Source organism: Enterobacter mori LMG 25706 (assembly GCF_000211415.1).
GTDB classification, from domain to species: Bacteria; Pseudomonadota; Gammaproteobacteria; order Enterobacterales; family Enterobacteriaceae; genus Enterobacter; species Enterobacter mori.
Genome location: NZ_GL890778.1, coordinates 1 through 88,935, shown reverse-complemented (window position 1 = coordinate 88,935; position 88,935 = coordinate 1). Strand labels below are relative to the sequence as shown.

At 54.9% G+C, this 88,935-nt stretch carries 82 protein-coding genes and 2 tRNA genes; 23 read left to right on the top strand and 61 right to left on the bottom strand.

The window, feature by feature from the left end; genetic code table 11:
- Window positions 1–31: 31 nt before the first annotated feature.
- From nuoN to lrhA, 14 genes are all read right to left on the bottom strand, one after another.
- Window positions 32–1,489, bottom strand: coding sequence for an NADH-quinone oxidoreductase subunit NuoN (nuoN, locus tag ENTMO_RS0116655; RefSeq protein ID WP_010433361.1), 1,458 nt, complete (start codon window positions 1,487–1,489; stop codon window positions 32–34).
- A 6-nt stretch (window positions 1,490–1,495) separates the two neighbouring features.
- Window positions 1,496–3,025, bottom strand: a complete 1,530-nt coding sequence (gene nuoM, locus ENTMO_RS0116650) for an NADH-quinone oxidoreductase subunit M (protein ID WP_010433359.1) — start codon at window positions 3,023–3,025, stop codon at window positions 1,496–1,498.
- A 76-nt stretch (window positions 3,026–3,101) separates the two neighbouring features.
- The gene (gene nuoL / locus ENTMO_RS0116645; RefSeq protein WP_010433358.1) at window positions 3,102–4,943 is read right to left on the bottom strand and encodes an NADH-quinone oxidoreductase subunit L; all 1,842 of its coding nucleotides are present in this window, start codon (window positions 4,941–4,943) and stop codon (window positions 3,102–3,104) included.
- Window positions 4,940–5,242 (bottom strand): NADH-quinone oxidoreductase subunit NuoK, encoded by a 303-nt coding sequence (gene nuoK / locus ENTMO_RS0116640; RefSeq protein ID WP_010433356.1) that lies wholly within the window; start codon window positions 5,240–5,242, stop codon window positions 4,940–4,942. Before nuoK ends, nuoL begins: the two co-directional genes overlap by 4 nt.
- A complete protein-coding gene (gene nuoJ, locus ENTMO_RS0116635) occupies window positions 5,239–5,793 on the bottom strand; it encodes an NADH-quinone oxidoreductase subunit J (protein WP_010433354.1) in 555 nt (184 codons plus the stop codon). Before nuoJ ends, nuoK begins: the two co-directional genes overlap by 4 nt.
- 10 nt (window positions 5,794–5,803) lie before the next feature.
- On the bottom strand, window positions 5,804–6,346 hold the full coding sequence (gene nuoI, locus ENTMO_RS0116630) for an NADH-quinone oxidoreductase subunit NuoI (RefSeq protein WP_010433353.1): 543 nt from the start codon (window positions 6,344–6,346) through the stop codon (window positions 5,804–5,806).
- A 13-nt stretch (window positions 6,347–6,359) separates the two neighbouring features.
- The gene (gene nuoH / locus ENTMO_RS0116625; protein ID WP_010433351.1) at window positions 6,360–7,337 is read right to left on the bottom strand and encodes an NADH-quinone oxidoreductase subunit NuoH; all 978 of its coding nucleotides are present in this window, start codon (window positions 7,335–7,337) and stop codon (window positions 6,360–6,362) included.
- Entirely contained in the window at window positions 7,334–10,057 is a 2,724-nt protein-coding gene (gene nuoG, locus ENTMO_RS0116620) for an NADH-quinone oxidoreductase subunit NuoG (protein WP_010433349.1), read from the bottom strand. The genes nuoH and nuoG overlap by 4 nt, the downstream gene beginning before the upstream one ends.
- A 54-nt stretch (window positions 10,058–10,111) precedes the next feature.
- Window positions 10,112–11,449, bottom strand: coding sequence for an NADH-quinone oxidoreductase subunit NuoF (gene nuoF, locus ENTMO_RS0116615; RefSeq protein ID WP_010433348.1), 1,338 nt, complete (start codon window positions 11,447–11,449; stop codon window positions 10,112–10,114).
- Window positions 11,446–11,946: an NADH-quinone oxidoreductase subunit NuoE gene (gene nuoE, locus ENTMO_RS0116610; protein ID WP_006176513.1), complete on the bottom strand. Its 501-nt coding sequence runs from the start codon at window positions 11,944–11,946 to the stop codon at window positions 11,446–11,448. The genes nuoF and nuoE overlap by 4 nt, the downstream gene beginning before the upstream one ends.
- 2 nt (window positions 11,947–11,948) lie before the next feature.
- On the bottom strand, window positions 11,949–13,751 hold the full coding sequence (nuoC, locus tag ENTMO_RS0116605; RefSeq protein ID WP_010433341.1) for an NADH-quinone oxidoreductase subunit C/D: 1,803 nt from the start codon (window positions 13,749–13,751) through the stop codon (window positions 11,949–11,951).
- Window positions 13,752–13,840: 89 nt separating this feature from the next.
- Entirely contained in the window at window positions 13,841–14,515 is a 675-nt protein-coding gene (gene nuoB, locus ENTMO_RS0116600; protein WP_003861482.1) for an NADH-quinone oxidoreductase subunit NuoB, read from the bottom strand.
- 15 nt (window positions 14,516–14,530) lie between these two features.
- On the bottom strand, window positions 14,531–14,971 hold the full coding sequence (nuoA, locus tag ENTMO_RS0116595; protein ID WP_010433335.1) for an NADH-quinone oxidoreductase subunit NuoA: 441 nt from the start codon (window positions 14,969–14,971) through the stop codon (window positions 14,531–14,533).
- 632 nt (window positions 14,972–15,603) lie between these two features.
- Window positions 15,604–16,542, bottom strand: a complete 939-nt coding sequence (gene lrhA / locus ENTMO_RS0116590) for a transcriptional regulator LrhA (protein WP_010433332.1) — start codon at window positions 16,540–16,542, stop codon at window positions 15,604–15,606.
- 938 nt (window positions 16,543–17,480) lie between these two features.
- Here lrhA and alaA point away from each other — a divergent pair.
- Window positions 17,481–18,695 carry an alanine transaminase AlaA gene (alaA, locus tag ENTMO_RS0116585; protein WP_008500204.1) on the top strand — a complete coding sequence of 405 codons (1,215 nt, stop codon included), beginning with the start codon at window positions 17,481–17,483 and terminating at the stop codon, window positions 18,693–18,695.
- 118 nt (window positions 18,696–18,813) lie between these two features.
- Entirely contained in the window at window positions 18,814–19,413 is a 600-nt protein-coding gene (yfbR, locus tag ENTMO_RS0116580) for a 5'-deoxynucleotidase (RefSeq protein ID WP_010433329.1), read from the top strand.
- Between the two features lie 54 nt (window positions 19,414–19,467).
- On the opposite strand, the gene ENTMO_RS0116575 is transcribed toward yfbR, so the two are convergent.
- The 4 genes from ENTMO_RS0116575 to yfbV all read right to left on the bottom strand — a co-directional run bounded on the left by ENTMO_RS0116575 (window position 19,468) and on the right by yfbV (window position 23,089).
- The gene (locus ENTMO_RS0116575) at window positions 19,468–21,300 is read right to left on the bottom strand and encodes an SLC13 family permease (RefSeq protein ID WP_010433326.1); all 1,833 of its coding nucleotides are present in this window, start codon (window positions 21,298–21,300) and stop codon (window positions 19,468–19,470) included.
- Between the two features lie 75 nt (window positions 21,301–21,375).
- Window positions 21,376–22,035 carry a sugar phosphatase gene (locus tag ENTMO_RS0116570; protein WP_010433324.1) on the bottom strand — a complete coding sequence of 220 codons (660 nt, stop codon included), beginning with the start codon at window positions 22,033–22,035 and terminating at the stop codon, window positions 21,376–21,378.
- Window positions 22,036–22,046: 11 nt separating this feature from the next.
- The gene (locus tag ENTMO_RS0116565; RefSeq protein WP_010433320.1) at window positions 22,047–22,541 is read right to left on the bottom strand and encodes a YfbU family protein; all 495 of its coding nucleotides are present in this window, start codon (window positions 22,539–22,541) and stop codon (window positions 22,047–22,049) included.
- A 92-nt stretch (window positions 22,542–22,633) separates the two neighbouring features.
- Complete coding sequence (yfbV, locus tag ENTMO_RS0116560) at window positions 22,634–23,089, bottom strand: terminus macrodomain insulation protein YfbV (RefSeq protein WP_010433317.1); 456 nt, start codon at window positions 23,087–23,089, stop codon at window positions 22,634–22,636.
- 337 nt (window positions 23,090–23,426) lie between these two features.
- Between yfbV and ackA the strand changes: the two genes are divergently transcribed.
- Both ackA and pta read left to right on the top strand, forming a co-directional pair.
- Window positions 23,427–24,629 carry an acetate kinase gene (gene ackA, locus ENTMO_RS0116555; protein ID WP_010433314.1) on the top strand — a complete coding sequence of 401 codons (1,203 nt, stop codon included), beginning with the start codon at window positions 23,427–23,429 and terminating at the stop codon, window positions 24,627–24,629.
- 76 nt (window positions 24,630–24,705) lie between these two features.
- Window positions 24,706–26,847 carry a phosphate acetyltransferase gene (gene pta, locus ENTMO_RS0116550; protein WP_010433310.1) on the top strand — a complete coding sequence of 714 codons (2,142 nt, stop codon included), beginning with the start codon at window positions 24,706–24,708 and terminating at the stop codon, window positions 26,845–26,847.
- A 116-nt stretch (window positions 26,848–26,963) separates the two neighbouring features.
- Here pta and ENTMO_RS0116545 read toward each other — a convergent pair whose 3' ends face one another.
- The 5 genes from ENTMO_RS0116545 to ENTMO_RS0116525 all read right to left on the bottom strand — a co-directional run bounded on the left by ENTMO_RS0116545 (window position 26,964) and on the right by ENTMO_RS0116525 (window position 30,946).
- Complete coding sequence (locus ENTMO_RS0116545) at window positions 26,964–27,917, bottom strand: transketolase family protein (RefSeq protein ID WP_010433307.1); 954 nt, start codon at window positions 27,915–27,917, stop codon at window positions 26,964–26,966.
- Complete coding sequence (locus tag ENTMO_RS0116540) at window positions 27,910–28,740, bottom strand: transketolase (protein WP_010433305.1); 831 nt, start codon at window positions 28,738–28,740, stop codon at window positions 27,910–27,912. Before ENTMO_RS0116540 ends, ENTMO_RS0116545 begins: the two co-directional genes overlap by 8 nt.
- Entirely contained in the window at window positions 28,737–30,128 is a 1,392-nt protein-coding gene (locus ENTMO_RS0116535; protein ID WP_010433302.1) for a PTS ascorbate transporter subunit IIC, read from the bottom strand. Before ENTMO_RS0116535 ends, ENTMO_RS0116540 begins: the two co-directional genes overlap by 4 nt.
- A gap of 21 nt (window positions 30,129–30,149) precedes the next feature.
- Window positions 30,150–30,422, bottom strand: a complete 273-nt coding sequence (locus ENTMO_RS0116530; protein ID WP_003861447.1) for a PTS sugar transporter subunit IIB — start codon at window positions 30,420–30,422, stop codon at window positions 30,150–30,152.
- Between the two features lie 80 nt (window positions 30,423–30,502).
- Window positions 30,503–30,946: a PTS sugar transporter subunit IIA gene (locus ENTMO_RS0116525; RefSeq protein ID WP_010433295.1), complete on the bottom strand. Its 444-nt coding sequence runs from the start codon at window positions 30,944–30,946 to the stop codon at window positions 30,503–30,505.
- 236 nt (window positions 30,947–31,182) lie between these two features.
- Here ENTMO_RS0116525 and ENTMO_RS0116520 point away from each other — a divergent pair, with 236 nt between their 5' ends.
- The gene (locus ENTMO_RS0116520; protein ID WP_010433293.1) at window positions 31,183–32,202 is read left to right on the top strand and encodes a LacI family DNA-binding transcriptional regulator; all 1,020 of its coding nucleotides are present in this window, start codon (window positions 31,183–31,185) and stop codon (window positions 32,200–32,202) included.
- Window positions 32,203–32,205: 3 nt separating this feature from the next.
- Here ENTMO_RS0116520 and yfcD read toward each other — a convergent pair whose 3' ends face one another.
- From yfcD to yfcF, 3 genes are read right to left on the bottom strand one after another with little or no spacing between them, the layout of a single operon-like run.
- Window positions 32,206–32,772, bottom strand: coding sequence for an NUDIX hydrolase YfcD (gene yfcD / locus ENTMO_RS0116515; protein ID WP_010433290.1), 567 nt, complete (start codon window positions 32,770–32,772; stop codon window positions 32,206–32,208).
- Between the two features lie 55 nt (window positions 32,773–32,827).
- A complete protein-coding gene (yfcE, locus tag ENTMO_RS0116510; protein WP_010433287.1) occupies window positions 32,828–33,379 on the bottom strand; it encodes a phosphodiesterase in 552 nt (183 codons plus the stop codon).
- A 55-nt stretch (window positions 33,380–33,434) separates the two neighbouring features.
- Window positions 33,435–34,079 (bottom strand): glutathione transferase, encoded by a 645-nt coding sequence (gene yfcF / locus ENTMO_RS0116505; protein WP_010433284.1) that lies wholly within the window; start codon window positions 34,077–34,079, stop codon window positions 33,435–33,437.
- A 139-nt stretch (window positions 34,080–34,218) separates the two neighbouring features.
- On the opposite strand from yfcF, the gene yfcG reads away from it, so the two are divergent.
- From yfcG to ENTMO_RS0116485, 4 genes are all read left to right on the top strand, one after another.
- On the top strand, window positions 34,219–34,848 hold the full coding sequence (gene yfcG / locus ENTMO_RS0116500) for a GSH-dependent disulfide bond oxidoreductase (RefSeq protein WP_010433282.1): 630 nt from the start codon (window positions 34,219–34,221) through the stop codon (window positions 34,846–34,848).
- 75 nt (window positions 34,849–34,923) lie between these two features.
- Complete coding sequence (gene folX, locus ENTMO_RS0116495; protein WP_010433280.1) at window positions 34,924–35,292, top strand: dihydroneopterin triphosphate 2'-epimerase; 369 nt, start codon at window positions 34,924–34,926, stop codon at window positions 35,290–35,292.
- A 13-nt stretch (window positions 35,293–35,305) separates the two neighbouring features.
- Window positions 35,306–36,199, top strand: coding sequence for a TIGR01777 family oxidoreductase (locus ENTMO_RS0116490; protein ID WP_010433278.1), 894 nt, complete (start codon window positions 35,306–35,308; stop codon window positions 36,197–36,199).
- Between the two features lie 44 nt (window positions 36,200–36,243).
- Complete coding sequence (locus ENTMO_RS0116485) at window positions 36,244–36,753, top strand: GNAT family N-acetyltransferase (RefSeq protein ID WP_010433276.1); 510 nt, start codon at window positions 36,244–36,246, stop codon at window positions 36,751–36,753.
- A 119-nt stretch (window positions 36,754–36,872) separates the two neighbouring features.
- Here ENTMO_RS0116485 and hisP read toward each other — a convergent pair whose 3' ends face one another.
- The 15 genes from hisP to pdxB form a co-directional block, all read right to left on the bottom strand.
- The gene (gene hisP / locus ENTMO_RS0116480) at window positions 36,873–37,646 is read right to left on the bottom strand and encodes a histidine ABC transporter ATP-binding protein HisP (RefSeq protein WP_010433274.1); all 774 of its coding nucleotides are present in this window, start codon (window positions 37,644–37,646) and stop codon (window positions 36,873–36,875) included.
- Window positions 37,647–37,654: 8 nt separating this feature from the next.
- Window positions 37,655–38,368 (bottom strand): ABC transporter permease, encoded by a 714-nt coding sequence (locus tag ENTMO_RS0116475; protein ID WP_010433272.1) that lies wholly within the window; start codon window positions 38,366–38,368, stop codon window positions 37,655–37,657.
- The gene (locus ENTMO_RS0116470) at window positions 38,365–39,051 is read right to left on the bottom strand and encodes a histidine ABC transporter permease HisQ (protein ID WP_010433268.1); all 687 of its coding nucleotides are present in this window, start codon (window positions 39,049–39,051) and stop codon (window positions 38,365–38,367) included. Before ENTMO_RS0116470 ends, ENTMO_RS0116475 begins: the two co-directional genes overlap by 4 nt.
- Before the next feature lie 88 nt (window positions 39,052–39,139).
- The gene (gene hisJ, locus ENTMO_RS0116465; protein ID WP_010433264.1) at window positions 39,140–39,922 is read right to left on the bottom strand and encodes a histidine ABC transporter substrate-binding protein HisJ; all 783 of its coding nucleotides are present in this window, start codon (window positions 39,920–39,922) and stop codon (window positions 39,140–39,142) included.
- Between the two features lie 225 nt (window positions 39,923–40,147).
- Entirely contained in the window at window positions 40,148–40,930 is a 783-nt protein-coding gene (argT, locus tag ENTMO_RS0116460; RefSeq protein WP_010433261.1) for a lysine/arginine/ornithine ABC transporter substrate-binding protein ArgT, read from the bottom strand.
- A gap of 290 nt (window positions 40,931–41,220) precedes the next feature.
- Window positions 41,221–41,790: a UbiX family flavin prenyltransferase gene (locus ENTMO_RS0116455; protein WP_010433259.1), complete on the bottom strand. Its 570-nt coding sequence runs from the start codon at window positions 41,788–41,790 to the stop codon at window positions 41,221–41,223.
- Between the two features lie 88 nt (window positions 41,791–41,878).
- Complete coding sequence (purF, locus tag ENTMO_RS0116450; RefSeq protein ID WP_010433256.1) at window positions 41,879–43,396, bottom strand: amidophosphoribosyltransferase; 1,518 nt, start codon at window positions 43,394–43,396, stop codon at window positions 41,879–41,881.
- 33 nt (window positions 43,397–43,429) lie between these two features.
- Complete coding sequence (cvpA, locus tag ENTMO_RS0116445; RefSeq protein WP_000262116.1) at window positions 43,430–43,918, bottom strand: colicin V production protein; 489 nt, start codon at window positions 43,916–43,918, stop codon at window positions 43,430–43,432.
- A 220-nt stretch (window positions 43,919–44,138) separates the two neighbouring features.
- A complete protein-coding gene (gene dedD, locus ENTMO_RS0116440) occupies window positions 44,139–44,825 on the bottom strand; it encodes a cell division protein DedD (protein ID WP_010433250.1) in 687 nt (228 codons plus the stop codon).
- Window positions 44,815–46,083 (bottom strand): bifunctional tetrahydrofolate synthase/dihydrofolate synthase, encoded by a 1,269-nt coding sequence (gene folC, locus ENTMO_RS0116435; protein ID WP_010433247.1) that lies wholly within the window; start codon window positions 46,081–46,083, stop codon window positions 44,815–44,817. Before folC ends, dedD begins: the two co-directional genes overlap by 11 nt.
- Window positions 46,084–46,153: 70 nt before the next feature.
- Complete coding sequence (accD, locus tag ENTMO_RS0116430; protein ID WP_010433245.1) at window positions 46,154–47,059, bottom strand: acetyl-CoA carboxylase, carboxyltransferase subunit beta; 906 nt, start codon at window positions 47,057–47,059, stop codon at window positions 46,154–46,156.
- 154 nt (window positions 47,060–47,213) lie between these two features.
- Window positions 47,214–47,873, bottom strand: coding sequence for a DedA family protein (locus ENTMO_RS0116425; RefSeq protein WP_003861406.1), 660 nt, complete (start codon window positions 47,871–47,873; stop codon window positions 47,214–47,216).
- A 28-nt stretch (window positions 47,874–47,901) separates the two neighbouring features.
- A complete protein-coding gene (gene truA, locus ENTMO_RS0116420) occupies window positions 47,902–48,714 on the bottom strand; it encodes a tRNA pseudouridine(38-40) synthase TruA (protein WP_010433237.1) in 813 nt (270 codons plus the stop codon).
- Window positions 48,714–49,727 (bottom strand): aspartate-semialdehyde dehydrogenase, encoded by a 1,014-nt coding sequence (locus ENTMO_RS0116415; RefSeq protein ID WP_010433236.1) that lies wholly within the window; start codon window positions 49,725–49,727, stop codon window positions 48,714–48,716. The genes truA and ENTMO_RS0116415 overlap by 1 nt, the downstream gene beginning before the upstream one ends.
- 67 nt (window positions 49,728–49,794) lie before the next feature.
- Entirely contained in the window at window positions 49,795–50,931 is a 1,137-nt protein-coding gene (gene pdxB / locus ENTMO_RS0116410; RefSeq protein ID WP_010433234.1) for a 4-phosphoerythronate dehydrogenase PdxB, read from the bottom strand.
- A gap of 112 nt (window positions 50,932–51,043) precedes the next feature.
- Here pdxB and flk point away from each other — a divergent pair, with 112 nt between their 5' ends.
- Window positions 51,044–52,051, top strand: a complete 1,008-nt coding sequence (flk, locus tag ENTMO_RS0116405) for a flagella biosynthesis regulator Flk (RefSeq protein WP_010433232.1) — start codon at window positions 51,044–51,046, stop codon at window positions 52,049–52,051.
- Window positions 52,052–52,136: 85 nt separating this feature from the next.
- Here flk and ENTMO_RS0116400 read toward each other — a convergent pair whose 3' ends face one another.
- The gene (locus ENTMO_RS0116400; protein WP_010433230.1) at window positions 52,137–53,315 is read right to left on the bottom strand and encodes an MFS transporter; all 1,179 of its coding nucleotides are present in this window, start codon (window positions 53,313–53,315) and stop codon (window positions 52,137–52,139) included.
- A gap of 67 nt (window positions 53,316–53,382) precedes the next feature.
- Window positions 53,383–54,600 carry a beta-ketoacyl-ACP synthase I gene (gene fabB / locus ENTMO_RS0116395; RefSeq protein WP_010433229.1) on the bottom strand — a complete coding sequence of 406 codons (1,218 nt, stop codon included), beginning with the start codon at window positions 54,598–54,600 and terminating at the stop codon, window positions 53,383–53,385.
- A 158-nt stretch (window positions 54,601–54,758) separates the two neighbouring features.
- Here fabB and mnmC point away from each other — a divergent pair, with 158 nt between their 5' ends.
- Window positions 54,759–56,756 carry a bifunctional tRNA (5-methylaminomethyl-2-thiouridine)(34)-methyltransferase MnmD/FAD-dependent 5-carboxymethylaminomethyl-2-thiouridine(34) oxidoreductase MnmC gene (gene mnmC, locus ENTMO_RS0116390; protein ID WP_010433228.1) on the top strand — a complete coding sequence of 666 codons (1,998 nt, stop codon included), beginning with the start codon at window positions 54,759–54,761 and terminating at the stop codon, window positions 56,754–56,756.
- 58 nt (window positions 56,757–56,814) lie between these two features.
- Here mnmC and ENTMO_RS0116385 read toward each other — a convergent pair whose 3' ends face one another.
- From ENTMO_RS0116385 to prmB, 6 genes are read right to left on the bottom strand one after another with little or no spacing between them, the layout of a single operon-like run.
- Entirely contained in the window at window positions 56,815–57,093 is a 279-nt protein-coding gene (locus tag ENTMO_RS0116385) for a YfcL family protein (RefSeq protein ID WP_010433226.1), read from the bottom strand.
- 13 nt (window positions 57,094–57,106) lie between these two features.
- Window positions 57,107–57,652: an elongation factor P hydroxylase gene (locus ENTMO_RS0116380; protein WP_010433224.1), complete on the bottom strand. Its 546-nt coding sequence runs from the start codon at window positions 57,650–57,652 to the stop codon at window positions 57,107–57,109.
- Entirely contained in the window at window positions 57,652–58,461 is an 810-nt protein-coding gene (locus ENTMO_RS0116375; RefSeq protein WP_010433223.1) for a sulfite exporter TauE/SafE family protein, read from the bottom strand. The genes ENTMO_RS0116380 and ENTMO_RS0116375 overlap by 1 nt, the downstream gene beginning before the upstream one ends.
- On the bottom strand, window positions 58,461–59,285 hold the full coding sequence (gene mepA, locus ENTMO_RS0116370; protein ID WP_010433221.1) for a penicillin-insensitive murein endopeptidase: 825 nt from the start codon (window positions 59,283–59,285) through the stop codon (window positions 58,461–58,463). The genes ENTMO_RS0116375 and mepA overlap by 1 nt, the downstream gene beginning before the upstream one ends.
- 2 nt (window positions 59,286–59,287) lie before the next feature.
- Entirely contained in the window at window positions 59,288–60,373 is a 1,086-nt protein-coding gene (gene aroC, locus ENTMO_RS0116365) for a chorismate synthase (RefSeq protein WP_010433219.1), read from the bottom strand.
- A 60-nt stretch (window positions 60,374–60,433) separates the two neighbouring features.
- Window positions 60,434–61,366, bottom strand: a complete 933-nt coding sequence (prmB, locus tag ENTMO_RS0116360; RefSeq protein ID WP_010433217.1) for a 50S ribosomal protein L3 N(5)-glutamine methyltransferase — start codon at window positions 61,364–61,366, stop codon at window positions 60,434–60,436.
- A gap of 145 nt (window positions 61,367–61,511) precedes the next feature.
- Here prmB and smrB point away from each other — a divergent pair, with 145 nt between their 5' ends.
- Complete coding sequence (gene smrB / locus ENTMO_RS0116355; protein ID WP_010433215.1) at window positions 61,512–62,063, top strand: endonuclease SmrB; 552 nt, start codon at window positions 61,512–61,514, stop codon at window positions 62,061–62,063.
- 46 nt (window positions 62,064–62,109) lie between these two features.
- Here smrB and sixA read toward each other — a convergent pair whose 3' ends face one another.
- The 4 genes from sixA to ENTMO_RS0116335 form a co-directional block, all read right to left on the bottom strand.
- Window positions 62,110–62,595: a phosphohistidine phosphatase SixA gene (gene sixA, locus ENTMO_RS0116350; protein ID WP_010433213.1), complete on the bottom strand. Its 486-nt coding sequence runs from the start codon at window positions 62,593–62,595 to the stop codon at window positions 62,110–62,112.
- 209 nt (window positions 62,596–62,804) lie between these two features.
- Window positions 62,805–64,952 (bottom strand): fatty acid oxidation complex subunit alpha FadJ, encoded by a 2,148-nt coding sequence (fadJ, locus tag ENTMO_RS0116345; RefSeq protein ID WP_010433211.1) that lies wholly within the window; start codon window positions 64,950–64,952, stop codon window positions 62,805–62,807.
- A complete protein-coding gene (gene fadI, locus ENTMO_RS0116340) occupies window positions 64,952–66,262 on the bottom strand; it encodes an acetyl-CoA C-acyltransferase FadI (protein WP_010433207.1) in 1,311 nt (436 codons plus the stop codon). The genes fadJ and fadI overlap by 1 nt, the downstream gene beginning before the upstream one ends.
- A 237-nt stretch (window positions 66,263–66,499) precedes the next feature.
- Window positions 66,500–66,784: a YfcZ/YiiS family protein gene (locus tag ENTMO_RS0116335; RefSeq protein WP_010433204.1), complete on the bottom strand. Its 285-nt coding sequence runs from the start codon at window positions 66,782–66,784 to the stop codon at window positions 66,500–66,502.
- Between the two features lie 372 nt (window positions 66,785–67,156).
- Between ENTMO_RS0116335 and fadL the strand changes: the two genes are divergently transcribed.
- On the top strand, window positions 67,157–68,440 hold the full coding sequence (fadL, locus tag ENTMO_RS0116330) for a long-chain fatty acid transporter FadL (protein ID WP_010433202.1): 1,284 nt from the start codon (window positions 67,157–67,159) through the stop codon (window positions 68,438–68,440).
- Window positions 68,441–68,484: 44 nt separating this feature from the next.
- Here fadL and mlaA read toward each other — a convergent pair whose 3' ends face one another.
- Window positions 68,485–69,237, bottom strand: a complete 753-nt coding sequence (gene mlaA / locus ENTMO_RS0116325) for a phospholipid-binding lipoprotein MlaA (protein ID WP_010433199.1) — start codon at window positions 69,235–69,237, stop codon at window positions 68,485–68,487.
- Between the two features lie 315 nt (window positions 69,238–69,552).
- Between mlaA and ENTMO_RS0116320 the strand changes: the two genes are divergently transcribed.
- Together ENTMO_RS0116320 and ENTMO_RS0116315 are read left to right on the top strand one after the other, a co-directional pair.
- Entirely contained in the window at window positions 69,553–70,482 is a 930-nt protein-coding gene (locus tag ENTMO_RS0116320) for a formate/nitrite transporter family protein (RefSeq protein WP_010433196.1), read from the top strand.
- Between the two features lie 75 nt (window positions 70,483–70,557).
- Window positions 70,558–70,629: transfer RNA gene (locus ENTMO_RS0116315), tRNA-Arg, on the top strand.
- A 26-nt stretch (window positions 70,630–70,655) separates the two neighbouring features.
- On the opposite strand, the gene ENTMO_RS0116310 is transcribed toward ENTMO_RS0116315, so the two are convergent.
- Window positions 70,656–72,035, bottom strand: coding sequence for a diguanylate cyclase (locus ENTMO_RS0116310; RefSeq protein WP_010433193.1), 1,380 nt, complete (start codon window positions 72,033–72,035; stop codon window positions 70,656–70,658).
- A gap of 269 nt (window positions 72,036–72,304) precedes the next feature.
- On the opposite strand from ENTMO_RS0116310, the gene lpxP reads away from it, so the two are divergent.
- Both lpxP and ypdK read left to right on the top strand, forming a co-directional pair.
- The gene (lpxP, locus tag ENTMO_RS0116305; RefSeq protein ID WP_010433190.1) at window positions 72,305–73,222 is read left to right on the top strand and encodes a kdo(2)-lipid IV(A) palmitoleoyltransferase; all 918 of its coding nucleotides are present in this window, start codon (window positions 72,305–72,307) and stop codon (window positions 73,220–73,222) included.
- Between the two features lie 357 nt (window positions 73,223–73,579).
- Window positions 73,580–73,651, top strand: coding sequence for a membrane protein YpdK (gene ypdK / locus ENTMO_RS25970; protein WP_099458937.1), 72 nt, complete (start codon window positions 73,580–73,582; stop codon window positions 73,649–73,651).
- Between the two features lie 55 nt (window positions 73,652–73,706).
- Here the strand turns inward: ypdK and alaC are convergent, their stop codons facing one another.
- Window positions 73,707–74,942, bottom strand: coding sequence for an alanine transaminase (gene alaC, locus ENTMO_RS0116300; RefSeq protein WP_010433188.1), 1,236 nt, complete (start codon window positions 74,940–74,942; stop codon window positions 73,707–73,709).
- 387 nt (window positions 74,943–75,329) lie between these two features.
- On the opposite strand from alaC, the gene ENTMO_RS0116295 reads away from it, so the two are divergent.
- Together ENTMO_RS0116295 and ENTMO_RS0116290 are read left to right on the top strand one after the other, a co-directional pair.
- On the top strand, window positions 75,330–77,027 hold the full coding sequence (locus ENTMO_RS0116295) for a sensor histidine kinase (RefSeq protein WP_010433185.1): 1,698 nt from the start codon (window positions 75,330–75,332) through the stop codon (window positions 77,025–77,027).
- Window positions 77,028–77,040: 13 nt separating this feature from the next.
- Window positions 77,041–77,772 carry a LytR/AlgR family response regulator transcription factor gene (locus ENTMO_RS0116290; protein WP_010433183.1) on the top strand — a complete coding sequence of 244 codons (732 nt, stop codon included), beginning with the start codon at window positions 77,041–77,043 and terminating at the stop codon, window positions 77,770–77,772.
- Window positions 77,773–77,807: 35 nt separating this feature from the next.
- Here ENTMO_RS0116290 and glk read toward each other — a convergent pair whose 3' ends face one another.
- Window positions 77,808–78,773 carry a glucokinase gene (gene glk / locus ENTMO_RS0116285; protein WP_010433181.1) on the bottom strand — a complete coding sequence of 322 codons (966 nt, stop codon included), beginning with the start codon at window positions 78,771–78,773 and terminating at the stop codon, window positions 77,808–77,810.
- A gap of 205 nt (window positions 78,774–78,978) precedes the next feature.
- Here glk and ENTMO_RS0116280 point away from each other — a divergent pair, with 205 nt between their 5' ends.
- A complete protein-coding gene (locus ENTMO_RS0116280; protein WP_010433178.1) occupies window positions 78,979–80,214 on the top strand; it encodes an ion channel protein in 1,236 nt (411 codons plus the stop codon).
- Here ENTMO_RS0116280 and ipdC read toward each other — a convergent pair whose 3' ends face one another.
- Window positions 80,215–81,873 carry an indolepyruvate decarboxylase gene (gene ipdC, locus ENTMO_RS0116275; RefSeq protein WP_010433175.1) on the bottom strand — a complete coding sequence of 553 codons (1,659 nt, stop codon included), beginning with the start codon at window positions 81,871–81,873 and terminating at the stop codon, window positions 80,215–80,217. It lies immediately after the preceding gene.
- Between the two features lie 185 nt (window positions 81,874–82,058).
- Here ipdC and mgrA point away from each other — a divergent pair, with 185 nt between their 5' ends.
- Window positions 82,059–83,048, top strand: a complete 990-nt coding sequence (gene mgrA / locus ENTMO_RS0116270; RefSeq protein ID WP_010433172.1) for an L-glyceraldehyde 3-phosphate reductase — start codon at window positions 82,059–82,061, stop codon at window positions 83,046–83,048.
- A 133-nt stretch (window positions 83,049–83,181) separates the two neighbouring features.
- Entirely contained in the window at window positions 83,182–83,535 is a 354-nt protein-coding gene (locus ENTMO_RS0116265) for a DUF2502 domain-containing protein (RefSeq protein ID WP_010433170.1), read from the top strand.
- 30 nt (window positions 83,536–83,565) lie between these two features.
- Here the strand turns inward: ENTMO_RS0116265 and ENTMO_RS0116260 are convergent, their stop codons facing one another.
- Window positions 83,566–84,804 carry an Nramp family divalent metal transporter gene (locus tag ENTMO_RS0116260; protein ID WP_010433168.1) on the bottom strand — a complete coding sequence of 413 codons (1,239 nt, stop codon included), beginning with the start codon at window positions 84,802–84,804 and terminating at the stop codon, window positions 83,566–83,568.
- Between the two features lie 350 nt (window positions 84,805–85,154).
- Here ENTMO_RS0116260 and nupC point away from each other — a divergent pair, with 350 nt between their 5' ends.
- A complete protein-coding gene (gene nupC / locus ENTMO_RS0116255) occupies window positions 85,155–86,342 on the top strand; it encodes a nucleoside permease NupC (RefSeq protein ID WP_010433166.1) in 1,188 nt (395 codons plus the stop codon).
- Between the two features lie 46 nt (window positions 86,343–86,388).
- On the opposite strand, the gene ENTMO_RS0116250 is transcribed toward nupC, so the two are convergent.
- Window positions 86,389–88,578: an EAL domain-containing protein gene (locus ENTMO_RS0116250; RefSeq protein ID WP_029485145.1), complete on the bottom strand. Its 2,190-nt coding sequence runs from the start codon at window positions 88,576–88,578 to the stop codon at window positions 86,389–86,391.
- Window positions 88,579–88,790: 212 nt separating this feature from the next.
- Window positions 88,791–88,866 (bottom strand) — tRNA-Ala (locus tag ENTMO_RS0116245).
- Window positions 88,867–88,935 lie beyond the last annotated feature (69 nt).

The window sequence follows — 88,935 nt, the reverse complement described above, 5'->3', positions numbered from 1 at the left end:
AAAAAAACCCGCCGAGGCGGGTTTTTTGCTTTTACATTAACGGCATCGCTCGCTGCACGATATCAATCAGCGGCTGCGGATAGATACCGAAGATCAGCACCAGCAGCGCAGAGATAAGCACCACGATACCACCGGCGCTGTACTGCCAGTTGGTCGGAGCATCGCGGTTAAGCTGCTGAGGCGCGCTCAGGTACAGGCTCACGGCCACGCGCAGGTAGTAGTAGAGACCAATCGCGGAGCCGATAACAACACCCGCCGTCAGCCACCACAGACCCGCATGAACACCGACTGCCAACACATAGAACTTACCGATAAAGCCCAGCGTCATCGGGATACCCGCCAGCGAGAGCATCATTACGGTCATCACAGCAGACAGAATCGGACGGTGCCAGAACAGACCACGGTAGGAGAACAGTGAATCCGCATCCGGGCCACGGTACGGGCTGGACATCAGGCTCACCACGCCGAACGCGCCGAGGCTGCTAAACAGGTAACCCGCCAGATACACGCCCACGGCTTCCATCGACATCTCGCCGCTCTGCAGCGCAATCAGCGCCACCAGCAGGTAACCCAGGTGTGAGATAGACGAGTAGCCCAGCAGACGCTTGATGTTGGTCTGGCTCAGCGCCATCAGGTTACCGAAGATGATAGAGACGAACGCGATAATGCCCAGCACCACGCGAACCGCTTCGCTGTCACCTACCGGTGCGTACAGGAACAGACGCATCACCACACCGAAGATAGCGATTTTGCTCGCTGTCGCCAGGAAGGTCGACACTGGAGCCGGTGCGCCCTGGTATACGTCTGGCGTCCACAGGTGGAACGGCACCAGAGAGAGCTTGAAGCCGAGGCCAACAATCATCATGCCCAGACCCGCCAGCAGCAGCGGCTCGTGCAGCATGCCGTCGCCGAGGCTCTTGCCGATGGCCAGGAAGGAGAGATTACCCGTCTGTGCGTACAGCAGCGCGATACCGAACAGCAGGAACGACGAGGCAGCAGCGGACAAGATGGTGTACTTGATCGCCGCTTCCAGAGAGCGTTTCTGGCGGAAGGCGTAACCAATCAGGCCGAACAGCGGGAGTGAGATCAGCTCAATACCGAGGAACAGCGCGGCCAGGTGGTTCGCGTTCGCCAGCAGAATGCCGCCCAGTGCGGCAATCAGTACCAGCAGGTAAAACTCTTCTTTGTTGTCGTTGTAGCCTTCAAGCCACGGGTACGCAAAGGTGCAGGTTGCCAGGCTCGCCAGCAGAACCAGACCGGTGTACAGCATGGCGTAACCGTCAACGCGCATCAGCGGCGTGACATCCATCGCGCCCGCCTGGCCAACAAACCAGAGGGAGACTAACGCAGCGTTCAGACCCAAAACGGACAGGGTCGCATTCAGGAAGTGATTGCGTCGCCACGCAATGGAGAGCATCACAACCACCACCGTCAATCCGACGATCAGCAGCGGTAGCAGCGCGATCAGTTGTTGTGGAGTTATTGTCATGGCGAATTACGGCCTTGTAGTAGAAGCAGAATTAACAAACCACTGCTGGATGTTGCCCATCGCGCTATGCGAGGTATCCAGAATCGGCTGCGGATAGAAGCCCAACAGCACCAGCAGTACGACCAGCAGCAGGATGATGAACAGCTCACGCAGCGACATCCCCGGCAGTTCTTGTGCAGCAATTTCGCTCTTCGCTTTACCGAAGTAAGCGCGGTGCAGCATCGCCAGCGAGTACACGGAAGCGAACACCAGACCAAAGGTGGAGATGACGGTAATCATCGGAACCACTTTGAAGCTGCCGAACAGAATCATAAATTCGCCGACGAAGTTACCGGTGCCCGGCATACCCAGGGTGGCAACCGCGAAGAACATGGAGAGCGCTGGCAGCCATTTCATTTTGCCCCACAGGCCGCCCATCATACGCATGTCGCGAGTGTGCAGACGTTCGTACAGCTGACCGCACAGGATGAAGAGACCCGCGGCGGACAGGCCGTGAGCAATCATCTGAATGACCGCGCCCTGGTACGCCAGCTGGCTGCCGGTGTAGATCGCAATCAGCACGAAGCCCATGTGGGAAACGGAGGTATAGGCAATCAGACGCTTGATGTCGTACTGCGTGAAGGCCATCCACGCGCCGTAGAAGATACCGATCACACCGAGCCACATGGCAATGGGCGCGAATTCAGCGGAGGCATTCGGGAACAGCGGCAGTGCGAAACGCAGCAGACCGTAGGCCGCCGTTTTCAGCAAGATGCCCGCCAGGTCAACGGAACCCGCCGTCGGTGCCTGAGAGTGCGCGTCTGGCAGCCAGCCGTGCAGCGGAACCACCGGCATTTTCACCGCGAAGGCGATGAAGAAGCCCAGCATCAGCAGGTATTCCACGCCGTGAGACATCGGGGTCTTCAGCAGCTCTTCATAGTTGAAGGTCCAAACACCGGTCGCATTGTAATGCACAAACACCAGCGCCAGGATGGCAATCAGCATCACCAGACCGCTCGCCTGGGTATAGATGAAGAACTTGGTTGCCGCCGTGATACGCGTTTTACCGTCGGACGCCTTATGGCCCCACAGCGCGATCAGGAAATACATCGGCACCAGCATCATCTCCCAGAAGAAGAAGAACAGGAACATGTCGATGGCAAGGAACACGCCGATCACGCCGCCCAGGATCCGCATCAGGTTCAGGTGGAAGAAGCCCTGGTATTTTTCGATTTCTCGCCAGGAGCAAAGTACCGCCAGAACGCCGAGCAGGCCGGTCAGCACCACCATCAGCAGCGACAAACCGTCAATCGCGAGGTGGATCGTAATGCCGAAACGCGGGATCCACGGCAGGATAAACTCAGACTGCCACTGCGGAATGCCCGCAGACTGGGTCAGAGAGTAGCCACCCTGCAACCAGAGTTGCAGGCCAAGTGCGAGCGTTAATCCCATGGTGATCAGCGCGATCCAGCGCGGCATCTTCACGCCAAAGCGTTCAGTCTGCCAGCACAGGAAGCCGCCGATGAAGGGAATTAATATTAGCCAGGGTAGTAACATGGCGATTTACATTCCTTTTTAAGGCCCCCAGCAGGGGCCTGATTTTCAACGAATTCGAATAAAATTCACTTAACGATCAACGCAACACCATCAGCAGCGCCAGCACGACAACCGCACCGATGCTCATGGATGCCACATACCAGCGCAGATAACCGTTCTCACTGTACAGCAGGCCTTTACCTGCAAAGCGGGAGAGGATCGCCGGGATATTCATCAGGCTGTTCAGCGGGTCGCGTTTTACCAGCCACGCGATGCCCAGGAACGGCTTAACGAAGATCATGTCGTACAGCCAGTCGAAGCCCCACGCGTTGTACCACCAGGTGCCCAGCAGACGGCCCGGCGCACTGTTGGCAACGGCAGTCACCAGCGTGCGTTTACCCAGCCACAGCCATGCAGCAATCAGGATGCCCGCGATAGCGACCACGCCGGAGGTGATTTCAAGCGTCAGAACGCGACCGTGCTCAAGCTCGGTTGTCGCCGGGAGTACGCCCTGCAGCGGTGGCACAATCATCGCGCCAACGAAGGTGGAGAGTACCAGCAGCACAATCAGCGGCAGGTGATGGGTGATCCCCTTCCCTGCGTGAGCGTGAATTTGTTCTTTACCGTGGAATACGATGAAAATCATACGGAAGGTATACAGGGAGGTCATGAACGCACCGACCAGACCCGCAACCATCAGATTGATATGACCATTCGCCATGGCACCCGCAAGGATTTCGTCCTTACTGAAGAAGCCCGCGGTGATCAGCGGCAGTGCCGCCAGCGCCGCGCCGCCCACCAGGAAGCAGACATACACCAGCGGGATAGACTTACGCAGTCCGCCCATCTTGAAGATATTCTGCTCGTGGTGGCAGGCCAGGATCACCGAACCGGATGAAAGGAACAGCAGCGCTTTAAAGAACGCGTGCGTCATCAGGTGGAAAATGGCGGCGTCCCACGCCTGAACGCCCAGCGCCAGGAACATGTAACCAATCTGGCTCATGGTGGAGTACGCGAGAACGCGTTTGATGTCGGTCTGCACCAGTGCGGCAAAGCCTGCCAGCACCAGCGTGACCGCACCGACGATACCCACCAGATGCAGAATTTCCGGGGTCATCAGGAACAGGCCATGGGTACGCGCAATCAGGTAAACACCCGCGGTTACCATGGTCGCGGCGTGGATCAGCGCGGAGACAGGCGTTGGACCCGCCATCGCATCTGCCAGCCATGTCTGCAGCGGCAGCTGCGCGGATTTACCCACAGCGCCACCCAGCAGCATCAGCGTTGCCCACCACAGCATGTTGTTGCCTGCTTCGAAGTGCGCCGGCGCCAGTTCCACCATTTCGCGGAAGTTCAGCGTGCCCAGTTCGTTATAGAGAATGAACAGCGCGAAAGCGAGGAACACGTCACCCACGCGGGTCACGACGAACGCTTTCATGGCCGCTGCGCCATTCTTCGGATCGGTGTAGTAGAAGCCGATCAGCAGGTAAGAACACAGACCCACGCCTTCCCAGCCCAGGGACATCAGCAGCAGGTTATCGGCCAGCACCAGAACCACCATGCTGGCGATAAACAGGTTGGTGTAGGCGAAGAAGCGGGAGTAGCCCTCTTCACCGCGCATATACCAGGAGGCGAACATGTGGATCAGGAAGCCCACGCCGGTGACAACGGAGAGCATGGTCAGAGACAGACCATCCAGCACCAGGTTGAAACCGATGTTGAAATCGCCGGCCGACATCCACGTCCACAGCGGCACGCTGAAAGGCTGACGTCCGTTGTTAAAGAAGTCGATACCCGCATACGCTGTAACCAGCGCAGCCAGACCGATTGAGCCGATACCCACGGTCGCAGACAGATTCTCAGACCAGCGGCCGCGAGAAAACGCCAGCAGCACGAAGCCAATCAGCGGAAAAATAATGGTTAAGGCAAGCATGTTCATCCACGCAACTCACTTACTGAATCGATGTTCAGGTTCTGGCGGCGACGATGGAGCTGCAGCAACGGCGCCAGGCCAATACTCGCTTCGGCAGCCGCAAGGCTGATGGCGAGAATGTACATCACCTGACCGTCGGCCTGGCCCCAGTAGCTCCCGGCGACCGCGGAGGCCAGCGCGGAGGCGTTAATCATGATTTCCAGACCAATCAGCATAAACAGCAGATTGCGGCGGATAACCAGACCGGTTAAGCCCAGAACGAACAAAATCGCAGCGAGGATCAGTCCATGTGTTAAGGGGATCATGCGCGCTCCTCCGTTTTTCTTTTCGCGCGGTCATCAGTGCGGTTGCTCAGCACCTCGCCAACACGCTCTTCGCGGCCGACGTGGAAGGCAACAACCAGACCTGCCAGCAGCAGCATTGACGCCAGTTCAACCGCCAGAACGTAAGGGCCAAACAGAGCAATACCCACTGTCTTAGCGCTGATTGGCGTACCGTCGATGCCCTGATCGTTCACGCCCAGAATGGCGTAAACAATCACCACCAGCATGATGGCCGACAGAATTGCCGGACCAATCCACACCTGCGGTTTTAACCACTGACGTTCCTGCTCAATTTCAGAGCCGCCCAGGTTCAGCATCATCACCACGAACACGAACAGCACCATGATGGCACCGGCGTAGACGATGATTTCCAGCGCACCGGCGAAGTGCGCGCCCAGCGCAAAGAACACCCCGGAAATGGCCAGCAGCGAAATGATTAAGTACAGCAGCGCATGCACCGGATTGGTGTGCGTGATCACTCGCAGCGTAGCCAGGATGGCGATAAGGCCACAGATATAAAAAGCGAATTCCATTGCCCTCTCCTTACGGTAACAGGCTCTTGACGTCGATAGGCTTAGCTTCGTTCTCTGCTTCGCCCTTATCTTTGCCGTCGATTGCCATACCCGCCATCCGGTAGAAGTTATATTCCGGGTATTTGCCCGGACCGGAAATCAGCAGATCCTCTTTCTCGTACACCAGGTCCTGACGCTTGTACTCACCCAGTTCGAAGTCTGGAGTCAGCTGAATCGCCGTGGTTGGGCACGCTTCTTCACACAGACCGCAGAAGATGCAGCGTGAGAAGTTGATGCGGAAGAACTCAGGGTACCAGCGGCCATCTACCGTCTCGGCTTTTTGCAGAGAGATACAGCCTACCGGGCACGCTACCGCACACAGGTTACAGGCAACGCAGCGCTCAGAACCGTCCGGATCGCGCGTCAGCACGATACGGCCACGGTAGCGCGGCGGCAGATATACCGGCTCTTCCGGGTACATCTGGGTTTCGCGTTTGGCAAACGCGTGCAGGCCGATCATCCAGATACTGCGTACCTGGGTGCCGAAACCTACTAATAATTCTTTTAAGGTCATGGTCTAAAGCCCCTTATGGCTGCTGCCAGAGAATGACAGCCGCCGTTACCAACAAGTTGACGAGCGTCAGCGGCAGGCACACTTTCCAGCCGAAGGACATTACCTGGTCATAACGCGGACGCGGTAAGGACGCACGAATCAAAATGAACATCATCATAAAGAACGCGGTTTTCAACGCGAACCAGATGAACGGCGGTAAGAACGGGCCATGCCAGCCACCAAAGAACAGCGTTACCATCAACGCGGAAATGGTGACGATACCGATGTACTCGCCCACGAAGAACAGACCGAATTTCATACCGGAATATTCAATGTGGTAACCGTCGGCCAGTTCCTGTTCGGCTTCTGGCTGGTCAAACGGGTGACGGTGACACACCGCCACGCCCGCGATAGCAAAGGTAATAAACCCAAAGAACTGCGGGATAACGTTCCAGATGTCAGCCTGGTTGTTGACGATGTCGGTCATGTTAAATGAACCGGCCTGCGCCACCACGCCCATCAGGGAAAGACCCAGGAACACTTCGTAGCTCAGCGTCTGCGCGGAAGCACGCATCGCACCCAGCAGCGAGTATTTGTTGTTACTGGACCAGCCTGCGAACAGCACCGCGTAAACCGCGAGGCCAGCCATCATCAGGAAGAACAGAATGCCGATGTTCAGGTCAGCCACAACCCAGGTCGGGCTGACGGGAACGATAGCAAACGCCAGCAGCAGCGAGGTAAAGGCGATCATCGGAGCCAGAGTAAAGATCACGCGGTCAGAGAAGCGCGGGATCCAGTCCTCTTTAAAGAACATCTTGATCATGTCCGCGACCAGCTGGAGTGAACCACCCCAGCCCACGCGGTTCGGTCCGTAACGGTTCTGGAACAGACCGAGCAGACGACGTTCACCAAAGCTCATGAACGCGCCGCAGGTGACCACCACCAGCAGAATCACAACCGCTTTCAGAATGCTCAGCAGGATGTCGATAAGATCCGGCGTTAACCAACTCATGCTTTTGCCTCCTGCAGGTTATCAAGACGCGCACCCGCCAGTACCGGCGCGATGCCAGGCATACCCATCGGCAGACCCACCTGCCCTGCTGTCAGACCTTCGGAGATAATCAGCGGCAGGCTGATTGTCTGGCCGTCATAGCTAAAGGCAATGTTTGCGCCAGCGTTAACGCCAAGCTTCGCGGCATCCGCCGGGTTGAGCTTGATGTACGGCTGCGGCATCCGGGTCTGGAAGACCGGTGAACGCTGGGACAGCTCGTCGCTACCGAACAGATGGTAGTACGGCGCAATGCGCCAGTTACCTTCCTGCGCCTGGAAGCTCGCCGGAACGGTCGTGAAGAAGTCCAGACCGGTTTCGGAGGCTTCAATCAGACGTACGCCCGGATCGCCGTGGCGCAGTGAACCACCCACTTCAGCCTGGAACTTGTTCCATGCCTGCGGGGAGTTCCAGCCCGGAGCCCATGCGAATGGGATCTGTGAACGCGGAGCAGACGGCTGGTTGTTCCCTTCCATTGAGAAGGCGAACATGGTGTCTTTATCCTGCGGCTGGCGCGGTTCGTGCACGCTGATATTGGCGCGCATTGCGGTACGGCCGCTGTAGCGGTGCGGTTCACGCGCCAGTTTCTGGCCGCGAATGCGGAAGCTTGCTTCAGGCGCGGCATCTTTAATGCCTGCCAGCTGAGGCAGTTTCTCGACTACCGCGTCGATAACGTGGTCAAGCTGCGTCCAGTCCACTTCACGGCTCTGTACGGTGCTGTGCAGGGAGTGCAGCCAGCGCCAGCTTTCCAGCATCACGGTGTTGCTGTCGTAGGACGCCGGGTCGTAAACCTGGAAGAAACGCTGCGCGCGGCCTTCGTTGTTGATTACGGTACCGTCGCTTTCTGCGAAGCTTGCCGCAGAGAGCACCAGGTGCGCTTTATCCATAATCGCGGTGCGTTGATGATCGATAACCATCACCAGCGGCGCTTTGGAGAGCACGGCGTCTACGCGCGCGGCAGAAGCATGGCGATGCAGGTCGTTTTCCAGCACCACAACGGCGTCAGCGGCACCGGATTCCAGTTCGCTTAACGCTTCTTCCAGCGAGCCGCCGCCAATCATGCCCAGACCAATGCTGTTCACCGCACGGGCAATCATGGTCACGCCAACGTCGGCACCGCGGCCTTTCAGGGCTTTGGCAACGTTTGCTGCGGCCTGAATGATCTCCGCGCTTCCGGCGTTAGTACCTGAAATAATCAGAGGTTTCTTCGCACCCGCCAGGGCCTGAACAATCACGTCGACCTTGTTCTGCAGGTCGCGATCCAGCTCAACCGCCGGCGCGCTGTTGTCCAGCGCGTGGGCAATCGCAAATCCGAGGCGCGCCTGATCTTCAACCGGTGCGCAGTAGGTCCACGCCGCGATATCGTCCAGACGAGTGTTATCGACGTTAGTCACAAACAGAGGATGCTTAGCGCGCTGGCCGATGTTAAGGATTGCCGCAATTTGCCAGTCAGCCACTTTCTGCGCGGCCGCCATTTCACGAGCTTTACCCTTCACCGCCTGACGAACCGCCAGAGCCGCGCGTGCGCCGGTCTGCGTCAGGTCTTCACCCAGCACCAGAACCGCATCATAAGATTCAATTTCGCGCAGCGCAGGGGTATGGATTCCGCCTTCACGCAGCACCTTCAGCACCAGCTGCAGACGTTCCTGCTCGCCCTGGGCGATACCGGTATAGAAGTTTTCCGCGCCAACCAGCTCGCGCAGCGCGAAGTTGCTTTCGATGCTGGCGCGCGGGGAGCCGATACCGATCACTTTCTTCGACTGGCGCAGAATATCTGCCGCGCCCTGCATCGCCTGTTCAGCGTTCAGGGTAATAAAGTCGTCGCCACGGCGCTGAACCGGCTGACACGGACGGTCTTTCAGGTTCACATAGCCATAGCCGAAACGACCGCGGTCGCACAGGAAGTAGTGGTTAACGGTACCGTTGTAACGGTTTTCGATACGGCGCAGTTCGCCATAACGCTCACCCGGGCTGGTGTTACAGCCGAGGGAACACTGCTGGCAGATGCTTGGCGCAAACTGCATGTCCCATTTACGGTTGTAACGCTCGGAGTGGGTTTTATCCGTGAATACGCCGGTCGGGCAGATTTCTACCAGGTTACCGGAGAATTCGCTTTCAAGCGTACCGTCTTCCGGACGACCGAAGTAGACGTTGTCATGTGCGCCATACACGCCCAGATCCTGACCGTCTGCGTAGTCTTTGTAGTAACGCACGCAGCGGTAGCAGGCGATGCAGCGGTTCATTTCGTGAGAGATGAACGGCCCCAGGTCCTGGTTACGGTGGGTACGCTTGGTAAAGCGATAGCGACGGAAGCTGTGACCGGTCATGACGGTCATATCCTGAAGATGGCAGTTACCGCCCTCTTCACAAACCGGACAGTCGTGCGGGTGGTTGGTCATCAACCATTCCACCACGCTTTCGCGGAACTGTTTGGCTTCTTCGTCATCAATCGAAATAAAGGTGCCTTCGGTGGCTGGCGTCATACAGGACATCACCAGGCGACCACGCGTGTCTTCCGCGTTTTGATATTGCTTCACCGCACACTGGCGGCAAGCACCGACGCTGCCCAGCGCCGGATGCCAGCAAAAGTACGGAATATCGAGGCCAAGAGACAGACAAGCTTCCAGCAGGTTGTCCGCCCCGTTGACTTCGTATTCTTTGCCGTCTACATGAATCGTAGCCATTAGCATGCTTCCAGTTGTCTCGGTCGAAACCGAGCGTTAATCAAAATTCTGTTTTTACCAGCGCGCTTTCAGCAGGTTCGGCTGAATCCCATTGATTGAATGGGTATTGCTGAACGGCTGCTTGATGCCTGCTTCGAATTCGTCGCGGAAATATTTAATCGCGCTCTGCAGCGGCTCGACGGCACCCGGTGCGTGGGCACAGAAGGTTTTGCCTGGGCCTAAGAATCGACACAGTTGCTCAAGTGTCTCGATATCGCCAGGCTGGCCTTCGCCACGTTCGATTGCACGCAGGATCTTCACGCTCCACGGCAGACCGTCACGGCACGGTGTACACCAGCCGCAGGACTCGCGGGCGAAGAACTCTTCCAGGTTACGCACCAGCGAGACCATGCCGATCTCATGGTCGACGGCCATCGCCAGCGCCGTACCCAGACGGCTGCCTGCTTTACCAATGCTTTCGAATTCCATTGGCAGATCGAGGTGGGCTTCGGTCAGGAAGTCAGTCCCTGCCCCACCCGGCTGCCAGGCTTTGAATTTCAGGCCATCGCGCATGCCGCCCGCGTAGTCTTCAAGAATTTCGCGTGCAGTGGTACCGAACGGCAGTTCCCAGACGCCAGGATTTTTAACGCGACCGGAGAAGCCCATCAGCTTGGTACCGGCATCTTTACTTGAGGAGATGCCCTGATACCACTCCACGCCGTTGGCGAGGATAGCCGGAACGTTACACAGGGTTTCGACGTTGTTTACGCAGGTCGGTTTACCCCATACGCCGGAGCTTGCCGGGAACGGTGGCTTAGAGCGCGGGTTCGCACGGCGGCCTTCCAGGGAGTTAATCAGCGCGGTTTCTTCACCGCAGATGTAACGCCCGGCACCGGTGTGCACGAACAGTTCGAAGTCAAACCCGGTGCCCAGGATGTTTTTACCCAGCAGGCCCGCTTCGGTGGCTTCGGCAATCGCGCGACGCAGGTTTTCTGCCGCTTCGATGTACTCACCGCGCAGGAAAATGTAGCCACGGTACGCTTTCAGCGCAAACGCGGAGATCAGCATGCCTTCCACCAGCAGGTGCGGCAACTGCTCCATCAGCAGGCGGTCTTTATAGGTACCCGGCTCCATTTCATCGGCGTTACACAGCAGGTAACGGATGTTCATGGATTCATCTTTCGGCATCAGGCTCCACTTCAGACCGGTGGAAAAGCCCGCACCGCCGCGCCCTTTCAGGCCAGAATCTGTTACCGCGTTAACGATGTCGTCCGGCGCCATGCCGCCAAGGGCTTTACGCGCACCGGCATAGCCGTTTTTGCTTTCGTATTCTTCAAGCCATACCGGCTGTTTATCATCGCGCAGACGCCAGGTCAGCGGATGCGTCTCAGCAGTACGAATTACAGTTTTCATTTGTACTGCTCCAGCAGGTCAGGAATCGCTTCCGGCGTCAGATGGCTGTGAGTATCCTCATCAATCATCATGGTCGGCCCCTTGTCGCAGTTACCCAGGCAGCAGGTCGGCAGCAGAGTAAAGCGTCCATCGAACGTGGTCTGGCCTGGCTTGATATTGAGCTTCTTCTCAATCGCAGCCTGAATGCCCTGATAACCGGTGATGTGGCAGACAACGCTGTCACAGTAGCGGATCACATGGCGGCCAACCGGCTGACGGAAGATCTGGCTGTAGAACGTGGCTACGCCTTCTACGTCACTCGCCGGAATACCCAGCACTTTTGCGATCTCGTAGATCGCCCCATCCGGCACCCAGCCACGCTGTTTCTGTACGATTTTCAGCGCTTCAATGGACGCCGCACGCGGGTCTTCGTAGTGGTGCATCTCGTGCTCAATGGCGGCACGTTCTGCTTCACTCAGCTCAAAAGCCTCGGTCTGTGGTTGTTGATTCTCGTGCATAATTAGCGGTCCACATCTGACATAACAAAATCGATACTACCCAGATACACAATCAGGTCGGAGACCAGACTGCCGCGAATGGCGGCCGGGATCTGCTGCAGGTGCGCGAAGCTTGGCGTACGCACGCGGGTACGGTAGCTCATGGTGCTGCCGTCGCTGGTCAGGTAGTAACTGTTGATACCCTTGGTCGCTTCAATCATCTGGAAGGATTCTTGCGCCGGCATGACCGGACCCCAGGAAACCTGCAGGAAGTGGGTGATCAGGGTTTCGATATGTTGCAGCGTGCGCTCTTTCGGCGGCGGCGTAGTCAGCGGGTGATCCGCTTTGAACGGGCCTTCCGGCATGTTGTTGAGGCACTGCTCAAGGATGCGCAGACTCTGGCGCAGCTCTTCCACTTTCAGCATCACGCGGGTGTAGCAGTCGGAAACACCGCCGCCCACCGGGACTTCAAAGTCGAAGTTCTCGTAGCCAGAGTAAGGACGGGCTTTACGCACGTCGAAATCAATACCGGTCGCACGCAGACCAGCACCTGTCGTTCCCCACTCCAGCGCTTCTTTCGCGCCGTAGGCAGCAACGCCCTGAGAACGACCTTTCAGGATGGTGTTACGCAGCGCGGCTTTCTCGTAAGACGCCAGACGTTTTGGCATCCAGTCAAGGAATTCACGCAGCAGACGGTCCCATCCGCGCGGCAGATCGTGTGCCACACCGCCGATACGGAACCAGGCCGGGTGCATACGGAAACCAGTAATCGCTTCCACCAGATCGTAGATTTTCTGACGGTCGGTAAAGGCGAAGAATACCGGGGTCATCGCGCCGACGTCCTGAATGAACGTGGAGATGTACAGCAGGTGGCTGTTGATACGGAACAGTTCTGACAGCATGACGCGAATCACGTTAACGCGATCCGGCGTGGTGATACCCGCCAGTTTCTCCACGGCCAGCACGTATGGCATTTCGTTGACGCAGCCGCCGAGGTACTCGATACGGTCGGTATACGGAATGTAGCTGTGCCAGGACTGACGCTCGCCCATCTTCGCAGCACCACGGTGGTGGTAGCCGATATCAGGCACGCAGTCGACAATCTCTTCGCCGTCAAGCTGAAGAATAATACGGAATGCACCGTGCGCAGACGGGTGGTTCGGACCGAGGTTGAGGAACATGAAGTCCTCGTTTTCGGTACCGCGCTTCATGCCCCAGTCTTCCGGCTTGAAGGTCAGCGCTTCCATCTCCAGATCCTGCTTGGCTTTGGTCAGCTCAAACGGGTCGAATTCGGTGGCACGTGCCGGATAGTCTTTACGCAGCGGGTGGCCGGTCCAGGTCTGCGGCATCATGATGCGCGTCAGGTGCGGGTGGCCGTCAAAGGTCATGCCGAACATTTCCCAGGTTTCACGCTCGTACCAGTTCGCGTTCGGGAAAAGTTTGGTGATCGTCGGCAGATGCATGTCGTTTTCAGACAATGCCACCTTGAGCATGATATCCGTATTACGGTCTATTGAGATCGGGTGGTAGAAAACGGAAAAATCCGCAGCAGGGAGACCCTGGCGGTGAGTACGCAGACGTTCATCCATGCCGTGTAAGTCAAACAGCATGACGTAAGGTTTCGGCAATTTCTTGAGGAAATCGACCACTTCCGGTAATTGTTCACGCTTCACCCAAACAACGGGTACCCCGGTGCGGGTGGCCTGAACAGTAAAGGCATCCGGCCCAAAACGGTTGCGCAGTTCGCCAACGACTGGGTCATCGAGATGATCCCGTGTCTGCCAGGCGGCTTCTTGCGCGGTTAAGTCGGTCATATTGTTCACCATTGCAAATGGTCCGTGGTGACTGTTAAGCCTGGCTTCGCGCTATTTGAGTAGTGATATGCGAAGGTGTTCTCCAGGCCCACAGGCGCAAATTAAATTTCGTCAGGCGTACGCAAGTTGGTGACGGCAATACGTTCACCACGTTTACGCTCGCGCTCGGACTGCATGTTCGCGCGATACACACCCTGATCGCCAACAACCCACGACAGTGGGCGACGTTCTTTACCGATAGACTCCTGCAGCAGCATCAGCGCCTGCATGTAAGCTTCCGGACGCGGCGGGCAGCCCGGAATGTAGACATCCACCGGAATAAACTTATCTACGCCCTGCACGACGGAATAAATGTCGTACATACCGCCAGAGTTTGCACATGCGCCCATGGAGATAACCCATTTTGGCTCCAGCATCTGGTCATAAAGACGCTGAATAACCGGGGCCATCTTGGTAAAGCACGTACCGGCCACCACCATCAGGTCAGCCTGACGTGGGGAAGCACGCAGTACCTCTGCCCCAAAACGCGCAACGTCATGCACCGCAGTGAATGACGTCACCATTTCAACGTAGCAGCAAGAAAGGCCAAAGTTGTAAGGCCAGATGGAGTTCTTACGACCCCAGTTGACCATATCGTGCATGGCATGTTCGAGCTTGCCCATGTACACGCTTTTATTGACTTCTTGCTCCAGGGGGTCGGTTACGATCTCCTGTTTTTGCAGGGGGTAACGGTCATTCTCACCGTTAGGATCTATGCGGGTGAGCGTATAATCCATCTTATTGCCTCGCTGTTACTGCTGACGATTAGAGATACTGTTTTCCGGGTTGATCTGCTCACGGCGTGAACGCGCAGGCGTCCAGTCCAGCGCGCCAATACGCACCAGATAAACCAGACCGGCCAGTAACACTAAAATGAAAATTGCGGCCTCGACAAAGCCCACCCAACCACTTTCGCGAATGGAGGTCGACCATGCGAAAAGGTAAAGCGCTTCCACGTCGAAGATGACGAAGAACATGGCTACCAGGTAGAACTTGGCAGACAGGCGTAAGCGAGCGGTACCTACGGAATCAATACCTGATTCGAAAGGTGTGTTTTTGTGCCTTGCGCGGGCGCGACCGCCCAGGAACCAGCCGCCGACTAACATCAGGCAGCACAGGCCAATGGCTACAATAAGAAAGATTGCGAATGCCCAGTGATGAGCGATGACTTCTGTGGATGTTGACATACTCATTGCTTACTCATCAAAAGTGATACCGACGACACTGCTCTTGCTGGCAGATGGGCATCACATCGATTCATGGGGAGGAACAAATAACCTTACACTAACTGTCAGAAATGAGACATAGACAGCAAAATGATGGGGTTTTTTACTCCTTTCTATAACCTTTTGTCAACTTTAACAAAGGTTTCTTCACATTAAATGACATCAAGCGATTCTCATTAACATTTCATGCCCTTTTAACCCTGGTGGGTACCTGACTTTACGTCAAATGCATGTTGTTGAATCGTGTCCGTTTTGGAAGTAAAAAAAATAACCCTCCTATTTTGACAGGATTTGCCAACGATTCCTCCCCCCAAATAGGAGTATTTTCTTGATCTGAGACACGCTTTTGTTAATTCAATCAAGAAACCGGCAACATATTTCCTGTTTTTTTAACATTGAACGGGGAAGCGGCCAGTTAGAACGCAAAACGAACACGATTTGACCAAAACAATCTATCTCACTGATATTTAAAGCTTACATGATCTAACCCTGTATTCGTAAAGGGTATTTTTACCAAAAAAAAAACCACTTCACGCGAAAATCGCGCGAGTGGCTCTTTTTTACACTTACAATTTGTTACGAGAATTTTGAGTGTTTGATCACTCAAAGTCCCCTTCAACGATCAGGGAGTCATCCCCCCCTTCCGGAGTAACATGCTCGTATTGCCAGGGGTTATGGTAGTTTTCCATCGCCTCAAACACGACTTTTGCCAGCTCGTTATTGCTGGTTGCGTTGTGGCATAACAGATACTCCGTATCCGGCAACGCAGGAAGACCATCACTTTTACCCAACACGCGGAGATCCGGACTCATCATTTCCACCGGACGCGCTGTTACGCCGAGCCCCGCTTTCACGGCAGCTCGAACAGCGGGTAGCGTTGAGGCCACATAGGCCAAACGCCACGGAATGTTGGCCTCGTTGAGCGCCGACAGCACCATATCCCGGAACGGACTTGGATCATCCAGTAAGACCAATGGAATGGGCTCACCGTGTTGCAGTACATATTCAGCCGCGCAATACCAATGCGTTGGAGAAGTCCGCAACGTCAGACAATCAAATTGCCCAGGCCGATGCGTCGTGACCACCAGATCCACTTCATTCTCTTTGAGCATCTCAATCATAAAAGCATTACGCTTTACGCTAACATCCAGCGCAAGCTTCGGATAAACCGAACTGATACGATTGAGAAGAAACGGCAATATCGTATCCGCTGACTCATCAGATGCGCCTAATGTTAACACCCCCTGGAGGTTGCTAAACATTAAAGACATACATGCTTCATCATTAAAGCGAAGTATTTTCCTGGCATAACCCAGTAGCTGGATACCGTGTTCCGTTAAGAGCTTATTACGTCCATGACGTGCAAAAAGCTCTTTACCGACCAGTTGCTCCAGCCGCTGCATTTGCTGGCTAACGGCAGACTGGGTTCGGCAAACTGCGGCAGCAGCTGCTGCAAAAGTGTTGAGATCGGCGACCGCAACAAACGTTCTCAGCAGATCGAGGTCGAGATTCATTATCGGACGATTTGCATTTATCATATCTATTCACTTTCAGGTTGCTCGTGCGGAGCTGCCCGGGTTGAAGCTGTGTGTAACAGTTAAGCAATTCCCTCTGAAGGTTTCCCTCGCATCCCGGCCCGGCAGACTGCCTGACAGATAGTTATTGTGCTGCTGTATATCAACAGTCAGAAAGCACGTTTCATGACGTTATTTTTATTCTCTTAAACGTTCAGAATATTTAGATGTTCGCAGGTTTCTGTAAATTACATTAAAGGTATGACACCTTTACGGCCATCTTTATCGCAGCGCGGTTAACGTAGCAGGATGTGTTCGGCACACACCAGCCAGAGATAAATCCAACAATAACAATCAATTAATTTAGAAAAGCGGATCCAGATATACAAAACATAGGGCTCTGGCGCCTGCTTTCCTGAAAGACATCTTAACCCAAATCCACTTTATTTATAAGTCTTATTGCAATATTAAGGATTAAGAGGGACTGTTAAGCCTCTCAACTAATTTTATTAAAATTAACTAAAGTTGCATTTTGTTGGTTAATAATAAATAAATTTTAATTTAGATTAAGACCATTCATTAATAACACTTAACATTAATTTCACATGAGTAACTTTTAGCCTAAGCATACTATTCCAACAGTCTGTCTCGAAGCATCTGATTTTACGAAAAGTCACTTAGGGGAACTTCTTACTGCGTATTGGGCATGTTTTTTATTTTTATCAGCATAATATGAAATACAAATCAAAATAAACAGCACAATAAACTTCAAAACATACTTATCACATTACTTTAGCACAACAGAACTCACTGCAAGCAGTGAAATAGATTCCACAGGAATTGACGCATTGTACAAAATCTTCTCCTGTACACCCTTCAAAACGAAGCGAGGGGGGAGTACATTGTTCCGTGCAGACTTCCACGGCAGGGAGTGGCAATACTAGCGAAAAGGTTAAAGGTTCATGTCCCCTATCGAAAAATCCAGCAAACTAGATAACGTCTGTTACGACATCCGCGGCCCGGTTCTGAAAGAGGCCAAACGCCTTGAAGAGGAAGGCAATAAGGTTCTGAAACTCAACATTGGTAACCCTGCGCCATTTGGTTTTGAAGCGCCGGATGAAATTCTGGTTGATGTGATCCGCAACCTTCCTACTGCACAAGGCTACTGCGATTCAAAAGGACTCTATTCCGCGCGTAAAGCCATCATGCAGCACTATCAGGCGCGCGGTATGCGTGACGTTACCGTTGAAGATATCTATATCGGCAACGGCGTCTCTGAACTGATTGTGCAGGCGATGCAGGCGCTGCTGAACAGCGGCGATGAAATGCTGGTACCTGCGCCGGACTACCCGCTGTGGACGGCGGCCGTGTCGCTGTCGAGCGGTAAAGCCGTTCATTATCTCTGTGACGAGTCCTCTGACTGGTTCCCGGACCTTGATGATATTCGCGCGAAAATTACGCCTCGCACGCGTGGCATCGTGATCATTAACCCGAACAACCCGACGGGTGCGGTCTATTCGAAAGAACTGCTGATGGAGATCGTCGAGCTAGCCCGCCAGCACAACCTGATCATTTTTGCCGACGAAATCTACGACAAAATCCTGTACGACGCGGCACAGCACCACTCGATCGCCGCGCTGGCCCCGGATCTGCTGACCGTCACCTTTAACGGCCTGTCTAAAACCTATCGCGTAGCCGGTTTCCGTCAGGGTTGGATGGTACTGAACGGTCCGAAAAAGCACGCCAAAGGCTACATTGAAGGGCTGGAAATGCTGGCGTCGATGCGTTTATGTGCCAACGTTCCTGCGCAGCACGCGATCCAGACGGCGCTCGGCGGCTACCAAAGCATTAGCGAGTTTATCGTTCCCGGTGGTCGCTTGTATGAACAGCGTAACCGCGCGTGGGAATTGATCAACGATATTCCTGGCGTCTCCTGCGTGAAACCTAACGGCGCGCTCTATATGTTCCCGAAAATTGACGCTAAGCGCTTCAATATTCACGACGACCAGAAGATGGTGCTCGACTTCCTGCTGCAGGAAAAAGTGCTGCTGGTTCAGGGTACGGCCTTTAACTGGCCGTGGCCGGATCACGTACGCATTGTGACCCTGCCGCGCGAAGATGACCTCGAAATGGCCATCAGCCGCTTCGGGCGCTTCCTCTCTGGCTACCATCAGTAACGTTGCCTCTCTGCCGGGTGGCGCAGCGCTTGCCCGGCCTACAAAATCCGCAAATTTGCATCTTGCTTCCCCTCCCCGCACAATGAATGCCTGTCGCAGTAAAGACAAAAGGTAACCTATGAGTCAGAGTCATTTCTTTGCCCACCTCTCCCGCCTGAAGCTGATCAACCGCTGGCCGCTGATGCGCAACGTCCGCACGGAAAATGTTTCAGAGCACAGCCTGCAGGTTGCGATGGTCGCTCACGCACTGGCCGCCATAAAGAACCGCAAATTTAACGGGCAGGTCAACGCTGAACGTATTGCCCTGCTGGCGATGTACCATGATGCCTCGGAAGTGCTGACCGGCGATCTGCCGACGCCAGTGAAATATTTCAACTCGCAGATTGCGCAGGAATATAAGGCGATTGAGAAGATTGCTCAGCAGAAGCTGATCGATATGGTGCCGGATGAATTACGCGATATCTTTGAGCCGCTTATCGATGAACATCAGTACACAGAAGATGAAAAGTCGCTGGTGAAGCAGGCCGACGCGCTGTGTGCCTACCTGAAATGTCTGGAAGAGCTGTCTGCGGGGAATAACGAGTTTTTACTGGCGAAAACGCGTCTGGAAAAAACGCTGGAGTCCCGCCGCAGCGAAGAGATGGATTATTTTATGCAGGTATTTGTACCGAGCTTCCATCTGTCGCTGGATGAGATTAGCCAGGATTCACCGTTGTAATTTTTTCGCCGGGTGGCGGCTTCGCCTTACCCGGCCTACGTTTCTGCGCTCACGCTAAAACGGAAATAAAACCGGAATTAACACCACGCACACCACCATTACCAGCACGGTGAACGGCACGCCAATCTTAACGAAATCGCTGAATCTATAATTCCCGGGCCCCAGCACCAGCGTATTCACTGGTGAAGATACCGGTGTCATAAATGCCGCGGAGGCCGCCATCGCCACCATCATCGCGAACGGATACGGCGACACGCCCATGGATTTCGCCATAGCCAGCGCAATAGGCGCCATCAGTACCGCCGTCGCGGTATTGGAGATAAACAGGCCGATGGAGGCGCACATGATAAACAGACAGACCATCATCATGTACGGCCCATACCCACCGCCAACATCCATTAAGCCTTTAACGATCAAATCCACCCCGCCGGTTTTTTGCAACGCCAGCGCAAAGGGCATCATCCCGACAATCAGAATAATGCTCGGCCAGTGAATGGCTTTATACGCGCTTTCGGCGTCAATGCAGCGGAATTTCCCCATCAGCAGGCAGGCGATGATGGCCGCGACCGGATTGGGGATTTCATCGGTCAGCATGAGTGCGACCATCAGCACCAGACAGAAAATCGCGTGAGGTGCCTGGCTGTGCGCCGGGGACGCATCGCTCTCTTCAACCGGCATATTGAGCACCACAAAATCACGCCCTTTTTGCCCGAGTTGGCTAATCAGCTTCCAGTTACCGACGACGAGAAAGATGTCACCCAGCAGGATCGGCTCATCCACCACTGCGCCTTCCATCGCCACGCCATCGCGCTTTAGTCCCACGACGTTCAAACCATAGCGGGTGCGGAAGCCGACTTCGCGCACGGTTTTCCCCAACAGCTCCGATTCCGGGATCAGCGATACTTCGGCCATTCCGACATCCAGCGCCTGGTCGGAGAAATACTCGCCGCGCAGCACCATCGGCTCCAGCAACTGTTCGCTGCAAAACTCACGCAGGTCTACCTCTGCGGTGGACATATCAATCAGCAGAACGTCCCGCGCGCGGAATTCCGACACCCCGTTAACGTTGACAATCACCCGGCGGAAACGACGCCAGCGCTCCACGCCGATGACGTTCGCACCGTAGCGTTCACGGAGCTTAAGATCGTCCAGCCGCTGGCCAATCATCGGTGAGCCGGGGCGAATAGCCAGACGTCGTGCACGCCCGGTGAGACGGTACTCTTTAATCAAATCGCGAAAGGTGCGTCGCTTCCAGCCCTCTTTGCTTTTATCCTGATTTTCGCCTTTCAGGGCAAAACGGGTCAGCAGCATGTAGACCACGCCCATCACCAGAACGACAAGCCCAATCGGGGTAACGCTGAAAAAACTGAAGCCCTGGAATCCTTCGCGGATCAGTTCACTGTTGACGACCAGGTTTGGCGGCGTCGCCACCAGCGTCATCATGCCGCTGATCAAACCGGCAAAGCTCAGGGGCATCATCAGGCGCGATGGCGAGATCTGCATCCGCATGGAGACGCTCAGCACCACCGGAATAAAGATGGCGACCACGCCCGTTGAGCTCATAAACGCCCCCAGTCCGGCAACCGTCACCATCAGGTAGATCAGCATTTTGGTTTCACTGCTGCCCGCCACCTTCACCAGCCACGTTCCCATAATGGTCGCTACGCCGGTGCGCACCAGCCCGTCACCAATGATAAACAGGGCGGCGATAAGAATAACGTTGGGGTCGCTAAACCCGGAGAATGCCTCGGGTAGCGTGAGCGTGCCGCTCAGCACAAACGCGACGATGACAAACAGGGCGACGGCATCCATGCGCACCTTGCCTGTAGCGAAAAGAATGATGGCGATTAACAGCAGGCTCAGGACCCAAATCAGTTCACCGTTCACAACCTATCCTTGTCAGTGGAAGATAAAGAATTCTGCCATAAAAAAGCCCCAACAATGTGGGGCTATATCATGGGATTACATTTTTAGCGAGACGGTTACAACTCCGCCGGGTCCCTTCGTGACGTTAATCGCGGTCAGTGTATTCAGCACAAAATCCGCCTCACTCAACCGGGGAGAGTCCGCCGGGACGTTAACGGCGATCACGTGGCTCCCTGCGTTAAGCCCGGCCAGCACGCCGGCTGCTGCATCTTCCACCACCACGCAGTCCGCCGGTGCAAGGCCCAGCAGCTCTGCCCCAAGCAAGAACGCATCCGGCTCTGGCTTGCCGCGCTTGACGCGCTCTGCAGTAATGAACACCTCTGGCTTCGGTAAACCCGCCGCCTTATGGCGAGCATGGGCTACGGGAATGGAGCCGGAGGTCACAATGGCCCACGGAATATGTGCTTCGTTCAGATGTTCAAGCAGCTCGCGCGCGCCCGGCAGCGCGGTGATGCCTTCCGTATCGGTAGCCTCAATGTTCTCGAGGTATTTGAACTCTGCCTGAATCTCTTCCTCAGTACGTCCCGCTAAGAAGTGTCGCAAGGAGGTAATGGCCTGTTTGCCATGGATGAAATTCAGTACGTCCTGATGGTCGATGCCGTGCCTGTCGGCCCAATGGCACCATGAACGCTCCACTACCGGCAGCGAATCCACCAGCGTACCGTCCAGATCAAACAGAAAACCTTTACACTGCACACGTACCTCCGTCATGCATTAATGATTTGTTGAATTTCGTTGCTGCTTAAATGGTACTGGCGCGGGCAGGAATGCCATACGCCCAGCATGCGCTGGTATTTTTCCCACATTGGGGTTTGCGCGTTAAAGCCGTGAGTACCCGCATCAAAATGGGTATAGCGCCCTTCGGTGTTCACCATAAACCGAACGTAGCTCAGGTAGCGCGCTTCCGTTGCGGCATCAAAGCCTAAGAAGGTTACGCGGCGCTCGTCAATGGACTGGCGATCTTTGAGATTCGTCCAGGAAACATGCAGCGCATGATACATCTCCATGATGTCGATCACGATGCGGCAGGTCTCTTCTTTCAGTTCGCCAAACTCGCGATCCAGTTCGCGCATCTGTAAACCAAACCCGCGTTCGACGATAGTTTGCAAGCGGCTGTAGCGTTCTGCGTTATCGGGATCAAGCATAGTCATCATCTTGTACTGGTTAGACAAAATCAGACGTTGGGCATGGGTCATTTCCATCTTTCGACTCCTGTAGCGCATTGCGCTTTAAAAAAAAGACACGGTAACTGTTTGTTACTGTGCCTTCTTTTATTAGTCGTTTCGATGATCAATCACAAGTCATCAAGGAATGTTTTATCAAGTTGCTTAAAAGCGCGCTTGAGCGTGTCAGCCAGCGCCTGGTAATCCGGCTTGCCTTCGACCGGTGCCAACGCCTGTCCGGCTTCCTCAAGTTTTCCACGGACTTCATAAAACCAGTGTAAAATTGTAGGCGGCAGCGGCGTAATTGAGCGTTTCCCCAGCCACCATAGCCCCTGCATCGGCAGGCTCAGCGCAAAGAGCGCGGTGGCGACGGCGGGTCCAAGCTGGCCGCCGAGGGCAATTTGCCAGCACAGGGTAAAGATGGCAACAGGGGGCATAAAGCGAATCGCAAAGCGCGTGGCGCGGATAGTGCGGTTCTCTATAAACATCGGCGCGAGGCGCTTTTCCAGTGGCCACGTCTTCGCGTAATGCTGCCCCCGACGAAACAGACTAAAGAAATTCACGGATGGGTTTTCGGGTGTCGACATGGCTGTACCTCAACTTCACATATAAAAATTAAAATTTTTGTGCAAAACCACAACAGGCTATGACAACGTTCAAAATATTTTGTCATCGCTACCCCGTATCGGGTATCCTGTGCCAGCCTGATAAGGCCGTAGACGAGAACCGTTAACTCGTCAAATTATCGCATATTATGCCATTGTCTGAAAAATGTTCAAAATGGCATAAAATCATAGGTATTTCTTTCATCATGCCGGAATGTTCGCCTGGCATGATGTTAATCATAAATGTCTGGGTCATCATGCGTTACGCTTTTAGACTCACTGACGTTTTTTTAGCCACGTATCAATAATAGGTACTTCCATGTCGAGTAAGTTAGTACTGGTTCTGAACTGCGGTAGCTCCTCACTGAAATTCGCCATCATCGATGCGCTCAACGGTGACGAGTACCTCTCTGGTTTGGCCGAATGTTTCCATCTGCCTGAAGCACGTATCAAGTGGAAGATGGACGGCAGCAAACAAGAAGCGGCTTTAGGTGCAGGCGCCGCTCACAGTGAAGCGCTGAACTTTATCGTTAACACTATTCTGGCACAAAAACCAGAACTGTCTGCTCAGCTGACTGCGATTGGTCACCGTATCGTCCACGGCGGCGAAAAATACACCAGCTCCGTCGTGATCGACGAATCTGTGATTCAGGGCATCAAAGACTCTGCGTCCTTCGCGCCGCTGCACAACCCGGCTCACCTGATCGGTATCGCTGAAGCGCTGAAATCCTTCCCGAATCTGAAAGACAAAAACGTGGCCGTGTTTGACACCGCGTTCCATCAGACCATGCCGGAAGAGTCTTACCTGTATGCCCTGCCGTACAGCCTGTACAAAGAGCATGGCGTTCGTCGTTACGGCGCACACGGCACCAGCCACTTCTATGTGACTCAGGAAGCCGCAAAAGTTCTGAACAAGCCGGTTGAAGAAGTCAACATTATCACCTGTCACCTGGGCAACGGTGGTTCTGTTTCTGCTATCCGCAACGGTAAATGTGTTGATACCTCTATGGGTCTGACCCCGCTGGAAGGTCTGGTGATGGGTACCCGTTCCGGTGACATCGACCCGGCGATCATCTTCCACCTGCACGACACCCTGGGCATGAGCGTTGACGACATCAACAAAATGCTGACCAAAGAGTCTGGCCTGCTGGGTCTGACCGAAGTGACCAGCGACTGCCGTTACGTTGAAGACAACTACGCAGAGAAAGCAGACGCTAAACGTGCAATGGACGTTTACTGCCACCGTCTGGCGAAGTACATCGGTTCTTACACTGCACTGATGGAAGGCCGTCTGGACGCGGTAATCTTCACCGGTGGTATTGGTGAGAACGCGGCTATGGTTCGTGAACTGTCCCTGGGCAAACTGGGCGTTCTTGGCTTCGAGGTTGATCACGAGCGTAACCTGGCTGCCCGCTTCGGCAAGTCTGGCTTCATCAACAAAGAAGGTACCCGCCCTGCTATCGTTATTCCAACTAACGAAGAGCTGGTCATCGCTCAAGACGCGAACCGTCTGACTGCCTGATTCCACACCGCCAGCAATGCTGGCGGTGCTGTTTTGTAACCCGCCCAATCGCGGCGGTAACGAAAGAGGATAAACCGTGTCCCGTACTATTATGCTGATCCCTACCGGAACCAGCGTCGGCCTGACCAGCGTCAGCCTTGGCGTGATCCGTGCTATGGAACGCAAAGGCGTTCGTCTGAGCGTCTTTAAGCCAATCGCCCAGCCGCGTGCCGGTGGCGATGCGCCAGACCAGACCACCACCATCGTTCGCAAGAACTCCAATCTGCCAGCGGCTGAACCGCTGAAGATGAGCCACGTTGAATCTCTGCTGTCAAGCAACCAGAAAGACGTGCTGATGGAAGAGATCATCGCCAACTACCACGCTAACGCGCAAGACGCGGAAGTGGTGCTGGTTGAAGGTCTGGTCCCGACGCGCAAACACCAGTTTGCCCAGTCTCTGAACTTTGAAATCGCGAAAACCCTGAACGCAGAGATCGTTTTCGTGATGTCTCAGGGCACTGACACCCCAGAGCAGCTGAACGAGCGTATCGAACTGACGCGCAGCAGCTTCGGCGGCGCGAAAAACACCAACATCACCGGCGTGATCGTGAACAAACTGAATGCGCCAGTGGATGAACAGGGCCGTACTCGCCCTGACCTGTCCGAGATCTTCGACGACTCTTCTAAAGCGAAAGTCATCAAAATTGATCCGGCTAAGCTGCAGGGATCCAGCCCGCTGCCAGTACTGGGCGCGGTGCCATGGAGCTTCGATCTGATTGCCACCCGTGCAATCGATATGGCGCGCCACCTGAACGCCACCGTGGTTAACGAAGGCGACATCAACACCCGCCGCGTGAAGTCTGTGACCTTCTGTGCGCGCAGCATTCCGCACATGCTTGAGCACTTCCGCGCAGGTTCCCTGCTGGTGACCTCCGCAGACCGTCCGGACGTGCTGGTTGCAGCGTGCCTGGCCGCGATGAACGGCGTGGAAATCGGTGCGATCCTGCTGACCGGTGCCTACGAGATGGACCCACGAGTCAGCAAGCTGTGCGAACGCGCGTTCGCCACCGGCCTGCCGGTCTTCATGGTGAACACCAACACCTGGCAGACCTCCCTGAGCCTGCAGAGCTTCAACCTGGAAGTACCGGTTGATGACCACGAGCGTATCGAGAAAGTTCAGGAATACGTCGCGGGCTACATCAACGCAGACTGGATCGAATCCCTGACGGCGACCTCCGAGCGCAGCCGCCGTCTGTCTCCTCCAGCATTCCGTTACCAGCTGACCGAGCTGGCGCGTAAAGCGGGCAAACGCGTTGTTCTGCCAGAAGGCGACGAACCACGTACCGTTAAAGCCGCTGCTATCTGTGCAGAGCGCGGCATCGCGACCTGTGTGCTGCTGGGTAACCCGGATGAGATCACCCGCGTGGCGGCGTCTCAGGGCGTTGAGCTGGGCGCTGGCATCGAAATCGTTGACCCTGAAGTGGTTCGCGAAAGCTATGTAGCCCGTCTGGTTGAGCTGCGTAAGAGCAAAGGCATGACCGAAGCCGTTGCGCGCGAACAGCTGGAAGACAACGTGGTGCTGGGCACGCTGATGCTGGAGCAGGACGAAGTTGACGGTCTGGTTTCCGGTGCGGTTCACACCACGGCGAACACCATCCGTCCACCGCTGCAGCTGATCAAAACTGCACCGGGCAGCTCTCTGGTTTCTTCCGTATTCTTCATGCTGCTGCCTGAACAGGTTTACGTTTACGGCGACTGCGCGATCAACCCGGATCCAACCGCAGAACAGCTGGCGGAAATCGCTATCCAGTCCGCGGACTCTGCGATTGCCTTCGGTATCGAACCGCGCGTAGCAATGCTCTCCTACTCCACCGGTACCTCTGGTGCAGGTAGCGACGTAGAGAAAGTGCGTGAAGCGACCCGTCTGGCGCAGGAAAAACGTCCTGACCTGATGATCGACGGTCCGCTGCAGTACGATGCTGCGGTAATGGCTGACGTTGCGAAATCCAAAGCGCCGAACTCGCCGGTTGCAGGTCGCGCTACCGTGTTCATCTTCCCGGATCTGAACACCGGTAACACCACCTACAAAGCGGTACAGCGTTCTGCAGACCTGATCTCCATCGGGCCAATGCTGCAGGGCATGCGCAAACCTGTGAACGACCTGTCCCGTGGCGCGCTGGTTGACGATATCGTCTACACCATCGCTCTGACCGCGATCCAGTCTTCGCAGCAGCAGTAATTGTAAGGTTTTGCCGGATGGCGCTTCGCTTATCCGGCCTACAGGACCGTAGGCCCGGTAAGCGCGAGCGCCACCGGGCAACAAAAAGGCGACCACAAAGGGTCGCCTTTTTTTATTTACAGCAGCTCTCTCGCCGCCGACACAATGTCATGTGCCGTCAGGCCATACTCCTTCTGCAGGAAATCCTGCGTACCCACCTGGCCGTAACGCTCCTTGACGCCCGCCCGCCGCATCGGTACCGGACAAGTTTCCACCAGCACTTCCGCCACCGCCGACCCCAGCCCGTTGTGAATGCTGTGGTTTTCACAGGTGACGATGCGCCCGGTTTTCTCGGCGTAGTTTTTCACCAGCATCCGGTCGATGGGCTTCAGGGTAAACATGTCGATAACCGCCGCGCTTACGCCCTCCTGCTCCAGCTGACGCGCCGCCTCCAGCGCTTCCGCCACCATGATGCCATTGGCGATCAACGTAATATCACTCCCCTCGCGCAGCACGTTGCCTTTGCCAATGGTGAAGGTTGAGCCCGGGGCGTAGACGCTCGGCGCCTGTTTACGAATGGTCCGCACCCAGTAGAAGCCTTCGAGGTCGATAAGCTGGCGCAGCACGTCCTCGAACATCACCGCGTCGGTCACCTCCAGCACCACCGAGTGCGCCAGGCCGCGTACGATGCCCATATCCTCAAATGACATATGTGTCCCGCCGTTGTGGCAGGCCGTCACGCCCGCGTCCGACGCAATCACCTTCACGTTGTTACGCTGGTAGTCCAGGGACATAAACAGCTGATCGAAGCAGCGGCGGCTGGCAAACGCGGTAAAGGTGTGCACGAACGGCTTACGTCCGGTAAGCGACAGCCCCGCCGCGGTGCCGATGACGTTGGCCTCCATAATCCCGCAGTTAATCACGTGCTGCGGATAATCGCGCGCCACGCCGTCCATCGCCATCGAGCTCATCAGATCCGCTTCCAGGGCGATAATCTCACTTCCTGCCTCAATCTGCTTTGCCACAAAGCCCGCGTAGACCTTACGCATCTCAACGGCGTCTTTCTCTCCTGCCGGTGCAACCTTAATCATGTGAAGCCTCCAGTTGGCGAATCGTCTCGTTGAGGGCCGCTTTGCTCTCCGCGGTCAATCGCAGGTGGTGCGAGTTGCTGAGCTGCTCCAGATACGGCACCCCCTGCCCTTTGATGCTGTCGAGGATGACAACTAATGGACGCGCTTCGGCCTCGGGGACACGCGACGTTACCGCCAGCAGACCCGGAATGTCGTCGCCCTTCACCGTCGCCACGTCAAAGCCAAAGGCGCGGAATTTCCCCTCCAGGTCGAACGCGCTGATGATCTCGTCCAGCTCGCCGTCGAGCTGCTGCTTGTTCCAGTCCACGAACACCGTCAGGTTGTTCAGGCGATGATGGGCGATAAACTGGAAGGCTTCCCAGCATTGTCCCTCGTTCAGCTCGCCGTCACCGACGATGCAAAACACCCGATTCGGTCGCCCCGCCAGCTTGTGCGACAGCGCCATACCGCCCGCGATGGAGATACCCTGTCCCAGCGAGCCGGTGGTGGCATCCACGCCGCGCGTTTTCAGGCGGTCCGGGTGGCTTGGCAGCCGCGTACCGTTTTGGTTGAGCGTGCTCAGCTCTTCAACGGGGAAGTAGCCCTTGATCGCCAGCGTGCTGTAGAGCGCCGGGCCCGCATGACCTTTCGACAGGATAAAATAGTCTCGCTCTGGCCAGTCCGGATCCGCCGGGTCGATTTTCATCACCGCGCCGTACAGCACGGCCAGGGTTTCAACCACCGACATACTGCCGCCGTAGTGGCCAAAGCCCAGCTGCGTCAGGGATTTCAACGTCTCAAGACGGATCTGACGCGCGAGTTCGGTTATCTCTTTCTCATTCATGATTTAGCTCCGGTGTTTTCCTGCGCGTTACCGCCTGCAGGTTTGTTTTTCGCGAAGACGTTGTACGCCACCAGCAGCGCGAACAACGCCACAACCAGCCCGGTGATGGCAAGCGGCGACAGGAAGCGCGCCAGGTTGCCGAGCACAATCCCGACCGCACCGAAATCAGCGTCCGAGAAGGTGGTGTTGGCAAAACCAATTGCGCCCAGCACCGGCAGCAGCAGAACCGGCAGGAAGGTGATCAGCAGGCCGTTAGCAAATGCGCCAATCATTGCCCCGCGACGTCCGCCGGTGGCATTACCGAACACGCCCGCCGTTGCGCCGGTGAAGAAGTGCGGTACCACGCCCGGGAGGATCAGCACCCAGCTGAACTGGCCGCAGATGAACAACCCCACAATCCCGCCGAGGAAGCTGAACAGGAAGCCAATCAGCACCGCGTTTGGCGCATACGGATACACCACCGGGCAGTCCAGCGCGGGGCGCGCGTTGGGCACCAGTTTTTCCGAGAAGCCGGTAAAGGCCGGGACGATTTCCGCCAGTATCAGGCGTACGCCCTGCAGGATGATGAACACACCTGCCGCAAAGGTGATCGCCATGATGATGGCGTAGACCAGGTAGTTCTGGCCGCCGCTGAAGGTCGCCTCTACGTACTCACGTCCGGCGCTCACCGCCAGGATGAGGTAGATAATCATCATGGTCAGGGAGATGGAGATCGAACTGTCGCGCAGGAAGCTCAGGTTCTTCGGCAGGTTCATCTCTTCCGTTGAGCGGGAGCCCTTACCAACCTTGCTGCCAATCCAGCCGGACAGCACGTAGCCCAGCGTGCCGAAGTGGCCGAAGGCAATCTCATCGTTGCCGGTTATGCGCTTCATGTAGCGCTGCGCAATCGCCGGGAAGAAGGCCATGATCAGGCCGAGGATCAGCGAGCCGGTAAAGACCAGACCCACGCCCTCAAAGCCCGCCACCGTCAGGATCACGCCAATCATGCACGCCATGTAAAAAGTGTGGTGACCTGTCAGGAAGATGTATTTCAGGCGGGTAAAGCGCGCGACGATAATATTCGCCACCATCCCAAAGGCCATAATCAGCGCGGTCGAGGCACCGTATTTTTCCAGCGCAATCGACACAATCGCTTCATTGTTTGGAATAATGCCCTGAATAGTAAAGGCGTGCTCAAACATTCCGCCCAAAGGATTTAACGACCCCACCAGCACCGTGGCGCCGCCGCCCAGCACAATAAAGCCGAGAATAGTTTTAATTGTTCCTTTCACCACGTCTGAAAACGCTTTTTTCTGCGCAACCAGACCGATTAAGGCAATTAATCCCACCAGCACCGAAGGGAGTTTTAAAATATCAACAACGAAATTCAGCGTTTCAAGGATAAACATATCCACCTCGCCTAATCAGGGTTATTGTCTTTCGAACCAGGCACGCAGCTGCGCTTCAAGTTCGTTGATGTCGATGATGTTGTTGATCACCACCAGCTGGCTTTCCGGCACGCTGGCACTGGCCGCGATGTCCTTTGCCATCACGAACAGGTCGGCTGCGCCAGGCGTGGCAGACGAGAGATCGGAGTGTTCAACCTCTGCCTCAATTTCCAGCTTTTTAAGTACCTTTTTGATATTCATTTCGACCATAAAACTGCTGCCAAGGCCGGACCCGCAAATAGCCATGATTTTCATTGTTGTTCCCTTATTTTGAGTAGAGTACGCCCCACCACGCTGACGCGTAATGTTGTGAATAATCGGATTAAAGAATTAAATCAGAAGCGGTCAATAATGGTTTTTATCTCCTCCCGCGTATTCGCCTGATGTAATTCAGCCATATCCTCATCGCTGGAAAATAATTCTGCTAGCGCCGAGATCATTTCGATATGGCTATGTTTGTCCGGTGCCGCCAGCATGACTATCACGTCGACGGGGTCAAACTCACCGGCACCGAAAGAGACGCCTTTTTTCAGTTTTAATAATGACAGGCCAAGTCCTTTCGCCCCTTCTTCCGGCCGCGCATGCGGCATCGCCAGCCCTGGTGCCAGCACGTAATAAGGACCCAAAGTATGATGCTGCTCGATGATGGCCGTGATGTATTCCGGCGAAATCACCTGCAAATCCAGTAGCGGCTTCGCGCACAGCTCCAGCGCCTGCGGCCAGTCCTCTACGCTCTCCTGCAGCGTGATGGTTGTATCATATATCCATTTTTTGAGCACTTTGCCCTCCGGCTACAACGCTAAAGATGAGCAAACTTTATTCAACACCTCAATGAATGACTGCGATCAGGATCACAAAGATAGCGCTACCAATAGTTAACATGCAGAAATGTGATAGCGCTATCAAATTGCAATCACGGTGCTAAATCACAGCAAAAAAAGGGATTTAAGGCGTATACTGCCTTTCACGTGAAGCGAAGGATGAAAGTAGTCGCGCCCTGTTAGCAGGAAGGTGTATGTCTCTAACCCGAAAACGACGCAGTACCGGTAAGGTGACGCTGGCCGATGTCGCACTGCTTGCCGGTGTGGGCACAATGACCGTGTCCCGTGCGCTCCGCACGCCCGAACAGGTTTCCGATAAACTGCGAGAAAAAATAGACGCTGCGGTGCAGGAGCTGGGCTACATGCCTAATCTTGCGGCCAGCGCGCTGGCGTCAGCCTCTTCATGGACGATCGCAATGGTTGTTCCTAACCTCTCCGAAGCCGGTTGCTCAGAGATGTTCGCCGGGCTACAGCAGGTGCTGCAACCCGCCGGATATCAGATCATGCTGGCAGAGTCCCAGCACCGTCTTGAGCAGGAAGAGAAATTACTGGAAACGCTGCTGGCATCAAATATCGCCGCCGCCATTTTGCTCAGCGTCGAGCACACGGATACCGTGCGCCACTGGCTGAAAAATGCCTCCATTCCGGTGATGGAAATGGGGGCGATGCGCGCCGATCCGATTGATATGAATATCGGCATTGATAACGTCGCCGCTATGTACGAACTGACGGAAATGGTGATTCAGCGCGGCTATCAAAATATCGGCCTGCTGTGCGCAAACCAGGAGCAGTGGATTTTCCAGCAGCATTTGCAGGGCTGGTACAAAGCCATGCTTCGCCACCATTTGTCGCCGAACAGAGTGATTAACGCCGCCATGCCGCCAAATTTCTCCACGGGCGCGGCACAGTTGCCGGAATTCCTGCTGGCCTGGCCGGAGCTGGATGCGCTGGTGTGCGTCTCGGACGAACTGGCCTGCGGGGCACTCTACGAATGCCAGCGTCGACGCATTAAAGTGCCGGACGATCTAGCAGTGGTAGGCTTTGGCGATAGCGACGTGAGCCGCGTCTGTCAGCCGCCGCTGACGACCATGGCGGTACCGCATCGTAAGATTGGAATTGAGGCCGGGAAAGCGTTGCTGGAACGTCTGAATGATGGAGACTGGCGCGACCATAAACCTATCGCGTCCAGCCTCTGTCTGCGGGAAAGCTGTTAAGGCTTACTCAGCCTCTTCCTCTTTTTCCGCTTTGCTTTCTGGCTTAGCGGATTCGTTTTTGGCGTTGCGGGTCATCCACAGCGCCAGTGCTTTTAAGGAGTCCGGGGTGAACTCGTCGCAACGCGCGGTGATCTCTTCCGGCGTCATCCAGCAGACTTCGCTCACTTCCTCTTCCTGCAGGGCGAAAGGTCCGTGAGAGACACAGCTAAACAGCCCGCCCCAGACGCGACAGTTTTCGTCCTCGAAATAGAACTGGCCGTGCTCGGCAAACGGCACACCGGCGATACCTAACTCTTCTTCTGCTTCGCGACGCGCGGAATCCAGCAGCACTTCATCTGCCTGCACAACGCCGCCCGCCGTGGCATCCAGCATACCGGGGAGAAAATCTTTGGTGTCCGTGCGGCGCTGGACCAGAATCTTGCCCATGCCGTCATGCACAACGATGTATGTTGCACGGTGACGCAGACGCTCCGCGCGCATTTGTTCGCGGCTGGCCTGCGCGATCACTTCGTTCTCTTCGCTGACAATGTCAACCCACTCAGTACTTGCCAAATGATTCTGCTCCACCATCGGGAAACCTTCTCGTCTAAGCGCTCTTTCGGCGCGTTTGCAGTTGAGGTGTAACTTACGGATTAATCGCTATCTGCGCAATAACTTGCTGATCATTAAGTGCGATAACGCTCAGGGTATTTCCGTCCAGCATGCCATAGCTCGCCGGATAACCGCCTTTCGGAATGCTGACCGAACCGGGGTTAAAGTGATAAATCTCACCGCGTTTTTCCGCTACCGGAATATGAGTATGACCATAAACCAGGACATCGCCAGCGGCGAGTGCCGGAAGGTTATCCGGGCTAAAAAGATGACCGTGAGTCAAAAAAAGACGGCTCTTTTCCAGCAGGACCTGCTGCCAGGGCGCGGTGATGGGAAAATGCAGCAGCATCTGGTCAACTTCACTGTCGCAGTTACCGCGCACCGCGATAATATGCGAGGCATGCTCATTCAGTTTTTCCGCCACCTGCGCGGGTGCATACCCTTCCGGCAACGCATTTCGCGGGCCATGGTTTAACACATCGCCCAGCACCACCAGCCACTGTGCCCCGCTTTCGGCAAACAGAGAAAGAACGCGCTCGGTTGCGGGCAGCGATCCATGGATATCCGACGCAAACATCAGTTTCATCAGTCACTCCTCAGGAAAACAGACTGCCCTATCATACCTGAAGCGCCAGGGCTTATCAGCCCGCGCGCTTAGCGGAGAGTGCCACATAGCGCTGTACGGAAGCGCGCTGCCACTGGAATGCAGCATAATCCACCAGCAGTTGCGGAACCTCGTCGCCGTTGAGGATCAGACGGTTCAGCATCAGCGCCAGATCGGTATCCGCAATACACCACTCGCCGAAGAGATTCGGGTTACCGTGCGCCAGCAACGCAGACGCGGTCTCAATCAGCTTATGCGCACTGGCGCTGCCCTCCGCGCTCAACGCGGGCTTTCTCACGGCGGCGAAAACCACGTCAGTGGAACGTTCAACGCGGATAGGCACCAGATCGCTGCGCAACCACGCCTGGATCTGCCGTGCACGGGCGCGCTTTTGCAGATCGTGAGGATAAATGCGCTCCCACTCCGGCGGCGCAAAGCGATCTTCAAGGTATTCATCGATCGCCGAGGATTCGCTCAATGCAAAACCGTCAATCTCCAGCACCGGCACGCGTCGGGTCAGGTCGTAACCCTGCCACTGCGGTTTCAGGTGTTCGCCACTGTCCAGATCAATGGTCTTCAGGGTGAAAGACAATCCTTTTTCCGCCAGAGCGACGTAAACGCTCATCACATAGGGTGAAAAATAACAGGCATCGGACCACAACGTTATCGCAGGCTGGTTCATAACTTCCTCATTGGCTGAACGGTTTTCACTCAACATATAATCTCTTTGGCTCGCTGTCACTTGATGAAAACGCACGATTTACAACAGGCACCTATACTGATTTTTATGGCATCACTTTTCACACTAACAGGAGTTGAGAATGATCGACCTTTACTATGCCCCTACCCCAAACGGCCATAAAATCACCCTTTTTCTGGAAGAAGCCGAACTGGAGTACCGGATCATTCGCGTGGATATCAGCAAAGGCGATCAGTTCAGGCCGGTCTTTCTGGCGATATCGCCCAACAATAAAATTCCGGCCATTATTGATAATCTGCCTGCCGACGGCGGCAGACCGTTAAGTCTGTTTGAATCCGGGGAGATTTTGCTCTATCTGGCGGAGAAATCCGGCAAGCTGCTGAGCGGTGAATTGCGTGAGCGTCACCACACCCTGCAATGGCTTTTCTGGCAGTCGAGCGGTCTCGGGCCGATGCTCGGGCAAAATCATCACTTTACCGCCTACGCCCCGCAGCCTATTCCTTATGCTATAGAACGTTATCAGGTTGAAACCCAGCGGTTATATGGCGTGCTAAATCGTCGGCTGGAGAAAACGCCGTGGCTTGGCGGCGATCATTACAGCATTGCCGACATCGCCTGCTGGCCATGGATCAACACCCATGAAAAACACCGAATTGACCTGGCGACATACCCTGCCGTGAATAACTGGTTTGAACGGATTCGGACCCGCCCTGCGACCGAGCGCGCCATGCAAATAATCCAGCAGATTTAGACCACTGCCCCGTTGGGTGCATGACGCGCTCTCATGTATTATGGGCAGCAAATACTGACACGGAGAAGACCTGCAATGTCACAGCATGACGCGATTATACGTATAAAAAATTTACGCTTACGGACGTTCATCGGTATCAAAGAGGAAGAGATTGCCAACCGGCAGGACATTGTCATCAATGTGGTTATTCACTACCCCGCAGACAAAGCGCGGGCCAGCGAAGATATCAATGACGCGCTGAACTATCGCACAATCACCAAAAACATTATCCAATACGTGGAGAACAACCGCTTCTCTTTGCTGGAAAAATTAACTCAGGATGTGCTCGACATCGCACGCGAACATCACTGGGTCACTTATGCTGAAGTCGAGATCGATAAACTTCACGCCCTGCGTTACGCCGACTCCGTTTCCATGACGTTAAGCTGGCGACGCCAGGCATAAACCTGGAGGTTGTATGAAGATTCTGCTGACCGGCGTTACGGGCCTGATTGGCCGTCATCTCATTCCCCGTCTGCACGCGCTGCATCATGAGATTACCGTGGTGACGCGCAGCCCGGAGAAAGCACGTCAGGTGCTGGGGGCAGGTGTCGACATCTGGAAAGGTCTGGCTGAGCAGCAGAATTTGGACGGCTTTGACGCCGTCATCAACCTCGCGGGTGAACCCATTGCCGACAAGCGCTGGACCGAAGAGCAGAAGCGGCGCTTGTGCAGCAGCCGCTGGACTATCACCGAGAAGCTGGTCGAGCTGATTCGCAACAGCCATACGCCGCCATCGGTGCTCATTTCAGGCTCTGCGACGGGCTATTACGGCGATCTCGGCGAAGTGGTGGTGACCGAAGAGGAGCCGCCGCATAATGAATTTACCCATAAACTCTGCGCCCAGTGGGAGCGTATCGCCTGCGCGGCGCAGAGCGATCGTACCCGCGTCTGCCTGCTGCGTACCGGCGTAGTACTTGCGCCGAAAGGCGGCATTCTGGGTAAAATGCTTCCTCCCTTCAAGCTGGGGCTCGGTGGGCCAATTGGCAACGGGCGTCAGTATCTGGCGTGGATCCATATAGACGATATGGTGAACGGCATTATCTGGCTGCTGGATAACGATCTGCGCGGGCCATTTAACATGGTTGCGCCCTATCCGGTGCGTAATGAACAGTTTGCCCACGCGCTGGGGCATGCCCTGCATCGTCCGGCGATTTTACGCGTACCTGCGACGGCGATCCGGCTGTTGATGGGCGAAGCCTCTGTGCTGGTATTAGGCGGACAGCGCGCGCTGCCAAAACGGCTGGAAGCGGCCGGGTTTGCGTTCCGCTGGTATGATTTAGAAGAAGCGCTGGGGGATGTGGTGCGCTGAATATGTTACAGTGATACGCCATGTTCCGATGAAATGGCGTAACAATGGCAACCATCACTACTCCCCGGCTTCACCTCACCCCTTTCGAACCCTCTGACTGGGCGTTCTTCCGCTCGCTGCGCGAAAACCGCGACATCATGCGCTATATGGCCGCTATTGCACCCGAAAAAGAGACCCGACGCGTGTTTGCCGCACGCCTGATGGCGGAGCATGTTTTCGTGATTCGTTTTCAGGATGACGATACGCCGCTGGGCGATATCGGCCTGCAAATCAGCCCTGAGAACCGTGAAGAGGCGGATATCGGCTACACGGTTGTGCCTGCCGCACAGGGAAAAGGCATCGCCAGCGAGGCGCTGCGCGCGGTATGTGACTATGCGTTTAGCCAGACCAGCGTAAAAGCGATTAACGCGTACGTGCTGGCGGACAACGGCGGGTCTGTGCGGGTACTGGAGAAAGCGGGGTTTGTGCGGACGCTGGTGCTGGAAAAGGCGTATGAGATTGACGGCGTACGGTATGACGACTGGGTGTATCGGCTGGAGTGTGGTGCGGTCTGATGCCCTCACCCCGGCCCTCTCCCACAGGGAGAGGGAGAACACGCGGTCGATTGGGCTGCACTGCTGTCTGATGCCCTCACCCCGACCCTCTCCCACAGGGAGAGGGAGAAGGGCAAAACCTACTTCAACGATCCCTTCAGGAACTGCTGCAAACGCGGGCTTTGCGGGTTCGCTAACACTTCATCCGGATGCCCCTGCTCTTCAATTTTCCCCTGATGCAGGAAAATAACGTGGTTGGAGACGTTACGGGCAAAGCCCATCTCGTGCGTCACCACCACCATCGTTTTGCCCTCTTCGGCCAGTTTCTGCATGATGCGCAGCACTTCGCCAACGAGTTCCGGGTCCAGCGCGGAGGTCGGTTCGTCGAACAGCAGCACTTCTGGCTCCATCGCCAGCGCGCGGGCGATGGAGACACGCTGCTGCTGACCGCCGGAGAGATGCACCGGGTACTTCATCTGCTGGCGCTCGTCGATACCCACTTTCGCAAGGTATTTCACCGCGCGTTCGCGGGCTTCCTGCTTGCTCAGCCCCAGTACCTGAACCGGCGCTTCCATCACGTTCTCCAGCACCGTCATGTGGCTCCAGAGGTTGAAGTGCTGGAACACCATCGTCAGGCGCGTACGCAACAGGCGCAACTGATGCTTATCTGCCACCTTCAGCTGGCCGTCTTTATCGCGCACCAGATTGATATTCTGTCCGCTCACCACGATCGAGCCTTCGCTCGGCTTTTCGAGGAAGTTTATGCAGCGCAGGAAGGTACTTTTACCCGAACCGGATGAGCCGATAATACTGATCACATCGCCTGCGTTAGCCTGCAGCGACACCCCTTTCAGCACTTCATGTTCGCCGTAGCGTTTGTGCAAATCAATAACGTTTAATTTGTTCTCAGCCATCATCTTTCTCAGTGCGTCGAAGGTTTTATATGCTGCAACCAGCGTTTTTCAGCCTTACGGAACAGGCTAATCAGAACATAAGAGATAATTAAATAGAGCACGGCCGCAATGCCAAACGCAGTAAACGGCTGATAGGTCGCGGAGTTAATATCGCGCGCAATTTTGAGCAAGTCCGGCACCGTCGCGGTAAAGGCTAGCGCGGTGGAGTGCAGCATCAGAATCACTTCGTTGCTGTACGCAGGCAGTGCAATGCGCAGCGCCGACGGCAGAATGATGCAGCGATAGAGCTTCACCGACGAAAAGCCGTACGCCCGCGCCGCTTCGATTTCACCGTAAGGGACAGAGCGGATCGCCCCCGCAAAGATCTCAGTGGTATAGGCGCAGGTATTGAGCGTCAACGCCAGCACCGTACAGTTCAGACCGCTGCGGAAGAACGCATTGAGCATCTCTGTGCCTTTCACGATCTCCAGCGTGTACATTCCCGAATAGAACACCAGCAGTTGCACGTACAGGGGCGTACCGCGAAACACATAGGTGAACAGCCAGATCGGGAACTGGATAAATTTGTTGTTCGACACGCGGCCAATGGCGAGAAACACCGCCAGAATACCGCCCATCACCACGGAAGAAATCAGCAGCCAGAGCGTAATCGCCACGCCGGTAAAGCGGTAGCCATCCGTCCACAGCAGGGATTTCCAGTATTCCTGAATAATCTCAATCACAGGTCAGCCCTCTTCACACCCACGGAGTAGCGACGCTCGAGCAGAAGCAGCACACCATTGGAGACCGTCGTAAACACCAGATAAATCACGCCACAGACTACCGCAAAGTAGAAGGGCTCCCAGGTACTCTTGCCCGCCAGCTGAGTCGCTTTAACGACGTCTTCCAGACCAAGCAGCGAGACCAGCGCTGTCGCTTTGAGGATAACCTGCCAGTTGTTTCCGATGCCCGGAAGCGCATAGCGCATCATGGCCGGGAACAGGATCCGGCGAAACGTTTGTGAGGAGGTAAAACCAAATGCGGTTGCCGCTTCAATGTGCCCTCTCGGGACGGCCATGTAAGCGCCACGGAAGGTTTCCGTGAAGTAAGCACCGTAGATAAAGCCGAGGGTAATAATACCGGCTACCATCGGGTCGATATCGATCTGTTCCATGCCGACGGCGTCGGTAATGCCGTTCAGCGCGATCTGCAGACCGTAAAAGATCAGCAGCATCGGCGCCAGATCGGGTACGCCGCGAATAAGCGTGGTATAGCCTTCGAATATGAGCGCCAGGGGTTTATTCGCCGACAGCTTTGCCCCTGCGCCCGCCAGACCTATCAGCACCGCCAGTACCACGGAGCTGATAGCCAGCTCAAGGGTGACAAGCGCGCCTTGTAAAATAACGCCAGAAAATCCGTACAGCATACCGCGTGCCCTGTCGGGTCGTGAGTGGTGGAACCGTGTCTTTTCCCCTCCCTGAGTGGGGGGGGCCGCGCGTTGTTGGAGGGGGGGATTAGCCGCCGTAAACATTAAAATCAAAGTACTTTTTCGCCAGCTTGTCATAGGTGCCATCAGCACGCATTTCGGCGAAGGCTTTGTTCAGCGCTTCACGCAGCTCGTTGTCTTCTTTGCGCAGGCCCATACCGGTGCCCACACCAAACAGCTTCACGTCCTTAATGGACGGGCCGCCAAATTTGTAATCTTTACCCACCGGCGTTTTCAGGAAGCCTTCGCTTGCCGCGACTTCATCCTGGAATGCCGCATCAATTCGGCCTGCCGTCAGGTCTGCGTAGATATTTTCCTGGCCCTGATAAGAGACGATTTCGATCCCCTTCGGCGCCCAGTGTTCGTTGCCGTAGGTTTCCTGCGTGGTGCCCTGCAGCACGCCGACGCGTTTGCCCTTCAGCGACTCAAGGGTAGGCTGAATGTCTGAAGACTTAGCCACCACCAGACGAGAATCCGCTGCGTAGAGTTTGTCGGTGAAGGCAATCTCCTGCTGGCGTTTTTCAGTGATGGAAAGAGAGGACATGATGACGTCGATTTTTTTCGCTTTCAGCGACGGGATCAGGGCATCCAGCGGGTTCTCAACGTAGGTACATTGCGCTTTAATACGTTTGCACAGCTCATTGGCCAGATCGATGTCAAAACCCACCAGTTCACCCTTCGCATTTTTCGATTCAAAGGGGGCATAGGTAGGGTCAGTACCAATACGAATTTTTTGCGGAACGGCTGCGAAAGCCGCGGTGGCGCTGGAAAAGGCCAGTACCAGAGAGAGTGACAACACGAGTTTTTTCATATCTATCCTCAACAAACTGTCTTCATACGGTTTTTTACGACGACGGGGTGCGGTTAATGTGCCATTAATCCACGCTGTCAGGCAAAGAATAATGCCTTTGGGGCGGGATTTTTTGCATTATAAATGCGTAAGTATGCACACGACGACCCAATATGGTGCACAAGCTGCACCATATCGGATCACCCACACCAGCGACGCACCAGGTCAGTGCATCACCGTTATGCGTCAGTCACCGTAGACGTTGAAGTCGAAGTATTTCTTCGCCAGTTTGTCATAGGTACCGTCTTTACGCAGCTCAGCGAAGGCTTTGTCAAAGGCGGCTTTCAGCTCGGTATCGTCCTTACGCAGGCCGATACCTGTGCCGTCACCAAAGTATTTTTTGTCTTTCACGGACGGGCCCGCAAAGGCGTACTCTTTACCGGCTGGCTGCTTCAGGAAGCCTTCGCTCGCGGCGACTTCATCCTGGAATGCGGCATCCAGACGGCCTGCTGCCAGGTCAGAGTAAATCAGATCCTGGTTCTGGTAAGCCACCACATCTACGCCCTTCTCACGCCAGTTGGCATTAGCAAAACCTTCCTGCGTCGATCCCTGAAGCACGCCGACATGCTTGCCTTTCAGCGAGTCGATGGTTGGTTGAATCGGGGAGCCTTTGGCGGCAATCAGACGAGAATCCGCAGCGTAGAGCTTGTCAGAGAAGGCGATCTCCTGCTGACGTTTTTCGGTGATGGAGAGAGAAGAGATAATGGCGTCGATTTTTTTGGCTTTCAGCGACGGGATCAATGCGTCAAAGTCGCTGCCCACCCATGTGCATTTCACCGCAATGCGTTTGCACATTTCATTTCCCAGATCGATATCAAACCCCACGAAATCGCCTTTCGCATCCCTGGAAGAGAATGGCGCGTAGGTTGCGTCTGTACCGATACGAACCGTCTGTGGCAGTGCTGCATAGCTACCTGCTGCTGCACTTAACCCCACGAGCAAAGACAGAGCCAGAACCGTCTTCTTCATACATTTACCCTCAAGTACCGTGATTTTATTATGTATTGTGTAGTGTGTTGTGTTGCAGGCTTCTCTTGCAGGTCTTATGCCACATTCCCGTCTGGTCAAAAATTCGACGTTAAATATGTTAATAAAACGTTGCGATATTGCCTTAGTGGTGAAAGATAGCAGGTCTGCCGAACGAACCGGAGAGGGAAGAAGGGAAAAAACGAATTAAATGTCGAGGATATGATCGCCGTTGCATAATTGCCCTGAAACAGGGCAACTTGTCTTTTCATGCACCTTGTTTGTGCACAAATTCAGGCCCCCTGCCAGCGGGTGAAGAGGTCTTCCGGCAGGTCAATATCAAACTGATCCAACACGCGGTTAACGGTCTGGTTGATGATGTCATCCAGCGTTTGCGGGCGATGGTAGAACGCGGGGACCGGTGGCATGATGACAGCCCCAAGTTCAGCCGCCTGCGTCATTAAGCGTAGATGCCCCAGATGCAGCGGTGTTTCCCGCACGCAGAGTACCAGAGGACGACGCTCTTTCAGCACCACATCCGCCGCACGCGTCACCAGGGTATCGGTATAGCTGTTCACAATGCCGGAGAGCGTTTTTATTGAACAGGGCAGGATAACCATACCCGCCGTTTTAAACGAGCCTGAAGAGATACTGGCCGCGATATCGCGGGCATCGTGGACGACATCCGCCAGCGCCTGAACATCACGCAGGGAAAGGTCGGTTTCAAGGGAGAGGGTCTGGCGCGCCGCCTGGCTCATCACCAGATGGGTTTCCACATCCGCTACGTCACGCAGCACCTGCAACAGACGTACGCCGTAAATCGCGCCACTGGCACCGCTGATCCCAATAATGAGTCGTTTCATGATTTTTGCCCTTACTGATTCAGGGCAGACTGTGCAGGATTTTGCGGGGAGTTGCAAGTGAGGGCGTCTGCCCTCACCTGCAGAAACATCAACCTTCGTTGTGCATCTCTAAGCTCTCAAGATCGTTCTGCAGCTGGACGGCTTTCGCATCGTCGTTACGCAGGGAATCCAGGTAGTCGAGATACTGCTGGTCAACGTCTTTAGTCACGTACACGCCGTTAAACACTGAGCATTCGAACTGCTGAATGTCCGGGTTCTCGGCACGCACCGCGTCGATCAGATCGTTCAGATCCTGGAAAATCAGGCCGTCAGCACCGATAATCTGGCGAATTTCGTCCACTTCACGACCGTGAGCGATCAGCTCCGTCGCGGTTGGCATGTCGATGCCGTACACGTTCGGGAAGCGAATTTCTGGCGCCGCAGACGCCAGGTACACTTTCTTCGCACCGGCTTCGCGTGCCATTTCGATAATCTGTTCAGACGTCGTACCGCGAACGATGGAATCATCCACCAGCAGTACATTCTTGTCGCGGAACTCGGCGCGGTTGGCGTTCAGCTTACGACGTACGGACTTACGGCGCAGATGCTGGCCCGGCATGATAAAGGTGCGGCCAACGTAGCGGTTCTTCACGAAGCCCTGGCGGTAAGGCTTATCCAGAATACGCGCGATTTCCAGCGCGATATCGCAGGAGGTTTCCGGGATAGGGATCACGACGTCGATATCGAGATCGTCCCACTCGCGGGCAATCTTCTCGCCGAGCTTCGTACCCATGTTCACGCGCGCGCTGTAGACGGAAATCTTGTCGATGAAGGAATCCGGACGGGCGAAGTAAACGTATTCGAACAGGCACGGGTTGCTGACCGGATTGTCAGCACACTGGCGGGTAAACAGCTGGCCCTTCTCAGTGATGTAGACCGCTTCACCGGGCGCAACGTCACGCAGGAATTCAAAGCCCAGCGTGTCCAGCGCCACGCTTTCAGAGGCGACCATATACTCCGTACGACCATCGCCGAGCTCACGTTTGCCAAGCACCAGAGGACGAATGCCGTTTGGATCGCGGAAGGCGACCATGCCGTGACCGATAATCATCGCCACGCAGGCATACGCGCCGCGGATCTGACGATTTGTTGCGGCAATGGCAGCAAAGATGTTGTCTGCTTCCAGCGGGTAGTGACGGAAGTTATCCAGCTCGCTGGCGAACACATTGAGCAGGATTTCAGAATCAGAGGTGGTGTTAATGTGGCGACGTTTCTCTTCGAACAGCTTTTTACGCAGCTCGTGCGCGTTGGTCAGGTTGCCGTTATGAGCAAGGGTGATGCCATACGGTGAGTTGACGTAGAAAGGCTGTGCCTCAGAGGCGCTGGAACTGCCAGCAGTAGGATAACGAACGTGACCGATCCCCATATTACCTTGCAGACGCTGCATATGGCGGGCTTCAAACACATCGTTTACCAGGCCATTCGCCTTGCGTAAACGGAAGCAGTTGTTTGCATCAATGGTGATGATACCCGCAGCATCCTGCCCACGGTGCTGAAGCACCGTTAACGCGTCATAAATCGACTGGTTTACCGGCATGAAACCGGCGATACCGACAATACCGCACATTCGTCTTTTCCTCGTTAAGCCACATCTCAGGGTTTATGCCCTGGGCAAAAAACTCGACGAGCTTTGCAGATAGTCAAAGAACCATCTGATGATGAAGCTGAACTCTGGAATGAGCTGCGATTTCTGCCAGTCTTCGCTTTTGGAGAACCCGGTGAAGGTATCCAGGAAGAACAGTATCGCGGCCACAATCAGCACGCCTCGCAACGCGCCGAAACAGATCCCGAGCACCCTGTCCGTTCCTGACAGACCGGTTTTCTCGACCAGCTGACCTATCACGTAATTGACGATAGCGCCAACAATCAGCGTCGCGATAAACAGCACCGCGATGGCGATTCCGTTTCGGACCAGTTCATCTTCAAAGCCCGTGAACCAGACAGACAGGTAAGTGTAGTAATGACTGGCAACAAAGAAAGCACAACCCCATGTCACCAGCGATAACGCTTCACGAACAAAGCCACGGATCAGGCTAACCAGACAGGAAAAACCAATCACCGCAATGATGGCGTAATCAATCCAGACCATATGTGTCCCACGATTTAACGCCCTGTCATCCAGTTCGGGGCGAATTCTAACAGAAAAAGAAAACGTTTGCGTAGGGATTTCCTTCCCGCGCGTAAATAAAAAAGGCGCTGAAAAAACGCTCAACGCCATGGGCCTTTTGACGCCTCTGTGGACGTCTGTTCCCCCTCACCCCAGCCCTCCCCCCGTTGGGGAGAGGGTTAAGGTGAGGGGCAAGATCGTGTCAGTTCGCGCTGTAGTTCATCACCACACCGCTCAGCCCGGAGATCTGCTTCAGCTCACCCAGTGACCCTTTCAGCTTGTCTTTCGACGCTTCAGGCCCCACCAGGATACGGGTAATTTTACCCTGCACCGGCGTGGAAGGTGAAGTGTAAACACGGTATCCCGCACCGCGCAGTTTACTCACCACCTCGTTGACTTTATCGGCGTTTTTCAATGCGCCAAGCTGAACAACGTAGGCTTTACCGGTCGGTGCCGCGTCTTGTTTCGCCGGTGGTGGGGTTTCTGACGTTGCAGCCAGCTGCTCTGTCGCTTTATCCCGCTGCGGCTTCGGCTGCGGTTTCTCGACAGGCTTCGGTTTCTCAACAGCCTTAGGCTGTTCCACCGGCACCGGATCGATTTCGATATTGTTATTCGCAGCCAGGCGAGAAGGATCGAGCGATGGTGCAGCAGCATCGCCTGCGCGCACCTCTTCTGCCGCACCCTCTGGCGGCTGAGCAGGTAGCGCCTGCGTCGCGGCGGGCAGCATGTCTGGCTCATCGCGATCGCCCGGTTTCGGCACCAGCGGAATGGCCGCAAATTCGTCCTGATAATGCTTTTTCTGCCCGTCGAGCAGTCCCGGAAGAATAATCACTCCGAGCGCGACCAGCACAATGGTTCCTGTTAAACGGTTCTGAAACTTACTCGCCACCGGTTCTCCCCGCGTCCATCACTTCCATGACATGTGCCACCGTGTGGAATGAACCACACACCAGCACGGTATCTTCTGGTTTAGCATCCGCCATCGCAGCATGCCAGGCCTGAGCCACGCTACTATAGATTGCGCCTGTGCCGAGATGTTCCATCAACTGCTCAGCCGTCGCGCCACGCGGCCCCTCCAGAGGAGCACAATACCAGCTATCGACCACACTCTCCATGCAGGCCGGCGTCCCGCCGATATCTTTATCATGAAGCATACCGATAACCGCCAACACGCGCCCGGTTTTTGGTAACGATTTGAGACGTCCTGCCAAATACGCCGCCGCGTGCGGGTTGTGGGCCACGTCCAGAATAAGACGCGGCGACTCGCTGACAATCTGGAAACGCCCCGGCAGGATCGCGTTCTGGATACCGTCGCGGATCGCCTGCTCGCTCACCGTCAATCCACTGGCACGCAGTGCCGCCAGTGCGGTGGCGGCGTTCGGCTGCGGTACCTGCGGCAGCGGCAGGTCGTCCAGCGCACCCTGCGCATCGCTAAAGCGCCAGCCGTTGTCCTGAACCTCATAGCGCCAGTCCACGTCGCGGCGCATTAAATGAGCGCCCTTCTCATTCGCCACGTCGGCGATGGTATGCGGCATGTCCGGCTCGCCGACTATGGCGGGCTTATTCGCCCGGAAGATACCGGCCTTTTCACGGCCTATGCTTTCACGGTCTGGCCCCAGCCAGTCGGTATGATCCAGCGCGATGCTGGTGACGACGGCGACATCCGCATCCACCATATTGGTGGCGTCAAGACGACCACCGAGCCCAACTTCCAGAATTACCACGTCAAGCTGCGCCTGTTTGAACAGCCACAGCGCTGAAAGCGTACCGTATTCAAAATAGGTTAATGAGATCTCACCGCGTGCAGCTTCAATTTCCGCGAATGACGCCGTATGGGCAGATTCCGGCAGTTCGCGGTTCTGCACGCGCACCCGCTCGGTGTAGCGCACCAGGTGTGGAGAGCTGTAAACACCTACCTTGTAACCCGCCGCCATCAGGACAGATTCCAGCGTGCGGCAGGTTGTGCCCTTCCCGTTGGTGCCCGCGACGGTGAACACGAACGGAGCCGGTTTGAGCACATCAAGACGCGCAGCGACCTGGCTTACGCGTTCAAGCCCCATATCGATGGTTTTACTGTGCAGGTTTTCCAGATAAGAAAGCCACGCGGCCAGGGGCGACGTGGCTTGGGGAATGCTTTTATTTTCCATAATGCCCGGTTGTCATTAACAGATTAGAAAGCAAAAGGGCAGCGCCAACCGGCCCTGCCCTTTTCAGTTATCAGGCCTCGGGTTCCTGATCCGGTACGATCACGCCTTCGCGTGGCTCATCCGGGTTCGGCGCGGGTAGATTCATCAGCTTCGCCAGGACGCTTGCCAGTTTCAGGCGCATTTCCGGGCGGCGAACGATCATGTCGATAGCGCCTTTCTCGATGAGGAACTCACTGCGCTGGAAGCCCGGCGGCAGTTTTTCACGTACGGTTTGTTCGATAACGCGAGGACCGGCAAAGCCAATCAGCGCTTTTGGCTCAGCGATGTTCAGATCGCCCAGCATCGCGAAGCTTGCAGAAACGCCGCCCATGGTTGGGTCGGTCAGTACAGAAATGTACGGCAGACCGCGCTCCTGCATTTTCGCCAGCGCTGCAGAGGTTTTCGCCATCTGCATCAGGGACATCAGCGCTTCCTGCATACGTGCACCACCTGAAGCGGAGAAGCAGATCAGCGGGCAGTTGTCTTCCAGCGCCTGCTCAACGGCACGCACGAAGCGCGCACCGACCACAGAGCCCATTGAGCCGCCCATAAAGGAGAACTCAAATGCGGCGGCAACAACCGGCATCTCATGCAGGGTGCCCTTCATGACGATCAGCGCGTCTTTCTCGCCGGTCTCTTTCTGTGCAGAGGCCAGACGATCTTTATATTTTTTGGAATCGCGGAACTTCAGCACGTCTTTTGGCTCAAGTTCGCTGCCCAGTTCTACCAGAGAACCTTCGTCCAGCAGGCTATGCAGGCGGTTGCGCGCCGACATACGCATGTGGTGGTCACATTTCGGACACACTTCAAGATTGCGTTCCAGTTCTGCACGATACAGAACCTGGCCGCAGCTATCACACTTCGTCCATACCCCTTCAGGAATGCTCGCTTTACGCGTTGGGGTAATGTTGCTTTTAATTCGTTCAATCCAGCTCATTGATAACCTTTCTGCCTGAACCTGGTCGTATGCCAGTTTTGCTATAAGAGGCGAATAATGCCATTTTTGCCTCCAACAGACCATGAATGTTGCACATTAAAACATAACAGCCCGAAACTTTGGATAAAAAAGTGGTCGAACCGCCAGCGTGCATTTACTTCGCTTGTTTAGCTGCCGCCCGTTTGTGACGGATGATTTCGATAACGCCCGGCAGTACGGAAAGCACAATAATCGCTACAATCAGCAACTTAAGGTTTTCCTGAACCACTGGCAGATCGCCAAACAGGTAGCCTGCGTAAGTAAAGAGCAGTACCCACAGCAGCGCACCGACAACGTTATACATCGCAAAATGACGATAGGACATATGCCCCATTCCTGCCACAAACGGTGCAAAGGTACGAACGATGGGGACAAAACGGGCAAGAATAATGGTTTTGCCGCCGTGACGCTCGTAGAAGGCATGCGTTTTATCTAAATAGCTGCGGCGGAAAATTTTGGAATCCGGATTACTGAATAACCGTTCTCCAAACACGCGCCCGATGGTGTAATTGACCGCATCTCCCACAATGGCGGCGATGATCATCAGCACAACCATTAGATGGACATTCAGGTCATTGGTCGGCAGAGCGGACAACGCACCGGCCACAAACAGCAGCGAATCTCCGGGCAGGAACGGCGTCACCACCAGACCGGTTTCACAGAACAAGATCAGGAACAGAATGGCATATACCCAGACGCCATACTGCGCGACCAGTTCCGCCAGGTGAACATCAATATGCAGAATGAAATCAATCAGAAAACGTATTACGTCCATATTGTCTAAGCCTTAATTGCACCTTTGTTTAGTCCGCTAAAAACAGCGGGCCCATTGGCGGTTTTGGCAGGTCAAACCGATCCGGATAATCCACCGAGACCAGATACAGCCCTTCCGCTTTCGCCGTTGCTGCCGCAAGCGTTCTGTCCTTCGCTGCCAGCAGTTCTGCAATCCAGCTCTCCGGCTGGTGTCCGGCACCCACTTCCATCAGGCTGCCAACAATATTCCGCACCATATGATGTACAAAGGCATTGGCTTTGATATCGACCACCACATACGCGCCATAACGACTGACGTTAATGTGCATGACGTTACGCCACGGCGTACGGGACTGACACTGCACCGCACGAAACGACGTAAAGTCATTTTCTCCAATCAGACACTGCGCCGCACGCTGCATACGTTCTGCATCAAGCGGCTCATAAAAATGCGTCACGCCCTGGCTTAACACTGCCGGACGCAGACGCTGGTTGTAGATGACGTAGCGGTAACGGCGCGCAGTGGCGCTGAAACGCGCATGAAAATCATCCGGCACAGCTTTCACCCAACGCACGGCAATGTCACCAGGTAAATTCGCATTTACACCCAGCGTCCAGGCAGCATCCTTGCGCACGGCGGTGGGTTCAAAGTGCACTACCTGCCCTGTGCCGTGAACACCGGCGTCGGTTCGGCCTGCGCATAAGACGTTAATCGGCTCATTCGCTACCTGAGAAAGCGCTTTCTCCAGCTTTTCCTGAACGCTGCGCACTTCGTTCTGACGCTGCCAGCCATAATATTTACTGCCATCGTACTCAATGCCGAGAGCAATTCTATGGACCGGCTTTTGTTCCACTTCTGACATCAGTACAGGTACTCCTGCACCAGCTTCTCGGCGATTTTAACTGCCATCAGCGCGCCGCCAAAGCGTACGTTATCGGCAACGGACCAGAACTGAACCTGCTCCGGCATGCCGTAATCGTTGCGCACGCAGCCAACGGAAAGATGCGCGCTACCGGTGGCATCGCCCACCTGGGTCGGGAATTCACTCTCTTCAGAAAGCACGATATCTTCACCGCGGCTAAACGCATCGCGCGCTTCTTCCGCCGCCAGCGGGCGCAGGGCTTCAAAGCCAACCATCTGCGCGTGGCCGTAGAAGACAGGCGACTGCACAACGTTGGCGGAGATCATCAGCCCTTCATCCTGCAGCACTTTGCGTACTTCATCGACGATTCGACGCTCTTCGCGCACGGAGCCTTCACGATCCGGCAGCAGTGGCAGCATGTTGAACGCCAGCTGGCGACCAAAGAAATCATCTTCATCAATCGGAATACCGTTCAGCAGCTTGGCACTCTGTCCGGCCAGCGCATCGACCGCTTTTTTACCGTTAGCGGAGGCCGACAGCAGACTGGTCACATTAATACGAGACAGGCCGCCGTCGTCGATCAGCGGTTTCAGCGCAGTCAACAGCTGGCTGGTCAGGCTGTTCGGTACCGCGATGACGTTGCGGTTGCGGTAGTCAGCCAGCACAAACGGGTTCACGTCCGGCACCACCAGCGGCACATCCGACTCCATTGAGAACAGGCCGCTCAGGTCGATCACCAGGCAGCCTGCGTTAGTCGCCTCTTCAACGTACGCAGCAGTCGCTTCAGCGCCCGCGGCGAAAAATGCCAGTTGCGCCTGCGTCCAGTCAAACGCTGCCGCGTCCTGGACCATGACGGATTTACCGTTAAAACGCAGATGCTCACCTGCGCTGTCGGTACGCGCCAGCGCATAGATGTCGCCCACCGGGAACTGACGCTCAGCAAGGGTTTCGAGCAGGGCTTCGCCCACGGCACCCGTGGCACCTAAAATGGCAATGTTCCAGCCTTCAGACATGGTGGTTTACTCCAGAAATAAAAAAGCGTCCCTGTCGGAGTATCCGACAGGGAGCATTAAGAAGACATTAACGTGCCGGGTGATGTACGGCGTTAAACCCGAGTTTATGCAGCAGCGTCGCCGCCGACGCATCGTCGCACATCACATACAGGGAAGACCATTCACGGCGCTCAACATAGTTTTTGCGCAGCTTATCAAACTCACCCGGCAAACCCGCTGATTTACGCAGCAGCGCGTCATCGCGGCGCACATCATACACCAAATGCACCAGCCTTTTCAGCGTTGCCTGATCGAGCGGGCCGTGCAGAGTGATGCGACCAAATTCTGGCGCGGGGAGTAAGGTATCCAGCGCTACCTGCTGCGGATGACCGATAAAGGCGCTGTATGCTTCAAACACCTGCGTCGTGCCGCGCGCTTTGCCTTCAAGCGTGTAGCCAGCGATATGCGCGGTGCCCACGTCCACCTTGTTGAGTAGCTCAACGTTGAGTTCCGGCTCGGGTTCCCAGACGTCCAGCACCACGCTGAGGTTTTGTCCTTCGTTCAGACATGTCAGAAGCGCGGCGTTGTCCACGACCGGGCCACGGCAGGCATTTATCAGAATAGTGCCAGCCTTCAGACGGCGGATCAGCGTTTCATCGGCCATATGAAGAGACTTATAGGGCCCCTCTTTAAACAGCGGCGTGTGGAAGGTGATCACATCACACTGTTCAACCAGCTCATCCAGCGAGCGGAAGTCGCCTTCATCGCCGTTATCTTTGCGCGGCGGGTCGCACAGCAGTGTGCGGATCCCTAATGCTTCAAAACGCTTTTGCAGGCGACCGCCCACGTTGCCCACGCCGACAATCCCCACGGTGCGGTCTTTCAGCGCAAAACCATCGCGCTCGGCCAGCATCAGCAGCGAGGAGAAAACGTATTCCACAACGGCAATGGCGTTACAGCCCGGCGCGGCGGAAAAACCGATCCCCGCCTGCTTGAGCCACTTGTCATCCACATGATCGGTCCCTGCCGTTGCGGTCCCGACAAATTTCACCGTTTTGCCGGAGAGCAACGTCTCATTTACTTTGGTCACCGAGCGCACCATCAGGGCATCGGCATCATCCAGTTCGTTCACCGGAATCGGGCGACCAGGGACAGCCTTAACATCGCCAAGGCGGCTAAACAGCTCGCGGGCGTAAGGCATATTTTCATCAACGAGGATTTTCACGTCTGAGTACCTGTTTGAGAGGAAGAAAACCTGCCAAGTGTGCCATAATCTCGCCGCCAGGCATATATGTCCGCCGGGTTAACGCTGAGTTTTGACTTTAAGGATTCCGACGATGCAGCCTATTTCAGGTACGCCGCCGCGCCCTCCGGGTGAAGGCCCCTTAACGCCGCCGAGTGTCGCAGGCGAACAGCCGCTCTCCACGCAACAGCGCACCGTGCTGGAGCGACTGATCACGCGCCTGATTGCGCTGACGTCGCAACAAAACGCGGAAGTCTGGGCCGGGGTGAAGCATGACCTGGGCGTGAAGAACGACGTACCGCTGCAGTCGCGTCACTTCCCTGCCGCCGAGCAGAACCTGAACCAGCGAATCAACGCTGCGCAACAAAATCATACCACTCGACAGATTGTGTCGCAGTTGACCGAGCTACTGGGCCAGGGGAACAATCGCCAGGCGGTCAGTGATTTTATTCGCCAACGGTATGGCCAGACTGCCCTGAGCCAGCTCACGCCCGATCAGCTCAAAACGGTGCTGACGCTGCTGCAAACCAATCAGCTGTCGATTCCACAGCCTCAGCTGCGCCCGGCGACCGAACGCCCGCTGCTGCCTGCTGAGCACAACACGCTTAATCAGATGGTGACCAAACTGGCCGCCGCCACCGGCGAGTCGACAAAGCTCATCTGGCAATCCATGCTGGAGCTGTCCGACGTGAAAAGCGGCGAGTTGATCCCGGCCAGACAATTTACGCATCTGGTCACCTGGCTGCAGGCGCGCCAGACGCTCAGCACGCAAACTACCCCGACCCTGCACACGGTTCAGGCAGCACTGAAGCAGCCGCTCGAACCGCACGAGTTTGAGGCTGTGCGGGATTATGCCCAGCAGACCTGGCAGGCCACGCCGCAAACGGTGCTGACCACCGCGCAGGTGCAGGATATATTGAATCAGATCTTTGTTCGTCGCGCCGAGCGCGAAGGCGGCATTCCTGAAGCACGGAACATTCAGCCGATTTACAGTCCGCTGTTTGCGCCCGTCGTGGAAACTTTCAAAACGCTGTCCGCCCGTCCGGGGCTGATGTTCATTGCGCTGCTGATTGCGCTGGCGATTTTCTGGCTGGTTGCTTAAAACTGCCGGGTGGCGGCTGCGCCTTACCCGGCCTACGGTTCGTACGGTTGTAGGCCCGGTAAGCGAAGCGCCACCGGGCACAAAACTACGATCTGCGAAACGCCACCAGCGTCACCACAATTCCCACCACCGCTGAAACGGCCCCGGCAAGAAATACGGACGGATAGCCAAAGGATGTCGCCAACAGCCCCGCCAGCGGCGCAGTAACCCCGTAGGAGATATCCTGAAACGCGGCATACCCACCGAGCGCCGTGCCGCGAACCTGCGGGGCCACGCGTTTCACCACCTCAACGCCCAGCGCCGGGAAGATCAGCGAGCAACCGCAGCCGGTCAGCGCCGCCCCCAGCAGCGCAACGTAGGCATTGGGTGCCTGCCAGAGCAGCAGCAGACCAATGGTCTCAATAACCAGCGAGGCCACCGCCACCTTCACGCCGCCTAAGCGATCCGGCATCCAGCCAAAAAACACGCGCATCAGTACGAACGCGCCGCCAAACGCGGTGAGCGTAAAGCCCGCCATTGCCCAGCCACGGCTCATAAAGTACAGGGAGACGAAGGTACCAATCACCGCGAAGCCAACGCCCTGTAGCGCCAGGCCGAGACCAGGCTGCCAGATTTGACCGACGACGCTCCACAGGGATGGGCGTTCGCCTTTATGGGCCGGGACTTTTCGCACCGAACCATTAAATGCCCACGCCAGCAGCGGCAGCACCATGGTGGTACCCGCCAGTACCGCAAAACCAAACTGGCTGTGGATCAGCAGACCCAGCGGAGCACCCGCTGCCAGGGCCCCGTAGATGGCCATCCCGTTCCAGGACATGACCTTTCCCGAACGCGCAGGGCCAACCAGCCCCATCCCCCAGGTCAGGGTCCCGGTCAGCAGCTGACTTTCACCGAATCCAAGGATTAAACGCCCCACCACCAGCAGCGCAAATTTATACACGGCGTCTACCGGCAGCAGCGCGGCCAGCAGCCGTGCGCCGCCCGCCAGACCGCAGGCAAACATGCCCTGCAAAGCTGACCGTTTTGCACCGTGCTGATCCGCCAGGCGTCCGGCATAGCCACGCGTTAACACCGTCGCTAAAAACTGAATACCCACGGCGATGCCAACCAGGGTATTGCCATAGCCTAACTCCTGGTGAACAAACAGCGGGATCACCGGCAGCGGCAGGCCGACGGTCATGTAGGTAAGAAATACCGCAAAAGCGATGCGGAACAGCGAGGTGTTCCCGGACGTGGCGTTTATATCTGATGTAGTGTCCGTCATGCATAACTCCGAATTCAGGCATAAAAAAAGGAGCCATCAGGCTCCCTTCTACTATACATTCAAACGCTTATGCTTTCAGCTTACGCATTACCAGCGTGGCGTTGGTACCGCCGAAACCGAAGCTGTTAGACATAACGGTCGTCAGCGTCGCATCCGTTGGTTTGGTTACGATGTTCAGACCAGCAGCCTGCTCATCCAGCTCTTCCACGTTGATGCTTGGCGCGATAAAGCCGTGTTCGAGCATCAGCAGAGAGTAGATCGCTTCCTGCACGCCAGCCGCACCCAGAGAGTGACCGGTCATGGCTTTGGTTGCAGAGATCGCCGGGCTCTTATCCGCAAAGACTTCGCGGATCGCACCCAGTTCTTTCACGTCGCCAACTGGAGTAGAGGTACCGTGGGAGTTCAGGTAGTCGATTGGGGTATCAACGCCGTGCATCGCCATCTTCATGCAGCGCACTGCGCCTTCGCCGGATGGAGCAACCATGTCAGCACCGTCGGACGTTGCGCCGTAACCCACGATCTCAGCGTAGATGTGAGCGCCGCGAGCCAGAGCATGTTCCAGCTCTTCAACCACAACCATACCGCCGCCGCCCGCGATAACGAAACCGTCGCGGTGTGCGTCATAGGTACGGGACGCTTTATCTGGCGTCTCGTTGTATTTGGTGGACAGTGCACCCATTGCGTCGAACTCACAGGCCATTTCCCAGCCCAGCTCTTCACCGCCGCCAGCAAACACGATGTCCTGTTTGCCCAGCTGGATTTGCTCAACCGCGTTACCGATACAGTGCGCGGAAGTCGCACAGGCGGAGCTGATGGAGTAGTTCACACCGTGAATTTTGAACGGTGTCGCCAGGCAGGCAGAAACCGCTGAACCCATGGCTTTGGTCACAACGTATGGACCTACCGCTTTCAGGCCGCGCGGGCTACGCATGGCGTCCGCACCGAATACCTGCGCTTTAGACGAACCGCCGGAACCGGCAATCAGACCCACACGCGGGTTGTTCTGATAAACGTCTTCGCTCAGGCCAGCGTCAGCGATCGCTTCCTGCATGGAAAGATAGGCGTAAATAGAGGCATCGTTCATGAAACGAACCACTTTACGGTCGATCAAACCGGTGGTGTCCAGTTTGACGTTACCCCATACGTGGCTACGCATTCCCGAATCTTTAAACTCTTCAGAGAAAGTGATCCCGGAGCGTCCTTCACGCAGAGATGCCAGGACTTCCTGCTGGTTATTACCGATGCTGGAAACGATGCCCAGGCCAGTAATCACTGCACGTTTCATTCAATACCTCTGTAAGTCGCACTATAGTAAGTTTCGAGTCGCACAATAGCGTACACTTGTACGCCGAACAAGTCCGATCAGACAATTTCTGAGGAAATTTGCACCGATGGGCTCACATCGTTAAGATCGTGCCACTGCCTGTCGGACGAGTAACTTACGTGAAACAAAACGCTATACAACCCGCCAACCTCGAATTCAACGCTGAGGGTACACCTGTTTCCCGAGATTTTGATGACGTCTATTTTTCTAATGATAACGGACTTGAAGAGACACGTTATGTTTTTCTCGACGGAAACCAGCTCGGCGCCCGATTCCCCGCGCATCCGCGTAGCCTGTTCGTGGTGGCGGAAAGCGGATTCGGTACCGGCCTCAATTTTCTGACCCTCTGGCAGGCGTTTGATCGGTTTCACGCTGCCCATCCCGAGGCTACGCTCCAAAGATTACATTTCGTCAGTTTTGAAAAATTCCCGCTCACTTTGCACGATTTACAGCTCGCACATCAGCACTGGCCCGAGCTGGCAACCTGGGCAGAGCAGCTTCAGGCGCAATGGCCACCGGCCGTGGGTGGGGGCCATCGTCTGATTCTGGACGGCGGACGCGTTACCCTGGATTTATGGCTGGGTGACATTAACGAACTTACCGATCAGCTCGACGATTCGATGAATCAGAAAGTGGATGCCTGGTTCCTGGACGGTTTTGCCCCTGCCAAAAACCCGGATATGTGGAGTCAGCATCTGTTTTGCGCAATGGCGCGTCTGGCCCGCCCGGGCGCAACGCTCGCCACCTTCACCTCTGCAGGTTTTGTCCGCCGCGGGCTGCAGGAAGCGGGCTTTACCATGCGTAAAACCAAGGGGTTTGGCCGCAAGCGCGACATGCTGGTCGGGACGATGGAACAGACGTTGAATGTCCCCGCTCAGGCACCGTGGTTTTCCCGTCGCGCCAGTGCAACACGCGAGGTAGCACTCATTGGCGGCGGCATTGCCAGCGCTCTGCTCTCGCTCGCGCTTCTCCACCGTGGCTGGCAGGTCACGCTCTACTGCGCTGATGAGGCACCGGCGACGGGTGCCTCAGGCAACCGTCAGGGCGCGCTTTATCCTCTGCTGAGCGCGCACGACCCGGCGCTGTTCCAGTTTTTCCCGGCGGCATTTACGTTTGCTCGTCGTCTGTACGATCTTCTGCCTGTTGATTTTGACCACGACTGGTGCGGCGTGACGCAGCTCGGCTGGGATGAGAAGAGCCAGCAAAAAATCGCGCAAATGCTGTCGCTGGGTCTGCCGGAGGCGATCGCCCGTGCGGTCACTGCGCAGCAAGTTGCTGAAACCACGGGCGTCGACACGAGCTGTGACGGTATACAGTATCCGCTCGGCGGCTGGCTGTGCCCGGCCGACCTGACGGCGGCGGTGATGACCCTGGCCCAGTCTCGCGGGCTGACGGTGCACTATGCCCACACCGTTGAATCGCTTAGCCGGACAGAACGCTGGAATCTGCGTTTTGCTGATGGCAAAGCGGCGCAGCACGCAAGCGTTGTGCTGGCAAACGGACATAACATCAGCCAGTTTATCCAGACAGAAACATTGCCGGTGTATCCGGTCGGCGGCCAGGTAAGCCATATCCCAACCGTGCCCGGACTGAGTAAATTACGTCAGGTGCTGTGCTATGACGGCTATCTGACGCCGCAAAATCCGTCTAACGGCCATCACTGCAGCGGGGCGAGCTATCATCGTGGCGAAACGGAAATGCGCTACAGCGGCGCGGACCAGCAGCAGAACCGCCAGCGTCTGGTTGACTGTTTCCCGGATGCGGCGTGGGCGAAAGAGGTTGACGTCAGCGAGGGTGAAGCCCGCTGCGGCGTACGCTGCGCCACGCGTGACCATCTGCCGATGGCGGGGAGCGTGCCGGACTATGAGGCAACGCTTGCGGCCTATCAGGATCTGGCTGATAACCGGGACATGGCGGTAAGCGCGCCGGTGTATCCGGAGCTGTTTATGCTCGGCGGGCTGGGTTCGAGGGGATTGTGCTCTGCGCCGCTGCTGGCAGAGGTGTTAGCCGCACAGATGAGCGATGAGCCGATTCCGCTGGACAGAATTACGCTTGCGGGACTCAACCCAAATCGACTGTGGGTACGGAAACTGCTGAAGGGGAAGAAGGTTAAGTAGGGTGCGGTCTGGTGCCCTCACCCCGTCCCTCTCCCACAGGGAGAGGGTGGTGAAACACTTACTTCGCTTTCGCCTGCTGGAACAGTTTGTCCCACATTCCCAGCACCAAAGACTGATCGCGCGGAGAGAGTTCTCCGGCCTGAATGGCTTTTTCCAGGCTGCGAGTCACTTCTTCGTGAACTGCGTCGGCAGAGTGATCGTCACCTGCCTCCAGCTCGGCTACGGCAAGCGTCAGGTGACCACGCAGATAACCGCTGGCGAACAGCTCATCATCACTGGCGTGTTCCACCATGTCATCAATTAACGCCAGAATGCGTGATTCAAATTCTGCGATCATCTTCTTTCCTCTGTTAAAGATCTTCCGGCCAAGGGAAGCATTCCGCCGTGATCTCCGGCGTGTGGTAATAATTCTGTAAAGCCTCGATCAGGCGCGCCGGACGTTCCGGGATGCCCTTCTCAAGATATTCCATCACCTGCTTATGAACGCGGCGCTGGAAGACGATACGATCCGGCTCGAAGTCGCCTTCCAGGTTGTCGCAGCTCACGTTGAACGGGAAGCCCGCCGCCACGCAGAACAGCCACTCCAGCGCCTGGGGTTTGACTTCAACATCTTCAAACTGGCCCTGAGTTGCGGCGTCACGCCCGTCCGGGCAATACCAGTAACCGAAGTCCACCAGCTCGCGACGTGCTTTCCCCGCGATGCACCAGTGCGAAATCTCGTGCAAACCGCTGGCGTAAAAGCCATGTGCGAAAACGATGCGGTTATACGGAACCTCTGCATCAGCAGGAAGATAGATCGGTTCGTCGTCGCCTTTAATCAGACGGGTATTAAAATCATCAGCAAAACAGCCGTCGAAAATCTCAATCAGCTGTTCGTAGTTATGCGTACTGTTCATTAGTGCATCCCCAACCAGGTGAGGATCTCCTGTCCATGGCTGTCATAAAGCAGTTTGGCGCTCATCACCGCCGAGACCACAACAATCATCGGGCGGATCAGCTTTTGCCCCTTGCTCAATACCAGACGCGAGCCCACGCGCGCGCCTAAAAATTGGCCCACCATCATTACAAAGCCGGTTGCCCAGATAACCTTGCCGCCAATGATAAACAGCAGCAGGCCGCCGACGTTTGAGGTCGCGTTGAGCACTTTGGCATGGGCGGTGGATTTGGCGAGGTTGAACCCGGCCAGCGTCACGAAGGCCAGCGCGTAAAATGAGCCTGCGCCCGGGCCGAAGAAACCGTCATAAAAACCCACACAGCCCCCGGCAACCAGCGCAAACGGCAGGCCGTGCAGGCGACGCGGGCGATCCTCTTCACCAAGCTTCGGCATCAGCAAAAAGTACAGGCCGATGCAAATAACCAGGATCGGCAGGATCTGACGCAAAATATCGGACTGCACGTGCTGAACCAGCAGCGCACCCGACGTCGAGCCAATAAAGGTCATCAGAATATTGAGCTTCTGATCGGCCAGGCTCACCACCTTTCGGCGGATAAAATAGAGCGACGCCGAGAGCGACCCACCGCAGGCCTGCAGCTTGTTAGTCGCCAGCGCCTGAGCCGGGCTCATGCCCGCCGCCAGCAGCGCCGGAACCGTCAGCAAACCGCCTCCACCCGCCAGCGCATCGATAAACCCGGCGAGCATCGCAACAAAAAAGAGCACCGCCAGCAGCAGCGGTGACACCATAAACAGATCGACGAAATTATCCATTAAAGTACATGCTCATCCAGTAGCGCCTGGCAGGAAGGCGGCAACGGAGGCGGTGTCTTCTTCTCAGGCTTAGAGGTTCCAGGCTTCGCCGGTTCAAACCAGCTTTGCAGTTCATAACCACAGCCATCGCCAGGCGGTGGAAGCGGCTGATCTTCACATTCCAGACTGTTCGCCGGGCAGCGCAGACGAACGTGCATATGTGCACGGTGCTGGAACCACGGACGCACTTTACGCAGCCAGTCGCGATCCGTTCCGGCATCCAGACAGAGCTGTTGCTTGATGGCCGGGTTAACGAAAATCCGCGTGACATCGTTATCTTCTGCCGCCAGCTTGATCATGCTGGAGACATCCTGCGTCCACAGGGACGGCACTACGCGCTTACCGTCGCTCGCGACCAAATCCAGCGCCTGCGGTTTCAGCAACTGCGAAGACGTCCAGCGCGTTTTCGGTAGCTGTAAGAAGATATCGACATCCAGTCCGGTCTGGTGGCTGGCGTGACCGCCGTTGAAGCGGCCCCCGGCAGGCATCCCCATATCGCCGATCAGCATCGTGCCCAGCCCCAGGTTATGCACCTGATTACCAAGGCGCTGTATAAACAGCACCAGATCCGGATGGCCGAAATAGCGGCGCTGATCGGTACGCATCACCTGATAGGTGTCCGACTGCAGCGGAAGTTCCTGCGCGCCCACGATGCAGCCGTTAGAGAAGGCACCGATGGACTGCGCACTCCCCGCCACCGGATGGGTGATTTTTTGCCACGGCGTGGCGGCCAGAGAGGCTCCACTGGCGAGCAGCGCCAGCAGAGCAATTGCGGTTTTTTTCATGTTTACCAGCGTGGAATGGTGGTCGTCACATCCGCATTCTGCGCGCGCTGGCGCAGGAAGTGATCCATCAACACGATCGCCAGCATCGCTTCTGCGATCGGTACCGCGCGGATCCCCACGCACGGATCGTGACGTCCTTTGGTGATCATCTCAACTTCTTCACCAGAGCGGTTAATCGTGTGGCCCGGCACGGTAATGCTGGAAGTCGGCTTCAGTGCGATGTTGGCAACAATTTGCTGCCCGCTGCTGATACCGCCCAGAATGCCGCCCGCATGGTTGCTCTGGAAGCCCGCTTTCGTGATTTCGTCGCGGTTCTGGCTTCCGCGAAGCTGAACCACGTCAAAACCGTCGCCAATCTCGACGCCCTTCACCGCGTTGATGCTCATCAGCGCGTGGGCGATGTCAGCGTCGAGACGGTCAAATACCGGCTCGCCCCAGCCAGCCGGAACGCCATCAGCCACCACGGTGACTTTTGCACCGATGGAGTCGCCCTCTTTTTTAAGGCCGCGCATCAGTTCGTCGAGCGCCTCCAGCTTGTCGGCATCCGCGCAAAAGAACGGGTTTTGCTCGACCTGATCCCAGTCTTTGATCGCCAGTGGAATGTCGCCCATCTGGGTCAGACAGCCGCGGATAACGATGCCAAATTTCTGCTGCAAGTATTTCTTGGCAATCGCCCCTGCCGCCACGCGCATCGCGGTTTCACGCGCGGAAGAGCGTCCGCCACCGCGATAGTCACGGAAGCCGTACTTTTGTTCGTAGGTGTAGTCGGCGTGGCCCGGACGGAAAACGTCTTTGATGGCGCCGTAGTCCTGGGAGCGCTGATCGGTATTTTCGATCAGCAGACCAATGCTGGTCCCGGTGGTGCGCCCTTCAAAGACGCCGGAAAGAATTTTGACCTGGTCCGGCTCGCGACGCTGCGTGGTGTAGCGAGAGGTGCCCGGACGTCGACGGTCGAGGTCGTGCTGTAAATCTGCTTCGGTCAGTTCGATGCCTGGCGGTACGCCGTCGACGATGCAACCGAGTGCCAACCCGTGCGACTCCCCAAAGGTGGTCACGCGGAATACCTGTCCAATACTGTTTCCTGCCATCACGGCTCCGATGTTGTTGTTTGTGTTTGAGCGTTGTGAAACGGGCCGAAGCCCGCTGGATTAATCTTTATAGATGCTGAAGTGTTCGCGCGCGTCGAGCAGCTGCGCTTTGGTCAGCATAAAGACGCCGTCACCGCCGTTGTCGAACTCGAGCCAGGTGAACGGCACATCCGGGTACTGCTCTATCAGATGTACCATGCTGTTGCCCACTTCACAAATCAGAACGCCGTCGTCGGTCAGGTAATCCGGCGCGCAGGCCAGAATGCGGCGGGTCAGCTTCAGGCCGTCAGAGCCTGATGCCAGGCCCAGCTCCGGCTCATGGCGATATTCGTTTGGCAGATCGGACATGTCTTCTGCATCGACGTATGGCGGATTGGTGACGATCAGATCGTACTGCAGCGTCGGCAGATCGCGGAACAGATCGGAGCGAATTGGCGTTACGTGATGGATCAGGCCGTGCTCTTCAATGTTGTGCTCGGTTACGGCCAGCGCGTCGGTGGAAATATCGACCGCGTCCACTTCCGCTTCCGGGAAGGCATAGGCACAGGCAATCGCAATGCAGCCGCTGCCGGTACACATATCCAGAATGTGCTGCGGCTGATGGTTAATCAGTCCGTCAAAGTGGTTGTTGATCAGCTCACCAATCGGCGAGCGCGGCACCAGCACGCGTTCATCAACATAGAACTCGTGGCCGCAGAACCAGGCTTTATTGGTCAGGTAGGCTACCGGGATACGCTCGTTCACGCGGCGGATCACGCGCTCAACGATGCGGTGCTTCTCGCTGGAGGTCAGGCGCGCGGTACGCATGTCTTCCGGAATATCCAGCGGCAGGTAGAGGGACGGCAGCACCAGCTGAACGGCCTCATCCCACGGGTTATCGGTACCGTGACCGTACCAGATGTTGGCGGCGCTGAAGCGGCTAACCGACCAGCGCAACATGTCCTGTATGGTATGCAGCTCGTTTACTGCTTCATCGACAAAAATTTTATCCACTCTTTCCTCCAGGGCATGCTCGCATAATTTTCGGCGGCTAGTTTGCCATGAAGACGGCGATAAATCAGCAATGACGCGTACCGCTTGAGGTTAAAAAATGCGTTTAGTCGGGTACACTATCGGAAATACGAGATGAGAATGCCAAATGAAAAAGAAAACATCGCTCAGCGAGGAGGATCAGACACTCTTCCGACAGCTGATGACCGGGACGCGTAAAATCACGCAGGGCACCATCGTTCATCGTCCTCAGCGCAAAAAAATCAGCGAAGTGCCGGTCAAGCGACTGCTCCAGGAGCAGGCCGATAACAGTCACTATTTTTCAGATGAATTTCAGCCGCTGCTCAACACGCAGGGGGCTGTGAAGTACGTACGTGAAGACGTCAGCCATTTTGAGCTGAAAAAGCTACGACGTGGGGACTATTCACCGGAGCTGTTTCTCGATCTGCACGGGTTAACCCAGATGCAGGCGAAACAGGAGCTGGGGGCGTTGATTGCGGCATGTCGTCGCGAACACGTTTTTTGCGCCTGCGTGATGCACGGTCACGGCAAACATATTCTCAAGCAACAGACGCCGCTGTGGCTGGCTCAGCATCCACACGTGATGGCGTTTCATCAGGCACCCAAAGAGTACGGCGGAGATGCCGCATTGCTGGTGTTGATTGAAGTCGAGGAATGGCAGCCGCCAGAGTTGCCCTGACAGGATGGCGGGAAGCACATTGCGCCCCGCCATTTCGCACGTCACGTCAGATAGCTTTTGCCATCTTCAGGTTGCACGGACTCATTTGCCAGTTAAAGACACCTTTGCCGGTTTCGTCCAGGGTGACGTTGGCAATGGCGGAGGTCGTGAACATCGGCGGCGTTTCGCCAGGGCACAGCTCAGATACCAGATAGCCGACCAGCGGCAGGGGGGAAATGACCAGTGCGGAAGCGACACCTTCATTGCACAGCGCCTGAAGATAGGCACTCACAAGACCCACATCGCCACACGGCGTGAGTTCAGGGAGAACATCCACACTGGAAGGCAGGTTCATACACTCCCCTACCACATCCAGCGTCTGTTCTGCACGCAGGAACGGACTCACCAGAACGCGTTCAATGTCCACTTTTTGACCTTTAAGCCAGGTAGCCATTTGACGGGATTCGTCGCAGCCACAGACTGTCAAAGGACGTACTGAGGCACTGGCGGCATCGAGTGCCGCGTCGCCGTGACGCATGATAAAAACTTGCATATTGCACCGCTTTTGTTAACCAGAATCACCGGCGTTGACTACCCGCGATTAAAGCTGGGAGGTAGAAAACCCGATGGCCGGGCATTGTGCCTGATCCATTCGGTGAATGAAACGCTGTTTTTTACCTCAATGGCGTAAGTATAGTCAATCTCTGTTTACAAATTCGCCAAAACAGGTCTCTTCACCGAAGGATTTACCCTTCTTTGACCTCAGCTTACGAGGACAGTTTCCCTTGCAGGCCAAAATGTCTGGCCCCGTTCCACCATCTGCAATAATTCGTCACAGGGTGTAAACCGTGGACCATATTGCGAAGCCAGACGTTGCAGAATTGCAACCACTTCACCCGCCCCGAGGGTGTCCATATACCGGAACGGGCCGCCAAGGAACGGCGGGAAACCAATACCAAATACGGCACCGATGTCACCATCGCGTGCGCTTCTGATCACCTGTTCGCCGAAACAGCGCGCCGCTTCGTTGAGCATCATCATCACACAACGCTCAGCACACTGCGCTGACGACAGTTTTCCCTGACCGGTAACAGAAATAAGCCCATAAACCGCAGGGTCGACCTGTTTCTTGCTTTTACGCCCTTTTGCCCCGTAAAGATAGAAACCGCGTTCATTTTTTCTGCCTTTGCGATCGTCCTTCAAAATTGCAGAAACAATGTTTGCAGGGGGGCTAAAACGGTCTCCGTAAGCAGCCTCCAGTACAGGTATAATTTTAGTGCCGGTATCTATTCCTACCTCATCCAAAAGTTGGATTGGGCCGACAGGGAAACCAAACTTCACCAGCGCCTCATCGACGTGCTCAATCTTCTCCCCTTCCGTCAGCAACCGCATTGCTTCATTAATGTAGGGAGCCAGAATACGATTGACGTAGAAGCCTGCTTTATCCGCCACGACAATCGGCGTTTTGCCCTGCTTTTTCGCGAGCTTGACCACCGTGGCAACGGTTTGCGGACTGGTGGTCGCGTGTGGAATAACCTCCACCAGCGGCATTTTTTCAACCGGGCTAAAGAAGTGCAGACCAATCACCTGCTCCGGTCGTGCGGCTTTCGCCGCGATGTCGCCAATCGGCAATGACGAGGTGTTTGAAGCAAAGATGGTATGCGGGGCGCAATGCTGTTCAACGTCTGCCACCATTTGCTGCTTGAGCGCCAGATCTTCAAAAACGGCTTCTATCACCAGATCGCGATGTGCAAAACCGCGGTAGTCCGTGGTGCCAGTGATCATCGAGAGTGTTTTATCGCGCTCGCTTGCTTTGATATGGCGGCGTTTAACCTTCTGATCAAGGTTCTGCCAGCTGTACTGAAGCGCGTGGTTGATTCCCTTAGGATTAATGTCTTTGATACGCACCGGCAATTTGCCTTTACTGGCAGTGACAAACGCAATTCCACCGCCCATCAGCCCGCCCCCCAGCACGCCAACGGCGCGCAGCGGCGCAGGCTCAGCTTCGCTTCCCGGATCTTTTTTGACGTCAATGCTGGCAAAGAAGATGCTGCGCAGCGCCTGAGACTGCGGCGTCATCGCCAGTTCACCAAAGGCTTTTGCCTCGGCGGCATAACCGCTGCTGCTACCCTGCGACAAGCCGGTTTCAATTACTTCAAGAATGCGCTTCGCCGCCGGGTAGTTGCCTTTGGTTTTTTGCTCGGTCTTTTTGCTTACCATGTTGAACAGGAGCGCGCGCCCCAGTGGCCCTGCCAGCACGCGCTCACGCACAGGAAGAGGACGTTTTGCCTGACGCCCTTTCAGGGCCAGCTCAACGGCGGCCTCCAGCAAAATCGAGTGGGGAACCACTTCATCGACCAGTCCCACTTTCAGCGCCTGACGGGCGCGCAGCTGCTTGCCGGTTAAGATCATCTCCAGCGCGGTACTCACCCCCACCAGACGCGGTAAACGCTGCGTTCCACCCGAGCCAGGTAACAGGCCTAACTGCACTTCCGGCAGGCCTAACACCGTTTTTGCATCATCGGTACAAATGCGGCTATGGCAGGCCAGCGCCAGCTCTAAACCGCCCCCCAGACAAGCGCCGTGAATGGCAGCAATCACCGGGAACGACAGGGCGTGGATCTCAGCCATCACCTGCTGCCCCTGACGCGCCAGCTCTTCGGCTTCCTGAGCGCTTTGCGCGCGGGCAATCATGTTGATATCTGCCCCGGCAATAAAGTTATCCGGCTTGGCCGAGATAAACACCAGACCGCGAATGGTTTTGTTTTCGCGGAGCTGCTTTAGCATCGCGCGCACCTGAACGCCAAATTCGGCCTTCAGGGTATTCATCTTTTCATCAGGCACATCAATAGTGATAACGGCCACGTTATCGAGGCGAACCGTCAGATTGAATGCAGATGGCATGTCCATTATTCAGCCTCCAGAACCATTGCTGCGCCAAGACCGCCTGCCGCGCAGGCGGTAACGAGACCAAACCCACCGCCGCGGCGACGAAGTTCATGTAACGTTTGGGTAATCATACGCGCGCCCGTTGCCGCAAACGGATGGCCATAGGCGATGGATCCGCCAAGCACGTTAAACTTACTCTGATCCACTTCGCCGGTCGCGTGGGCACGGCCCAGTACATCGCGCGCGAAGCGCTCGCTTGCCAGCAGCTGGATGTTTGCCAGAGTTTGTGCGGCAAAGGCTTCGTGCATATCGATCAGGGTTAAGTCAGCCAGCGTCAGCCCCGCACGCTCCAGCGCCAGCGGCGTGGACCAGGCTGGACCTAACAACATGTCCTGCCAGACATCAATCGCCGTAAACGCATAGCTTCGCAAATAACCCAGCGGGGTGATGCCAAGCTCCTTCGCACGGGATTCGGTCATCAGGATCACGGCCGCAGCACCGTCCGTCAGAGGTGTACTGTTGGCCGCCGTAACGGTGCCAGGTTTACGGTCAAACGCCGGGCGCAGTTTTGCGTAATCCGCCAGCGTCGAAGTGCCACGGATATTGTTATCTTCCACCAGAGGTTCGCGGAAAGGCGGGATGTAAGCCGTCATCACCTCGTCGACAAGTTTGCCTTCCGACCAGGCCTTCGCAGCGAGCTGGTGCGAACGATGCGCCAGGGCATCCTGCTGTTCGCGGGTGATGCCGTAGGTCTTCGCCATCTGCTCAGCGGTATCGCCCATGCGCAGACCGGTTGAATATTCAGCCACCGCGGGCGGAACAGGCATCAGATCGCGCAGGCGTAAACGCGAGAAGAGTTTAAGTTTCTGGCCAGTAGTGCGGGCCTTGTTAGCATCCACGAGGATACGTGCCAGCTTTTTGCTGACCCCAATCGGCAGCACTGAAGAGGAGTCCGCCCCGCCCGCGATACCCGCGCGAATAGTCCCCGCCATCAGGCTTTCGGCCACGTTAGCCACCGCCTGAAAGCTGGTCGCGCAGGCGCGACTGACGCTGTAGGCATCGGTGTGCACATTCATTCCCGTGCCGAGAACAATTTCACGTGCAATGTTGGGGGCTTCAGGCATCTGCACGACCTGGCCGAAGACCAGCTGTTCGATGACCTCAGGCGGAATTTCGCTGCGAGCCAGCATCTCGCCTACGACCATTTTTCCCAGATCGACGGCCGGTATACCATGAAAGGCGGTTGCCTGACGCGCAAACGGCGTGCGCAACCCGCTAACAATGGCAATGCGATCACCTTGTCGGGTGATAAGCGGTAATGCCTGACTCATAACATTCCCCTGTAAAAAACTTTACACAAATATAAAGTGGTCTGACCTGATAACAGTCTTAACCATTTTTTTACATTCAGCCAATCGGGGAAGCATAAAAATGCGAGCTAAAACACAGAGAAGAAAAAGAAAATGCCCCGAGGTAAAAGCAAAACGGTAACCCTGAGGTTACCGTTTTTGATGTTTGCGCCCTCTCCCGTGGGAGAGGGTTGGGGTGAGGGCACCAGACCGCTGGAATTAACGCAGCCCCAGCTGGAAAATCAGCGTTTCAGCTTCACACGCAAAAACAAAATCGATATCCAGCTTCACGCCACCTTCCACTTCGGTAAAGGTCGACTTGATTTCGCACGGATCGGATTCGACTTCACGCGCACGTTGACTCAGCGCGGCCAGGGTTTCTTCCGCTTCGGCACGGCTAGTGAATACACGGCTGTAAGACGCGGTGCAATCGGTGTTGTCCATGATGGTGCCAACATCCATACAGCAGCAAACCGGGGTTTCATCAGCACTGCATTTACTCATAGCTCAATTTCCTCTGTATTCGCGCAAAGCGCGAGATAAACACGATGCTGATATTTTGCGCCCCGCCGCTGGCTCTCTCCAGCCGTTAATGACGCAAAATCGGATAAGTGAGCAATATCACACTAAAAAATGATCTAAAACAAAATTCACCCTTTCGGGTGAGTCTCGCTGGTCACAATTTTGCCAACCAGATCTCGTTTCAAGAAACATGTTTGAAAATATTAATAAACAAACTTGCAACATATTAGCTGGTCAGACCTATACTCACGCCACTGGTCTGATTTGTATGTCATACCTCAGACCCTACACTTCGCGCTCCTGTTACGGTATGTAACAATTATTGAATAAAAATAACTCAATGAGGTTATGGTCATGAGCCAGAAAACCCTGTTCAAAAAGACTGCGCTGGCAGTCGCAGTGGCAATCGTCTCAACGTCCGCCTGGTCAGCGGGCTTCCAGTTAAACGAATTTTCTTCCTCTGGCCTTGGCCGTGCATATTCCGGGGAAGGCGCTATTGCTGATGACGCAGGTAACGCAAGTCGTAACCCTGCGCTTATCATGATGTTCGATCGCCCGACCTTCTCTGCTGGTGCGGTTTACATCGATCCTGATGTCAATATTTCCGGCAAATCGCCTTTCACCGGCGCGAGCCTGAAAGCGGATAACATCGCGCCGACAGCGTGGGTACCTAACCTGCACTTCGTTGCGCCGATTAATGAACAATTTGGTTGGGGTGCGTCAGTCACCTCTAACTATGGTCTGGCAACCGAGTTCAATAACAATTACCCGGCAGGCGAATATGGGGGCAAAACCGATTTAACTACCCTCAACCTGAACCTGAGCGGCGCGTATCGTCTCAATGACAACTGGAGCTTCGGCCTGGGCTTTGATGCCGTCTACGCTGATGCCAAAATTGAGCGCTATACCGGTGAACAAACTGCCGCTCTGCCGAAAAACAGCAACAAGATCGCCAGCCTGAAGGGCGATGAGTGGGGCTACGGCTGGAACGCGGGTATTCTGTATGAGCTGGACAAAAATAACCGCTGGGGTCTGACCTATCGCTCAGAAGTGAAAATTGATTTCGATGGCGATTACAAAAGCGGCATCCTGAGCCCTGTAAACGGCATGGTTCCGGGTGCAGGCACCACCATCCCGTGGGGCACGTCAAACCAGACCGTACCAGGTTCACTGTCACTGCATCTGCCAGAAATGTGGGAAGTCTCCGGTTACAACCGCGTCGCACCACAATGGGCTATTCACTATAGCCTGGCATACACCAGCTGGAGTCAGTTCGAAGAGTTGAAAGCGACCGGCACCAATGGTCAGACGCTGTTCTATAAGGACGAAAGTTTCCACGACGCATACCGTATTGCGCTGGGTACAACCTACTATATGGACGACAACTGGACGTTCCGTACCGGTATCGCGTTTGATGATAGCCCGGTTCCGGCTGATAAGCGCTCCATCTCCATCCCGGATCAGGACCGCTTCTGGCTGAGTGCTGGTGCAACCTATGCATTCAACGAGAATGCGTCAGTCGACGCTGGCGTTTCTTATATGCACGGTCAGAAAGTGACGTTCCAGGAAGGCCCTTACGAGTTCACCTCTGAAGGTAAAGCCTGGCTGTTCGGTACCAACTTCAACTACGCGTTCTAATCGCGCAGGGATCAAAAAAGGTGAGCATCGCTCACCTTTTTTATTTATTCCGAATCGATATCTTTTAGTTCATTCTCGATGGCTTTCGCGTTCGGATTATCTTCCGGCTTAAGCTTGCCGCCATTGGCGATGAAGTCATGGTTCTGGAAGTACGCCTCACGCACCATGATATACGGATCGGAAGACTGGCGCAGCAGACCGTCAGAGTCCAGCAGTTGCGCACGCGTTTCGATCCCTTCCACCGTCCACTTACCAATCGACAGCGGCCAGGTCAGCCATGACAGCACAGGATACAGCGTATCCACCATATCGCCGCCATCATCACGCACGGTGAAACTGCCATAGAACGGCAGATGCACATACGGACCATAACCTACGCCGTAATGCCCCAGCGTGCTGCCGAAACGGTGCGGCTGTTCACGCTGCAGTTTTGTGTTTGCCATGCCAGCGACATCAATGAAGCCGCCCATACCCAGCAGGGAGTTCAGGAAGAAGCGCGTAAAGTGCACCATCCCCTGATACGGGTCACCTTGCAGGAAATAGTTCACCATCACCGCAGGCTCTTCCAGGTTACTGGTGAAATTGCTTAATCCATTACGCGCAGGTTGTGGAACATAATCGCGCCATGCCACCGCTACCGGGCGGACCACATACGGATCCAGCACGTTATAGTTGAAGCTGTACATCGAGCGGTTAAATCCTTCAAGAGGATCGGAGCGTCCCGTTTGCTCCCCGGAGCTGGCGCAGCCCACAAGCATCGTCGCGCCCAGTGCAAGCGCCGACAGCCGAAGTTTCATAATTATCTCCCTGTTCAGTATGGCTATCGTTGATTGCCATCCGTAACGGAGCATCTGTCGCTCCGTATGAAAACGTGCAAGTGATTGTAACAGCACGTTTCCCGATGTCTATGAGCACAATTACGGGCAGTAACCAGCGTCACTCTGATCTCAGCATAGCCTGGCTTTAGGAATTCGTTTCGCTGGCAATTTTATAATGTCTTTGAAAGAGATGTATCACCTTTGTTGCCATTGCCACCAATTTAAGAGCATCCCCACAGGCATCACGATAAAAGCCGCTACGCTTTAAAGAAAGTTCATCCTCCAGGAGCGGTTATGAAAGAAGTGGGCGAAGAAAAAATTGGCAAGAACAATGAGGACGTAGAAATTGAGAGTGAGGAAAAAGAGCGTGGCGAGAAGATAGAAATTGACGAAGATCGCCTGCCCTCCCGTGCGATGGCGATCCACGAACATATACGCCAGGATGGTGAAAAGGAGATGGAACGCGATGCCATGGCCCTGTTCTGGTCGGCGATTGCTGCGGGTCTCTCGATGGGTGCGTCACTGCTGGCCAAAGGCATATTTCATGTCCAGCTGGAGGGCGTGCCGGGTGGCTTTTTACTGGAAAATCTTGGCTACACCTTCGGCTTTATCATCGTCATCATGGCGCGCCAGCAGCTCTTTACTGAAAACACCGTCACCGCCGTGCTGCCCGTGATGCAAAACCCTACCCTGGGCAATTTCGGCTTGCTGATGCGGCTCTGGAGCGTGGTATTGCTTGGGAATATCATTGGTACAGGCATCGCAGCCTGGGCCTTTGAGTATATGCCGATATTTGATGAGCCCACCCGGGATGCGTTTGTAAAAATTGGCATGGATGTGATGAAAAACACGCCCTTAGAGATGTTCTCGAATGCGATTATCTCCGGCTGGATCATCGCCACCATGGTGTGGATGTTCCCCTCGGCAGGCAGCGCAAAAATTGTGGTGATCATCCTGATGACCTGGCTGATTGCGCTCGCCGATACCACGCACATCGTGGTAGGTACCGTTGAAATTCTCTATCTGGTCTTTAATGGCACGCTACACTGGAGCGATTTCTTCTGGCCGTTCGCACTGCCGACGCTGGCGGGCAATATTTGCGGCGGGACCTTTATCTTCGCGCTGTTGAGCCACGCTCAAATCCGCAATGATATGTCAAACAAGCGTAAGGCCGAGCTCAAGGCGCAGGAAGATAATGAAAAATCGGCAAAAAAATCGACCTGAATGGTGACTCTTTGAGCAGTCAGGCGGCAATGCGCTTAACGCAAAGTGTAAATAACGCTATACTCGTGCCGCCTCGTCCCCTTAGTTAAATGGATATAACGAGCCCCTCCTAAGGGCTAGTTGCAGGTTCGATTCCTGCAGGGGACACTTTCGTTCTTCCTGACTTCATAAAATCACTGCATTTTCCACAACTCTACACAGTTCCGCCCGCGTCGTTTTGCACCATACAGCGCTTCATCCGCTGCCTGTATCAGACGTTCGTAGTCAGGATGCCCATTGAACATCGCCGCCCCGATTGAAAGGGAAAGAGAGATCGCCTCGCCGGTCGGGGAGCTAACCTTAATTTTTTCTACACGCTTGCGGATCCGTTCTGCGATACGCAGTGCGTCAGCTTCGGTGATTTCCGTCAGCACAATTAAAAACTCATCACCACCGTAGCGAAATACGTAGTCGCAGGTGCGAACATTGTCATAAAACGCACCCGCCACTTTTCGCAGGATTTCATCACCCGTATTGTGGCCCCAGGTATCATTGATTTGCTTGAATTTATCAACATCGATCAGTAGCGCCGACAGCGGCGTACCGGCGCGGGTGGCATGGGTGATTTCACGTTTAAAAATGGTCGGCAGGAAGCGACGGTTCAGCAGTCGGGTGAGCACGTCCATTCCCACCTCATGGCGGGAAACCTCATCAAACAGCTCACGCAGCAGGGTAACGATTTGCGAGAGGGTGTTACGCACCTGCCGCAAAAATTTGCCCTGCCGTGACCTGTCACGAAGCGCATCGTCAGCCTGGCGAACCTCATTAAACGCCTCGTCAAACTCCTGAATAAGACGGGAGATATGCCCTGCTTCGGCAATACCGCTGAAATAGTGACGTCCTTTATGGCTAAACCACAGCCCAAAATCTGATTGCCCGAGCGGTCGGCTGTTGCCTATGCTGGTATCTAACATCACCTTATAGAGCAGCGTCATTTCCCAGGTCAGCAGCGCAGCGGTCTGACGCTCCTTCTCTTCTTCCGCATTCTCCATCAGCGAGAAAATCCGGTAGTTTTCATCCTCTTTCGCCGCATTGTTCTCGCTGAAGACATACGCACGCGACATCACCTCCATCGCCAGATCGATACTGTTAATGGCGTAGTGATAAACGCTAAGCTTCACGTCAGAGGGATGGGGCGTGGCGTTAATGATGGGTAACAGCAATTTTTTCAGCACCCTGAAACCCATTTCGACCAGGTCGACAGAGATGCCGATACGGGCATGCACATCTGCAGCACGCTGCTGGGCGCGTATCTGCTCCTCAACCTGCCCAACCTGACAGGAGAGAACATCAACCAGCCACCGACGCAGCGCTTCCTGCAATTGTCTTTCCACCTGTTCAGTAGTCAAAAACTCAGCAACAATAGGATCGGCCAGAACAACACGATAGAACTCAGCAATCAGAACAGTGGCATGCTCGCTGGCAAGTTGGGCGGTAACTTGATGAATATGTGGCTCAGTTTCATTGATCAGTTGCACCCACTCATCTTTCACCGTTTGCAGATATGTATCCATCGTAACGCCCTCAAAAGAGTGACTTTCGCTCATTTATAACAATAGCAAAATCAAGCCTCTCGGTAATCGCCGCTTTTTTAATCAAAAACGAGTAATAGCACATAACCTATAAGGGTGCTACATTATGCCGCCCATCCAATGTCAGCTATGGCCAGGTAACGCCGTAAAGATCGGTAAAGCCTGCAACCATGACCTTGCACTACGGTCTAATAGGCACGTGGTATCGCTAAGCGCGTTACTTTTACCGGTTTTACAAAGGTTCCTCTAATTTGTCTGAATCCTCATTCAAACGCGCGTTCTTGCACCCGCGTTACTGGTTTACATGGTTTGGTCTTGGCGTGCTTTGGTTGCTGGTCCAGCTTCCTTACCCGGTGATCCGCATACTGGGCTCAAGACTCGGCAGCGCATCGCGCTATTTCCTTAAACGTCGCGAGTCTATCGCACGTAAAAATCTTGAACTTTGCTTCCCGCACTACAATGCGCAGCAGCGCGAAAAGCTGATCGCTGAAAACTTTAAATCTATCGGCATGGCATTGCTGGAAACCGGTATGGCCTGGTTCTGGCCTGATGAACGCGTGCGTAAATGGTTTGATGTAGAAGGTCTGGATAACCTGAAGCGTGCCCAGGCGCAGAATCGGGGCGTGATGGTCGTCGGGGTTCACTTTATGTCTCTCGAACTCGGTGGACGCGTGATGGGGCTTTGCCAGCCGATGATGGCAACCTACCGTCCGCACAACAGCGCGCTGATGGAGTGGGTTCAGACTCGCGGCCGTATGCGCTCAAACAAGGCGATGATCAGCCGTAACAATCTGCGCGGCATGGTCGGTGCACTGAAAAAAGGTGAGGCCGTCTGGTTTGCACCCGATCAGGATTATGGCCGTAAAGGCAGTAGCTTCGCGCCTTTCTTCGCCGTTAAAGACGTTGCCACGACCAATGGCACCTTTGTGATTTCACGCCTTTCTGGTGCCGCTATGCTGACCGTAACGATGGTCAGAAAAGCGGATAAATCGGGTTATCGCTTGCACATCTCCCCGGAAATGGCGAACTACCCGGAAAATGAGTGTGAAGCCGCGACCTTTATCAACAAGGTTATCGAGTTCGAGATCATGCGTGCACCTGAGCAGTATTTGTGGATGCACCGCCGCTTCAAAACCCGTCCGCTGGGCGAAGCCTCTCTCTATATCTAAGCCTTCCAGAAGGTTAGTTTCGCTAAGAAACTAACCTTTTCAATCACCTGTAATTACCCTGAGTAACCGTCTTTTTTCTGCGTCGCTCAACGGGAATTTATTGCGTACTGAAATCAAACTGTCGCCGTTCCACGACACTCGTAAGTATCGGAAAGTATTTAGAAAAATCCCACTTGTCACCCCCCATTTTTAGGCGTACATTAGCGCCGTCTGACAATGGGAAGCGCAGAATTCTGAGGTGGAGTCTGAGGCGTAGCGGGATAATTCCGATTTCCGTTTTAGCCCGATTTCAACTCTCTATAATCAGGTGGACTCTGTTTTTGAATGCGTACCACAAGATACGCGGAGTGATGAAACGTGAAATATTTCTTTATGGGCATTTCGGTGATTGTTTTAGTCTGGGCCGGAACCTTTGCCCTGATGATCTAGCAAAGAACATGCAGTCAAAAAAACAGGCGCTCAAGGCGCCTGTTTTTTTGTGTCGTCAGGTTTCGGGCAGTTCAGCCACATTTTTTGATGAGAGAAGCCCGTCAGCCCGGAACATGCTCTTAATCCCCCTGACCGCCTGACGAATGCGGTCGCTGTTTTCAATCAACGCAAACCGCACGTGAGTATCGCCATAATCGCCAAACCCGATGCCCGGCGAGACGCACACCTTCGCATCCTGCAGGAGCTTCTTGGCAAACTCCAGCGACCCCATTGCCGCATAGGGCTCAGGAATTTTAGCCCAGACGTACATGGACGCCTTCGGCATTTCCACCATCCAGCCCGCTTCATGCAGACCTTTCACCAGCACATCGCGACGCCGCTTATACTGGGCAGCAATATCCTGTACACACTGCTGATCGCCTTCAAGCGCAGCAATTGCAGCAACTTGTAGCGGCGTAAATGTGCCGTAGTCGTGGTAACTCTTAATACGCGCCAGCGCATTTACCAGCGTCTTATTACCCACCATAAAGCCAATGCGCCAACCCGCCATGTTGTAACTTTTCGGCAGCGTGAAGAACTCGACCGCCACATCGCGTGCGCCCGGCACCTGCATAATGGAAGGCGCCTTCCAACCGTCGTAGACAATATCCGCATAGGCGAGATCGTGAACCACCAGCACGTCGTAACGTTTTGCCAGGGCGACCACTTTCTCGAAGAATTCGAGCTCAACGCACTGGGCCGTTGGGTTCGACGGGAAACCGAGGATCATCATCTTTGGTTTCGGGTAGCTTTCACGAATCGCGCGTTCCAGTTCGTTAAAGAAGTCTACGCCTTCCACCAGCGGCACAGAGCGAACCTGCGCGCCAGCAATCACCGCACCGTAGATATGGATCGGATAGCTGGGGTTTGGCACCAGCACGGTATCACCGTGATCCAGCGTCGCCAGCATCAGGTGTGCCAGCCCTTCTTTCGAGCCAATGGTGACAATGGCTTCACTTTCAGGATCGATGTCCACCTGATAGCGATCCTGGTACCAGCGGGAAATGGCACGACGTAATCGAGGAATACCGCGAGACGTTGAGTAACCATGCGTATCCGGGCGCTGGGCAACTGTACAGAGTTTCTCAACAATATGTGGCGGCGTTGGGCCGTCAGGGTTGCCCATGCTGAAATCGATGATATCTTCGCCGCGCCGACGCGCAGCCATCTTCAGCTCAGCAGTGATATTGAAAACATAAGGGGGGAGACGATCGATACGCGTGAAACGGCGTTCAGGACTGAATTCAGCCATAGATTCCTCAGATTAACGTTAGCGCCCGGACCGTCCGAGCGACGCTGCCACCGATGTGGCGTGCTTAGAAAATAACCTGAAAAAAAACATGCTGTCGAGAGGGAAAGTAAAAAAAAGATATCGCGTTAAAACAGGAACCCTGCTGTCGCTAAAAGCGGAAGGCTGATGACGTAAAATGTTTTTTTAATACCTGTTATTTAACATGGTGTTATCATAACCATTACCTCGCTGCGCTTCGTTCAGAACAATTCAGCCGGACTGAAGAACTTTCCGAATAATCCCCTTTGTAAAATGTGGTTTTTCCTCATTTGATAAACCTGACGGATAGCTGGTCAATACGCGCCAGGTTTTTTATCATGGTTCTTTCCCGATTCTCCAGGTTCACTTGTGCACGAAATATTCGATATGCTGCTGGCGGTATTTGATCGCGCAGCGCTAATGCTGATTTGTCTGTTTTTCCTCATTCGCATTCGCCTGTTCCGCGAGCTTCTGCACAAGTCAGCGCACTCGCCAAAAGAACTGCTGGCCGTAACCGCCATCTTTTCAATGTTTGCCCTTTTCAGCACCTGGTCCGGAGTGCCTGTCGAAGGGTCGCTGGTCAACGTGCGCATTATCGCCGTGATGTCAGGTGGGATACTGTTTGGCCCCTGGGTTGGGGTGATCACCGGATTGATTGCCGGCACACACCGCTATTTGATTGATATCGGCGGCGTGACGGCTATTCCGTGCTTTATAACCAGCATTATCGCCGGGATCCTGTCCGGCTGGATTAACCGCAAATTCCCTAAAAAACAGCACTGGCGCGCCGGGATCATCGCGGGCATGGTGTGTGAAACCTTGACCATGATTTTGGTTGTGGTGTGGGCACCCACGACCGCTCTTGGGCTGGATATTGTTTCGAAAATCGGTATTCCGATGATCCTCGGCAGCGTGTGCATCGGCTTTATTGTCCTGCTGGTGCAGAGTGTCGAAGGGGAAAAAGAGGCCAGCGCCGCGCGTCAGGCCAAGCTGGCACTCGATATTGCCAACAAAACGCTGCCGCTGTTCCGCCACGTTAACGCTGAGTCTTTACGCCAGGTCTGCGATATCATCCGTCGCGATATTCACGCCGATGCCGTCGCCATCACCAATATCGACCACGTGCTGGCCTACGTGGGCGTCGGGGAGCACAACTATCGTGACAACGACGACACCATCAGCCCAACCACCCGACAGGCGATCAACTACGGTGAAATCAGCATTAAAAATAATGATGAAGCCCACAGGACGCCCGAAATACATTCCATGCTGGTGATCCCCTTATGGGAGAAAGGGGTCGTCACGGGCACGCTGAAGATTTACTACTGCCATGCGCACCAGATCACCTCCTCATTGCAGGAAATGGCGATTGGTCTGTCGCAAATCATCTCAACTCAGCTGGAAGTTTCGCGCGCGGAGCAGCTGCGCGAAATGGCAAATAAGGCAGAGCTACGCGCGCTGCAAAGTAAAATTAATCCTCATTTCCTGTTTAACGCGCTGAACGCCATCTCCTCCTCCATTCGCCTTAATCCGGACACCGCCCGCCAGCTGATTTTCAACCTGTCACGCTATCTGCGCTACAACATTGAATTGAAAGATGACGAGCAGATCGACATCAAAAAAGAGCTTTATCAAATCAAAGATTACATCGCGATCGAGCAGGCCCGCTTTGGCGATAAGCTCACCGTCATTTACGATATTGATGAGGAGGTCAACTGCGTGATCCCAAGCCTGCTGATCCAGCCGCTGGTGGAAAACGCCATTGTCCACGGAATTCAGCCGTGCAAAGGCAAAGGCGTCGTGACCATTAGCGTGACCGAGAGCGGGAATCGCGTGCGCATTGCGGTGCGCGATACCGGCCACGGTATCGACCCAAAGGTTATTGAACGCGTGGAATCCAACGAAATGCCGGGCAATAAGATTGGCCTTTTGAATGTCCACCACCGGGTCAAACTGCTGTACGGCGACGGGCTGCACATTCATCGCCTGGAGCCGGGCACAGAAATCGCGTTTTACGTGCCGAATGAACGCACCCCCGTTCATGCACCGATATCCCTGATGCCATAGGCCGGAGTTACAGATGAAAGTCATCATTGTGGAAGATGAGGTTCTGGCTCAACAGGAGCTGAGCTGGCTCATCAAAACGCACAGCCAGATGGAGATTGTAGGCACATTCGAAGATGGCCTGGACGTGCTGAAGTTCCTCCAGCACAACCGGGTCGATGCCATTTTTCTCGATATTAATATTCCGTCGCTGGATGGCGTGCTGCTGGCGCAAAATATTAATCAGTTTGCCCACAAGCCCTTTATTGTCTTTGTTACCGCGTGGAAAGAGCACGCCGTGGAGGCCTTCGAGCTGGAAGCGTTTGACTACATCCTCAAGCCTTATCAGGAGTCGCGTATTATCAGCATGCTGCAAAAGCTGGAAGCGGCATGGAAACAGCAAGCCGCGCCTGCGACCGCAAGCCCTGCTATCCGGGAGAATGACACCATTAACCTGGTGAAGGATGAAAGGATCATCGTCACGCCTATCGACGATATTTATTATGCCGAAGCACATGAAAAGATGACGTTTGTCTATACGCGACGTGAATCGTACGTGATGGCGATGAACATCACCGAGTTTTGCAGCAAGCTACCTGCGGCGCACTTCTTCCGCTGCCACCGTTCGTTTTGCGTCAATTTGAACAAGATCCGCGAGATCGAACCCTGGTTTAACAACACGTATATTTTGCGTCTGAAGGATCTCGACTTCCAGGTGCCGGTGAGCCGCAGCAAGGTAAAAGAGTTTCGCCAGCTGATGCACCTGTGAGCGTTCCCCTCTCCCGCTGGAGAGGGGAATGACCATCAGAGAATGTGTCCCAGAACCTGACGCAAATGCGCACCCGAGCCCAGCAGCCCAGGATTATCGTGCACAATCAGGTAAACAGGGATGTCCTGCACGTAGCTTCTGAAGCGCCCTTTATCTTCAAACCCGCCGCGGAAACCAGAGGCTTTAAAGAACTCGAGGAAGCGCGGCATGATACCGCCCGCAATATAGACGCCACCAAACGTGCCCAGCGTCAGCGCCAGGTTGCCGCCGAAGCGCCCCATAATCACGCAAAACAGGGACAAGGCACGACGGCAATCGATGCAGCTGTCCGCCAGGGCGCGCTCGGTCACGTCTTTAGGCTGCAGATTTTCAGGCAGACGACCATCAGATTTCACAATTGCACGGTACAAGTTGACCAGCCCGGGACCCGACAGCACGCGTTCGGCAGAAACGTGGCCGATCTCAGCACGTAACTCTTCGAGGATAATGCCCTCTTCTTCACTGTTCGGTGCGAAATCCACGTGACCGCCTTCGCCCGGCAGACTGACCCAGCGCTTATCGACGTGGACAAGGTGAGAGACACCCAGCCCGGTTCCCGCGCCGTAAACCGCAATCGGCTTGCCTTCGACCGGCGCCGTGCCGCCAAACTGGATCAGGTGTTCCGGCTTCAGCATCGGGATCGCCATCGACACCGCCGTGAAGTCATTGATGATTTCAAGATGCGCAAAGCCGAGGTTTTTTTTCATTTCGGCAATGGAGAAGGCCCAGGTGTGGTTGGTCATAGCCACCCAGTCACCGGTAATCGGGCACGCAATAGCGATACAGCCGTCTTCGACGCTGACCTTATGCTCTTCAAGATATACGCGAACCACGGCTTCCAGACTTGGATAATCCAGCCCTGAATAGGTTTTCGCCTGGGAAATGTGACCGCTATTTACATCGCAGAGTGCAAGGCGCGCGTTCGTGCCGCCCACATCACCTACCAAAGCATACTTTGTCATTCTTCTACTGCTCCGCTAAAGTCAGAATAAATCTTTGGAACACTGTAAATTCAAGGCGTGATAACAACAACGACCAGAAAGTGAATGCCCCAGGATTATCGATCTTCGTCACAGAATAACTTTACCGTTTCAGCACCTTTTGCACTATTGCCATAAAGCTGATTGTGCAAAGTAACGTTATACCGTTTTGTACAAGGAAATCATCATGCTCCACCCGCGAGCCAGAACCATGCTGTTATTAGCAATACCGGCGCTCGTTATTGGCGTTGCTTCAAGCCTGGTGCTCATCGTCGTGATGAAAGTCGCGTCGGTACTGCAAGCGATGTTATGGACCGCCCTGCCTGCCAATATTGGCTTCAGCCCGGATTCTCCTGTATGGATTATCGTCATGCTGACGCTCACCGGTATTGCGGTGGGTTTGGTGATTCGTTTCAGTCCGGACCATGCCGGGCCCGATCCCGCGCAGGAACCGTTGATCGGCGCGCCCGTCAGCCCGGCAGCGCTGCCGGGACTGATCGTTGCGCTGATCGTGGGTCTGGCGGGCGGCGTCAGCCTGGGGCCTGAACATCCGATCATGGCAGTAAATATCGCGCTGGCGGTTTTCCTGGGTTCGCGCATTTTACCGCGCGTCAACGCGCTGGACTGGACGATCCTGGCCTCTGCAGGCACCATCGGCGCGCTGTTCGGCACACCCGTCGCCGCCGCGCTGATCTTCTCCCAGACGCTGAGCGGTAATAATGACGTCCCGCTCTGGGACAAACTCTTTGCGCCGCTGATGGCCGCCGCTGCCGGTGCGTTGACCACCAGCCTGTTTTTCCATCCCCACTTCTCTCTCCCTCTCCCCCACTATGGCCAGATGCAGGTCGCGGACATTTTCAGCGGCGCAATTGTGGTCGCCATCGCCATTGCGCTGGGTATGGTCGCAGTATGGTGTCTTCCGCGCCTGCATCGGCTGATGCATAAGCTCAAACATCCGGTGCTGATTCTGGGCATCGGGGGGCTGCTTCTCGGCATTCTGGGCGCTATCGGCGGAAAAGTGACGCTGTTTAAAGGCCTGGACGAAATGCAGCAGCTGGCATTCAGTCAGGTGTTTAGCGTGTCGGATTATCTGCTGTTTGCGGTGATAAAGCTGGCGGCGCTGGTCGTGGCCGCCGCGTGCGGTTTTCGTGGCGGACGCATCTTCCCGGCAGTGTTTATTGGGGTAGCGTTAGGTCTGATGTTGCACGAGCATGTGGACGCCGTACCGGCTGCGATAACCGTTTCGTGCTCAATTCTCGGGCTGGTACTGGTAGTGACGCGGGATGCATGGCTGAGCCTTTTTATGGCCGCCGTGGTGGTGCCTGACTCTACCCTCTTCCCTCTGCTCTGTATCGTGATGTTGCCCGCCTGGCTCCTGCTGGCGGGCAAACCGATGATGATGGCCTGGCGAAACGATAAGTGATCAGGCGCTATTTCGCGCCTCCAGCGCTTTGGTTATCGCGCCCAACAGCGGGGGAATATCCGCTTTGGGCAGCATGACCTCAATGAGCGAAAGCCGCTCATGGTGCGCCACTTTTTCCAGCACGTCCGCCAGTTGATCGACTTCACTGACCCGCCAGCATTCGGCCTGAGGATCCAGGCTCAGTGCCTGCGGGATCTGCGTCCAGTTCCACAGGGCGATATCGTTGTACCGCTGTTCAGGTCCGTGTATGGCCCTCTCAACCGTGTACCCTTCATTGTTGAGCACCAGGATAATCGGGTGCTGCTTATCGCGCAGCATTGAGCCCATTTCCTGAATCGTCAGCTGTGCGGCACCATCCCCGGTCAGGACAATCACGCGCCGGTCCGGGCATGCCGTCTGCGCGCCAAAGGCCGCCGCCAGCGTGTAGCCAATCGACCCCCAGAGCGGCTGAACGATAAAATTAACGTCCGCAGGTAAGCGAAGATCGATCGCGCCAAACGCCGAGGTACCCTGATCGGCAAGAATAATGTCGCCGGGGCGAATGAAGGTTTGCAGCGTGCTCCAGAAGTTCTCCTGCGTGAGTGAAGCGCCCTCTGCAGGCCAGGAAAAACCACTGTGTGTCGAGGGTGCAGGGCTTTCACGCACATGTTGTTTGCATAACTCTGCCAGCGTCTCAATCGCCTGCAGCATGGGAATGCCCGTAAACCAGACGTCGCCCACGCGGGAAGCATGAGGCTGCACTTCGATGGTCTGAGCAGGAGTGAGCTGGTGAGTGAACCCGGCGGTCAGGGTATCGGTAAACCGCGTACCAATGCACAGCACTGTGTCAGCTCTTTCAATCGCCTCTTTGACCGGCTCCACGCTCGCTGAACCACTGTAAGTGCCGTAAAAACCCGCCTGACGCTCATCAAAAATCCCTTTCCCCATCAACATGGTGGCGTGTGCCATCGGCACCTCTTTCACCCATTTCTGCAGCGCAGGTTTTAGCCCATGGCGGAGCACCAGAAAATCGGCCAGCAGCGCGGTCCGTTTGCTCATGGCCAGGCGATTCCGGGCGGCATCACGAAACGCTTTGAGACAGGCATTATCCGCGTGAACAGGCTTAACGGTGAGAGCGCTTACAGGTGGTGTCGCGGCTTTTTTCGCCACATCCGCAGGCAACATCAAATAGCCAGGACGGCGTTCGCGCAGCATGGTGGTCAGCACGCGGTCAATTTCGTAGCAGGCATTTTGTTCGGTCAGGATCGCCTGCGCGACGGTGATAGGTTCGCTCATATGGTAAAAATGACGGAACTCACCGTCACCTAAGGTAGGGTGCAATAACTCGCCTTTTTGCTGCGCCGCCATTCCCGGCGCCCCCACAATATGCAACACGGGAACGTGTTCAGCAAAGCTACCCGCCACCCCGTTCATGGCGCTTAGCTCTCCGACGCCGAATGTGGTTAACAGCGCGGCAAAGCCCTTACATCGGGCATAGCCGTCTGCGGCATATGACGCGTTAAGCTCGTTGGCACAACCCACCCAACAGATATCCGGGCTGTCTATAACATGGTCGAGAAACTGCAGGTTATAGTCGCCCGGCACGCCAAACAGATGATCGGTTCCACAATCAGTCAGACGGTCCAGCAGGTAATCGGCGACGCAGTATGGGGTACGCATAAACAGGTATCCTTCTAATGTTGTTCTCACCTTGAGTATTAAATAAGCGTGATGGCTGTCCAGAAAAGGCAGTAAGAAGGAGTTGGAAAGAATGCTTTACAAAAAATGCTGCGCTATTCTCTCTTTTTTCGCGTTAGTGTAACCGTATACACACGTTTTACTTATCAGCGTCAGAGGTCACGATCATGCGTTATCAGCCGGATAAAAATCGTTATCAGACAATGCAGTATCGCCGCTGCGGAAAAAGCGGGTTGAAATTGCCCGCCATCTCGCTTGGGCTTTGGCATAACTTTGGCGATGCCACGCTCATCGAAAACAGCCGTCAACTTTTACAGCGCGCGTTCGATTTGGGGATTACGCATTTCGACCTTGCCAACAACTATGGTCCTCCTCCCGGTTCAGCCGAACGTAATTTCGGGCGCATTTTGCTGGAAGATTTTCTCCCCTGGCGCGATGAGTTAATTATCTCGACGAAAGCAGGATATACCATGTGGGACGGTCCCTACGGCGACTGGGGCTCGCGTAAATACCTGATATCGAGTCTGGATCAGAGCCTGAAACGCATGGGGCTGGAGTATGTCGACATCTTCTATCATCACCGCCCGGACCCGGAAACACCGCTTCAAGAAACAATGAAAGCGCTCGACCATCTGGTGCGACAGGGCAAGGCACTGTACGTCGGGTTATCCAACTACCCTGCGGAACTGGCGCGCCAGGCAATTGAAATCCTTCACGACCTCGGTACGCCTTGTCTTATCCACCAGCCGAAATATTCGATGTTTGAGCGTGCCCCTGAAGCGGGTTTACTGGATGTACTGCAGCAGACAGGGGTTGGGTGTATACCCTTCTCTCCTCTCGCGGGTGGTCAATTAACCAACCGTTATCTGAACGGCATTCCAGCGGACTCCCGTGCGGCCAGCGGCAGCAAGTTCCTGAACCCGGATCAGCTCACCGAAGAAAAGCTGGTAAAAGTGCGCAAGTTAAACGCCCTTGCCGAAAGCCGCGGTCAGAAGCTATCGCAGATGGCTCTGGCCTGGATTTTACGCCACGATACTGTGACTTCTGTACTGATTGGGGCCAGTAAAACCGCGCAAATTGATGACGCGGTGGGCATGCTGGACAATCGCCATTTCTCGGAAGATGAATTGACGCGGATCGAAGATATTCTGGCCTGAACAAATTAAAGCCGATTTTAGCAAAAAGTGCTCTTATCTATGAATTCGGAGTTGAGGCGATGAAACGAGGCTTTACCAACTCGTAATATTGCATTAACAGGCCCACAAGGCCCCGATCGTGAAGGAGAAGAGTATGTTCAGGTCACTGATTTTAGCAGCGGTATTAATGGCTTCTGCCCCGCTGGTCGCCAATGCTGGCGAGATCACCCTGTTGCCATCAGTAAAATTACAAATTGGCGATCGTGATGACTACGGCAGATACTGGGACGGTGGCTACTGGCGCGACCGTGATTACTGGAACCGTCATTATGAATGGCGTGGCGACCGCTGGCGCAAGCATGATAATGGTCGGCATCGCGGCTGGTATAAAAACAACGCCTATGAACGCGGCTACCGTGAAGGCTGGAACGATCGCGATGACCGTCGTGGCGGTTGGGGCGGACGCGGTGGTAAACAGGGTCACGGTGGTCACGGCCATCGTCACTAACGTAAAAAGGAGCCTTTTGGCTCCTTTTTTTTAAAGACCCAGCGCGGTTCCGACTAACAACCACAGATTCAGCGCCACCACCACGACCACAATCGCCCACCCGGTCCTTTTCACCAGCGTCGAGTTCACGAGTTCGCCCATCAGTGTTTTATCGCTGGTAAAAATCAGCAACGGCACCAGCGCAAGGGCAATACCAAAACTCAGCAGGACCTGGCTCATTACCAAAATGCGGGTAGGATCCAGCCCCATCAGAATTACAATAAACGACGGCAGCATGGTGACGGCGCGACGCACCCACAGCGGAATATGAAAACGCACGAATCCCTGCATCACCACTTGTCCCGCCAGCGTACCTACCACCGTTGAAGAGAGGCCAGCAGCCACCAGGCTCAGCCCAAATATCGTTGCTGCGGCATGGCTCAGTAACGGTTCCAGCGTCAGATAAGCCTGATCGAGATCGGCAATCCCCGTGTGACCATTAAAGTGGAAAGCGGCAGCGGCGGTCGCCATCATCGCCAGATTCACGAAACCGGCAATCGTCATGGCAAACGCGACATCCCATTTTGTCGCGGAATAGCGTTCCTTACGGGTGCCGCCGTGCAGATGTTGTGTCAGAGAGGAGTGCAGGTAAATCACATGCGGCATAATGGTCGCCCCGAGGACGCCAGCAGCCAGGAATACCGCTTCAGAGGTGGGCAGACTTGGGATCACCATCCCTTTACTCAGCTGCACCAGATTCGGCTGGGAGAAGATCAGCTCCACAATATAGGCTGCAGCAACAAACAGCAGCAGACCACCGATGACTTTTTCCAGCGGCTTCTGTCCTCGGCGCTGCAGCATCAGAATAAGGAAAGTCGCAATCCCGGTCAGCACTGCCCCCTGCAACAATGACACGCCGAGGATCAGTTTAAATCCAATCGCAGCCCCTATGAATTCAGCAAGGTCGGTTGCCATGGCGATAATTTCAGCCTGGACCCAGTACAGCCAAACCGCCGGACGCGGGTAGTGGTCGCGGATCTGCTCGGCCAGGTTTTTGCTCGTGGCAATGCCGAGCTTCGCTGAGAGCATCTGGATAAGCATGGCCATCAGGTTTGCCCAGACGACCACCCACAGCAATGTGTAGCCGAAGCTGGCTCCGGCCTGAATGTTGGTCGCAAAATTGCCCGGATCGATATAGCCAATGGCAGCAATGAACGCAGGTCCCATTAATGCGAACCGCAACTTGCGCGCTGCTCTGCCACTGCTACCCTCTACGCGACTGTTTGTCATTTCTGCCTCTGAAATATAGCCTTTGCTATGTTTAATGCTATCAAAATGAGAATGATTATCAAGATCATTTGTAAGGTTTGTAATGATTTCTCTGATAGCTTTTGACGATAGATGGGCAGGTGAGATGCGGACGCTCTAAATGAAACAGAGTTAGCGCACACTTTTGTGAAGCCTAGCACACAAACTTAACTTTTCACTCATTTACCTAACATAACAAAAATGTATTGTTGATCACTATTTTTGAGACTCGTCACAGGATGTAACTATAGTGTGTTCTTGATCTCGTTTTCTTTTCGCTTGTTACATAGAATGTGCACGAAAATTAAACCTGCCTCATATTTGGAGCAAATATGGACCGCGTCCTTCATTTTGTCCTGGCACTCGTTGTCGTTACTGCACTCGCATTGCTGGTCAGCACAGACCGCAAAAATATTCGTATTCGCTATGTTGTCCAACTGCTGGTCATTGAAGTATTACTTGCGTGGTTCTTCCTGAACTCCAACGTGGGCCTCGGCTTCGTGAAAGGCTTCTCCGAAATGTTCGAAAAACTGCTCGGGTTTGCTAACGAAGGGACTAACTTCGTCTTTGGCAGCATGAACGATCAAGGTCTGGCCTTCTTCTTCCTGAAGGTGCTGTGCCCTATCGTCTTCATCTCTGCACTGATTGGTATTCTGCAACACATCCGCGTTCTGCCGGTGGTTATCCGCGCGATTGGCTTCCTGCTGTCCAAGGTGAACGGCATGGGCAAACTGGAATCCTTTAACGCCGTGAGCTCACTGATCCTCGGTCAGTCTGAGAACTTCATCGCGTACAAAGATATTCTGGGCAAAATGTCGCGTAACCGCATGTACACCATGGCGGCAACCGCAATGTCTACCGTATCCATGTCTATCGTGGGCGCATACATGACCATGCTGGAGCCAAAATACGTGGTGGCGGCGCTGGTCCTGAACATGTTCAGCACCTTTATTGTGCTGTCGCTGATCAACCCTTACCGTGTTGATGCCAGCGAAGAGAACATCCAGATGTCAAACCTGCATGAAGGGCAGAGCTTCTTCGAAATGCTGGGTGAATACATTCTGGCAGGCTTCAAGGTCGCCATTATTGTTGCCGCTATGCTGATTGGTTTTATCGCGCTGATCGCCGCCCTGAACGCCCTGTTCGCAGCGGTGCTCGGTATCTCCTTCCAGGGCATCCTGGGCTACATCTTCTATCCAATCGCATGGGTGATGGGTGTTCCGGCTCATGAAGCACTGCAGGTTGGCAGCATCATGGCAACCAAACTGGTTTCTAACGAGTTCGTGGCAATGATGGATCTGCAGAAAATTGCCAGCACGCTCTCTCCACGTGCGGAAGGCATTCTGTCCGTGTTCCTGGTTTCCTTCGCAAACTTCTCTTCCATCGGTATTATCGCCGGTGCGATTAAAGGCCTGAATGAAGAGCAGGGTAACGTGGTTTCTCGCTTCGGTCTGAAGCTGGTGTACGGTTCTACGCTGGTGAGCGTACTGTCTGCCTCTATCGCAGCGCTGGTACTTTAACTCGCAGAGTGAAAAAAAACCGGGAGCATGAAAGCTCCCGGTTTTTTTATGCCCGTAATTCGGCAAGCGGTCTGGGTTTACCTAACAGGTAGCCCTGCAGATAATCGACACCAAGGTGCAGCAACATATCCCGCTGCGCCGGGGTTTCCACATATTCCGCAACCACGCAGAGCGATTTTGTTTTCGCCAGATTACATATCGACTGCACAATCATCGCATCCATGTTGTCGCTGCAAATATCTTTTACGAAACAACCATCAATCTTGATGATGTCGGCCTGCAGGCGCTTCAGACGCTCAAAGTTGGCATAGCCTGTTCCAAAGTCGTCAATAGCAATACGGAAGCCATGCTCCCTCAGCTGCTGGATATTGTTAATGCTACTGCCCGAATTGGAGAAAGCCTGTTCTTCGGTAATCTCGATGACCACAGCCTGGGGCGGGACGGTATAGCGAGCGAAGAGCGCGATAATCTCCTTGGCGACCTCTTTTTGCATCAAGGTCATCGGCATCAAATTGACGGAGAAACGGGTACCAGCATGCGTGGCGGGATTATCCCGCAGCCAGACCAGTAACTTCTCAACCACATTCAGATCAAAGCGATGGCTCAGGTTAAACTGGGCAATCAGCGGAATAAAGCGATCGGGGGTGATCATCTCTCCCTCGCTCTCCAGGCGCGAGAGGATTTCGTAATATCCTTTCCCCTCGGCATTCTGAATCGACTGGGCATACAGCTGGAGCCCGTCAGCATCAAGCGCACGTTTAATACGCCCTAACATCAGCACCCTGTCGGTGGTTTGCCCGGAGACGTCCTCAATGCTGTTCGTCAGAGCAAGCACATTATGCGCAGCACATGACTGCTCCGCCAACCAGCTAAGCTGCCCAAGCGTATGGTGCAGGTTCTCACCATCTTCAACCTCACCCCAGGACGCCCCAAACTCTACATCCAGCCCAGTGTTGTTCCAGTAAATCTTGCGGCTATTCAGTTGGTCGACCATATGTTGCAGGCGCTCTGACGTTCCCGGCCCCAGCAATACCAACACCAGCTCACTGCCGGGCAACTGGAAAAGCTGCTCATCTTTTTGCAGTAAGGGCTGGAGCGACGCGGTAATCATCCGCTTGCAGTGAACCCGCATCAGAATGCCGTAGTGGCGGCTAAGAAACTCCAGATTATCCATTCGCAGACAACACACCTTGGCGTCAGGGTGGATCAGGAGAAAGTCATCCAGCGCGCGAATGTTAGGCAAACCGGTCAACGGATCGGTTAACGCCCTGTCCTGCCAGCCCTTCTTCATCCATTCGCTTCGCCGGTAAATCCGCGACATATAAAGCAAACAGATGGCGAAAGAGATGAGTACAGACAGGATAAAGGAGAGCGAGTGACCCGACTCCACCCCGTTCAAAAAGTTGTCGTTGTAGGTCAGTAGCAGGAGTGCGGATGCCGCCCAGAGCAATGACATAAGCGCATAACTTAAACAGCTGATGCCCAACGTAAAAAGAATAAAAATAATGGGCACAAGATATCCTGCAATTATAGGTGACTCTAGCGGTGCACATAAAATTGCCATGAGGGCGATCAGAAGCGTTAGCCAGACAAATATAAACAATGATTTCTTGTGAAAAAACACCGGCTTCACGCTCCGCAGCCAGAAGGTTCTGGCGTAGCGAGGATTAATAATCATTCTTAATGGATAATAGAACATCATGGTGAAAATCAACGCCGCGCAGATCAGGCTTTGAATATCCACAACGCTGTAAATAAGGGTGCCTTCACCGAAGTAAGTGGAGATTGTTACCGGGAAATCGAATAAATAGCCTGCCAGATACATTGATATTTTGATACCTATCGGCACCATAAAACCCAGCCAGAAAATACGGATCCCGATGTATTTATTAGGCACGCTGTGGCGCCAGCGCCTGCCCAGCACAAGACGGATAATGCCACACACAGCGAAAACTGAAAAAGTCTGACAAAACAGCAGAACTGCATATTGTAGCGGTGCTAAATCAACAACAAATATATTAGTAATAGTAAAACCTAACAGAACGGGAATAATTGCCCGGCGGCCAAACAACAAAATAACGGCCAGCATAACGCTTAAGGGTAGCCATGCTAAATAGACGTCATGCCCGTTAACAATAGCGCGTGGGGAGATATAACGGGAAAATGGCACCGCAATCAGGCATAGCGCGAGGGCAATCATAAATATTTTTACGTTATTGTAAGTTTTTCTATTCATTCAGTCAGGGAATCTATTTTACCATCATATCATTGACCGGATGGATAATAGGTTTATTAATTGCTCGAATCAAGTTCAAGTCTATTTATAGACTCGTTTATTGATTTGAATTGAGGTGAGGTATAGAAAAAGCGTTTTATCGCAACAAAAGCAGTAAAAACATTTTACAAAGGCATAAAAAAACCCCCGTCTTTCGACGAGGGTTCAAATTTTGGTGGAGCTAAGCGGGATCGAACCGCTGACCTCTTGCATGCCATGCAAGCGCTCTCCCAGCTGAGCTATAGCCCCACATGTTACTTTACTTACCGCACTCTGTTGGGTTCAGAGTTTGGTGGAGCTAAGCGGGATCGAACCGCT

Excerpts from the sequence above, each read along its gene's own strand:
- ENTMO_RS0116565 (WP_010433320.1), bottom strand. The coding sequence starts at position 22,541 with ATGGAAATGACCCATGCCCAACGTCTGATTTTGTCTAACCAGTACAAG.
- nuoI (WP_010433353.1), bottom strand. The coding sequence starts at position 6,346 with ATGACCTTAAAAGAATTATTAGTAGGTTTCGGCACCCAGGTACGCAGT.
- lrhA (WP_010433332.1), bottom strand. The coding sequence starts at position 16,542 with ATGATAAATGCAAATCGTCCGATAATGAATCTCGACCTCGATCTGCTG.
- ENTMO_RS0116490 (WP_010433278.1), top strand. The coding sequence starts at position 35,306 with ATGAAGATTCTGCTGACCGGCGTTACGGGCCTGATTGGCCGTCATCTC.
- ENTMO_RS0116320 (WP_010433196.1), top strand. The coding sequence starts at position 69,553 with ATGAAAGAAGTGGGCGAAGAAAAAATTGGCAAGAACAATGAGGACGTA.
- cvpA (WP_000262116.1), bottom strand. The coding sequence starts at position 43,918 with ATGGTCTGGATTGATTACGCCATCATTGCGGTGATTGGTTTTTCCTGT.
- ENTMO_RS0116535 (WP_010433302.1), bottom strand. The coding sequence starts at position 30,128 with ATGTTTATCCTTGAAACGCTGAATTTCGTTGTTGATATTTTAAAACTC.
- folC (WP_010433247.1), bottom strand. The coding sequence starts at position 46,083 with ATGGAAAATAAAAGCATTCCCCAAGCCACGTCGCCCCTGGCCGCGTGG.
- alaA (WP_008500204.1), top strand. The coding sequence starts at position 17,481 with ATGTCCCCTATCGAAAAATCCAGCAAACTAGATAACGTCTGTTACGAC.
- ENTMO_RS0116250 (WP_029485145.1), bottom strand. The coding sequence starts at position 88,578 with ATGAATAGAAAAACTTACAATAACGTAAAAATATTTATGATTGCCCTC.
- ENTMO_RS0116470 (WP_010433268.1), bottom strand. The coding sequence starts at position 39,051 with ATGCTGTACGGATTTTCTGGCGTTATTTTACAAGGCGCGCTTGTCACC.
- yfcE (WP_010433287.1), bottom strand. The coding sequence starts at position 33,379 with ATGAAACTGATGTTTGCGTCGGATATCCATGGATCGCTGCCCGCAACC.
- ENTMO_RS0116545 (WP_010433307.1), bottom strand. The coding sequence starts at position 27,917 with ATGATTAAGGTTGCACCGGCAGGAGAGAAAGACGCCGTTGAGATGCGT.
- nuoJ (WP_010433354.1), bottom strand. The coding sequence starts at position 5,793 with ATGGAATTCGCTTTTTATATCTGTGGCCTTATCGCCATCCTGGCTACG.
- ENTMO_RS0116485 (WP_010433276.1), top strand. The coding sequence starts at position 36,244 with ATGGCAACCATCACTACTCCCCGGCTTCACCTCACCCCTTTCGAACCC.
- yfcG (WP_010433282.1), top strand. The coding sequence starts at position 34,219 with ATGATCGACCTTTACTATGCCCCTACCCCAAACGGCCATAAAATCACC.
- nuoM (WP_010433359.1), bottom strand. The coding sequence starts at position 3,025 with ATGTTACTACCCTGGCTAATATTAATTCCCTTCATCGGCGGCTTCCTG.
- ENTMO_RS0116260 (WP_010433168.1), bottom strand. The coding sequence starts at position 84,804 with ATGACAAACAGTCGCGTAGAGGGTAGCAGTGGCAGAGCAGCGCGCAAG.
- yfbV (WP_010433317.1), bottom strand. The coding sequence starts at position 23,089 with ATGTCGACACCCGAAAACCCATCCGTGAATTTCTTTAGTCTGTTTCGT.
- glk (WP_010433181.1), bottom strand. The coding sequence starts at position 78,773 with ATGACAAAGTATGCTTTGGTAGGTGATGTGGGCGGCACGAACGCGCGC.
- yfcF (WP_010433284.1), bottom strand. The coding sequence starts at position 34,079 with ATGAACCAGCCTGCGATAACGTTGTGGTCCGATGCCTGTTATTTTTCA.
- ENTMO_RS0116530 (WP_003861447.1), bottom strand. The coding sequence starts at position 30,422 with ATGAAAATCATGGCTATTTGCGGGTCCGGCCTTGGCAGCAGTTTTATG.
- nupC (WP_010433166.1), top strand. The coding sequence starts at position 85,155 with ATGGACCGCGTCCTTCATTTTGTCCTGGCACTCGTTGTCGTTACTGCA.
- ENTMO_RS0116380 (WP_010433224.1), bottom strand. The coding sequence starts at position 57,652 with ATGAACAGTACGCATAACTACGAACAGCTGATTGAGATTTTCGACGGC.
- ackA (WP_010433314.1), top strand. The coding sequence starts at position 23,427 with ATGTCGAGTAAGTTAGTACTGGTTCTGAACTGCGGTAGCTCCTCACTG.
- fadJ (WP_010433211.1), bottom strand. The coding sequence starts at position 64,952 with ATGGACATGCCATCTGCATTCAATCTGACGGTTCGCCTCGATAACGTG.
- ENTMO_RS0116425 (WP_003861406.1), bottom strand. The coding sequence starts at position 47,873 with ATGGACGTAATACGTTTTCTGATTGATTTCATTCTGCATATTGATGTT.
- mgrA (WP_010433172.1), top strand. The coding sequence starts at position 82,059 with ATGCGTTATCAGCCGGATAAAAATCGTTATCAGACAATGCAGTATCGC.
- nuoG (WP_010433349.1), bottom strand. The coding sequence starts at position 10,057 with ATGGCTACGATTCATGTAGACGGCAAAGAATACGAAGTCAACGGGGCG.
- fabB (WP_010433229.1), bottom strand. The coding sequence starts at position 54,600 with ATGAAACGTGCAGTGATTACTGGCCTGGGCATCGTTTCCAGCATCGGT.
- ENTMO_RS0116375 (WP_010433223.1), bottom strand. The coding sequence starts at position 58,461 with ATGGATAATTTCGTCGATCTGTTTATGGTGTCACCGCTGCTGCTGGCG.
- yfcD (WP_010433290.1), bottom strand. The coding sequence starts at position 32,772 with ATGGTGGAGCAGAATCATTTGGCAAGTACTGAGTGGGTTGACATTGTC.
- nuoF (WP_010433348.1), bottom strand. The coding sequence starts at position 11,449 with ATGAAAACTGTAATTCGTACTGCTGAGACGCATCCGCTGACCTGGCGT.
- nuoN (WP_010433361.1), bottom strand. The coding sequence starts at position 1,489 with ATGACAATAACTCCACAACAACTGATCGCGCTGCTACCGCTGCTGATC.
- alaC (WP_010433188.1), bottom strand. The coding sequence starts at position 74,942 with ATGGCTGAATTCAGTCCTGAACGCCGTTTCACGCGTATCGATCGTCTC.
- ipdC (WP_010433175.1), bottom strand. The coding sequence starts at position 81,873 with ATGCGTACCCCATACTGCGTCGCCGATTACCTGCTGGACCGTCTGACT.
- ENTMO_RS0116415 (WP_010433236.1), bottom strand. The coding sequence starts at position 49,727 with ATGTCTGAAGGCTGGAACATTGCCATTTTAGGTGCCACGGGTGCCGTG.
- nuoK (WP_010433356.1), bottom strand. The coding sequence starts at position 5,242 with ATGATCCCCTTAACACATGGACTGATCCTCGCTGCGATTTTGTTCGTT.
- truA (WP_010433237.1), bottom strand. The coding sequence starts at position 48,714 with ATGTCAGAAGTGGAACAAAAGCCGGTCCATAGAATTGCTCTCGGCATT.
- aroC (WP_010433219.1), bottom strand. The coding sequence starts at position 60,373 with ATGGCAGGAAACAGTATTGGACAGGTATTCCGCGTGACCACCTTTGGG.
- sixA (WP_010433213.1), bottom strand. The coding sequence starts at position 62,595 with ATGCAAGTTTTTATCATGCGTCACGGCGACGCGGCACTCGATGCCGCC.
- nuoH (WP_010433351.1), bottom strand. The coding sequence starts at position 7,337 with ATGAGTTGGTTAACGCCGGATCTTATCGACATCCTGCTGAGCATTCTG.
- hisJ (WP_010433264.1), bottom strand. The coding sequence starts at position 39,922 with ATGAAAAAACTCGTGTTGTCACTCTCTCTGGTACTGGCCTTTTCCAGC.
- mepA (WP_010433221.1), bottom strand. The coding sequence starts at position 59,285 with ATGAAAAAAACCGCAATTGCTCTGCTGGCGCTGCTCGCCAGTGGAGCC.
- fadL (WP_010433202.1), top strand. The coding sequence starts at position 67,157 with ATGAGCCAGAAAACCCTGTTCAAAAAGACTGCGCTGGCAGTCGCAGTG.
- yfbR (WP_010433329.1), top strand. The coding sequence starts at position 18,814 with ATGAGTCAGAGTCATTTCTTTGCCCACCTCTCCCGCCTGAAGCTGATC.
- ENTMO_RS0116400 (WP_010433230.1), bottom strand. The coding sequence starts at position 53,315 with ATGACGGACACTACATCAGATATAAACGCCACGTCCGGGAACACCTCG.
- flk (WP_010433232.1), top strand. The coding sequence starts at position 51,044 with ATGCAGCCTATTTCAGGTACGCCGCCGCGCCCTCCGGGTGAAGGCCCC.
- ENTMO_RS0116455 (WP_010433259.1), bottom strand. The coding sequence starts at position 41,790 with ATGAAACGACTCATTATTGGGATCAGCGGTGCCAGTGGCGCGATTTAC.
- folX (WP_010433280.1), top strand. The coding sequence starts at position 34,924 with ATGTCACAGCATGACGCGATTATACGTATAAAAAATTTACGCTTACGG.
- mlaA (WP_010433199.1), bottom strand. The coding sequence starts at position 69,237 with ATGAAACTTCGGCTGTCGGCGCTTGCACTGGGCGCGACGATGCTTGTG.
- nuoA (WP_010433335.1), bottom strand. The coding sequence starts at position 14,971 with ATGAGTATGTCAACATCCACAGAAGTCATCGCTCATCACTGGGCATTC.
- nuoB (WP_003861482.1), bottom strand. The coding sequence starts at position 14,515 with ATGGATTATACGCTCACCCGCATAGATCCTAACGGTGAGAATGACCGT.
- hisP (WP_010433274.1), bottom strand. The coding sequence starts at position 37,646 with ATGGCTGAGAACAAATTAAACGTTATTGATTTGCACAAACGCTACGGC.
- ENTMO_RS0116335 (WP_010433204.1), bottom strand. The coding sequence starts at position 66,784 with ATGAGTAAATGCAGTGCTGATGAAACCCCGGTTTGCTGCTGTATGGAT.
- ENTMO_RS0116520 (WP_010433293.1), top strand. The coding sequence starts at position 31,183 with ATGTCTCTAACCCGAAAACGACGCAGTACCGGTAAGGTGACGCTGGCC.
- fadI (WP_010433207.1), bottom strand. The coding sequence starts at position 66,262 with ATGAGTCAGGCATTACCGCTTATCACCCGACAAGGTGATCGCATTGCC.
- ENTMO_RS0116540 (WP_010433305.1), bottom strand. The coding sequence starts at position 28,740 with ATGAATGAGAAAGAGATAACCGAACTCGCGCGTCAGATCCGTCTTGAG.
- ENTMO_RS0116280 (WP_010433178.1), top strand. The coding sequence starts at position 78,979 with ATGCTCCACCCGCGAGCCAGAACCATGCTGTTATTAGCAATACCGGCG.
- nuoC (WP_010433341.1), bottom strand. The coding sequence starts at position 13,751 with ATGGTGAACAATATGACCGACTTAACCGCGCAAGAAGCCGCCTGGCAG.
- purF (WP_010433256.1), bottom strand. The coding sequence starts at position 43,396 with ATGTGCGGTATTGTCGGTATCGCCGGTTTCATGCCGGTAAACCAGTCG.
- ENTMO_RS0116385 (WP_010433226.1), bottom strand. The coding sequence starts at position 57,093 with ATGATCGCAGAATTTGAATCACGCATTCTGGCGTTAATTGATGACATG.
- smrB (WP_010433215.1), top strand. The coding sequence starts at position 61,512 with ATGAAAAAGAAAACATCGCTCAGCGAGGAGGATCAGACACTCTTCCGA.
- argT (WP_010433261.1), bottom strand. The coding sequence starts at position 40,930 with ATGAAGAAGACGGTTCTGGCTCTGTCTTTGCTCGTGGGGTTAAGTGCA.
- accD (WP_010433245.1), bottom strand. The coding sequence starts at position 47,059 with ATGAGCTGGATTGAACGAATTAAAAGCAACATTACCCCAACGCGTAAA.
- ENTMO_RS0116265 (WP_010433170.1), top strand. The coding sequence starts at position 83,182 with ATGTTCAGGTCACTGATTTTAGCAGCGGTATTAATGGCTTCTGCCCCG.
- nuoL (WP_010433358.1), bottom strand. The coding sequence starts at position 4,943 with ATGAACATGCTTGCCTTAACCATTATTTTTCCGCTGATTGGCTTCGTG.
- ENTMO_RS0116310 (WP_010433193.1), bottom strand. The coding sequence starts at position 72,035 with ATGGATACATATCTGCAAACGGTGAAAGATGAGTGGGTGCAACTGATC.
- ENTMO_RS0116290 (WP_010433183.1), top strand. The coding sequence starts at position 77,041 with ATGAAAGTCATCATTGTGGAAGATGAGGTTCTGGCTCAACAGGAGCTG.
- nuoE (WP_006176513.1), bottom strand. The coding sequence starts at position 11,946 with ATGCACGAGAATCAACAACCACAGACCGAGGCTTTTGAGCTGAGTGAA.